Here is an 88,270-nt window from a genome sequence, read left to right on the forward strand (position 1 = left end):
TGGTGAAGGTGCCGCCCGGCTCGCCGTTCGGGAGCCCCGAGGCGACGCGCTCCTTGACGAGGGTCCACTCGTCGGCAGGACCGGAGGTGCCGGGCAGTGCTCCGCTCACCGTGGCGAGCAGGTCGGTGCTCTTCTCCTCGCGGAGGGTCATCGACGCCTCGTCCTTGGTGAAGCGGTAGTAGGTGTCGCCGTCCTTCGCGATCGTCGAGTCGATGGTGCCGCGGCCGGTGCCGCGCTTGACGTCGATCCACGGCTTCGCCTCCGAGAAGGTGACGAAGTCGTCGGTCGTCGCGTACATCATCCGGTTGTAGGTGACCGCGGTGCGGTCGGCCGCGTTCGTGGTCGGGTACAGGTTCGAGGCCCAGAACACCACGTAGGTGTCGAGCTCGTCGTCCCAGTAGGCCTCGGGCGCCCAGGTGTTGCCGGCGAAGTCGGTCGAGACCTTCACGTGACGCTGCGCCGACCAGTTCACGAGGTCGGTCGACTCCCAGACCTCGATGTACGTCGAGCCCGACTTCTGGGCCGTGTCGAAGCCGCCGGCGAGGCCGTCGATCTTCAGGTCGGTCGCGAGCATGAAGAACGTGTCGCCCTCGTGCGAGCGGATGATGAACGGATCGCGCAGACCCTGCGTGCCCTGGGTCGACGTGAAGACCGGCTGTCCGCCGTTGAGGGTGTTCCAGTCGAGAGCGTCGTCGCCCTTCGAGGCGGCGAGGCTGACGCGCTCGGCGCCCGCACCCTCGCCCGTGAAGAACGCCCACACGTAGGCCTCGGTGTCGTCGGTCCCGGTCGGGAGCGGCTGGAGGCGCAGCGTGAAGTCGCGGGTCCTCGTGACCGCGCCGCTGGTGGCGGTCGCGCGGACGACGACCTCGGTCGCCGCGGCACCCGCCTGGGGGCGCTCGACCACGAGGGTGCGGCTGTCGGCCGTGCTGCCGTCGCGGACGGTCGCGCCGCTCGGGCTCACCACGCTCCACTCGATGCTCGATCCGAGCGCACCCCGAGCGGGGACGGAGACGTTCGTGCGGACGTCGGCGGCCTGCGCGATCTCGATGGCGTCGAGGTCGCGCTGGGCCTTGTCGGCGTCGGCGACGTCGGCGGTCACCGTCACCGGGTAGTCGACGGAGCGGGTGTCGGTGCCCGAGGTGTACGTCGCGGTGAGGGTGACGGAGGCGTCGGGGGAGCCGGCGGCGGGGCGGGTGACCGTCGCGGTCGCTCCGTTCACCGCGATCGCCGGGCTGCTCGATCGCCAGGTGATGGCGACCCCGGAGGAGCTCGTGGGCAGCGCGAAGTCGGCCGTCGCCTCCGTGGGGATCGTGACCGACGAGACCGCACGGTCGAGGGCTTGGGAGGAGTAGAGGGCCTTCACGGCGTCACCGCTGAGGGCGCTGCCGTAGACCGCGAAGTCGTCCATGTCACCGCTCCAGCCTGCATCGTTGTAGGTGGAGCGGGCGATGTAGCCGACCAGCGTCGAGCCGAACGACGCGACATCGCGCGCGATCGCGTTCTGGGCGATGCGAGTGCCGTTGACGTAGACCGAGAGGGTCCCGGTGGTGCCGTCGATGACGGTCGTGTAGAGCGAGAGGCCCGAGGGGGTGCGCGCGCCGGTGGTGGCGGCGTTCGTCGCTCCCGGCCCGACCTCGGTGGTCCAGGGGGCGCCCGCGTTGACCGAGTTGGTGACGACGGACTTCACGTAGCCCGACGGATTGCTCGGGTTGAGCAGCCAGTAGCCGGAGGAGTTCAAGGCACCGGAGGCGACGGGGGCTCCCACGAAGGCGGCGGCGACGTTGCCGGTGGAGCGGTTGGCCGTCCAGGTCGAGAACGTGAGGTCCTTCCTGCCGACCAGGCCGGCGGTGGGGATCTCGAGGTAGGGGGCGGCCGACGCGGATCCGCCGGGCAGGCTGATCGCGCCGTCGCGGAACGTGGCGCCCGTGCGACGCAGCGTCGCGTCGTAGCCGTTGCCGCTCGTGTCCGAGATCGTCGTGCCCGACGGCGCCGTGTCGAACGTGTAGTGCAGGAGCGGCTGCTCCGTCGCCCCGAAGGCGGAGCTGGGAACCGTGGCGCCGAGCAGCGCCGTGGCAGCGACGGTGGCGACCGCCAGAGCGGTCCTCACCACCGATCGTGATCGTGTCATCAAGAACGTCCTCGTGGTCGTTGCGGCGGTGACGCAGGACCCGGCGGACGTCGGATCCGTGCGTCATCGCACGGAATGTGAACGTGAACATCGTAGGAGATCCGGGGCGGGGATGACCAGTACCGGGGGTGGCGGGGACGGGACCCCGGGGCGACCCCACATCCCGACACGCCACTCTGGAGGGATGAGCACGCACCGCACCGCCTCCCCGATCCCCGACAGCCTCGACCGGGTCCGCGTCCGAGGCGCCAGGGAGAACAACCTCCAGGAGGTCGACGTCGACATCCCCCGCGACGCCCTGGTCGCCTTCACCGGCGTGTCCGGATCCGGGAAGAGCTCCCTCGCGTTCGGCACGCTCTACGCCGAGGCCCAGCGCCGCTACTTCGAGTCGGTCGCGCCGTACGCTCGGCGGCTCATCGACCAGGTCGGCGTCCCCGACGTCGACTCGATCGAGGGGCTGCCTCCCGCGGTCGCGCTCCCGCAGCGGCGCTCCGGAGGCTCGGCGAGGTCGACGGTGGGCAGTGCGACGACCCTCTCGAGCGTGGTGCGCATGGTCTTCTCGCGGGTCGGCACCTACCCGGAGGGAGCCCCCCTGCTCCTCGCCGAGGACTTCTCTGCCAACACCGTCCAGGGAGCGTGCCCCACCTGCCACGGCATCGGGCGCGTGTACGACGTCCCCGAGGAGCTGATGGTCCCGGACGACTCCCTCTCGATCCGCGACGGCGCGCTCGCCGCCTGGCCGACCGCCTGGCACGGCAAGCAGCTCCGCGACAGCCTCATCTCGCTCGGCTACGACATCGACGTGCCCTGGCGGACCCTGCCCGAGGACGAGCGCGAGTGGATCCTGCACACGCAGGAGTCGCCCCAGGTGCCCGTCTGGACCGACCGGTCGCCGGCCGAGGTGCGCGAGGCCGTCGCCTCCGGAGCCGAGCCGAGGTACATGAGCACGTTCCTCGGAGTGGAGCGCTACGTGCTCGACACGTTCGCCGGCTCGAAGAGCGCCCGGATGCGCGAGCGCGCGTCGTCCTTCCTGGTGAGCGTCGCGTGCGGGACCTGTCACGGCAAGCGCCTGAAGCCCGAGGCGCTGGCCGTCACCTTCGAGGGCCGGGACATCACCGAGCTCTCCGCCCTGCCGCTGGAGGATCTCGCGGCCGTCATGAAGCGGGTGCTCGAGCCCGGCTGGATGCCGGCCGACGGCGCACCGCAGACCCGGCTGGCCGCGCAGCGCCTCGTCGAGGACCTGGTCGGGCGGCTGTCGCCGATCATCGACCTGGGCCTCGGCTACCTCTCCCTCGACCGGTCGACGCCGACCCTCTCCTCGGGCGAGTTGCAGCGGATGCGCCTCGCGACCCAGGTGCTCTCGCGGCTGTTCGGCGTCGTGTTCGTCCTCGACGAGCCGTCGACGGGTCTGCACCCCGCCGACACGGAGGCGCTCCTCGGCATCCTCCGGACGCTGCGGACGACGGGCAACACGGTCTTCTTCGTCGAGCACGCCCTCGACGTGATCCGCGAGGCCGACTGGATCGTCGACATCGGGCCGGGTGCCGGGTCGGGCGGCGGCACGGTCGTCTACTCCGGAGGTCTCGACGGCATCCGGAGCGCGCGCGACTCCGTCACGCGCCGCTACCTCTTCCCCGAGGGCGACCCCGCGCCCCTGCGCGCGCGTCGCGACTCCGAGCTGCGGATCGAGCTCGCCGGAGTCACGCGCAACAACCTCCGCGACCTCGCGGTCTCGTTCCCGGTCGGTGCGCTGACGGCCGTCACCGGCGTCTCGGGATCGGGCAAGTCGACCCTCGTGAACCAGGCGCTCCCCGAGCTGCTGGCGGCGTCACTCCGCAGCGCAGTCTCGGAGGACACCGCGACCGAGGACGGGCGAGCGGGCGAGGACCCGCTGCTCGATTCGGCACCGACCGTCACGGCGGGCCGCGCGTCGGGTCCCGCCGACCGCCTCCGCCGGGTCGTCCAGGTCAGCCAGACGCCCATCGGCCGGACGTCGCGCTCGAACGTGGCCACCTACACCGGCCTGTTCGACCGTGTGCGGGCGCTGTTCGCCGCGACTCCGGAGGCGAAGCGCCGCCGCTACAGCGCCAGCAGGTTCTCGTTCAATCTGCCGAGCGGCCGCTGCCCGGTCTGCAAGGGCGAGGGGTCGATCGAGGTGGAGCTGCTGTTCCTGCCCACCGTCGAGGCGCCCTGCGCGACCTGCGGGGGGACGCGCTACAACCCCGAGACGCTCGAGGTGACGTTGAACGGGCAGTCGATCGCCGACGTCCTGGCCCTCAGCGTGACGGCGGCCCGTGAGGTCTTCGCCGGCGAGCCGGAGGTCGCCCGGCACCTCGATGCGCTGCTCGACGTCGGCCTCGGCTACGTGTCGCTCGGCCAGCCGGCCACGGAGCTGTCCGGCGGCGAGGCGCAGCGGGTGAAGCTCGCCTCCGAGCTGCGTCGCGCCCAGCGCGGTGACACCCTCTACCTGCTCGACGAGCCGACATCGGGACTGCACCCCGCCGATGCCGATCGCCTCCTCGAGCACCTGCAGCACCTCGTCGACGCGGGCAACACGGTGATCATCGTCGAGCACGACATGCGCGTCGTCGCCGACGCCGACTGGGTCATCGACCTGGGGCCGGGCGCGGGCCAGGCGGGAGGCGCGGTCGTCGCGACGGGCACGCCGGAGCAGGTCGCGCAGGCCGACGGGAGCCGCACCGCTCCCTACCTCCTGTCGGCGCTCGAGCGGAGAGGCGCTCCCGGGCCGCGGGCCTGAGCGGACTCCGCGGAGGCCCTCAGTCCGAGCCGACGGTCAGCGTCCATCCACCCCGGATGTTGCCGCCGAAGGCGTACAGCTCCAGAACCGGCGTCCCGTTCTCGTTGGTGCAGGCGGCATCGCCGACGACGACCTGGCAGACGCTGCCGTTGTCGTAGTCCGACAGGGAGAAGTTCACGATCCGCCACCGGGCCACGACCGCACCGCCCGCCTCCTCCGGCTCGGAGGAGGTGATGGTCCACGACGCGAGCGCCCGCCGACCCGAGTCGCAGTACCGGCCGTCGAGGATCTGGTCGTAGCGGATGTCGGTGTAGTACCCGCCGAAGAAGGGCTCGAACGGGACGGCTTCGGAGTCGGTGCCCGGGTCGACCAGGTTCACGCACCGGTCGATGCCCGGATCGGCCTGGATCTCCACCTGACGGCCGTCGTCACTGCCGGCCGGCAGGGTGACCGGGACGGTGTACTCCCGCGGCTCCGGGGGCCGCGTGTCGGTCCAGCGGTAGCCCAGCTGTCCGTCGCTCTTCAGCGTGGCGGCATCGGTGGCCTCGATCGGGGAGTACTTGTCCTCCACCTCCGGGCTCGTCGCGCGCAGGTCGTTCCCGATGATGGCGCTGCCGATCTCGGAGATCAACGAGGCGATGATCCCGACCGGCGAGAGAGCCAGGGCCGCGAGGATCGCGGTGCCGCCGCTGCCGAGCGACGTCGTGGCGGAGTTGCCGTCGATCGCGTAGATGCGCCAGGTGTCGACGAGGTCGAGGTTGTCGTAGAACTCGATGTCCCAGCTGATGGTGGACGCCTGGAAGAAGCACGAGCCGTCCGAGATCGGCTGCCACTCGACCGTTCCCTGGAACGTCGTCGCGCCGGCGGGGCGGCCGAACCCGAAGATCTGCTCGTCCTCGAAGGGGGCCGAGCCCCGCTCGAAGACGCAGTTGTTGACGTCGCGCGGGCCTCCCCAGACGCGGCGGACGACGACGTAGCCGGTCTCGGGCGCGTCGCGGACGGTGAAGGTGAGTCGCTGGACGGAGCTGCCGACCGCGGGAGTGCTGGGCTCGACGGTGGGCGTGATCGTGGGCGTCGGCTCGATCGTGGGCGTGGGCTCGATCGTCGGCGTGGGCTCGATCGTGGCTGTGGGGGCAGCGGAACTCACCGGCTCGACCGACGGAGTCGCGGAGGCGGTCGGGCTCGGGTCGCTCGTGACGGCGACGGCCGGCATCCGGTCGGCGCTCGCGCACACGTCTCGCGGAGAGGCGTGCGCGGGTGCACTGACCGAGCCCGAGATCGCCAGGGCGGCGACGACGGCGAGCGCGGTGAACACGCCCAGCCGCGTGCGCCTGGTCCTCCGCCGCAGCGCGACGACGAGGACCCCCGCCAGGACGATCCCGACAGCCGCCAGCATCGTGAGGGTGGGGTCGACGCCCGTGGCGGCGAGACAGGAGGTCATCGGAGTCCTTCGATCGGAGCCGCGCTCGGTCACTGCCGACCCGCTTCATCGCGAGCGGCCGGAGCGCCTGCCACGGCTGAACGTAACGGACCGTGTGACTCCCGCATCACCCCCCGAAAAGACGAGGTCGCCACGCAGAGTCCGCCGCAGATCGGGGAAGGAGGCGTTACCGATTCGTTATGAGAAATCGGCACCGTCGACCAAACCAGCACCACACTGCGAACGAGCAGGTCAAGGGCGAAAACTGACTCCCATGAAACAGACAGCAGGGCCGGCGCGCGCCCCTCAGTGGCGGTTCACCGCGCTCGCCGCGGTCGCCGGGATCGTCACCGCCGGAGTCCTGCTGGCGGTCGCCGAGCTCGTCGCCCTCCTCATCGCCCCGACGGCCAGCCCCGTCCTGGCACTCGGCTCGTTCGTGGTCGACATCGTCCCGCGGCCCGTCAAGGAGTTCGCGATCACGACGTTCGGCGAGAACGACAAGGTCTTCCTGCTCGCAGGCATCGGCGTCGCCGTGTTCGTCGCGGCAGCCCTCGCCGGCGTGCTGCAGCTCGTACGTCCGCCCCTCGGTCAGGCGCTGCTCGTGCTCGCGGGAGTCCTCTCGATCGCCGCGATCGTCACCCGCTCCGGAGCGACACCGCTCTCGGCGGTGCCCACGCTGGTCGGCCTGCTGGTCGCCCTCGTCGTGATGCACATGACGATCTCGCGGCTGCGCCGATGGCGCAACGCACGGGCCTCGGAGGCGAGGGGAACAGGCCCCGAGGCCCGTCCGTCCGGCATCGAGCGCCGCGGCTTCCTCCGCGTCACCCTGATCGCAGCCGTGGGCGCGGTCGTCGTCGGCGCGGGAGCCCGGATCGTCAACGCAGCGACGTCCTCCGTGGCGAGCGTGCGTGAGGCGCTGCGCCTCCCGAGCCCCCGCACCACGGTGACGGTGCCGGCCGGAGCCGAGCTCGACATCGACGGCCTCACGCCGCTCTACACGCCCAACGCCGACTTCTACCGCGTCGACACCGCGCTGACGGTCCCCTCCGTCGACCCGTCGACCTGGCAGCTGACGATCACCGGCATGGTCGATGAGGAGGTGACGCTCACGTTCCAGCAGCTGCTCGACCTGGGCGTCGACGAGTACGGCGTGACCCTGACCTGCGTGTCGAACGAGGTCGGCGGCGGTCTCGTGGGCAACGCGAAGTGGCTCGGAGTCCCGATCCGCGACGTGCTCGCCATGGCGGGCGTGCAGAGCGGTGCCGACATGGTCCTCTCGCGCAGCGTCGACGGCTACACCGCGAGCACCCCGCTCAGCGCGCTGACCGACGACGGGCTCGACGCGATCCTCGCGGTCGGGATGAACGGCGAGGCGCTGCCCCTCGAGCACGGCTTCCCGGTGCGGATGGTCGTTCCCGGCCTCTACGGCTACGTGTCGGCCACCAAGTGGCTGACCGAGCTGAAGGTGACCACCTTCGCGGCCGACGAGGCCTACTGGACCCCGCGCGGCTACTCCGCCGAGGCCCCGATCAAGATGTCGTCGCGGATCGACACCCCGCGCATCGACGCCGCCATCCCCGCCGGCCCGACGAAGATCGCGGGCATGGCGTGGGCGCAGTCGATCGGCATCGCGAAGGTCGAGGTCAGCATCGACGACGCCGACTGGCAGGAGGCGACGCTGTCCACCGCCGTCAACGAGGACACCTGGGTGCAGTGGTTCGTCGACTGGCAGGCCGAGAGCGGCTCGCACTACGTCGCCGTGCGGGCGACCGACGCGAACGGCCTCCTCCAGATCGAGGACCGCGCCCCGATCGCGCCGAACGGCTCGAGCGGCTGGCAGCGCACCCTCGTCCGCGTCGACTGACGCCTCGCGCCGCAGCGCCTCCCACCGAGGGAACCCGTTCTCGCCGAGACACCGCCCCCTGCGCGGTGTCTCGCGCAGAACGGGTTCCCTCGGTGGGGGAGGCTACGGAGGGGGCGGTCAGTCGGCGCGCGCGGGGCGGAAGGACGCGGCGTGGTGCTCGGGCGCGAGATGCGCGTCGCCGCCGAGCATGCGCTCGCGGAAGGTGTCGCCGACGGGAGCCGGGTCGAGGCGGCCCCGGCGACGCAGCTCCGGCTGGACCAGCGTGATGAAGTCCTCGAGCGACGCGATGCCGAACACCGCCTCGAGCATGATGCCGTCGAGGTCGGTCTCCTCCAGCATCCGCTCGAGCTCGTCCGCGACCTCGATCGGGTCGCCCGTGACCGCGAAGCCGCGGGTGCCCTTGCCCTTGAGCTCGTCGAGGATCTCGCGCACCGTCGGCGCCGTGCCGTCGGGGCGCTTCAGGAACCGCTCGATGTTGCTGGTCCCCATCTGCCCCGCCTGGTCGTCGAGCACGAGCTGCTCGGCGAGTGTTCGGTCTGAGTCGTACTCGAGCAGGTCCACGCCGGTGTTGCCGGCGTAGTAGTGCGCGGCCAGCTCGTCGCTCTGCAGGGCGTCGAACTCGGCGCGGAGGCGCGTCGCCTCCTCCGACGTCTCGCCCACGACCACCGTCACGCCCACCATCACCTTGACTGACGCGGGATCGCGCCCGTTCTCGGCGGCTCGCCGGCGGATGTCGGCGATGTCGGAGGCGACCTTCGCGTACGTCGACCCCTGCACGAAGACGCACTCGGCGTTCTTCGCGGCGAACGCCCGCCCGACCGGCGACGTGCCGGCCTGGAACAGCAGGGGCGAGCGCTGCGGCGACGGCGGCAGCGTGTGGTAGCCGTGGGAGCGGTAGAACTCGCCCTCGTAGGCGACCGGGTGGATCTTCGACGGGTCGGCGAAGACGTTCGCCTCGTGGTCGAGCACGATCACGTCGTCGTCGTTGCCGCCCTCCCAGAACGAGAAGGCCACATCGACGTACTCCTGCGCCGCCCGGTAGCGCTCGTCGTGCGGAACCATCGCCTGCTGCCCGAGCATCGCGGCCATGGTGTTCTGCGAGGCGCCGGTGACGATGTTCCAGCCGATCCGGCCGTTCGTGACGTGGTCGAGCGTCGAGAACTTGCGGACCGCGTGCAGCGGGTGATCGGCTCCGGTCGTCGAGGTGACCACGAAGTTGAGGCGCTCGGTGCCGACGGCGAGCGCGGGGATCAGGTACGCGCCGTCGAGCGCGAAGGTCATGCCGGCCTTCACCAGCACGTCCGAGAGCTCGCCGCGGCGCGAGGAGTAGCCGAAGGATCCGCCCGCGAAGAAGAGGAAGTCGAAGCCGGCGTCGTCGAGCAGCGTCGCCATCCGCATCCAGTAGCGGATGTCGCGGAAGTCGCCGTCGCGGCTGCGCGGATGGGACCAGCTGATGGTGCCCCCGACGTGCGGTGTCCCCGCCTCGAACACCCCGAGGACCATCCGCTTCTTCATCGTCTCGGGCACATCGTTCTCCGGCATTCCGTTCCTCTGCTTCATCGGCGGCTGGCGTCGTTCCGTCCCTTGACACGGTTGAACCGTCTGGTTCACGATAGCGGAGAAAAGGGCGCACCTCTTCCCGTGGGACGCATTCCCACGCCTCCCCTCACAGGAACGGCACTCTCATGACAGCCCTCGCCCTCACCCGCCTCGAGGACGCCCTCGCCCACGTCCCCTCCGCCGTCGCCGCCGTCGCCGCGATGGTCGACGGCGCTCCCGAGGGGCTCGTCGCCACCTCTCTGAGCGTCGGCGCCTCGTTCGACCCGCCGCTCGTGATGTTCGCGGTCAGGGAGGCGTCGACCACCTGGCCGCTGCTGCGCACGTCGCCGCGCATCGGCGTCTCGATGCTCTCGGAGGCGCAGGGCGAGGCGACCCGCCGCCTCGCCTCCCGCACGCGGCACCGCCGGTTCGAGGGCCTCTCTCGCGAGGAGCGGTCCGGAGGCGCGGTGCTCGTCGGCGGCTCGTCGCTCCGCTTCGAGTGCTCGGTGCACGCCGAGACGCCCGCGGGCGATCACCGCGTCGTCCTCCTCCGCGTGCACTCGCTCGAGCTCGACCCCGGTGTGGAGCCGCTGGTCTACCACCGCTCGGGCTTCCGCGCGCTGCGGGACGCGAGCTGAGCGCTACGCTGACCGGCGACCGCGACGGAGAGGCCGCCACCATGATCACGACGCCGACGAGGCGCACGCAGCTGCTCGAGCGGATCGTCGACCACATCCTCGAGAACGGGGTCGCGACCGTCACCCTGCGAAGCCTCGCCAGGGCCGCCGACTCCAACAACCGGATGCTGCTCTACTACTTCGGCTCGCGCGCCGCGCTGCTGTCGGAGGCGATGGTCGTCGCCTCCCAGCGCTTCCCCGACATGCAGCGCGCCGCCGACGAGCTGCGGGTGCCCGGGCGGTCGCTGGGGGAGCGGCTCGACCGCTCCTGGGAGGCGCTCGCCTCGGCCGCGAACCGTCCCTACCTCCGCCTGTTCTTCCAGGTCTTCGGGCTCGCCGCGTTCGAGCAGGCCGAGGAGTGGCGCGCGATGCGGGCGAGCTTCGACGAGTTCCTGCAGCCCGAGCTGCGGCGGGCGCTCGCAGAGTCGGGTGTGCCCGACGACGAGGTGCCGGTCGCGGCGCGCGAGATCGTCGCGCTCTGGCGCGGCCTCGAGATCCTGCTGATCTCGATCGAGGACGATGCCGGTGTCGACGTGGTCCGACGGCGCGGGCACGCCGACCTGCTGGCCCGCCTCGAGAGCTGACCCCCGCGCGGACCTGGAGACGCTCGAGTCGCGACTGTCTGCGGCGGAGCAGCCGCACAAGTAAGGCTGAATGCTCCGAGAAGCCGGAATTCCCGGGCTCCGGCTCGGTGAGCCTTACTCGTGCGGCCCGCTCGCCTCCGACCGCAGCTCCGCGATCGCTGCCGTGAACTCGGCGCGGAGCCGCGCCTTCTGCTCCGGCGGGCAGAACGCCGCCTCCACCCCGTTCAGCGCGATCGTGCACGCGTCGTCGACGCTCAGGCCGAGCGCGGGAAGCGCCTCTCGGTACTCGCGCCCGATGTCGGTGCCGAAGAAGACGGCGTCGTCGGTCGACACCGTCACCCGCAGGCCCGCCCGCACCATCGCCGCGATGCGGTGGGCGGGGTCGAGGGTCCAGCCCGAGCAGATCGTGGTCGAGATCGGGGTGGTGGTGAAGCCGATGCCGGAGTCGCGGGCGCGCGCGACGAGGTCGGGGTCGTCGAGGATCCGGTAGCCGTGGTCGATGCGGTCGACCCGGAGCTCGTCGAGGGCGATGCGCACCGCGTCCGGCTCGGAGCGGTCGGTCTCGCCGACGTGCGCGGTGAGCGAGAGGCCTGAGCGGCGGGCGAGCGCGAACGCCTCCGCGAACCGCGCCGGATCCTCCGCGCCCTCGGGAGTGAGGTCGTCCATCCCGAGCGCGACGACCTCGTCCCGCGGGTTCTCGCGCATCAGCTCGACGAGCTCGACCGCGCTCGCGGCCGATTCGCGCCGGTTGACCGCGACGACGAGGCCGAAACCGACGCCGAGGTCGGCCTCGGCGGCCCGCAGTCCGTCGATGACGGGGTCGATCAGCTCCGCATAGCCGAGCCCGCCCCAGCCGAGACTGCTCTGTCCGAGAAAGGCGCGATCGGCGAAGTACTGCGGATTGATCGCGTACTCGCGGTAGCGCAGCCCCTGCGCCGCCGCCGCGCGGACGCCGTCGTAGGCGACCGTCGCCAGGTCGGCGGGCGTCCGCAGCACGCGGTGGGCGGCGCGGAAGGCGACCAGGAACTCCTTCAGATCGGCGAAGTCGAAGAGCGATGCGGGGTCGTCGGAGGCGAGGGTCACGCCGTAGCGGTCGGCCGCGGCGACGAGGTGGGCGGCCGACATGGTCGACGCGAAGTGGCAGTGCAGCTCGGTCTTGGGCAGCAGCCGGAGGAGGTCGTCGTCGGTCATCCTCGGCCCCGCTCGTGCGCGAGGACCGCCATCAGCACCTCGTCGTGGAACGCTCCGGCGTGGAAGACGGCGTCGCGGCGTCGCCCCTCCTCGGTGAAGCCCGCGCGGCGGTAGGCGGCCTGCGCGCGCGTGTTGAACGCCGCCGTCCGCAGCTCGATACGGTGCAGCCCCAGCTCGTCGAAGCCGTAGTCGACGAGGGCGCCGACGGCGTCGGGCCCGAGCCCGCGTCCGACGGCGTGCGGCCCGAGGATGATCGCGAGGGTCGCGCAGCGGTGAGGGAGCGCGCCTCCGAACAGCGTCGCGTGGCCGGCGAGCATGCCGTCGGCGAGCTCGACGACCGCGAAGCCGACGGCGCCGGGGGAGGCGTTCGTGCTCCACTCGCGGAGAGCCTCCGCCGCGCGGCCGACCGGACGCGGCAGCACGGTGCTCTGCTGCAGCACGGCCTGCTCCGGGTCGTTCCACCACGTCTCGACAGCCGCGAGGTCGTGCTCGGTCGCGGGGCGGAGGAGCGTCCGCTCCCCGCGCAGCAGGCGGCTCCCGTAGGCGGTCGCCGCGTCCTGGTCGGGGAGAGCAGTCATGCCGACCAGCCTGCCAGGCTCCCGAGGTCGAGGTGGTGGCGGACGGCGGTGAGCAGGCGGGCGGAGTCGACGCCCGCGAGGCCCGGCCGGCGCCGGCCGCGGACGCGCGCGTCGACGAAGACGCCCGAGTCCTCGCGCCACGGCAGGATCCGCACCCGCACGGGCGAGGAGGCGAGCGCCTCGCGCCACGGCGCCAGGTCGATCTCCCAGCTCCTCCCCGACCAGAACTGGTCGGCGACGAGCACGCCGCCGATCTCGAGCCGGGCGACGTCGCCGCTCCACTCCAGGACGAGGACGGTCGCGGCGTCGGGATCCAGCTCGGCGATCCGGATCTCGACGACGGCCGCGTCGTCGAAGTCGCCGTCCTCGGGCGCCGACAGCCGGTCCATCGAGCCGCCGCGGCGCACGGGTGCTGCGGAGGAGTCGGCCCGGACGACCGCCACGGGCAGCTCGCGGATCGGCTCGTGCTCGGCGAGCCGGAGGTGCTCGAAGAGGTCGTCGGAGTCGCTGCCGAGTGCCGAGGAGCGGAGGACCGCGACCTCGGAGGCGCCCGTCCAGCGCTCGAGGACGATCCCCTCCCCGTCGACCACGACACCCCCGTCGACGAGCAGGGCGACCGACTCTCCGCCGACGTCCACCCGCCAGAGGAGGGAGGCCGTCGCGTCGTCGAGGATCACCAGCCGGGTGTCGCCGACCGTCACGACGCAGTCCCGGCCGGGGGCGCGATCGGGCAGCCAGCGCGGTCCCGCCGGTGTGTCGACGAGCGTGGCACCGCGGACCGTCTCGGTCGTCTCGAACTCGAGCTCGACGGGGATGCCAGGGGAGCTGGCGAGGAAGACGACGGTGGCGGTGCCGTCCGAGAGCTCGGTGATCGGCTGCGCGGTCGCCGAGACCGCCTCGATCGACCCGAAGCGCTGACGCACGGGCCAGACGAAGAAGGCGCCGGACGGGACGCTGACCGGCTCGGAGGGGAGCGTCGTGACCGTGTCGCCGGTCGCGACCGAGAAGCGGACGCCGTCGACCCGCGGGAGCGGCTGCGCCGCCGGCTGGCGGTTGGTCACGAAGACGTAGCCGCGCCGCTCGTCGGCCCGCAGCGCCCAGCGCACCCCGGAGCCGGCGTCCGGCAGCGTCACGGGCAGGGCGGTGAGGGCGCCGCCCCAGCGCTCGAGGAAGAGGTGCTGACGGCGCAGGAGGTGGTAGTGCGGCCGGAGGGTGCCCGCGGCCCCGATCGGTGCGAAGAAGTCGTAGTCCTTACGCGGCATGTCGTTGGGGTAGCCGCTGTCGTGCGACTCCTGCAGGCCGCCGCCGTCGGCCCCGGTGACCTGGGTGGTGCCGTGGTACAGGTAGAAGCCCTGCCAGGCGGAGCCGCTGCCGATCTTGGTGAGGCCGAGTGCGGCGATGTCCTCGCCGTCGACCAGCGGCCGGCGGTGGTAGGCGGTGGTCATCCCGCCGCCCAGCTCGCAGGTCAGGAACGGGTACCGGTGATCCTCCGCGACGGGCTCGACCGCCGACGTCGCTCCCCGCACGTCGGCGCCCACGGAGAGGTCGTCGCGAACGGTCGAGTACTCGAAGTGCATCCTCGCGAAGGGCGGCCACTCGATGTCCGCCTCCTCCCAGAAGGCGTCGGAGTAGCCGGCGTAGACCGGGGCGAGGCGGTCGAGGGGGACCTGCGCGCCTCCCCAGCCCGTGGCCACCCAGAGGGGAGCGCTCATGCCGACCTGCTCGGCCAGCTCGCGCAGGCGGGCGAGGTGCTCCGGCTGGTCGTACAGCTCGTTGTCGACCTGGATGCCCACGATCGGCGCCTCCGGATGCTCGGCGTCGCGGAAGAGCCCGCTCAGCTGCGTCGCGATGTCGCGGTACCAGCCCTCGACGACCTCGAGGTAGGCGGGGTCGTTCGTGCGGTGACGCACGGGCAGCTCCTGGAGCCAGTCCGGGAACCCGCCGTTGCGCGCCTCGCCGTGCGCCCACGGCCCGATGCGGAGCATGACGGAGAGGCCGGCCCGGTGCGCCTCCTCGACGAAGCGGCGCAGATCGAGGTGCCCGTCGAAGCGGCGCTCGCCGCGAGCCTCCTCGTGCAGGATCCAGATGACGTAGGTGGCGACCACGTCGATCCCGCCGGCGCGGATCTTCTGCAGCTCGTGCTGCCAGCGCTCGGGGCGGTCGCGGCTGAAGTGGTACTCGCCCATGACCGGGAACCACGGCTCGCCGCCGCGCCTGACCGAGGTCGAGTCGATGGAGATGGTCCCGGCGCGCTGATCGTCTCTGAACACTCCTCGACCGTAGGGCCTCGACGCCCACCGCCTCCAGCGGGCGACGACGCTCCACCTGGACGATCCTCTGGTCGCGTCAGCGCAGCGGCGCGGTCGAGCTCCGCACCACCAGTCGCGCCGAGACCGCCGTGCGCTCCTGGTGCTCGCCGGTGCGGATCCGCGCCGCGAGCATCTGCAGCGCCTTCTCGCCGAGCAGCTGGTGGTCGAGGTGCATCGTGGTCAGCGGCGGCGAGTAGAACTCGGAGTCGGGCATGTCGTCGACGCCGACGATCGAGTAGTCGTCGGGCGCGCCGAACCCGCGCTCGGCCATCGCCCGGAGGAACCCGAGCGCGATCTGGTCGTTGGCGGCCGAGACCGCGGTGAACGACTCCGGATCGACGGCGCGTCCCTGCGCGGCGCCCGACTCCGCATCCCACTCCCGGCACCGCAGCACGTCGAGCGGCGCGACTCCCGCCTCGGCCAGCGCCGCCCGGTAGCCCCGCTCGCGGTCGACAGCCTCGTTGCGATCGCCGGGACCGGCGAGGTGCAGGATGCGCCGGTGGCCGAGCTCGAGCAGGTGCCGGGTGCCCAGGTAGCCGGCGCCGTAGGAGTCGGCGTAGGTCGAGTCCTCGGAGTGAGCGGCCCGCTCGGACCGCGTCACGACCGGGACCGAGGCGGCGATGTAGTCGGTGAGCTCGTCGAGCCCCTCGTAGGGCGTGCCGACGATGATGCCGTCGACCTGGAACGACAGCAGCTTGTCGACCGCGTTGAGCATCTCGAGCCGGGCGCTCGGCTCGTGCGGATCGACCTCGAGCAGCGCCGTGATCAGCGAGAGCCCCTCGGCGCGGGCGGCGCGGCTCACTCCGGTCAGCAGCTCGGAGTGGCCGTAGTTCAGCGGGCCCATCGCCAGGAAGCCGATCGTGTCGGTGCGCTGCACGCGCAGGTTGCGGGCGACGCGGTTGTGGCGGTAGCCGAGCTCGGCGATGGCCGCCTCGATCCGTGCGCGGGTGGCGGGAGCGACGTAGCCGCCGGTGAAGAAGCGCGAGACGGTCTGCGCCGACACCTCGGCCCGGCGGCCCACATCGGCCATGCTCGGCCGCGCTCGGGGAGCCGGGACGCTCGACATCGACGCTCCTTCCTCCTCGGTGGGGGCCACTCTACTGAGGCCCACGCCGTTATCTGATCGTGACCTATCAACCGGTTGGACGCATTGCCGCCCGAATGTGTTATCGATAACGTATTGCTCACTCCCCGCCCGTCGCTACGACTCCGATCGGGTGGATCCGACGTCGACGTCGCGCTGATGCGGTGTCGCGCAGCGAAAGGACGCGAAGATGCGTGCACTGCCCCGATCCGTCGCATTCGTGACGGGCGCCCTCCTCCTCGCAGGCCTGGCCGGCTGCTCCGCCGGCGGCGGCGACACCGGCGGGACGACCGAGATCACCTGGTTCAAGCTGACCGAGTCGGCCGAGTCCGCGAACGACACCATCAATGGCATCGTCGAGGACTTCGAGGCCGCCAACCCCGACATCACCGTGAAGATCGAGGAGCGCTCGACCGACGCCCACAAGGACGCCCTGCGCACCACGCTCGGCACGAGCGGGTCGCCCGACGTCTTCTTCTCGTGGGCCGGCCCCGGCCTCGGCGGCGAGTTCATCGACGCCGGCGCGAGCCTCGACCTCGAGAAGTACTACGACGAGTACGGCTGGGCCGACCGCTTCTCCGAGACGGCGCTCTCGACCGTCACCCAGTACGGCGGCTACGACGGCGTGCCCTACACGCAGCGCACCGAAGCGGTCTTCTACAACAAGGACCTCTTCGAGCAGGCGGGCATCGACGCGGCACCCACGACCTACGACGAGCTCGTCGAGGACGCGGGGAAGCTCAAGGACGCGGGGATCACTCCGTTCGAGTTCGGCGGCACCGTCAACTGGCACGTGATGCGCCTGCTCGACAGCCTCCTCGAGACCGAGTGCGGCGCCGACGGCTACCAGGCCCTCGTCACCGGAGAAGCGAGCTGGGCGGACGAGTCCTGCGTCACCGACACCTTCACCGAGTTCGCGACCTGGACGAAGGACTACGTCAACGACGGCTTCATCTCGATCAACAACGACGAGTCGAGCTCGCTGTTCTTCGCAGGCAAGGCCGCCATGGCGATCGAGGGCGACTGGTTCAACCAGCAGGTCCGCGACGCCGGCATGAGCGAGGACTCGGTGGGCATCTTCGCCTTCCCCACCGGCACCGACCGCATCTACGGCTTCAACGAGAACAACTACATCTCGTCGAACTCCGAGCACCCCGACGAGGCCGCGAAGTTCCTCGACTACCTCACCTCGGCCGAGGCGCAGCAGACCTTCATCGCGACCTTCGGCAGCCGCTCGGTGAACGTCGACGTGCAGCCGGAGGGGCAGAGCGAGTTCGACGCGCTCTGGGGCCCGATCACCGAGGCCGCGACCGGCGTCTACATGAACAACGACCAGAACCTGTCGCAGTCGCAGACCACCGAGTACTGGCGCATCCAGAACCTCGTGGCGACGGGTGAGCTCGACCCGGCCGACGCGGGGTCCGAGTTCCAGAAGTTCCTCGACCAGCAGTAGCGAGAGGGCGGCGGAGGGGTCGACACGCCCCCTCCGCCGCCGTCTGCCCCGAGACGTCCGAATCGCCGAGAGGTCCGACATGACGACATCCACCCCCGCGCCAAGGCGCGTCCAGCGCCGCCGCGCGCTCGCCCGCTTCGGCGGCACCGGCTTCCTCGCCGCGCTCCCGTTCCTCGCCCCGGCGCTCGCCGCCTACCTCGTGTTCGTCGTCGGCCCGTCGCTCGAGTCGGTGCGGCTGAGCTTCTTCGAGTGGACCGGCTTCCAGGGCGCTCCGCAGGTCTTCGTCGGCCTGCAGAACTACGTCCGCATCTTCACTCAGGACCCGGTCTTCTGGACGGCGTTCTCGAACACCCTCATCTGGGTGCTGCTCTCGCTGGTCATCCCCGTCGGCCTCGGCCTGGTGATGGCGCTGGCGCTCAACCGGCCGCTCTTCGGTCGGAACGCGTTCCGCTCCCTCTTCTACATCCCCGGGGTGCTCGCTCCGATCGCCATCGCGAACATGTGGCGGTGGATGTACAACCCGAACTACGGCGTCGGGGTGAACCTCGCGCAGCTGTTCAATCTGCCGTGGCTCGCCGAGGTGCAGTGGCTGGGCGACAAGAACCTCGCGCTCTACTCGATCTTCGCCGCGTTCGTCTGGCAGATCGCGGGCACGAACATGGTGCTCTTCCTCGCCGGGCTCCAGAGCGTCTCGCCCGACCACGTCGAGGCGGCCAAGCTCGACGGCGCCAACTCGTGGCAGGTGTTCCGCAACGTCACCCTGCCGGCGCTGCGCCCCACGACCGTCGTCGTGGTGGTCCTCACGATCATCAACTCGATCAAGGTCTTCGACCTGATCGTCGGCATGACCGGAGGCGGCCCCGCGCAGCAGACGCAGGTGCTCGCGCTGTGGTCGTTCCAGCAGTCCTTCAACAACCACGAGTACGGGCAGGGCAACGCGATCGCCACGGTCCTCCTCGTGATCACCCTCGTCATCGTCGTCCCCTACATGGTGTGGACAGCGCGTCAGGAGAAGAACGCATGACCGTCACGAGCATCCCGACGAGCGCGCCGGGTCTGATCGAGCCGCGCAAGCGCGAGCGGCGCCCCGTCGGCGGGCGCGACTTCGTCCGCATCGGCCTCTGGATCGCGCTGGTCTTCGCCGTGCTGATCTGGGCGGTGCCGCTGATCTTCATGGTCTTCACCTCGCTCAAGAGCGAGGCGGACATCTTCAGCACCCCCGCCTTCGTGCCGCCGTGGTCGCCCGACTTCGGCAACTACGTCGAGGCGCTCGACCGCGGCAACCTGCTGACGGCCGGCGGCAACAGCCTGATCATCGCGGTGATCAAGGTGCCGGTCGGCCTCTTCATCTCGGCCGCCGCGGCGTTCGCGCTCTCGCGGATGCGGTTCAAGCGCCAGCGCCTGCTGATGGGCGTCATCGCGCTCGGAGCGATGGTGCCGATCCAGGTCGCGATCGCGCCGCTGTTCCAGGTGATCAACGGGCTCGGGCTGCTGAGCAGCAACGTCGGCATCGTCCTGCCCTACATCGCCTTCGGCCTGCCCTACCAGACCTTCATCCTCTACGGCTTCTTCCGGCAGATCCCGGAGGAGATCGACGAGAGCGCGCGGATCGACGGCGCCGGCAACTGGCGGCTGTTCCTGACGATCATCCTGCCGCTGGCGAGGCCGGCGCTGGCCGCGCTGTTCATCCTCGACTTCGTCGCGACGTGGAACGAGTACTCGATCGCGCTGGCGCTGCTGCAGAGCCAGGACTCGTGGACGATCCCGCTCGCCCTGCAGGGCTTCCAGTCGCAGTTCACCAGCTCCTACGGGCCGCTGAACGCCTTCACCATCATGTCCGTGTTCCCGGTGCTGATCGTCTACCTGATGTTCCAGCGCTACTTCGTCGAGGGCGCCTTCGCCGGCGCCGTGAAGGGTTGACCGTGTCGCACGCCACCGACCTCACCGAGCGCTTCTCGCGCGCCACCCGCCTGATGGAGGTCCTGCGGGATCCGCGCGGGCACGCGATCGTCGAGCGGCACCTCCCCGGGCTGGTGCGCTCGTCGATCCTGCACACCCTGCACAGCTACCCGGTCGGCCTCGTCGTCGACACCGAGGAGTCGCTGGACGCGGCGGGCCGCGAGGCTCTGCTCGACGAGATCGCGGCGATCCCGACGGAGGAGGCCGCCCCGGTGCGCGAGCAGGAGCGGTACGTCGCTCCCTCCGCGTCGTACGAGTCGCCCGAGGTGGAGCTCGGCTCCGCAGCGGTCGTCGCCCCCTCGACGGTGCCCGTCTACGAGCGGTTCGAGCTCGAGCTGCACGGCCCCTCCCACGGCAACCCGTTCGTCGACGTCGCTCTCTCGGCGGTCGTCGACGGGCCTACCGGCGCCGTGCGCGTGCCGGGCTTCTACGACGGCGACGGGGTGTTCCGCCTCCGTCTGATGCCCGAGGCGCCGGGGGAGTACGCGTGGACGACGTCGAGCAGCGCCCGCTCGCTCGACGGGATCACCGGGGCGTTCACGGTCACGCCTCCCCGCGACGGCAGGCACGGGCCGGTGCGCGTCGCCCACACGTTCCACTTCGCGCACGCCGACGGGACCAGGCACCGGCCGCTCGGGACCACCTCCTACGCCTGGACGCACCAGGGCGACGCGCTCGAGGAGCGCACCCTCGCCACCCTGGCCGAGGCGCCCTTCACGAAGATCCGCATGTGCGTGTTCCCCAAGTCGTACCTCTTCAACGAGAACGAGCCCGTGCTCTACCCGTTCGAGGGCTCTCCCGAGGAGGGGTTCGACTGGCAGCGGCCGAGCCCTGCGTTCTGGGCGCACCTCGAGCAGCGGATCGACCAGCTCGCCGACCTCGGGATCGAGGCCGACCTGATCCTGTTCCACGCCTACGACCGCTGGGGCTTCTCGAGGATGGACGCGGTCGCCGACGACCGCTACGTGCGCTACGCGGTGGCGCGCCTCGCCTCCTTCGCGAACATCTGGTGGTCGCTCGCCAACGAGTACGACCTCCTCTTCGAGAAGACGGAGGACGACTGGGAGCGGTTCGCCGCGATCGTCGTCGAGGACGACCCGAGCCGCCATCTGCTCTCGATCCACAACTGCCGCGACTTCTACGACTACTCCCGCCCCTGGATCACCCACGCGAGCATCCAGCGGCAGGACGTCTACAAGACGGCCGAGATGACGACGGAGTGGCGCCGCTGGGGCAAGCCGGTCGTCATCGACGAGTGCGCCTACGAGGGCGACATCGACCAGGGCTGGGGCAACATCACCGGCGAGGAGCTGCTGCGGCGGTTCTGGGAGGGCGCGCTGCGCGGCGGCTACGTCGGGCACGGCGAGACCTACGTGCACCCGGAGGACGTGCTCTGGTGGGCGAAGGGCGGGGAGCTGCGGGGGACGAGTCCGGCGCGGATCGCGTTCCTCGACCGGATCCTCGCGGAGGGTCCGTCGCGGGGGCTCGAGCCGATCCCGCTGGACTGGGACGTGCCGCGAGCGGGTGTGGAGGGCGAGTACTACCTCTACTACTTCGGCTTCGACCGGCCGACCTACCGCCGCTTCCTCCTCGAGCCCGACGTGTCGTACACGGTCGACGTGATCGACACCTGGGGCATGACGGTCGAGCGGCTGCCCGGCACCTACTCCGGCCGGTTCCGGATCGAGCTGCCGGGGCGCGAGTACATCGCGGTGCGGCTGCTGCGCGTCGACTGAGGGCGAGCTCCGGCCTCGTCCTCATCTGCGTCCTCCTCGCGGCGGGCCTCCAGCAGGCGGAAGAGTGCATTCGCGACACCTGAGCGCCCGTGTTCCGGTGTGTCCGGAGCGCACCGAGGGTCAGGGCTGAGTGATGACGACCTTGCCGCTGCCGCTCTCGGCGAGGGTGTGCGCCTGGACGACCTCGGCCAGCGGGAGCTCGTGCTCGACGCGGGGCGTGTAGAGCCCGCGCCGCCCGAGCGCGGCTGCGGACCGCAGGAGCGCCGAGTCGTTGCGGGCGTCGACCTTCTTCAGGCCGAGCCGTGCGGCTCCCTCTCCGTCGATGACGGTGACGACGCGGGAGGTGTCGCCGACGATCGCCAGCAGATCCGCCAGGGAGTCGGACGGCGCGCTGTGCAGGGCGGCGTCCACGCCGCCGGGCGCGAGGGCGGCGACGCGCTCGGCCAGCCCCGGGCCGTACGTCGTGGGGCGCACGCCGAGCGTCTCCAGGGCCGTGTGGCTGCTCGCGCGACCCGTGCCGATGACGGTGGCGCCGGCGGCGAGGGCGAAGGCCGCAGCGGCGCTGCCGACCGCACCGGAGGCGCCCTCGATGAGGAGCGTCGTGCCGCTCAGGTCGCCCAGGGCGTCGATCGCCGCCGCGGCGGTGGCCGATGCGAGCCCCGCTGCCGCGGCCTGCGCCGTCGACCAGCCCTCGGGGACCGCGCTCCACGCGGTCAGGACGGCGAACTCGGCCGTCGTGTCGCTGACTCCGCCCAGACCGAACACGACGTCGCCAATCTCCGCGTCCGTCACTCCTGCCCCGACCTCGTCGACGACGCCGACGGCGTCCCGCCCGGGGATGGCGGGCAGATCCAGGGGCAGGTACGGCTCGAGGCGGCCGGCGCGCAGGAACACGTCGATCGGGTTCACGCTCGTGGCCTGCACCGCGATCCGGACCGAGCCCTCGCCGGCGTGGGGCTCCGGTGCGTCCTCGACGACGAGGACGTCGGGGGCTCCGTAGTGGTGGAAACGGACAGCGCGCATGCGGGTTCTGCTCTCTGACGGTGACGCGGCAAGTACTTGCTGCGGAAAGGAACGCTAGCGCGGATCCCTTTCCGCGGCAAGCAACGGTACGATGGAGGTGTGCCAGCAGCAGATCGCCTCTCGCCGCAGCAGGACCGGACCTGGTCGTTGCTGGTCGGCGTCATGATGTGGCTGCCGGCCGAGCTGGACGCCCACCTCGAGCAGGTCGCGGAGCTCAGCCACGCCGAGTTCGGGGTTCTGCGCTGCCTGTCGATCGGCGAGGACCGCGAGATCCACATGAGCCGTCTGGCCGCGACCGCCAGCGTGACGCCGTCGCACCTGTCGCGGATCGTCGGCCGGTTGGAGAAGCGCGACCTGCTCGCACGCAGTACCGACCCGGCCGACGCCCGGAGGACGCTCGCGAGGCTGACGCCGTCCGGCGCCCGCCTCCTGGACGAGGTGGAGCCCGGCTACGTCGCGGAGGTCCGGGCGCGGGTGTTCGAGCTCCTCGGGGAGCAGCAGCTGGATCAACTGGAGGACATCGCCGAGGCGGTGCTCACCCCGCTGCGGAGCGACTGCGTCGACCTCCTCCCGCCCCGCTCGCCTCGCTGAGCCGGTTTATCGAGGACTCGAATCAATTCCACTAGGCTCGACGCATGACTGAGAACACACCCGAGCTCCGGGTCGGCGTCGTCGGCCTCGGCTTCGCCGGCACCACCCACCTCGACGCCTTCCAGGCCCTCCCCGGCGCGCGCGTCGTCGCGCTCGCCGGCCAGGAGGAGCCCCGACTCCGCGAACTCGGCGAGACGCGCGGCGTCCCCGACCTCTACGCCGACTGGGAGGACCTCGTCGCCCGCGACGACCTCGACGTGGTCTCGATCGGCGTGCCCAACCACCTCCACCACCCGATCGCCGTGGCAGCGCTGGCGAGCGGCAAGCACGTCTTCTGCGAGAAGCCGCTCGCCACGACCGCCGAGCTGGCGGCCGAGATGGTGGAGGCGGCGCGCGCCAACGACCGCGTCCTCGAGATCGCCTACAACCACCGCCGCCGCGCCGACGTCGCCTTCCTCCGCGACTACCTCGACGACGCCCCGCTCGGCGACATCTACCACGCCCGCGCCAGCTGGCAGCGGCGCACCGGCATCCCCGGCATCGGCTCGTGGTTCACCAGCAAGGAGCTCGCCGGCGGCGGACCGCTCATCGACCTCGGCTCGCACGTGCTCGACATCGCGCTGCACCTGCTCGACGAGCCGCGCGTGACGAGCGTGTCGGCCGTCGCCTACGGCGAGGTCGGCCGCTCCGGTCGCGGTGGGCGCCCGCACGGAGTCGCTGCCACCGGCACGCACGCGTTCGAGGTCGAGGACTTCTCGAGCGCGCTGCTGCGCCTCGACACCGGCCGCAGCCTCCAGCTCGACGCCTCCTGGGCGAGCTACTCGAAGGTCTACGAGGACATCGAGGTCGAGCTGCTCGGCTCTGTCGGCGGTGCGCGCCTGCACGTCGCCGACTACGCGACGGAGGGGACCCTCACGCTCTACTCGGAGGTCGCGGGCGCGCCCACCGTCTCCCGCCCCGACGTCAAGGTGCCCGCCGGGCACCACCGCTCGGTGATCGCCGAGTTCCTCGCCGCGATCGCCTCCGGAGCCGACGCACCCGCGGGCGGGCCCCGCTACTCCGGCCACTACGGCGAGTACGCGCTGCACCGCAGCCGGGTGGTCGACGCCATCTACCGCTCCGCCGCCGAGAAGAAGGAGGTGGAGGTCGCATGAGCGAGCCCCTCGAGGTCCTGGTCTGGAACGAGTTCCGCCACGAGACGCGCGGCGACGAGACCGTCATGCGGCACTATCCGGAGGGGATCCACCGCGTGATCGCCGACGGTCTCGTCGAGTCGCTGGGCGACGAGGTCGTGGCGCGCACCGCGACCCTGCCCGAGCCCGAGCACGGACTCACCGAGGAGGCGCTCGCGCGCACCGACGTGCTGCTGTGGTGGGGGCACATCGCCCACGGCGAGGTGTCGGACGAGGTCGTGCAGCGCGTGCTGCGGCACGTGCAGGAGGGGATGGGGATCCTGATCCTGCACTCCGGCCACTACTCCAAGATCTTCCAGGCGCTGATGGGCACGACGTGCTCGCTGAAGTGGCGCAACGACCACGACCGCGAGCTGGTGTGGACGATCGCGCCGACGCATCCGATCGCCGAGGGGGTGCCGAGCCCGATCGTGATCCCCGAGCAGGAGATGTACGGCGAGTACTTCGACATCCCGGTCCCGGAGGAGACGGTGTTCCTCTCGACGTTCACCGGCGGCGAGGTGTTCCGCTCGGGAGTCACCTACACGCGCGGTCTCGGGAAGGTCTTCTACTTCTCGCCCGGCGATCAGGACTACCCGGTGTACCACCACCCCGACATCAAGCGCGTCCTGGCGAACGCGGTCCGCTGGGCCCGCCCGAAGCACCGGCGCACCCCGCTGACGGCCGACCACCACCCCCGCGGCTGGTTCGAGTCGTGAGCGCCCCGCCCTACGAACGCAGCGGACGGTCGCGCCGGCGGCGCACCGCCGAGAGCACGATGAAGCCGACCGCTCCCACGACGAGCGCCGTCAGGGCGGTGCGCAGCGACACGGCGGGGATCATCAGCGCCGTCGTGAACACCTGGCTGCCGTAGTCGAGCATCTCGAGCGGGTACGGCGCGAGCACCCGCGACCCCGCCGCCGACGACACCGCCGTCACCAGCGTCGGTCCGACCCACAGCAGCACGAGGCTCACCGCCCACGCGAGCGCCCGCACCACCGAGGTGAGCCCGCACCAGGCGAGACCGAGCCCCGCGAGGATCCCGGGAAGCCACTGCACCGCGTTCAGCACACCGAGGCCGGCGGCGGAGTCGGTGGTGAGCGGCGCGACGAGCGTGGTCAGCCAGCTCCCCGCTGCGATCGCGGCGATGGAGACGCCGATCGCCGCTCCCGGCTCCGCAGCCCGGGCGATCAGCAGCAGCACGACCGCCCCGACGACGATCGATCCGACGGCGCCGGCGACGAGCGCGGCGAGGTAGAGGTCGGAGGCGGTCCCCTCCGACAGCCCGCCCGCCACGGTCACCGCCGACTGCACGAGCGCGATGACCTGCACGCCGATCGCGCCGATCGCCGCCCCGAGAGTCCTCGGCCCGCGCCCGGCCCGCACCGCCGGGCCGACCCGCACCGCCAGCCCGGCCAGGGCCGACCCGACCAGGATCACCGCCGCGATCAGCACGATCGAGTACTGGCTGAACGGCAGCAGCGCGAGCGGCATCGCCTCCGGAGCGACCTCGACCGCCCACAGGTTCTGCACCGGCAGCCGCAGCCCGGTGAGCAGCCACGGCAGCAGCCCCACCACAGCGGCCGCGGCCCCGGTCGCGATGCTCGGCAGGAGTCGACGGTCGCTTCGAGGGGTCATCCGCCCATCCTCCCCGACGGCCCCGGGTCTCTCACGAACGGCGGCGGACCTCGCGCGCGGAGTCGGCGGTCGGCAGCCCGGCGGAGGCGAGCAGCGCGAACTTGTCGGCGTCGCTCGATCCCGCGTCCGGGTGGTAGACGACGAGCATCAGACCGTCGGTGCCCGCGATCTCGAGCCGTTCCCGGTTGAACAGCATCTCGCCGACCTGCGGGTGGTCGACGAGGATCGGGGTCCCCCGAGGGCTGCGCACCTCGTGCCGTGCCCAGAGCTGCCCGAAGCGCGGACTCGCGAGGCAGAGCTCACCGGTCAGCTCGATGAAGCGCGGATCGTCGATGTCGCCTCCGACGGCCTGGCGGAGGTTGGCGACGAAGCACTCGGTGACCCTCTCCCACTCCGGATGCAGCGCCTGCTCGGCCGGGTCGAGGAACATCGCGCGCAGCTGGTTGCCGCCGACGACGAGGCCGGGGGAGAGCGCTCGCGCGAGGGCGTTCGAAGCGAGGATGTCGAAGTACCGGTCCTCGATGAACGCCGGCTGCACGAGCGAGTCGAGCAGCTTGAGTGCGCCGGCCGGCGGCGTCTGGGGGCGCGGCCGGGCGCGGCGTCGGCGGGGAGTGTCGGCCACCAGCGTCAGGAGGTGGGCGAAGTGGTCGTCGTCGAGCTGCAGCACGCGGGCGATCGCTTCGAGCACCTGCACCGAGGGCCTGTGGTCGCGCCCGCGCTCGAGGCGCAGGTAGTAGTCGGCGCTGATGCCGGCGAGCATCGCGACCTCCTCCCGCCGCAGACCGGGAACGCGCCGGACGCCGCTGTCCGGCAGGCCCGCCATCTGCGGCGTGACCAGCTCGCGCCGCGCGCGCAGGAAGGCACCGAGGGTGTTCGTCGACTCGCTCACCCGGCAACCCTAGATCGGGAGCCTCTCTGCTGAGGGGGCCCTGCCTCACCCCCCTCTCGTCAGGGCACTGGGTGCCGGCCGCGGCCGCGGCTAGCGTCCACCGTGGCCCATCGGGACCACCCATTCGAGAGGACAGACATGACCGTCACGCTGATCACCGGAGCGAACAAGGGAATCGGTTTCGAGACCGCGAGGCAGCTCGCCGAGCGCGGGCACGACCTGTGGATCGGCGCTCGGGATCGAGAGCGGGGGGAGCGGGCCGCGGCCGAGCTCGGTGTCCGCTCCGTGCAGCTCGACGTGACCGACGACGACTCGGTGGCGGCCGCACTGGCGGTGATCGACGAGGCGTCGGGGCGGCTCGACCTCCTCGTCCACAACGCCGGGATCCTCGAGACCGGCCTCGACGGTCCGACGGCGGTGCGGATGTTCGACACCAACGCCGTGGGGATGGTGCGGGTCACGGAGGCGGCGCTGCCGCTGCTCCGCCGGTCGTCGAGCGCCCACGTCGTCACCGTGTCGAGCAGCATGGGCTCGTTCTGGGCGGTGAACAATCCGGCTCGAGCGGAGTCGCAGCTGCCGCTCGCGCTCTACGCGGCGTCGAAGGCAGCGGCCACGATGCTCTCGGTGCAGTACGCGAAGGTGCACCCGGGAATCACGTTCACCGCTCTCGAGCCGGGGACGACCGCGACCGACATGACCGCCGGGTTCGGCATCGGCCGACCGGTCGCCGAGACGGCCGGCGTCGTCGTGCGTCTGGCGCTGGAGGGCGTGGGCGGCCCGTCGGGCACGCTCCGGGACGAGAACGGGGAGCTGCCCTGGTGACCACGGCGACCACTCCCACCGGCTCCACTCCCACCGGCCCGATCGAGGCGCGCACGCCGACCTCGTGGGCGGGCGTCGCCGCGCTCGGCCTGGGCATCTTCGCCATCGTGATGTCGGAGTTCCTCCCCGCGAGCCTCCTTCCCCGCATCGCGGGCGACCTCGGGGCGACCGACGGCCAGGCGGGCCAGGCCGTGAGCGTCACCGCGTTCGCCGCCGCCGCCTCCGCACTGCTCCTCTCGGTCGTGCTGCCCCGGGCCGACCGTCGCCGCGTGATGCTCGGGTTGACGCTGCTCGCAGTCGTCTCGAACCTGATCGTCGCCGTCGCGCCGAACCTCGTCGTGCTCCTGGCCGCGCGGATCCTCCTCGGGGTCGCCCTCGGCGGCTTCTGGGCGATGGCCACGGCGATGGCGTCGCGCCTCGTCCACGCCGACCACGTCGGTCGGGCGCTGACGGTGGTCAACTCCGGAGTCTCGGTGGCGACCGTCGCGGCCGTGCCGCTGGGCGCGTGGCTGGGCGAGGTCTGGGGGTGGCGCGGGGTGTTCGTCCTGGGCGCTGGAGTCGCGGTCGTCGCGGTGATCGTGCAGGCTGCCACCCTCCCGCACCTCGCTCCGGGCGCCTCGAGCGGGATCCGGGCGCTCGGGGCGGTCCTCCGCTCGGGAGTCGTCCTGGTCGGGCTGCTCGCCGTCCTCCTGATCTTCGGCGGGCACTTCAGCGGCTTCACCTACATCCGGCCGGCCGTGCAGGATCTGTCGAGCCTCGACCCGGGCGGCTTCGCCCTGCTGCTGCTCGTCTTCGGTGCCGCGAACTTCGCCGGGACGGCGGTCAGCGGTCTGCTCGCCGACCGGGCGCCGCGGGTGGGCGCGATCCTGTTCCCGGCCGTGCTGGGAGCCGGGATGCTCGTCATGGTCGCGGGAGGCTCCTCCGTGGTCGGGCTGTTCGCGGCGGCGGTGCTCTGGGGGCTCGGCTTCGGTGGAGTGCCGACCACGGTCCTCAGCTGGGGCGCGCGGGCGGAGCCGGCGCGGCTCGAGCAGGTCGGCGGGCTGATCGTGACGGTCTGCAACATCGGCATCGCGGCGGGAGCGATCGTCGGCGGGCTCCTCGTCGACGGCGTCTCGCCCCGCACGCCGCTCCTGGTCGGCGGAGTCGCCGCGCTGGTCGGAGCCGTCGCGCTCGTCTCGGCGCGCCGTCGGCCCTGACCCTGCCGCGTCCCGGTCGCACGTGCGAACGTGGAGGGAGCCCTCCTCCGGGCGCACCGAGATCGGACGACGATGACCACCACCCTGACCACGGCCGCCGAGCTCGACCGGCTCGACCCGCTCGCCTCCTACCGGGCGCGCTTCCTCGGCGCCGACGACCCGGCGCTGCCCGCCTACGTCGACGGCAACTCCCTGGGCCGGCCCGTGGCCGATCTGCCGGAGCGCTATGCGGAGTTCGTGCGCGGCAGCTGGGGCGGGCGCCTGATCAGGGGGTGGGACGACAGCTGGTTCGAGCTTCCGCTGGCCCTCGGCGACCGCCTCGGCCGGGCGGTGCTCGGCGCGGGCCGGGGCCAGACCGTCGTCGGCGACTCGACCACGGTGTCGCTCTACAAGCTGATCCGGACGGCGCTGCACGCGCGTCCGGGCCGCTCCGAGATCGTCATCGACCGCGGCAACTTCCCGACCGACCGCTACGTCATCGAGGGCATCGCGGCCGAGACCGGTGCGCGCATCCGCTGGATCGAGACCGAGCTCGGCGGCGGGGTCACGCCCGAGGACGTGCGCGCGGTCGTCGGCGCCGGCACGGCGGTCGTCGTTCTGAGCCAGGTCGCCTACCGCTCGGGCTTCGCGGCCGACGTGCCGGCGATCACCGGGATCGTGCACGAGGCCGGCGCGCTGGTGCTGTGGGACGTCTGCCACTCCGTGGGCGTCCTGCCGATCGAGCTCGACGCGTGGGGCGTCGACCTCGCGACGGGCTGCACCTACAAGTACCTCAACGGCGGACCTGGCGCCCCCGCGTTCCTCTACGTGCGGCGCGAGCTGATCGCCGACGCCGTCCAGCCGATCTGGGGCTGGATGGGGGTCAAGGACTCGTTCCGGATGGGGGAGGCGTACGACCCCGCCGACAGCATCCGCCGGTTCGTCAGCGGCACCCCGCCGATCGTGGGGATGATCGCGATGCAGGCCATGCTCGATCTGATCGAGGAGGCGGGACTGCTCGCGATCCACGAGAAGTCGCGCGCGCTCACCGCCTTCGCCGTCGACCTGTTCGACGAGCACCTCGCACCGCTCGGCGTCGTGCTGTCGACCACCCGCGACGCCGAGCGCCGCGGCGGCCACATCACGGTCGACCACCCGGACTTCGCCGCGATGGTGCCCGTGCTCTGGGAGCGCGGCGTCATCCCCGACTTCCGCACCCCGAGCGGCATCCGCCTCGGACTCTCCCCGCTCTCGACGTCGTTCGCGGAGGTCGAGGTCGTCGTGCTCGCGATCCGCGAGCTGCTCAGGACTCCGTGACGGGCATCCTCGACCTCCCCGCCCGCGAGCCCGACGCCGTGCTGCGGTACGGCGCGGCACCGCAGCACCTGGTCGACGTCTACCGGGCGGCCGCCGCCGACTCCCTCGTCGTGCTCGTGCACGGCGGCTTCTGGCGCGCCCGCTACGACCGGATGCACGCCCGCCCGCTCGCGGCGGCGCTCGCCGACCGCGGGTTCGACGTGCTCCTCCCCGAGTACCGCCGCATCGGCGACCCCGGAGGCGGGTGGCCGGGCACCGCCGACGACATCCGCTCGCTGGTCGCGGCGATCCCCGCGCTCGTGCCCGCGCCCGTCGGGCGGGTGACCCTCGTCGGCCACTCCGCGGGCGGGCACCTGGCGGTGTGGTCGCAGGCGGTCGACCCCTCGCCGCACGTGTCGGCGGTCGTCGCGCTCGCCGGAGTCGTCGACCTGGCCGCCGCGGCCGACGCCCGCCTCAGCGACGACGCGGTGGCCGAGCTGCTCGGCCCCTCCGGACCGGTCGCCGTCGCCGACCCCTCTCAGCTCCCCTCGCCGCCGATGCCGGTTGCGCTCGTGCACGGCGACCGCGACGCGGTGGTGCCGGTCGCGTACAGCCGGCGCTACGCCTCCGAGCACCCCGGCGTCGAGCTGCACGAGCTCGCCGGCGTCGGACACTTCGAGCTGATCGACCCGCGCGCGCCGGCGTTCGAGACCCTGCTTCACGTGCTCCGCCGCTGACCCGCCTCGGTCCGGCCTCGATCCGTCACGGAAGGCGAGAGGTCAGCCCTCGACCAGGGGATCGCAGTCGCCCGTGCCGAAGAGGTCGGCCGGGTCGTCGCAGGCGTAGCCGGACCAGCCCGCACCGGGGCTCGTCGGGTCCTCGATCCTGCTGTGCCGGTCGAACGCGTCCGTCGTGTAGACCTGGATCCCCCGTCCGAGGCCGACAGTGGCGAAGGAGACGATCGGATCGCCCTCGCTCGTCGGCGTGCTCCAGGCCAGCTCGGCGGGCTCGCCGGCGACGGACGCTGCGACGAGGCAGTCCCGGGCCTCCTCGGGGACGTCCTCTCCCTGCTCGAGGACGAACTCCCCGCAGGACCGGGCCCCGTCCTTGATCACGCCGCCCGCGTTCGGGAGCGCGCGCGCCGCGGCGATCGGATCCCCCTCCGGCGCCCGCGACGAGGGGCCCGGGACGCACCCGCTCAGCGCGGAGGCCGCCACCAGCACCGCCGAGGCCGACACCGCGAGACGCCAGCGCGGGAGCGACGGGCCCGAGTCAGGCATCCCGGCCACGCTCCGTGCCTTCTGTGCCGTCGGCGTGCCCCGTCCACTCGGCCGTGAGCGTGATGGTGTGCGTCGTGCCCGCCGGCTCGAAGTCGCCGGCCAGGCGCACGAGGGTGCGGTGGGCGGTCCAGCCGGAGGCACGCGTCTCGGCGTGGCCGACGGTCTCGACGAACAGCTCGAACCTCCGCTCGCCCTTCACGCTGTGCAGCCACTCGAGGACCTCCTCGACCGAGCCCGCCCCCTCGATGCGCTGCGGGTCGTGCTGCGCGGCCTGCTCGATGTCGTCGCCGGTCCAGAAGCAGACCCAGTAGACCGACGGGTCCTCCCGCTGCGCGTCGAAGAACGACTCGTCCCAGTCCGCTCGCATGTCGACCTCCATCGCCGGTCCGAGGCTACCGTCGAGGCTACCGAGGGCCGTTCTCGGTCTCGGCGAGGTACGCCCCGGGGGTGGTGCCCGTGACGGCGTGGAACTCGTTCGTCAGGTGGGCCTGATCGGTGTATCCGAGGTCGGTGGCGATGGCGGCGATGCTCGAGTGCCCGGAGGAGAGCCGGCGGACCACCTCCTGCAGACGGACTCGGCGCGCGACCTCCGCCGGTCCGCGGCCGAGGGTCAGGGCCAGCGCGCGCTGCAGGGAGCGGGGGCTCGTCCGCAGCGCCCTCGCCACCTCCGACACGGGCCGCACGTGCGGCTGGGCGGTGAGCAGGTCGAGGGCCGCGTTGGCGAGCCGGCCCTGCTCGGTGAGGGGCCTCTCGCGCAGGCTCGCGCGGATCAGGTCGTCGGCCCGCCGAGCCCGGCCGTCGGCGTCGCTCGACTCGGCGATCTCTTCGAGGAGCCGATGTGCGCGGTGGTCCACCGCCGTGATCACGCGCTCTCCGGTCAGCGTGGAGGGGTCGAGGTCGGTCAGGACGGCCAGGCCGGCGGGGCGGAGCCGGAGGGCGAAGACATCTCCGGCGCCGCTGATGGTGCGCTGCCAGGCCCTCGTCCTGACGGCGGACACCACGAACGGCGCGACGACGCGGCCCCGCTCGACACTCAGCGTGACCGAGGGATGGTCGATGATCCGCTGATCGATCGTCTCGTCCTCCGCGAGCCGCCACTCGACGCTCCAGTAGGTGTCGACGACCTCGCGGACATCGGCGGCAGGAGTGATCCAGCGCGCGGCGAAGCGCTCGACGTTCGAGGGGTGCAGCACGCCCGACCGCTCGGCCGGCTCCACCTTCTGCCCGCGTTCCGTGACCATTGGCGCAATTCTCCAAGACCGGCCGTCGATCCGCCCGCAGGCTGAGCCTGTGACGACCGATTACCGAACCACCTTCATCACCATCGCTCCCGACTCGCCGGTCACCAGCGGGGTGGTCCCGCCGACGACCGCGACGCCGACGGTCGCGTCGCTGCAGTACGCGCTCGTGAGTGCGCGGCCGTACGAGTTGACCTCGGACGATGTGCTGTTCGAGGTCCACGCTCTCCGGGCGGGGATCCCCGACGAGGATCGAGACGCCGAGCGCGAGCGCTTCTTCGCGAAGGATCAGGCGTGCCTCCGGGCCTCGCCGCTCGCGAAGCGGTACGGGTGGGGCATCCATCATGACGAGAACGGGCGGATCGCGCTGGTCGCCGCCGGCACTGCTCTCTACGACGATCTCGCCGAGCGCTCGGATCTCACTCAGAAGCCGGCGATGCGCTCGGCCCGCAAGCGCTGAGCACCCCGCCTCACCGGACTGCGGACGAACCGATCCGTGCCGCCTACTGCGACAGCTCCCGGTCGAGCCGGTCGAGGAGCGCCTCGAGGGAGATCTCGAACTCCTCGTCGCTGCGGTCCTCGCTCAGCAGGGCGCGGAGGCGCCTGACCTCGGGCGCACGGTCGAGCGTCATGCGGCCGTCTCCCTGCGGGATGGCGGCATCCCCTTCGTCGAGGGGTTCCTCGGCCGGACCGGTCTCGGCTCCGTGGACCGCGGACTGCAGGAGGAGCTGACCGAGCAGGAAGCTGCTGAACGCCCGGTAGGCGCCGACCGCTCGCTCGTCGGAGAAGCCGTGCTCGGTGAGCGCGCTGAGGAACGTGTTGACGACCTCGACGCTGCGCAGCGGCGGACGCAGCCACGGCGCGGCGGGATGCCGGGTCGCGACGAGCGGGAACGCCTTGGGGTGGTCGGTCGCGATCCGTCGGACCTCGTGGGCGACCGTCTGCAGGAAGCCCTGCCAGTGCTGCGCCTCCGACTCGTCGAGACGCTCGTTGAGGTCGTGCATCAGCAGGGCGATGACGCCCTCGAGCAGATCCTCCTTGCCGTGCACGTAGCGGTAGAGCGACATGGCCTCGACACCCAGCTCCTGCGCGAGGGATCTCATCGAGAGGCTCTGGCTCCCTGAGCGGTCGATCTGCGCCAGGGCGGTCTCGACGATCAGGTCGCGACTGAGCCGGGGCGTGTGCGACGCGCTCCTGGTCGTCTTCGGACGTTCTCCCATGGATGACGCTCCCGTCGGGATCCTCGTGCTCGATTACCAGCGCGGCGCCGGGAATGCAACCGCCCTCCGGCCCCTCCACCGTAACCCCGCTTACACCGTAAGCTGCACTGTCGGCTTACACCGTAAGCAAGCCCTCGCTCCGCTCCACCATCCACCTTCGAGTTCCGGACGATCCTCCGGGAGAGACGAGAGAGCACCATGATCGACAGCAGCACCATCAACGACCTCATCGGCGCCGATGTCCACGGCAGTGACGACGCCAAGATCGGCACCGTCGGCCAGGTCTACGTCGACGACGCCACCCAGACGCCCACCTGGGTCACCATCCGCACCGGTCTGTTCGGCTCCTCCGAGTCGTTCGCACCGCTGACCGACGCGAGCTTCGAGGGCGGCGTCGTGCGCGTCGCCTACGAGAAGTCGTTCGTCAAGGACGCCCCCCGCATCGCCGACGACGGCGACCTCAACGCCGACGAGGAGCAGTCGCTCTACTCCTACTACGGCACCGGCACCGCGTCCGCCACGACAGAGGCTCCCCTCGTCGACCGAGACGCCGACCGCACCACCGGTACCGAGGGCTACGACACGTCCGGCCCGACGACGGACGACGCGATGACCCGCTCCGAGGAGCGCCTGCGCGTCGGCACCGAGCGCGTCGAGGCGGGCCGTGCTCGCCTGCGCAAGCACATCGTCACCGAGCAGGTCACCCGGACCGTCCCGGTCAGCCACGAGGAGGTCACCCTCACCCGCGAGCCGATCACCGACGCGAACGCCGCCGACGCCCTCTCGGGCCCCGACCTCAGCGAGGAGGAGCACGAGGTCGTCCTCACCGCCGAGCGCGTGGTCACGGCGAAGGAGACCGTCCCCGTCGAGCGCGTGAGCCTCGGCACCGAGACGGTCACCGAGCAGCAGAGCGTCAGCGAGGACGTCTCCCACGAGGAGATCGAGCTCGTCGATCCCGACACGACCCGCACCACCTCGACCGACGAGTCCGTCGTCGACCGCGACCGCCGCTCCTAGGCACCACCGGCGACGGCCGCCCGACACCCGTCGGAGCGGCCGCCGCCCCCCCCCCCCCCTCCGTCCCCCCGCCCCGAAAGGCTCACCCCATGGACTTCCCCGCCGCTCTGCAGAACGGACTGGCCGCCGTCATCGCGTTCGTCCCGCTCGCGCTGCTGTTCCTGCTCATCCTCGTCGTCGGCCTCATCGTCGCGAAGCTCATCGAGAAGGGCCTCTCGAGGCTCCTGACCAAGGTCGGCTTCGACCGTGCCGTCGAGCGCGGCGGCATCAAGAAGGCGCTCGCGAACTCGAAGCTCGACGCCTCCGACATCGTGTCGAAGATCATCTACTACACGCTGGTGCTGTTCGTGCTGCAGTTCGCCTTCGGTGTCTTCGGGCAGAACCCGGTCAGCGATCTGCTCCAGGGCATCATCGGATTCCTGCCGAAGATCATCGTCGCGATCATCATCATCGTGATCGCCGCCGTGATCGCCGCCGGGGCCAAGGGCCTGATCCAGAACACCCTGGGCGGGCTCTCCTACGGCAAGGTCCTCGGGAACATCGTCGCCGTCTTCATCCTGTTCCTCGGCGCGACCGCCGCGCTGAACCAGATCGAGGTCGCCACGACCGTCACCACCCCGATCCTCATCGCGGTCCTCGCCATCATCGCCGGAGTGATCATCGTCGGCGCCGGCGGCGGTCTCATCAAGCCGATGCAGCAGCGCTGGGAGGCGATCCTCACGAAGGCCGAGGACGAGGCTCCCAAGATCCAGCAGCACGCTCAGAACGCCCCGAGCGTGAAGGAGCAGGCCGAGCAGGCCGCCGACAAGGCCCGCCAGGCGGCCCCGTCGACGACCGCGCGCCGCTCGCACTGACGTCTCGCCTCCACCCGGCCGGCCCCGCTCGTCTCGAGCGGGGCCGGCCGTCGTCGTGCCGGCGGTCAGCCGAGGTGCGTCAGGGCCGTCCTCAGGCGGTCGAGCGCCGACCTCGTCATCGGAGCGAGCTCGCCGCCCTCGCCGGCCGACCACGCCGCGAACGCCTCCTTGAAGGCGAGCACCCCGAGCTCGGCGGCGGCGGCGGCCACGGAGTCGTCGACCCCGCGGTCGCGGAGGGCGTCGGCCATCGCCGCAGCCATGCCGACCTTCTTCAGCAGGGCGCGCTCCTGCAGCTCCGCGCTCGTCGCGATGACCGCGTCGAGTCGCTGTCCGAGCTCGCGGTTGAACGGGGTCATGGCCGCCGAGGCGTTGGCGAGGCCGGCCTCGACCGCTTCGAGAGGGGTCGCGGTCGGCGGCGCGGCGGCGATGCCCTCGGCGAGGAGCGCCGACAGGGTCTCCTGGCCCGCGGCGAGCACGTCCCGCTTGTCGGGGAAGTGCCGGAAGAACGTGCTCTTCGTCAGCCCGGCGCGGTCCGCGATCTGGGCCACCGTGGTCTCGTCGTAGCCCTGCTCCGAGAACAGGTGCAGGGCGGCGGAGACGAACCGCTCGCGGGCGTCGGGTTCCCAGCGTGGCATGAGGACGATGATACGCGATGCGACTTTTGTCCCATCGCGGTGCTACGGTGATGGGACATTGATCGCATCACCGGAGTCGGCTCTCGCGGGTCACCGGTCCGTCACGAGGAGTCCCCCATGCGCGTTCTCATCACTGGAGCATCAGGCGCGATCGGCCGCGCCGTCACCGAGGAGCTCGTCTCGCACGGGCACGAGGTGCTCGGCCTGGCCAGATCCGAGGTCGCCGCTCAGGCGGTCACGACGGCGGGCGGGTCGCCCGTCCGAGGCGGGCTCGGCGACCTCGACGTCCTGGCCGCAGCCGCCCGCGAGGCCGACGGCGCGATCCACCTCGCCTTCAGCAACGACTTCTCCGACCTCGATCGCAGCATCGCCGAGGAGGGCGCGGCCATGGACGCCGTCGCCGAGGCCCTCGTGGGCACGGGCAAGCCGTTCTCGATCGTGTCGGGGACCACCTTCTCCGAGGGCCGCGTGGCGACCGAGCACGACCCGCTGTCGACGACGGGCCCGGTGGGCGGCAGGGGAGTCAACGCCGCACGGATCCTCGGTCTCGCGTCGCAGGGGATCCGCACGACGGCGGTCCGGCTCCCGCGCTCGGTGCACGAGCGCGCCGTGGCCTACGGCTTCGCCGGCCTGCTGATCCAGGCGGCGCAGCGCTCAGGAGTCTCGGCGTACGTCGGCGACGGCAGCCAGCGCTGGCCGGCGGTGCACCGCCGCGACGCCGCGTCGCTGTTCCGCCTGATGATCGAGCGCGGTGAGGCGGGCACGGCGGTCAACGCCGTCGCCGACGAGGGCGACACGATGCTCGACATCGCGACCGTGATCGGCGGGCAGCTCGGGGTGCCGGTGCGGCAGGTGCCGACGGAGTCGTTCGGCCCCCTCGGGCAGATCTTCGCGATGGACCAGCCCGCCTCCAGCGCCTGGACGCGCGAGACCTACGGCTGGCGGCCGACCCACCCGAGCCTCCTCTCGGATCTCGAGGCGGGCGACTACCCGAGCGTGTGATCGGCCGCCCCTGCCGCCGGCGCGTCGGCGGAGCTAGCATCCGAGGGCGGGCGCCGACCGCCGACGCCGTCGGAGGAGGAGAGCACCATGTCGATCGTCGTGACCGTTCCCGAACACGAGGCGACGGGGGCGCTGGCAGGGCTCTACGCCGACGATCTCGGCGATCAGGGCTCCGTCGCCGCCCACACGAAGGTGCTGGGCCTCAATCCGGGCGCCCTCGTCGCGTGGAACGGCCTGAGCAGGGCCATCACCGCCCAGATGGACCGACGCCGCTACGAGCTCGTGACCCTCGCGGCCGCCCGCGGGGCGAGGTCCGAGCACTGCCTCCTCGCCCACGGCCGGGTCGCCTCGCGCTACATCGAGGAGGAGCAGCTCACCCGGATCGCGCGCGACTACCGCGACGCCGACCTCACTCCGGCCGAGGTCGCCATGATGGAGTTCGCCGAGCGGGTGAGCCGTGACGCGGCCGACATGACGGAGGCGGACAGCCTCCGGCTGCGCGAGGCCGGCTTCAGCGATCGCGAGATCGTCGACATCGCGCTCGCCGCGGCGGCGCGCAACTTCTACAGCCGCGCCGTCCAGGCGCTCGCCGTCGAGGTCGAGCCGCCCGCCGACCTGAGCGCCGAGCTCCGGGCGGCCCTCGTGGAGAGGCTGTGACCGCCCGCCTCCGCTCGGGGTGACGGCCGAGACCCCCTCTCGGGTGCGAGAAGCGATCACGGGAGTGCGGCAGACTCGTCGCTGCTTCCCGCCCTGCTCCATCGACCTCGAGGACCCCGATGGACGGCGACAGCGCCTCCCGAGCATCGCCCGCTCTCCGCCCGCCCGCCGATGCGCCCACCGCGCGCGGCCGGCCCTCGGTCGGCTCGTGGGCACGCGCCCGGTTCTCGAGCCTCGGCGCGCCGCCGACCGGGCGCCGAGTGCCGGGCAGCGTGACCGTCTTCGTCCTCGTCCTCGTCATCGGAGCCGCCGCCTCCGTCGTCTCGGTCTCGTCGGGGGCGGGCATCACCTACCGCGACGAGCAGCTGCACCTGACCATCGCCCGGAGGCTCGTCGACAGCACGTCGCCCGGATTCCAGCAGCTCGGCACCGTGTGGCTCCCCGTGCCGCACCTGATCCTCGCTCCGTTCGTGATCGACTTCGGCTGGTGGGTCAGCGGAGCCGGCGCCGCGGCCGTCGGGACGCTCTGCCTCGCGCTCTCCGCCTCCGCCCTCTACCGGATCAGCGCACGGATGCGCTTCGGCCGCACCGCGCGCCTCGCGACGGTCGCGGGCTTCGTCAGCAGTCCCGCCGTGCTCTACGTCTTCACGACCCCGCTCACCGAGCCGGTGCTCATCGCCGGTCTGCTCGGATGCGTCGCGGGCCTCGCCCGGTGGGCCACCGACCGCCGCCCGCACTCGATCGGGGAGACGGCGGTCTTCTGCGGGGTGCCGCTGGCGATCGCGGTGATGTCGCGCTACGAGGGGTGGGCGCTGCTCCTGGGCGGCACGGCGTTCGTCCTCGTCGTCTCGTTCCGGCGCGACCGCCGGATCGCCCGTGCGGTGGCCTCGGCGATGGGCCTGGCGCTGCCCTCCCTGGTCGCGATCGCGTGGTGGCTGGCCTACAACACGGCGATCTACGGCAATCCGCTCGAGTTCGCGAACGGCCCGTTCTCGGCCGCCGAGCTCCAGCGCGGCATCACGGAGGCGGGGCTCGTCACCACCGCCGGCAACCCCGGGATGGCGGTCTACGTCTACGTCTGGAGCGTCGTCGAGGCGTTCGGCCCGGTGACGGTGGCGCTGACCCTCGCCGGCGCGGCGGTGCTCGCCGTGCGCGACGGGCTCTCCGACCGCGCCCTCCTGCTCGGGCTCACCGCGGTGCCGGCACTCTTCTCCCTGGTCAGCCTCGCCGCCGGGCAGTCGGTGATGTACAGCGACCACACCCTGCCGACGGGCTGGTGGAACACCCGCTACGCCCTGGTCGCCGGGCTCGTCGCGGCCGTGATGATCGGGTTCCTCGTGCAGACGGTCGTCGAGCTGCACGGCCGCGGAGGAGGGTGGCTCGCCGGGCGGACCTTCCGGCCCGCGCTCGGCGCCGTGGTGCTCCTCGCCCTCGGCGGCCAGTCGCTGTGGATGCTGGAGGAGCCCGGTCGCGTCGCGGTGCTCGCCGAGGCAGCCGACCAGCGCGTCGCCTTCGCCGACCTCCGCCGCTCCTTCACCTGGCTGGGCGGCGAGTACGACGGCGGCGGGATACTCGTCGACGAGAGCCAGAACCCCTTCGTCCTCGACCTCGGACTGCCCCTGGTCGAGCTCGTCGACTACGCGGCGGGCGAGGCGTTCGTCCGTGCGCAGGAGGATCCGAAGGGCGCCGTCGAGTGGATCCTCCTCAACGAGAGCAACGACTCCGACACGATCACGAAGCTCCTCGCGGCGCACCCCGAGCGGCTCGACCGCTTCACCCTCGTCCACTCCGACGGGCCGTACCGCATCTACCGGAGGTGGTGAGCGGGGTCCGCCCGGCACCCTCGCCCTGTCCTGCGCCGCGGGAGCCCGATCTGAGTAGGCTCCGCCTCATGGACTCCCTCCGATCCGCCGTCGACCGCGCCCTCTGGGGAACTCTCGCCGGGGCGGCCCCGTCCGAGGCGCCCGTCGAGGAGACTCCGAGAGGAGCGTGGAACTCCGTCGACAGAGTCGACGCGGTCCGGAGCGCACTGGGAGATCTCGGTGCGGGAGTCCGAGGCGACATGGCCCTCTACGCGCTTCTCATCGGCGGGCGACTGGACGACATCCACGAGTCGGTCTCATCGCTCGCGCTGACGGCGGAGGCCATCGCGAGCATCGTGGCGAATCCGCTCTCGACTGCGGCCTCCGAGCTGTTCCGGCGAGGGACCCGTGCCGCGTCGCGGGGCTGGACCAGTGATGCGATCGAGGAGTTCGAGGCGGCCATCGCGAAGGACAAGTACTTCGCACCGGCGCACCTCCATCTCGCCCTCGCTCATCTGTCCGCCGGTGATCCGGACTCCGCGGTCCGCTTCCTCTCGAGTGCGGCGAAGTACGGTGCAGTCGACTTCCCCGCCGAAGCCGTCGGGAGTGCTCTGCTCGCAGCACGCATCCTGATCGACCGAGGCGATCCGGAGGGAGCGCGGTCCGCTCTGTCGATCGTCGCCCGTCTCGAGCCGGAGGTTCCGGAACTGTCCCTCGCGCGGGTGCAGGCCGGGGCGGACGCACCGCATCTCGTGACCGCGCTGACCCTTGCTCCGGAGCTGGTCGCGCTCGTTCCCGATGCCGACTCGCGGTACGCCGATGCTGTCGCAGTCGTGGCGTCGACGGCCGGGGGCCCCGTGGAGCGGGCCTCGGAGATCGTCGGACTCTGCCGGACCGTCGATGACGTCGCACGACGACTGAACGTCCGGATTCCGGGATCGACGCTTGCGGCGATCGAGGAGATCGGGCCCGGACTCGGATCCGGGAGTCCGTCGTTCCGCCTGCTGAGCGCCGGTGCGATCCTCGCGATCTGGTCGTCCGACCAGCGGAAGCTCGCGTGGTCGATCGGCGGTCTCGTGGTTCAGCACGAGACTCGAGCCAAGCGGATCATGAGCAGCCTGCAACCCATTCCGAACGGTGGGTCGCCCGAGATGATCAGGGTGCGGAAGGAGCAGCAGGAGCTTCGCGAGGAGTGGGCGAGAGTGCTGCGGCCGAGCGAGCGCCAGGAGCTCGCCGACCTCGTACCGGAGCTGCAGGCCGTCGTCGCGCCGCCCACGTCGAGGATCGTCCCGTGGCGTCACGACGGTGATCCCTCGTCGTCGCGGCCTGTCCCGTCCGCCGACGGCCGGGACGACCGCGGCTGGTGACGTCCGGACCCCCCCGGGCTTCTACTGTCCTTCCCCGGTGGGCCGCTGACGTTCGCCTTCGTCTTCGCCACCCGCGACGGCCCCGTCACGGAGCTGACCATCGAGCCGGCCTGACGAGGACCGTGCGGACGGCGGAGGAGCGGATCCGGCGACTCGATTCGAGTACGGGGGAATTTCCGAGCCGCCTCTCGCCTTCTTCTTCCTGTGTGCAATATATTGCATGCAATACGCTGAAGCTGACCCAAGGAGAGACCATGTCCGCCACCGCCTTCGCCCCCGAGAACCACGCGCCGACCGTCGTGCTCGTCCACGGCGCCTTCGCCGAGTCCGCGAGCTGGAACGGAGTCGTCAGCCGACTCCGCGCCGAGGGGCTGCCCGTCCTCGCCGTCGCGAACCCCCTCCGCGGCCTCGCTCCCGACGCCGAGTACCTCCGCAGCGTTCTCGACGGCATCGACGGCCCGGTCGTCGTCGCCGGTCACTCCTACGGCGGCTCCGTCGCGAGCGAGGCGACCGAGGGTGCGGCGAACGTTCGTGCTCTCGTCTTCGTCGCGAGCTTCCTCCTCGAGCCGGGCGAGAGCACCGGTGAGCTCGCGGGACGGTTCCCGGGCGGTGAGCTCGGCCCGGCCCTGACGCCCGTCCCCTACTCGGCCGGCTCCTTCTCGGGAGACGACCTCTACATCCAGCAGGACCGGTTCCGCGAGGTCTTCGCCGCCGACGTCGACGAGGCGACGACGGCCGTGATGGCCGCGACCCAGCGCCCCATCGCCGGCGCAGCCCTCGAGGACGCGGCCACCCGCGCCGGTTGGCGGAGCATTCCCTCCTGGACGCTCGTGACCCGCCAGGACCTCGCGGTCCCGGCCGAGTCGCAGCGCTTCATGGCCGAGCGCGCGAACTCGCACGCGGTCGAGATCGACGCCTCGCACGCCGTCACGGTGTCGGAGCCGGACGCGGTCGCGGACCTCATCCTCGACGCGGTCCGCGCGACCCGCTGATGACCGCCGGGAGGCCGGCTCGCTCCTCGGAGTCGAGCCGGCCGCCCCGATCGGGGGAGCGAGGCCGATGACCGTCGAGGTGTTCGGGATCCCGCTGTGGGCGGAGCTCGCTGCCGCCGGCCTCGGTGGTCTGCAGGGGGCCCTTTTCGCGGCCGCCTCGCGGGATCGTCGCATCGACGTCCTCGGCGTGATGATCCTCGGCATCGCGGTGGCGCTCGGCGGGAGCGTGCTGCGCGACGTCGTCCTCGACCAGCCCCCGGTCGTCGTCTGGAGCGGCGGCCATCTCGTGGTGGCGTCGTTCGCCGCCCTGGTCGGAATGGCCGTGGAGCCGTTCCTCCGGCACGTGGATCGCGTGATCCTCGTGCTGGATGCGGTGGTCATCGGCACCTTCGGTGCCATCGGGACCACCAAGGCTCTCGCACTGGGCGTGGGTGAGGTGGGCGCGCTCCTCGTGGGAGTCGTCGCTGCGGTCGGCGGGTCGATCCTCCGGGATCTGCTGCTCGGCCGGCCGGTCGAGCTCCTGCAGGTGGGGTCGCTGTTCGCGGCCGCGGCCGGCGCCGGCGCGGCGACCTCCTCGCCCTGGTCGCTCTCGGCGTCCCCGTCGTGATCGCTGGCCTCGTCTGCATCGTGGTCACCGCGGTGCTGCGACTGGGCTCCGTGCGCTTCGGCTGGACGTTCCCGGAGCAGCGCTCGCTGCTGCGGTCGCGGGTCTGAGCCGCGCTCGCACCACCCGCCTCGGACACCGGTCCGGGGCCATCACCACTGCTCCGAAGGAGGAGGAATGACCGATCGACACCGCATCGCGACGGTCCCGCCGTCCGCTCCGCACCGCGCGGAACGGTCCGCCGAGGGCATCGTCCGCGACGCGACAGCCATCGTCCGACCACGACCTCAACGACGTATCCAATATATTGCCCAGTGCTATCGTCGCCCCATGCCCATTCCGACGACAGCCGCTGTCTCACCCCGGTCGCTGCTGCGCGACGACGTCTACCGCGCTCTCCGAGACGCGATCGTCGACGGGACCTTCGAGCCGGGGGAGCGGCTGCGCGATCAGGAGCTCGAGGCGTGGCTCGGGGTGAGCCGGACGCCGATCCGCGAGGCGCTGCTCCGTCTCGCCCGCGTCGGACTCGTGACGGCGAAGCCGGGCAGGGCGACGATCGTGACCCCCTCCACCACCAAGAGCGTCAGCGACGCGCAGCAGATCGCCGCCTCGATGCACGAGCTCGCGACGCGCTTGGCCGGGCCGTCGGTGACTCCGGAGTCGCTCGACGCCATGGAGGCGGCGAACGCCGCCTTCGCGCGGGCGCTCGAGCGCACCGACGTCGAGCGGGCGCTGGAGGCCGACGACGCGTTCCACGCGGTGCTGACGCGTCTCAGCGGCAACGGGATGATCGACGACGTGCTCGAGCAGGCGACTCCGCTCATCCGCCGAGCGGAGCGCCAGCGCTTCGGGTCGCTGGCCGGCCGCGAGTCGGTCGAGCAGCACCGGGCGATCGTCGAGCGCCTGCGGGAGCGCGACGTCGAGGGTGCGGCCGCCCTCAGCCGTGAGAACTGGATGACCCTCGACCGCCATCTGCACGAGGAGGAGGAGGGATGACGGGCGCGCCTTCGATCACCGAGACCCTCGCCGAGCTGCGGACGAGCGCGCTGGTCACCGCGGCCCTCGCCTCGGCGCTCGGAGACGAGCGTGCGTCCACTCCCGCCGAGGCGCTCTCCGTCGATCCGGCCCGCGCGGCCGTCCTCGGCGCGCTGCCCGATGCGGAGTCGATGCTGAGCGCCCTCTGGGAGGGTCGCCGATCGCGGAGCAGCAACCTGGTGAGCGGACTGAGCCAGGCGGCGGCGGCCGCCGGTGGGACGATGCGGGCCTGGTCCGACCTCGGTGACGACGTCATGATCGCCCAGGGCCGCTCGTCCGCGCTGATGGCCCGCGTCCTGCTGTCGGCGGTGGCCCCGGCCTACGGGCTCATCGGCGCCGTCGCGCCGTCGCGGGTGCTGGATGTGGGCACCGGCATCGGAGCGATCGCGACGGCCCTCGCCGAGGGGCTGCCCGACGCCCGGGTCGTCGGCATCGACATCGCGGAGCGGCCGCTCGAGATCGCCCGCGACCTCCTGCGCGACGCGGATCCGCGGGTCGCCCAGCGGATCCGCCTCCGTCGCGAGGACGTGACCGAGCTCGCCGACGAGGAGCGCTACGACGTGGTCTGGATGCCCCTCCCCTTCCTGCCCGATGCGATCGTCGATCGAGCGCTCGACCGCGCGATCGGAGCTCTGCACCCGGGTGGCCTGCTGGTCCTGGGAACCGGCGCCCCGATCGCCGATGAGCGGCTGAGGGCGGCGGAGGCGTGGCTCGCCTCCTTCACCGGGGGAGGGACGCTGACCACCGACGAGGTGGTGGGCCGGCTCACGCGGCGGGGTCTGCAGCGGGTCCAGCGGTTCGACACCGTGCCCGGCGGCCCCGTGCTGGTCGGAGCCGTCAGGCCGCGCTAGGGTCCGACCCGGCTTCCTGCTCCGGCGGGAGGAGCCCGCGCTCGCGCATCCGACCGGCCGACTCGATCGCGTCGGCGACGAACCGCCAGGTCGCGCGGTGCGGGTCAGAGGTGGCGGATCCCGTGCGAGAGGGTTCGGGCCCACGGTGAGCCGATGTCGAACAGGTCGGCCTGGACGATGAGGTGGCACAGCTGCCCGTAGGCCATGAAGCGCTGGACGTCGTCGATGCCCGCGGACGAGGCGGTGGCGACCGCCTCCGTCGTCTTGGCCAGGCCACGCCGAACGGCGTCGCGGATCTCGGGGACGTCGCAGGCGCTCGTCGCGTGGACCTGGAGCGCGATGAGATCGCGGTCCGTGATCAGCTCGACGTAGGCGTCCCTCATGGCGTCGAGCTTGGCCTCCGGTTTCGTGGACGACGACCTCGCGGCGCCGGCGGTCATGGCCGCTGCGACCTGGTCGTAGCAGCTGTCCACCGCGTCGACGAAGAGGCCGAGCTTGCCGTCGAACAGGCGGAAGACGTAGGCGGGGGACACCTCCGCCGCGGCGGCGATGTCGGCGACCGGAGTCGCGCGGTAACCGCCGCGAGCGAACACCCGCACCGCATGGCCCAGGATGCGGCGCCGCTGCTGCTCCGCAGTCGACCTCGTGCCGGGTTCGTTCGTGGTGGTGCGCATCTGAGTGAGTGAACAGTGACAACAGCCTCCTGTCAACGCCACGTCGCCGGCTTCCCGGCATCGCCGACCGACTCGACGCTCCGCCGGTGGAGATCGTCGAGGACCGCTTCGGCTACGAGGCTGACTGATCGAGAACGCCCCTCGTGTCGGTTCCGTCGAGGATCTCGCTCCGGATCCGGGCGGCGACGGCATCGCGGAGGGGCCGCACGTTCTCGGCACTCCAGTCGGTCGGGTCGGGGAACGACCACTCGAGGAACCGGCCGGCCGGAGTCGCGGGGAGTGCGAGTCCGGGCTTCATGGCGACGACGATGTCCGCGTTCTCGAGGTCCTCGACGGTGACCGCGCGGGGCGTGCGATCGCCGATGTCGAGCCCGAGTTCGGCGACGGTCGCCGCGATCGCGGGGTTGACGGCGTCGGCCGGGGAGAGGCCTGCGGAGGTGGCGGTGCAGCGGTCTCCGGCGAGGACTTCGAGCAGGCCTGCGCCGAGCTGGGAACGGCCGGCGTTGTGCTGGCAGAGGAAGAGGACGGTGGGCTTCTGGGTCATGCGGGGATGCTGCTTCCGGTCGTGGTGCGGGTCCAGGTCTGGGTGGCGATCTGCACGGCGTCCCACGGGGAGCCGAGCGGTGGCGTGTAGGAGAGATCGAGGTCGCTGATCTGCTCGACCGTGAGGCCGGCGAACAGGGCCGTCGCATACGTGTCGACCCGCTTGGCGGTCTCGGTGCCGAGGCGGCCGACGAGCTGCGCGCCGAGAAGGCGTCCGTCGCGGGTGTCGCCGGTGATGCGGATCGTGATCGGCTGCGCACCCGGGTAGTAGCGCTTGTGATCGTCCGCGACCGCGGTCGTCGTCGCGGGTGCGAAGCCGGCAGCGACGGCCTCGTGGTCGCGGAGGCCCGTGCGGGCGGCCACGAGGTCGAAGACCTTGACGACCTGGGTGCCGACGGATCCGGCGAAGCGGGCGTCGCCTCCGATCGCGTTCTCGCCGGCCACGCGGCCCTGCTTGTGCGCGGTGGTGCCGAGCGGCAGGTAGGTGCTGCCGAGGAGGCGGTGGTGGGTGGTGACTCCGTCGCCCGCCGCGAAGACGTGCGGAAGGCCGGTCCGCATGGCCTCGTCGACGGCGATGGCGCGGCCGGCGCCGAGGGACGCTCCGGCGCGGGCGAGGAGGTCGGTGTTGGGCGTCACGCCGACGACGAGGAGGACGACGTCGGCGGTGTGCACGAGGGGAGTGCCGGAGTGGGAGGCGTGCACGGCGAGTCCCGTCGCGGTCTTCTCGATCGTGGCGACGGTGGTGCCGGTGCGGACGTCGACGCCGTGCTCGGTGAGCTCGGTGCGCACGAGCACGGAGAGCTCCGGGTCGAGGGTGGAGAGCACTTCCTGGCCCCGCTGCAACTGAGTGACGCGGAGGCCTCGGACGGTCAGCGCTTCCGCCATCTCCAGGCCCACGTAGCCGGCGCCGACGATGATGGCGGTCTGCGGATCGTGCTCGTCGAGGTAGCGCTCGAGCGCGAAGGTGTCGCCCATCGAGTGCAGCACGTGGACGCCGTCGTCGGGCCCGAGCGCGCCGAGGCCCGCGATGCCGGCGTGTGAGGCGAGTGCGCCCGTGCCGACGATGAGCTCGTCGTAGCTGACGCGATCGAAGGACCCGTCCTGGGCGCGGACGGTGAGCTGCTGCCCGGCGACGTCGATGTCGGTGGCGACGGTGTTCAGCCGAAGCCTCATGCCCGTGGCTTCGAGGTCGGCGTGGGTGCGGTGTGCGAGCGACTGCCACGGCTGCACCTCGCGCGAGAAGTAGTACGGGATCCCGCAGATCGAGAAGTTCGGGTCCGCGTCGGCGACGACCACGGTCACGTCGACGGACGGGTCGAGCTCGCGGGCGCGCAGCGCGGCGGAGATCCCCGCGTCGCTGCCTCCGATGGCGACGAGATGCATGCTGTCCTCCGTCCGCGCCCGGGGGCACCGTATTGATGGCGGTCTATGTATCGGCGAGTCTGCTGAGTGCAGGTGAACGCGGGATGAACCGGACGGGGTCGATCCGCGCCGCGTCAGGGGGCGGTGGTGTGCCCGGGCGTGAGGGCGCGCACGGCGACGGAGGCGAGGAGCGCGCCGAGCAGTTGCGCGCCGACGAAGAGCGGCGCCGAGCCGGGGGCGATGCCGGCGAAGGTGTCGCTGAACATCCGGCCGAGGGTGATCGCGGGGTTCGCGAAGCTGGTGGAGCTGGTGAAGAAGTAGGCGGCGCCGATGTACGCCGCGACCGCGCCTGCCGCGGAGACCGACCGGCCGGTCCTGGCGAGGAGGAAGATCACCATCACGAGTCCCGCGGTCGCGACGACCTCCGCGACCAGGTGCCCCGGAGTGATCCGGTCGGTACCGCTGAGCGTGACCGGCGGGAGGTCGAACATGACGTTCGCCACGATGGCGCCCGTGATGCAGCCGAGGATCTGCGCCCCGATGTACGGCGCGATGTCTCGGGTGCTTCGGTAGCCGAGGGCGAGGTCGACGGCCGAGACGACCGGGTTGAAGTGCGCGCCGCTGATCGGCCCGAGGACCGTGATCAGCACGAACAGGCCGAACGCGGTCGCGATCGCGTTGACGAGCAGCTGCACGCCGACGTCCTCGGAGAGGCTCGTCGCAGCGATGCCGGAGCCCACGACGATCGCGGTCAGGGCGGCGGAGCCTCCGAACTCGACGGCGACACGGCGGGGGAGGGCGGCGGGAGGCGTGGTCACGCGCCTACTATCGCATAGACTTTGATCTATGGATGCCGGTACCTCGACCAGTGCGCTGCGGCTGCTCGCCGACCCGACCCGGGCGCGGATCGCGTCGATGATCCTCGGCAGCGCGGACGGTCGGCAGCTCGTCGGGAAGATGGCCGCCGCCCTCGAGCTGCGCCAGCCCACTGTCAGTCATCACGTCCGCGTGCTCGTGGCGGAGGGGCTCCTCGCGCGTGAGCCGCAGGGTCGGAACGTCTGGTACTCGATCGTGCCCGAGCAGCTGGACCGCGTGTCCGAGTACCTCCGCGACTCCCCGGTGCCGACTCGCGTCGGGGGCGACGTCCTCGAGCGGATCATCGCCGACCTGGCCATCCGCTTCGCCGGCACCTTCTCACGCGAGACCATCGAGCGGTACGTCCGCGAGAGCCATGAGCTGCTCGTCGATCGCGGACACGTGACCCGGCACCTCACCTCGCTGACCTCCCGGTTCGCGACCGACCGCCTCACCGCCCTCGACACGTCCGCCGCGGGACGTTCAGGCGTCCCGGAGGTGCTCTTCGTCTGCGTGCAGAACGCCGGGCGATCTCAGCTCGCCGCGGCGATCCTCCGCCACCTCGCCGGCGACCGGGTGCGGGTGCGCACCGCCGGTTCGAAGCCCGCCGACGCGGTCCGGTCGGTGATCGTGACGGCTCTCGACGAGATCGGCGTGCCGATCGGAGGCGAGTACCCCAAGCCGCTCACGGACGAGGTCGTCCGCGCGTCCGACGTCGTGATCACGATGGGGTGCGGGGATGCCTGCCCGATCTACCCCGGTCGCAGCTACCTCGACTGGGATCTCGAGGATCCCGTCGGGCTGCCGCTCGCGCAGGTGCGCGCGATCCGCGACGACATCGACGGCCGGGTCCGCGCGCTCCTCGCTTCTCTCGAGGCGAGTGCCGCCTGATTCGCGAGGACACCCCTGGCGCTATCAATAGATGTGCGTCTATGGTTTGAGTGTTCGAGGAAGGAACACTCATGACCGAGAAGCCCACCGTCCTGTTCGTCTGCATCCACAACGCGGGCCGCTCGCAGATGGCCGCCGGCTACCTGCGCGAGCTCTCCGGAGGCGCCGTCGAGGTGCTCTCCGGCGGTTCCGAGCCGGGCGACCAGATCAACCCGATGGCCGTCGCGGCGATGGCGGAGGAGGGCATCGACATCTCGCAGGCCGTCCCGACGCTGATGACGACCGAGCAGGTCCGCGAATCCGACGTGGTCATCACGATGGGCTGCGGCGACGTCTGCCCGATCTTCCCCGGCAAGCGCTACGAGGACTGGGAGCTCACCGACCCGAAGGGCAAGTCGCTGGACGAGGTCCGCCCGATCCGTGACGACATCAAGGCGCGCGTCGAGGCCCTGCTCGCCGAGCTGCTGCCTGCGAAGGTCTGACGACCGTGTCCGATCTCAGCACCCGCCGCGCTCTGCCCGGCCTCGTCTATCCGGAGGCGTACCTCCTGCGTCTCGCCGACGATCTCAGCGAGAAGTTCCACGGGATCTTCGCGATCGAGACCGTCGAGCGGTACGTGCTCGAGTCGTACACCGGGCTTCTGCGCACCTCGAAGGTGAAGGCGCATCTCGCCAACCAGACCGTCCGCTTCGCGACCGACCGCCTCACCGCCCTCGCGCAGGCGAAGGGCGCCTACGCGCACGACGTGCCGGAGGTGCTGTTCATCTGCGAGCAGAACGCCGGCCGCTCGCAGATGGCCGCCGTCATCACCGCCTCCCTCGCCGGTGGCCGCGTGCATGTCCGCTCCGCAGGCTCCATGCCTGCCGCGGAGCTGAACCCGTCCGTGGTGGAGGCGATCACCGAGCTGGGTCTCGATGTCGCCGAGGCGTTCCCCAAGCCGCTCACCGACGACGTCGTGCAGGCCGCCGACATCGTCGTCACGATGGGCTGCGGCGACGCGTGCCCGATCTACCCTGGCAAGACGTACCAGGACTGGGAGCTCACCGACCCGGCGGGCCTTCCGCTCGAGGACGTCCGCGTCATCCGCGATCAGATCACCACCAAGGTCGAGGCGATGCTCACGACCCTCGGCGTGACCCCCACAGGAGTCCCTTCATGAGCAGCATCGAGAACGTCGTCGTCGTCGGATCCGGCCCCGCCGGCTACACCGCCGCCATCTACCTCGCCCGCGCGGGCCTGAACCCGATCGTGCTCACCAGCGCCGTCGAGGCCGGCGGCGCCCTGGTCAACACCACCGAGGTCGAGAACTTCCCCGGCTTTCCCACCGGGATCATGGGCCCGGACCTGATGGAGAACATGCGCGCCCAGGCCGAACGCTTCGGCGCCCGCATCATCTACGACGACGCGACCGCCCTCGAGCTCACCGGCCCCGTCAAGACGATCACCACCGGCTACGGCGACATCTACCAGGCGCACACCGTGGTCCTGGCGATGGGCTCCGCCTACCGCAAGCTCGGCATCCCGGGCGAGCAGCACCTCACCGGACACGGAGTGTCCTGGTGCGCGACCTGCGACGGTTTCTTCTTCAAGGGGCAGGACATCGCGGTCGTCGGCGGCGGTGACTCCGCCCTCGAGGAGGCGATGTTCCTCACCCGCTTCGCCGCCTCCGTCACCCTCATCCACCGCCGCGACTTCCTCCGCGCGTCCAAGATCATGCAGGACCGCGCCCTGGCCGACCCGAAGATCCGCGTGCTCTGGAACACCGAAGTCACCGAAGCGCTCGGCGACGAGAAGCTCACCGGCCTGCGGCTGCGCGACACGGTCACCGGTGCGGAGTCGGAGCTGGCAGCCACGGGACTGTTCATCGCGATCGGCTACGACCCCCGCTCCGAGCTGGTCCTCGGGCAGGTCGACGTCGACGCCGACGACTACGTCCTCGTCGACTCACCCACCACCGCGACGAACCTCCCCGGAGTGTTCGCCGCCGGAGACCTCGTCGATCACCGCTACCGCCAGGCCATCACCGCGGCCGGCACCGGCTGCGCCGCCGCCGCGGACGCCGAGCACTACCTCGCCGCGCAGGGCTCCGCCATTTACGCGCAGCAGGAGACTGCCGAACTCGACGACGCCCTCACCGTCTGACCCACGCTCTTCCGCTCGCCACCCCGGCGGGCGGAGAAGAGGTCAGAGGTCTGCGAGCAGTCCCGCGAGGGCTCCCAGGGCGCCGGGAACGAGCGAGAAGTACGCCCACGGCCCGCGCTTCTCGCGCTGGAGGATCCCCGCGTCGACCAGCACCTTCAGGTGATGGGACACGGTCGGCTGGCTCAGCCCGACCGGCTCGGTGAAGTCGCACACGCACACCTCGCCGCTCGCGCTGGCCGCGACGATCGACACCAGTCGCAGTCGAGCGGGATCCGCCACCGCCTTCAAGGACCGCGCGAGAGCATGCGCGCTCTCGGCGCTCAGCGGCTCCCGTGCCGAGGGCGCACCCACGGAGGGGGCCGGCAGTTCGACGACGGGCATGTCGACAGCCTGCCATACCCATTGACAACCGTCGATGTCCTCCCGCAGACTCACGGCATCGACGTCGGTCGATATCGGAAGGAGTGCACGCCATGACTCTGACGCTCTCCGTCCCGCCCCGCGCGGATGCACCCCGCCTCGCCGGGCTGCCCGTCGCCGTCATCGGCGCCGGACCCGTCGGCCTGGCCGCCGCCGCACAGCTGCTCGAGCGCGGGCTCGACGTCATCGTCTACGAGGCGGGCGAGAGCGCCGGAGCCGCGGTGCAGCAGTGGGGCCACACCCGCCTCTTCTCCCCGTGGGAGTACCTCGTCGACGCCGCTGCCGCGCGCCTGCTCGACCGGGCCGGCTGGGAGGCGCCCGCGGCCGAGGAGCTGCCGACCGGGAACGAGCTCGTAAGCGACTACCTGGCACCTCTCGCGACGACGCCGGTGCTCGCACCGCTCATCCGCTACGGCTCGCGTGTCCTCGCCGTCACCCGCGAGGGCATGGACCGCACCCGCTCCGCCGGCCGCGCCTCCACTCCCTTCCTCCTGCGCGTCCAGACCTCCGACGGTGTCACCGACGTCACCGCCCGCGCGGTCGTCGACACGTCCGGCACCTACTCGAGCCCGAACTCCCTCGCCTCCAGCGGCCTCGATCCGATCGGCGCAGCCGACGTCGCCGAGCACATCAGTCACGCCCTCCCCGACGTCCTCGGCACGGACCGCGACCGCTTCGTCGGGAAGCGGGTTCTCGTCGTCGGCGCTGGTCACTCCGCGGCGAACACGCTCATCAAGCTCGCCCGCCTCGCCCGCGAAGAGCCCGGCACGAGCGTCACCTGGGCGATCCGCGGCACCAGCCCGCTGCGGGTCTACGGGTCCGGCGACGACGAGCTCGAAGAGCGCGGCAAGCTCGGGGGCGTCGTCCACGACCTCGTCCGCGAGGGCGCGATCACTCTTGTCGACCGCTTCGAGATCGATCACCTCGAGCCCGCGGGCGACGGCGTCCTCGTCACCGGCCGCCGCCGGAAGGAGCGCGCCTCGATCGACGCCGACGTCGTGGTGAACGCGACCGGCTTCCGGCCCGACCTCGACATGCTGCGCGAGATCCGGCTCTCCCTCGACGAGATCGTCGAGGCGCCCCGCGCGCTCGCGACGCTGATCGACCCGAACCTGCACTCCTGCGGCACCGTCGAACCGCACGGCGTCGCCGAGCTGGCGCACCCCGAGCCGGACTTCTTCATCGCCGGCATGAAGTCCTACGGCCGCGCCCCCACCTTCCTCCTGGTCACCGGCTACGAGCAGGTCCGCTCCATCGCCGACGAACTCGCCGGCAACCACGCGGCCGCGCGTCTCGTGCAGCTCGTCCTCCCCGAGACCGGCGTCTGCTCCACAGGCACCGGCACGGCAGGAGGCAGCTGCTGCGCATGACCGGGGAGTCGTCGAGCACTCGCTCTGCCGCGGGCCTGTGGACGATCCAGTCGAGCGTCTTCCCCGAGAACACCGCCAGTCTCGCCCTCCACGACCGCGCCGGGTTCCGCCGCGTCGGCACTCGCGAGCGCATCGCCCTGATGACCTACGGACCTCGGGAAGGCACCTGGCGCGACACGGTCCTCCTCGAGCGCCGCCGACCCTGATCCTCCCGTCGCCTCCTTCGAGACGCGGCGCTCGGAGGAGGCCGCTCAGACCGTGGTGCGCTCGGTCTCGGACGGCGTGGGCTCCTCGGTGGCGCGGGAGTCGGTGAGGGACAGCGAGCCGACCGTCGCGATCACGCCGACGAGGACGGCGACGGCCAGGTAGACGACCCGCTCGCCCGCGAAGAAGGAGTGGACGAGGTCGGAGCTCCACGCGCCGGTCGGAAGGCTCTTCGTGACCAGGGCGGCGATGAGGGTGCCGACGACGGCCGTGCCGAGGCTGGTGCCGAGCTCCTGGGAGGTGTCGTTGAGGGCGGCGCCGATCGAGGTCCGGTTCTCGTCCATCGCCTCGACGAGAGCGACCGCGCAGATGGTCATGATCGTCCGCAGACCGATCGTGAGCAGCACCATCATGGCGGCGATCGCGAGGTAGCCCTGATCCACCGCCCAGGCCATGCCGAGCAGTGCGCCCACCAGCAGCGCGGTGCCGACGAGGCAGGCCAGGCGGTGGCCGAGGCGGGCGGCGAGCTGCTCGGCGATCGGGGTCGCGGCGATCATCGTGACGATGACGGGCAGGTTCGCGAGGCCGGCCTGCATCGGGCTCCAGCCGTAGGCGTACTGGAAGTGCAGGATCAGACCGAACAGGACGCTGGCGAAGGCGACCGAGGCCGCGAGCTGCGTGAGCGCCGCGCCTCGCACGGGTCCGGTGCGGAAGATCGCGAGGTCGATCATGGGCGAGGCTGCGCGACGCTCCCGGAGGATGAACCCGACGACCGCGGCGACGGTGCCGGCAGCGCAGGCGAGCGTGACGAGCGAGAGCCAGCCGTCCTGCACGCCGCTGGTGAGGGTGTAGCAGCCGAGCCCGATCGCGGCGACGGTGAGGGCGGCGCCGGGCAGGTCGAGCCGCTCGGAGGTCAGGTCGGCGCGCCGGTCGGCCTGCACGCCGACCCGGACGCCGATCCAGGCGATCAGGGCGATGGGGGCGTTGGCGAGCAGGAGCCACTGCCAGCTGAACTGGCTGAGGACGCTCCCGCCCAGGATCGGACCGAGGACGAACCCGGACATGCCGACGATCATCACGATCGTGATCGAGCGCATCCGGAGCTTCTCGTCGTCGAAGAGGCGGAAGATCAGCGACATCGTGACGGGGGCCATGGCCGCCGCGGCGAATCCGAGCGCTGCGCGCAGGGCGATGAGCTGGCCGATGTCGGTGACGAGGACGACGGCGAGGCTGATCAGACCGAACGCCGCGAGGCCGGTGAGCAGGACGCGGCGTCGGCCGAACCGGTCGGCGGCCGACCCGGCGGTGAGCAGCAGTCCGCCGAAGGTGAGGGAGTAGGCGCCCGTCACCCACTGCAGTCCCGCCGTCCCGCTGTCGAGCGAGCGGCCGATCGTCGGCAGGGCGATCGAGAGCAGCGTGTTGTCGACCATCTCGACGAAGAAGGCCAGGCAGAGGGCGGCCAGCGGGAGCGCTGCGGCGCGTAGCGAGGTGTAGGCCGGGGGCTTGGTGGAGCTGATCGTGAGTGCGCTCATCGCGGACCTCCTATCGAACGCCGTACGACTATCGGACGACGTTCGATAACATAGAACCACGTTCGATAACATGCAAGACATGGCTGCAGATCGATCGAAGGAGACCGGGCGCGCCGGTGCACCGCCCGCTCGCGCCCGGGGCCGTCAGCGGGCGTCGCACTCGCTCGACACGGTGCTGGGGGAGGCCATCGCGATCCTCGACGAGTCCGGGGAGCCGGCGCTGACCTTCCGGGCGCTGGCTGCACGCCTCGGCGGCGGCGTCGCGAGCATCTACTGGTACGTCGGGAGCCGCGACGAGCTGCTCGACCGGGCGACCGAGGAGGTGATGGGCCGGGTCCTGGAGGAGAGCGAACCGCTCACTCACGGGCCCGACCCGATGGCCAACCTGCGTGCGCTCGCCCTCGCGCTGTTCGACGAGTTCGTCCGCCGGCCGTGGTTCGGCCAGTTCATGCTCCGCAACAACGGGCTGCAGCCCAACTCGATGGCGATGTACGAGCGGATCGGCCAGCAGCTCATGAGGCTGGATCTGACGCCGCGGCAGCGCTTCCACGCGGCGTCGTCGATCGTGAGCTACGTCGTCGGCGTCGCCATCGACCTGGCCCAGCCGCCGCCGCCCGAGTTCCTCGAGAGCGGGCTGGACAGGCTGGAGTTCCTGGCCGTGTTCGCCGACCGCTGGCGCGACCTCGACCCCGAGGCGTTCCCCTTCGCGCACCAGGTCGCCGACGAGATGGCCGTGCACGACGACCTCGACGTGTTCCGCTCCGGACTCGATCTGCTGCTGGACGGGCTGCGGCTGCAGGCCGGGCTCTGGCCCGCCTCGCGGCCGCCCGGCTAGTCGTCCGTCGGACGCCGCCGCTGCCGCTTGGTCGCCGAGCGCTGCTGCTTGGCTGCGAGATGCCGTCGTGCGGAGCCGCGCGTGGGCCGGGTGACGCGACGGGGCGCGGCGGGAGGGGCCAGTGCATCGCGCACCAGGTCGCCGAGCACCGCGAGGGCGATCTCACGATTGCGCAGCTGAGACCGCTGCTCCGACACCGTCACGGTGATCGTGCCCGACACCAGTCGCTGGGCGAGCCGCTCGAGGACGCGGGTGCGCTGCTCGTCGCTGAGCGTCGGCGACTCCGCGGCGTTCCAGGACAGCTGCACGCGGCTGTCGGAGGTGTTGACGTGCTGCCCGCCGGGACCGGAGGACCTCGAGAACTTCCACTGCAGCTCGGAGGCCGGAACGACCAGCCCCGAACCCACCTCGAGATCCACGCGACTAGAGTCGCACGCTCCACCCGGCGGAGGGTGTCAGTTGTACTTGATCCCGCAGACCGGGCACTTCCGGTAGCTCGCGGGGGTCATGATCTCGGTGCCGCACCCGCGGCAGATGTAGGGCTCACGGGATCGGAAGGTGGACGGGACGGCGGCCATGAGGGTCCTTTCAACGGTGGAGTCGACCCCGGGACAGGGTGCCTCAAAGTACCGGCCGATAACGGCGCGGAACAAGGGGCACAGAGCGGAATCACCTGGTCGTCGGATGGATCGACGTCACCCGCGGCAGCTGCAGCTCCTCCGCGATGCGGCTGAAGGCCGCGAGGGCCTGCTCGTTGGTGATGCGGCCGGTGTCGACGCCGTCGGCGATCCGGAGCACGTCGAGCTTCCGCGTCGCGCGCGCCGAGGTGGCCAGATCCGCGGCACCGATCGCGGCCGACGCGCGGACCCGCGCGACGATCGTCCCTACCTGCCACCGTCTGCTGGTGAACGCCATGCACTCTCCTCGTGTCCGCTGCCGGTCCTATCGGCTACCGGATGCTTCGGAGCGACGGCGGGGACTCGATTGGACGCTCGCGCCGTCTCCCAGCATCGCGAGCTGCCGGTCGAGGTGCGGGCCGTAGCCCTCGAGGCGCTCGGCGATGTCCGCGGCGCGGAAGATGTCGTGGATCCCGTAGCTCTCGAGGACGGTGAAGCCGACGAACCGGTAGGCGGCGGTGATCCCGAGCAGCAGGTCGTCGACTCCCTTGCCGGCGAAGAGCACGCTGTCGGGGTTGCCGAAGGACTCCGAGGGAGCGTTCCAGGTCGCGGCGACGAGGAACCCCCTGCCGTGCAGGTGGCCGCCGGTGCCGTACTGGCGGCTGGGGTCGGCGCGGGTGCGTCCGTCGTTGTCGAGGAACTCGGTGCTGTGGAGTCCGGCGTTGAAGACGGCGTCGATGTAGCGCTTGTGGATCCAGGGGGCGCCGAACCAGTTGATCGGGGTCTGCAGGATCACCAGGTCGGCCTCGAGGTGCCGCTGCACCTCCGCCTCCGGGTCGTAGCCGTCCTCGACCCTGGTCTCGGTGACGTCGTGGCCGCCGGCTCGGAGGTGCTTCGTCGCCCTGTCGGCCATCGCGCGGTTGAGAGCGCCCTCCGTCCAGCCCGGGTAGGTCAGGTGCGCGCTGATGATGTGGATTCTCACGGGTCTCGGTCCTTCTGCGGCACACCGTGTGCCGACGACTCCCGTGTCTAGTCGCCCGGGGCCGGGCGCTTCAACGAGACCAGGTGTCGGCGAGGACACCTTCTGGTCGTTTGACTTGGTCAACTGACCTGATACGGTGGACCCACGCCAGGAGTCCCCTGACGTGTCGATCGAGAGGACCACCGTGCTCAGACGACTGGGAGCGATCATCGGGATCGCGGGCATCGCCCTCGGTCTGGCCGGCGTTCTGTGGGACACGCTCCTCCCGACTCCCGACGCGAACATCGGCGCCGGGCTCCTCCTGCTGATCGGGCTCCCGCTGACGATCATCGGGGTGGTCCTGCTCGTGCTCGCCGCGGTGATCGACCTGCGGTCGGGAGGTCAGAGGCGCAGGTAGGAGGCACCGTTGGCGTCGAGGACGGCCCCGGACGACCAGGCGGCCTCGGGGGAGGCGAGCCAGAACGCCGCGGCGGCGACGTCCTCGGGAGGGCCGACGCGGTCGAACGGACTCTGAGCGCGGAGAGCATCGCCCTCCGGGCCGTCGAGCTTGGCGAGCTGCCGAGGCGTCGCCACGAAGCCGGGCGCCACCGAGGTGACCGAGATGCCGTGCGGCGCGAGAGCGACGGCGAGGGACTGCCCGAGGGCGTGCAGTCCCGCCTTGCTCGCCGCGTAGGCGGGGTACTCCGGCTCACCGCGGAACGCTCCGCGGGATCCGATGGCGACGATCGATCCCGCTGCTCCTCGGCCGATGAGGTGGTGGGCGACGGCCCACGCGAGGTTCGCCGCGCCGAGCAGGTTGACGTCGATCATCTGCCGGAAGGCCGCGCCCCACTCCTCGTAGGACGTCTCGCTGATCGCGTGCCGGTTGGCGGCCGATGGTGCGACCGCGGCGTTGGCGATCAGGACGTCGATCGATCCGAGCGCCTCGACCGCCGACGTCACGAGCGCGGTCACTCCGGCCGGGTCGCCGATGTCACCGGAGACGAGCGCATGCCCGTCTCCCTCGAGGGAGGCGAGGGTCCGCTCGGCGCCGAGCCGGTTGCCGGCGTAGTGGACGGCCACCCGGTCGCCCGCCTCCGCGAACCGTCTCGCGACAGCGGCGCCGATCCCTCCAGAGGCACCGGTCACCAGGACGGTCCTCGTGGTCGTCGTCATGTGTCTCCCTCACGGATCGGGCGTGGAGCGGTGTCGTCGCCGCGTCGGGGAACGCCGACCCTCTCGCGGTCATTCTCCTCCGAGTCCCCCTACTGGTCATATGAACTGGTCAGATGACCTGATATGTTGGAGACCTCGAGATGAAGGAGGATCGCGGTGTTCGTGATCACCCCGGCCTCTGCGGCCGATGTCCCCGCGGCGGCCGCCGTCCTCGCCTCCGCGTTCTCCGACGATCCCGTCATGGGCGCGTTCGTCTCCGGGCGGGATGCACACCGCCGGTTGGAGACGGTCTTCCGCGTCCTCCTCCGGTCCGGAGCCCTGCGGGACGGCCGCGTCGACCTGGCGCCTCGCGAGCCCGGGGGAGAGATCCTCGGCGCGACGATCTGGGAGCGGCCCGGGCAGAGCCCCTCGCTCCTCCTCCTGGCGCGGAGCATGCCGGCCCTGGTGGGAGTGCTCGGCGTCCGGGGACTCGTCGCGGGTGTTCGCCTCGGGAGCACCCTGGCCCGATTCCGCCCGGCCGAGCCGCACTGGCACCTGACCCACATCGGCGTCGGGCCGGGCGGTCGCGGCCGGGGGGTGGGGTCGGCGCTCCTGTCGTCGCGACTCGCACGGATCGACGACGAGAACGCGGCGGCCTACCTGGAGTCGTCGAACGAGCGCAACCGCGCGCTGTACCGGCGGCACGGCTTCGCCACGATCGCACTGATCACCGGCGTGAGCGGAGCCGCACCCGCGGCCATGTGGCGGAGCCCGTCGTCCGTCCGCGAGCCCCGTCAGGACGGCGCGCTGTCTACTCCTCCGAGCTCTTAGGCGATCCGGGAGTGCCGGCGAGAGCGTTCTCGAGCAGGTGCGACAGCAGGGGGATCGCTGCCGCGCGATCGGGATCGCCGGGGTCGGCCAGCTCGGCGAGGGTCAACCCGTCGAACACGGCGAGGACGAGCGCCGTGAGTGCTCGGGAGCCCCCCGGCAGCTGGGCGTCGGCCGCCTCGTTCCAGGGGCGGAGCGCCGCGGAGGACGCTTCGGAGTAGGCGGCGTACTGCTCCCGCGCGAGGTGCTGCAGCCCCTCCGTGCGGAGGGAGTGGGTGGTGACCTCGACGAGCGCGATCTGGCGGGCCGTCGAGACCGCCGTGACCCGCTCCCAGATGCCGGCCAGCCGCGCGGTCAGGGTGTCGTCGGCGTCGCCCTCCGCGATGCCCGCGCGGACGTCGGCGATGAGCACCTCGATGACCCCTGCCAGCAGATCCGCCTTGTCGGTGAACCAGTAGTGCACGGTGCCCAGCGGGAGCCCCGCCTCGCTCGCCACGCGCCGCGTGGTGACGGCCGCGATCCCCTCCCGCTCGACGACCGCTGCCGCCGCCCGCAGCAGCGCGTCTCTCGTCTCGGAACCGCGCTGTCGTCCTGTTCGCTCTGCCATGCCTCCATCATGGCAGAGAACTGGACAGTTGACTTGGTCGTATGACCAGATAGAGTGAGCAGCGCGCCGGAAGGTGCGCCCACCCCCCTCCCGCACCGAGATCTCTGGAGATGCACATGTCGCTGATCGCTACGGCCCCCCTCGCTGGACGGATCGCTCTCGTGACGGGAGCCGGACGCCCGAGGGGGATCGGACGGAGCATCGCTCTGGCCCTGGCGGACGCCGGCGCCGACGTCGTCGTGACGGATGTGGGCAGGGCCCGCGCGGATCTGGAGGTGGGCGGCGCCGGCCTGGGTGACGACCCCGCCGACCTGGAGGAGTCCGCGGCTCTGGTCCGCCGGCGCGGCCGGCGGTCGCTGGCGGTGGGCCTCGACGTGACCGACGAGGAGGCGGTCTCCGCAGCGATCGACAGGGTCCGCAGCGAGTGGGGCGTCGTCGATGTGCTGGTGAACAACGCGGGGACCGGGGTGGGCACAGGGCCCTTCCTCGACGTCACCGATGCGCAGCTCGGCGTCTCGTGGCAGGTCAACGTCCTCGGGCAGGTCCACCTCGCCCGGGCCGTGCTCCCCGGGATGATCGACGCGGGCCGCGGATCCATCGTCAACATCGCCTCGACGATGGGCCTCGCCGCTGCCGGCGGCTACGGCGGCTACGTGCTGGCCAAGCACGCCATCGTGGGCCTGACCCGGCTGCTCGCGCACGAGTTCGGAGGCCGGGGGATCCGGACGAACGCGGTCGCGCCGGGCTACATCTTCACCGACCTCGGCGAGGCCGAGCTGCGTCTGACGGCCACCCGGCTCGGGATCGATGAGGGCACGGCACTGGAGGCGATGCTCTCCGAGATCCCCCTCGGTCGCGCGGGCACTCCGGAGGACATCGGCGCCGCCGTCGCGTGGCTCGCCGGTGACGGTGCCGGATTCGTGAACGGCGCCGTGCTGCCGGTCACCGGCGGGCAGCCCGCCGGGCTCAACTGAGGGGCCTGGGGGCCCTGATCGAACTCCGACCGACCTGACCACGAAGGAGCGATCGCCATGACCGTCCACACCGCCACCACCTTCGAGGTGCGCCTCGACGATCCGCTCGGGAGTTCGCGCCTGCTCACCGAGACGCTGCGCGAGCCGGAGCCGGGAGAGATCGTGCTCGAGGTCGAGAGGTTCGGGCTCACGTCGAACAACCTCACCTACGCGCTCCTCGGCAACGAGACGCCGACGCGCTACTGGGACGCCTTCCCCGCCGCGGACGGCTGGGGGAGGGTTCCCGCCTGGGGCTCTGCGCGGGTGATCGACGGCGACGAGTCCGTCGCACGCCCTGGCGAGCGGTTCGTCGGGCTGCTGCCCATGGCCGACCGCTTCGTCTTCGCCGGCCGGCGTGCCGAGGACGGCGTGCTCGTCGGCTCGGCCACCGGGCGGAACGCGATGCCGTCGATGTACCGGGACCTGCACCGGGTCGAGGACGAGGATGCGGCGCAGGGATCGGCGGCCGAGGTCCTCCTCCGCCCGTTCTTCACGTTCGCGGCCCTGCTCGCGCGCGAGGTGAGCGACGGCGGTGCCGAGACGGCGGTCGTGACGAGCGCCTCGAGCAAGGCGGGCCTGCTGCTCGGCCGGCTCCTCCAGCAGGGCGGCGTGCGAACGGTCGGCCTGACGGCGGCGCCCCGGGTCGCGGCGACGGAGTCGACCGGCGCGTTCACCGAGGTGAGGTCGTACTCCGACGTGTCCGGCCTGACGGCGGAGGGCCGGACCGTCCTCCTCGACATCGCCGGGAACGCGGAGGTGTCGTCGGCGGTCGCTCGGCAGCTGTCGGACGACCTCGCTCGCATCATCGTCGTCGGGGCGACGCACCACGACGCGGCCGCGGGTGCGGCCGAGCCCGACGACTCCCCCTCGCCCGAGGTCGACCTGTTCGACACCGCCGAGCACGAGGCGGGATACAGCGAGGAGCACGGAGCCGCGGCTCTCCGCGCCCTCGAGGACGACGCCCGCGAGGCGCTCCTCCCCTGGGCCTCGCGCTGGATCCAGCTGGACGAGGTCGAGGGCGTCGGCAGCCTCGAGGAGGCGTGGAGGACGGTGCAGGAGCCGCCGGCGTCCCCCCTCCGCGGCATCGTCGTCACCGCCTCGCCGCGCCGGGGGGATCCGCGATGACCGCCGCACCCTCGCCGTCCGCGCGGGCGTGCTCCTCGGGCTCGCGGGAATGGCGGTCGCGTTCTTCATGACCGCGGGGCCCACTCCGTCGCAGGCCGCCGACTTCGAGGGCATCATGGGTGCGCATGCGGTCGGCGTGGAGGACGGAGGGCCCGGAGTGCCGTTCTTCGGGTGGAGCACCGAGGCCGGTGATCTGCGCGCACCCCACTTCGTCGGGATGCACGCCCTGCAGGCGATCCCGCTCGGGCTGCTCGCCCTCGAGCTGCTGAGCGGTCGCGTCGCCGTGCTGCGCTCGGTGCGAGTGCGGTTCCGGCTCGTCCTGGTGGGCTCGTCGGCCTTCGCGGCGCTGCTCGGGATCCTGACCTGGCAGGCTCTCGCGGGCGAGTCGGTGATCGCCCCGAGCGGGCCGATCCTCCTCGCGGCTGCCGTCGCTGTCGTCGCGGCCGCCGGCGCTGCGGCCGCCGTTCTCGTCGCAGCGCACCGGAGGACGGCGCACGAGGTCGGATCGGCCGGGGGCGTGCGACGGTGACGTCCACCGAGCCGGAGCCGCGCCCCGCGGGGCGACTCGACGAGCTGGCCGGCATCGCCCTGTCCACGACCGTCTCCCTGCTGGCGGTGATCTACATCGTCGTGCCGTTCATCCCGGTCCTGATCGCGTGGCAGGTCGTCGCGGTGACGCACCTCGTCCTCCTCTTCACGACGTTCAGCAACCGGACCACCCGGTCGGTCCCCGAGAGCGCCAGGCCGCTGCCGCGCAGGATGCTCGAGTCGCTCTCGTGGGTGCTGCCGATCGTCGCGAGCGGCACCGGCGTCGCATCGGGAGTGAGCCTGCTCACCACCGAGGGGACCACCGGGACCGGCGACTCCGACGACCTGCTCGTCGGACTACTCGGCTCGACCAGCGTCATCGTGGCCTGGCTGCTGCTGCAGACCGGCTTCGCCGAGATCTACGAGAGCGTCTACGAGCGCCTCCCCGACCCCTCGATGATCAGCTTCCCGGGCGTCGAGAGGGACCCGTCCCGCAGGGATCCGACACCGGCCGATCCGACACCGGCCGATCCGACACTGAGCGACTTCCTCTACATGGCCTTCACCGTCGGCACCTCGTTCGCGGTCGCCGGAGCCACCATCGCGTCGAGGAAGGTGCGGCGGGTGGTCATGATCCAGAGCGTGACGAGCTTCTTCTACAACGCGTTCCTCATCGCCGTGGCGATCCAGGTCATCCAGGGCATCATCGCGAACAGCTGACCGGGGTCGGACGACGAGAGCGTGGGCTCCGGCAGACGAACACCATGCCGGGAATATCTCGATTCAAGCTTTGTTTACTGTAGTGACTACAGAAAAGAGAGTGGCATGGAGGAAGAGTTCGTCGTGGAGCGCACACTGCACCACGAAGAAGCAGAGGACGGCGCGTGCCCCTCGTTCATCGCGGCGATGGACGTCGTGGGCCGGCGCTGGAGCGGCCTGATCATCGAGGCCATCGGCCGGGGCAACTCGGGCTTCGCCGACATCGGGCGCTTCGTCGCCCACATCGGCGACACGATGCTCGCCAAGCGCCTCCGCGAGCTCGAGACCGACGGCCTGATCGAGCGGGAGGTCGTCGACGGGCGGCCCATCAGGGTCCGCTACTCGCTCACTCCCGCGGGTCGCGCGCTGCAGGTGATCCTGCAGGACCTGACCGCGTGGGGACACGCCTACGCCCTGATCGAGAACGCGCCCCCGGCATCACCCCAGGACGTCTCACCACAGCACACAGAGCAGACGAGGAACTGACCATGCCGTTCGAACTCGGAATCCTCACCTTCGGTGAGCTCACCACTGATCTGTCGACCGGGACGATGCCGTCACCGGTCGAGCGGATGGAGCAGACGCTGGAGCAGGCGCGCCTCGCCGACGAGGTCGGGCTCGACGTCTTCGGCGTCGGCGAGCACCACCGCTCCGACTTCATCGCGTCCGCGCCCCACATGGTCCTGGCCGCCGCGGCGGCGCAGACCGAGCGGATCAGACTCACCAGCGGAGTCACCGTGCTCAGCTCGGAGGATCCGGTGCGGGTGTTCCAGCACTTCGCGACCCTCGACCTGATCTCGCACGGTCGCGCCGAGATGATCGCCGGCCGCGGCTCCTACACGGAGTCGTTCCCGCTCTTCGGCTACTCGCTGGACGACTACGCCGCTCTCTTCCGCGAGAAGCTCGACCTCCTCCTCGCGATCCGCGCCGAGAACCCCGTCACCTGGAGCGGCTCGCTGCGGCCGCCGCTCCGGGGGGCCGACATCGCGCCGCGCCCGATCGGCGAGCTGCCGATCTGGGTGGGAGTCGGCGGCACGCCCGCCTCGGCGATCCGCACCGGTCAGCTCGGCCTCCCGATGGCGCTGGCGCTCCTGCTCGGACCGATCACCCAGTTCACCCGCCCCGTCGACCTCTACCGCCGGGCCGCCTCGGAGGCCGGGCACGACCCCGCCGCGCTGAGGGTGAGCATCAACGCCCACGGCCTGGTCGGGAGGACGAGCCAGAGCGCGCGGGACGACTTCTTCCCCTACTTCCGTCGCGGCCTGCGCGAGAACAACCATCAGCGCGGAGCAGGGTTCGACATCCCGCGCACGGCTTTCGACGCCCAGGCGACTCCCGGCGGCGGCCTCCTGGTCGGCAGCCCGCAGGAGGTCATCGACAAGCTGCTCACCTACCACGAGCTCTACGGAGTCACCCGGGCGGTCTTCCAGATGGGCTTCGGCGGCCTGCCCCAGAGGGAGCACCTCGAGGCGATCGAGCGCCTCGGCACCGAGGTAGCGCCCGTCGTGCGGCGCGAGCTCCGCTCCGAGCAGGACGCGGCGTGACCTCGCCGCTGCGCGTCGTCGTCGTGAACGGCAGCCCGACCGCCCGCTCCAAGACGATGGGCCTCGTCGGCCTGGTCACCGCCTCCCTCGGCGCGAAGGTGCCGATCGAGCTGCATCGGATCGATGTCTACGGGCTCGGGCCGGGCTTCACCGGTGCGATCACCCGGGACGACGTCCCCGCCGAGGTCGAGGCCGAGATCGCGGCGGCCGAGAGCGCCGACGTCCTGATCGCCGCTACTCCGGTGTACCGCGCGTCGTCTCCCGGCATCTTCAAGCACTTCTTCGACCTCGTCGGCCAGTACGCCCTCGCGAACAAGCCCGTCGTCCTGGTGGCGACGGGCGGGAGCGATCGCCACGCGCTGGTGATCGAGCACGAGCTGCGCCCGTTGTTCGGCTTCTTCCAGGCCGCGACGATCCCGATCGGCTTCTACGCGAACTCGGGCGACTTCGACGGCGAGCTCGTGCTCGACAGCGAGGTCTACAGCCGCATCGAGGTGGGTCTCTCGGACGTCATCGACCAGTTCCGCCGGCTGCGGGCGTAGCGTCGTCGGCGCGGTGCCGCTCCTGGGCCTCGATCGGCACCGTGCCCGCCACGACGACATCGCCGGTGTGAGCCGTCGTGACGGTCTCGATCAGCACGATCTCGACCTCCTCCTCGGCGACGGGGTTGTGCCGCACTCCGCGGGGGACGACGTAGAACTCTCCGGGCTCGAGACGGACGTCCGGGCGATCCTCGAACTGCAGGAGGAGCGAGCCCGAGACGACGAGGAACATCTCGTCCTCGGCGTCGTGCGCGTGCCACACCAGCTCGCCGAGCAGCTTGGCGACCTTCACGTACTGGTCGTTGACCCGGCCGATCACGCGCGGGGTCCAGTGCTCGGTCACGTGCGCGAGCTCGGCGGCGACGCTGGTGCTGTTCTCATCCATGCGTCCACTCTCGCGCCCGCGCCCGGCCGGGAGCATCTCCTGCCGGCCACCGAGAAGGCGGGCGAGCTTTGTCGCGGCCCGCAACGACGGCCGCGCCCAGGTCACGCGTCCTCGACCGCGACCTCCCGGTCGTAGTGGGCGCGAGCCTCCTGCACGGCGGGCAGGTTGCTGCTCGTCCACGAGAGCAGCGCGTCGATGAGCTCGTTCAGCGTGTTGCCGACCGGAGCGATCCGGTACTCGACAGCGACGGGGCGCGTGGCCAGGACGACGCGCGAGATCATGCCGTTGCGCTCGAGTCGGCGCAGCGTCGCCGTGAGCGACTTCTGGCCGATCGCGGGCACCGCGCGGCGCAGTTCGTTGAACCGCAGCGGCCCCTCGCAGAGCTGATCGAGGACCTGGAGGGACCACTTGTCGAGGAGCTCGTCGAGGAGCTCTCGGTGGGGAGCATCGACGAGGAGGAGGTCGCGGGACGCGCCGGAGGTGTCGCTCATGGAACCTAGTCTCGTTGAAGTTCCCTGAGAACACCAGGTAGAACAGGGGAACCACCTACCCGAACGGAGTCGCCATGACCGTCAGCACCCTGTCCCCCGAGGGCATGTTCCAGCCCGTCCCCTACGACCACGTCTCGATCGCGACGGGATCGCGGCACGTGCACGTCGCCGGCCAGATCTCGCGCGACGGCGAGGGCAACAGGCTCGCCCCCGACGACCTCGTGGGCCAGATCGTGCAGGTGTTCCGCAACACCGCGCGCGGTCTCGCCGCCGCGGGGGCCACGTTCGACGACGTCGTCCGGCTGCGCTTCTTCCTCACCCGCTCGACCCCCGGGATGTTCGACGACTTCACGGCCGGCATCGAGCTCGCCGCGAAGGAGGTGGGCCTGCCGACCCCGCTGCCCCCGCTGTCGGCGATCGGGGTCGACTTCCTCTTCGAGCCCGACGTGCTCGTCGAGCTCGAGGCCTACGCCGTCCTCGACTGAGGCGACGGGCGGCTGAGGCGACGGGCTCAGGCGAGCCCGCCGTTGACGAAGACGACCTGGCCGTTCACCCAGCGGGCGGGCCCGGCGAGGAAGGCGACGGTCTCGGCGATGTCCTCCGGCCGGCCGAGGCGCTCGAGGGGCACCGCTCCGGCGAGCCGGTCGATCTCCTCCTGGGTCTTGCCGTCGAGGAACAGCGGAGTCGCCGTCGGGCCGGGCGCGACGGCGTTGACCGTGATGTCCTTCCCGCGCAGCTCCCGGGCGAGCACGAGGGTCAGCGCCTCGACCGCGGCCTTCGACGCCGCGTAGGGCGCGTAGGTGGGGAACGAGGTGCGGGTGACGCTCGTCGAGAAGTTGATCAGCGCGCCTCCGGGCCGCAGGTGCCTCGCCGCGAGCTGCGCGACGACGAAGGCGCCGCGGATGTTGGTCCGGTGCAGGCGGTCGAGGTCGGCGAGGTCGAACGTGGCGACGGGTCCGAGGATCATGACGCCCGCGGTGTTCACGACGACGTCGACACCCCCGAGCGCGCGCTCGACCTCGGCGAACGCCGCGGCCATCTCGGTCTCGTCGGCCACGTCGCCTCCGACGACGACGGCATCGACTCCGGCCGCCCGCGCCGCCTCGGCCACCGACTCCGCCCGGTCGCGGTTTCCGGAGTAGTGGACGGCGACCGCGACGCCGTCGCGGGCGAGGCGCTCGACGACGGCACGGCCGATGCCGCCCGATCCTCCGGTGACGAGTGCGGTGCGGGTGGCGGTGCTCTGGGTCATCGTGAGGCTCCCTGGGTCGAGGTGTCGGTGGGGGTGAGCAGATCCTGCATGCCGATGCGCTCGTAGAACTCGCGCCGGACGGCGTCTCCGAGCTCGTACACGCGGGCGGCGCCGTCGTCGGCCGGGTCGATGACCACGCGGAACGGCCGCTCCCCGCGGGGGAGGTCGACGACGCGGGCGATCTCGACGGCGATCTCGCCGGGGTCGGCGTCGCTCGGGGAGAGCTCGGCGAGCCGGGCCGAGACGTCCTCCATCAGACCGGGGTAGCGGTCGTCGTAGGCGGAGGCGACGGCGGTCCGCTCGGCGTGGCCGGCGTGCGCGAAGTGGTTGGTGCCCGTGGTGTACGACCCGGGCACGATGATGACGGTGTCCACTCCGAAGCGCGCCACCTCGACCGCATAGCCGACCGCGAGGGAGTCCTCGGCCGCCTTGGCGGCGAAGTAGGGCGCGAGGTAGGGGGGAGTGCCGCCCCGGGCGCTGGAGGAGCCGACCCAGACGAGCAGGCCCTCCTCCTGCGCGCGGAAGATCGGGAGCACCGCGTGGTTGAGCCGCTGCGTCGAGAGCACGTTGACGTCGTAGACCTCGGCCAGCTGCTCGACGGTGAAGGCCTCGGCCGGTCCGAGGACCATGTGCCCGGCGTTGTGCACGACGACGTCGATCCCGTCGCTCTCGCCGGCGACCAGCGCGACGGCGGCGTCGACCGACGCCTGGTCCGAGACGTCGAGCTCGAGCGGTCGCAGGTCCACTCCGTGCTGCTCGGCGAATCCGCGGGCCTCGTCGGCGGCGGGAGCGTTGCGCTGGGCCGAGGCGCGCATACCGGCGTAGACGCGGTGGCCCGCCAGCGCCAGCCGGCGAGCCGTCATCGCACCGAAACCGCTCGATGCACCTGACACGATCACGATCTTCGACATGGGGACTCCTCTCGTGGGGTTCTTCCACTGTGGGGTCCCGTCCCGCAGCACGGTGTCGCGTGGTTGCGGAGGACGCGCGCGATCCTGCGCACCCCGGAGGATCAGGAGGCGAACGGCGCGTAGAGCTCCTCGGGCGTCCGGTCGAGCATCGCCTTGACGGCCGCGCTGTCGGCGTCGAGCGCCTCCGAGCGACCGGCGGCGAGAGCGTCGAGTGCGAGCCGGACGGCGGCCCGCGGGTCGTTCTTGGGGATGTTCCAGCCGGCCATCATGTCGGTGTCGGTCGAGGAGAGATGCACTCCGACGACCTGCGTTCCCTGGGCGGCGAGCTCGAGCCGCGTGCTGTTCGTCAGCTGCCACTCGGCCGCCTTGGCCGCGGCGTACGCGCCGTTGCCCGGGTAGGTGCGGAACGAGAGCAGCGACATGACGTTCACGATCGCGCCTCCGCCGTTGCGGGCGAGGACGGGGGCGAACGCGCGGGTCATCCCGAGCGCCCCGAAGAAGTGCGTGTCCATCTCGGCCCTGATGAGGTCGAGATCGCCGGTCACGAGGTTCTGCTGGGTCGCGATCCCCGCGTTGTTGACGAGGAGGTCGACGTCGGCCGCCCGTGCCGCGGTCTCGCGGATCCGGACGGGGTCGGTGACGTCGAGCTCGAGCGGTTCGAGGCCGGGGCGCCCCCTGGTCCAGTCGAGGGTGGAGAGGCGGCGCGCGGTGACGTAGACGCGCTCCGCTCCCCGGTCGATCAGCTCGTCGACGAAGTGCCGACCGAGCCCCCTGTTGGCGCCGGTGACGAGTGCTGTTGCTCCTGTGATGTCCATGCCGTCACCGTAGGATGTGACACCGGTGTCAGGTTCAAGGGGTCGGAGGAGATCGCATGAAGATCGGTGAGCTCGCGGAGCGGACGGGAGTGAGCGTCCGCTCGCTGCGGTACTACGAGACCCGGCAGCTGATCACCTCCGACCGCACGTCCGGCGGTCAGCGCGTCTACCGGGCCGACGCGATCGAGCGCGTGCTCCTGGTGCAGCAGCTGTTCCGGGCGGGGCTGGGGAGCGCCGATGTCGTGAAGCTCCTGCCGTGCATCTACTCCGGCACCACGACGGTCGAGATGGTCCTCCTCATCGAGCGCGAGCACGCGCGGCTCGACGCGCAGATCCGCGATCTGATCGAGACGCGGGATCGCCTGGAGGAGGTCCGCATCGCGGCTGCCGAGCGCCTGGCCGCCTGAGCGCCGCGCTCAGTCGCGCTGGGAGCGGTGCTCGCGCGGACTGACGCCGTGGTGCCGGCGGTACGCGGCGGCGAAGGCGGCGGGCGTGCCGTACCCGCAGGCGGCGGCGACGACCCCGATCGGGGCGTCGCCCCGGCGCAGCAGGTCGCGACCGTGTTCCATCCGGAGCGCGGTCAGGTGCCTCATCGGCGAGGTGCCGGTCGCCGCAGAGAAGAGCCGCAGGAAGTGGTACGAGCTCAGGTGCACGAGCTCGGCGAGCTCGGCGAGGGTCACCGTCTCGGCGAGGTGGGCCGCGAGGTGATCGGTGACCAGGGCGAGCTGGGCTCGCGACAGGCCGGTCTCGGCCCGGCTGACCGCCGGCGCGGGGAGCGAGAGCAGATGGGACACGAGCGAGACGCTCACCGTGTCGGCGAGCAGGGCCGGAGCCCCCGCGCGCGCGGCACGGGCGATCTCGAGCATCCCCGAGCGGACGAAGCCGTCACTGAGGGCGAGGAAGTCGAGCTGACCGGCGGAGGCGCCGGGGAAGGCGTCGAAGACCCCGGCGAGGAGCGGTGCGTCCACGGCGACGTGCAGCGAGGTGAACGTCTCGGTGCTCCTGCTGCTCCAGGAGGCGCGGATCTCGCGCCCGGGCGGCGTCGCCGCAGACCTCCCCGGCGCGGCCTGCCCCTTCTGCCAGCGGCCGTGCGGTCGAGCGCTCTCGATCACGTACGACCCCGAGGTGACCAGGATCAGCTGCAGCGCATCGAGGGGAGGCGACGACACCTCGCGCTCGTGCGGATCGACGACCTCCCGCACGTGCACGTTCTGCCAGCCGGGAGGCGAGCCGGTCAGAGGGGCCGTCACCGGATCCGCTCCTGCTCGGTCCCGAAGGCGCGCACCGCGACATCGTCCCACTCGCGCCAGGTCCGCAGGCGCTCCTCGTAGAGGGCCTCGATCGCCGGGAGCACGGTTCCGAGGATGAGGCGGGCGGGCGGAGCGTCCGAGTCGACGAGTGCCAGGACCGCTCCGACGGTCGCCCGCGGGTCGCCGATCGAGAACTCGGGGCCGCCGTCGGCCCGGAGCGAGGCGTACTCGGGCAGCTCGGCGCTCCGCCGCGAGCCCCGCGACAGCCAGTCCGTGGCGTAGGGGCCGGGCTCGACGCACGTGACGTGGATGCCGAACGCCGCGACCTCCTGGCGCAGCGACTCCGACAGCCCCTCGAGCGCCCACTTGGACGCGTGGTACGCGCCGATCCCCGGGAACGCGCGCACGCCTCCCTCGCTGGTGACCTGCAGGAGGCGTCCGTCTCCTGATCGGCGGAGCGCGGGGAGCACGGCCTGGGTCACCCAGAGCGCGCCGAAGAAGTTGGTCTCCATCTGCTCCCGGATCTCGCGCTCCGTCAGCTCCTCGACCATCCCGAAGTGCCCGTAGCCCGCGTTGTTGACGACGATGTCGAGGCCGCCGAAGTGCTCGACGGCTCGGTCGACCGCCTCGTCCACGCCCTCTCTGTCGGTCACGTCGAGAGTGAGCGGGAGGAGGGTGTCGGGGTAGCGGTCGACGAGGTCGGCGAGGGAGTCGGTGCTGCGGGCGGTGGCTGCGACGCGGTCGCCGCGCTCGAGCGCGGCCTCCGTCCACAGGCGGCCGAAGCCGCTGGATGTTCCGGTGACGAACCAGGTTCTGCTCATGACGAGAGTCTCCGCCGCGAATGAGCATGCCACCAGCGAATGATCGGCAACCCGGGTAGTCCGCCGCGGAATGCCTCCCCCCGGCATACTGAGCCGATGACGCTCGACGTGCACCCCCAGCTCCTGCGCGCCCTGGTCGCGGTGCTCCGCACCGGCTCCTTCACCGCCGCGTCGGAGGAGACCGGATTCACGCAGTCGGCACTGTCGAAGCAGATCGGCGCGCTCGAGGCGGCCGTCGGGCTCCCGCTCTTCGATCGCGGCCCGCGGGGCGTGGTGGCGACTCCGGCCGCACTGCGCCTGGCGAGGCACGCCACCGTCGTCCTCGACCACCTCGACGCGGCCGCTCGCGAGGTCGCCGCCCTCGACGGCCCACTTCTGGGCCGTGTCGTCCTCGGCGGGTTCGCGACGACGGCGATGCGGCTCGTCCCGGAGGCGATCGCGCTCGTCCGCCGCGAGCACGCCTCGGTCGACGTGACGTTCCTCGAGTCCTCGACCCCCGTGCAGATCCGCAGGCTCAGGGCCGGCCGCCTCGACCTCGCGATCCTGGCCGTCGGCACGAGTCCCGACGAGTACGACCTGACGGGCCTCGAGACGGAGGTGCTCCCGGCCGGACCGCTGCACGTCGCGGTCGGTCGACGACACCGCCTGGCGCACGTGCAGCGGCTCACCGTCGACGATCTCGCGGACGAGGACTGGGTGGTCGGCCGCGGCGCCCGAGGGGATCCGCAGTTCGGGGCGTGGCCGACGCTCCCGCAGCCGCGCGTCGTCGCCGAGATCGGCGAGTGGAGCAGTCGGCTCGGGTTCGTCGCAGCGGGCCTGGGCATCACCACTGTGCCGAGCCTCGCCCTCGCGGCTCTGCCGGCGGGAGTGGTGGCCGTGCCGGTCGACGGGACGCCGTGGACGCGGCGCTCGCTCCGGCTCGCCTCCGTCGGCGGGCTCGACGAGGCGGCACGGGCCGTGCGCTCGGCGCTGCGCACGGTGGCGCTCGAGATCGCGGGTGGGGCGGCCGGCTGACGCCGCCGCGGGGCCGTCACTGCTGCAGGCCCCGCAGGACGATCTCGGCGGTCCGCGCGACGAGGGAGTCGTCGTACTCGCGCTCGGGGTCGTTCCGGCTCGTGAAGACCGTGACGACGATCGGCGCGCGCCCCGGGGGAGTGACGACCGCGAGGTCGTTGCGGGTGCCGCCGGCGCCGCCCGACTTGTCGGCGACGACCCAGCCCGAGGGGGTCCCGGCGCGGATCAGAGCGTCGCCCGTCGCGTTGCCGCTCATCCAGTCGAGGAGCGTCGCGCGGTCCTCCTCCGTCAGGCGGTCGCCCTCGAGGATCCGGGCGAGGTCGGCGGTGAAGGCGGCCGGAGTGCTGGTGTCGTCGGTGCTGCCGGCCTCGATGACGTTCAGCGCGGGTTCGTCGTCGACGACCTCGGTGGTGTCGTCGCCCAGCTCGGTGAGGCCCTCGTCGAGGGCGGTCGGCCCGCCGATGCGGTCGAGCACGAGGTTGAGTGCCGTGTTGTCGCTCGTGCGCACGGCCGCCTCGGCCAGCTCCGAGAGGGGCAGGCCGCCGTCGACGTGCTGGCTCGTGACCGGCGAGTAGCCGGCGGCCTCGACGTCGTCGGCCGACCAGGTGACGATCTCGTCGCGCTGGTCGACGGGGACGTCGTGCAGGAACTCGGCGGCGGCCAGGGCCTTGATGGTCGACGCGTAGCCGAAGCGCTCGTCGGCCCGGTGGGTGATCGCGGCGCCCGAGCCGGTGTCGACGGCGCTGACGCCCACTCGGGCGTCGAACTCGGCCTCGAGCGCCCGCAGGTCGGCCGAGACATCGACGGGAGTCGCCGAGGGAGCGGGCGAGGCGGTCGCCGTCGCGGAGTCGTCGCGCGTCGAACCGGTGCTGCACGCGGTGGTCCCGACGGCGACGAGCGCCATCGCGAGGGCGACCGCGAAGCTCCTGATCGTCATGGCGTGCAGAGGTCGGTCGGCGTCAGCCGGCGCCGACCTGCAGCCGGCTCATCAGGGCGAAGGTGTCGGCGTTGAGCCAGTACTCGACGACCTGTCCGTCGGCGAGCCGCAGGATGTCGGTGCCGTGGAAGGTCACCTCCGTGCCCACCGGCGCCGCCGCGCCGGGGACGCCTCCGCCGTAATGCCCGGTCGCCACCCAGCGGACCACGACGTGGTCGCCGTCGACGAGGGGCCCGACGTCGATCGAGAAGACGAGGTCGGGCAGCAGCGATCTCATCTCCGTGACGAGGCTCGTCATCCCGGAGACGCCGCCGAGCGCGCTGCCGTCGCCGCCGTCGAACAGGGCGGCGTGGACGCGGTTGCCGCTCGAGATGATCGCCTCGGCGAGCGCCGTGTCGCCGTTCCACATCGCGACCCACTGATCGACGATCTCGGTCGCTCGGTCACGGTCTGCGGCAGTGCTGCCGGTGCTCGTCATGGTGCTCTCCCTGAGAGGTGCTGGTCGGTTCGGTGCTCTAGCGGGACGGCGTGGATCCGACGGTCTCGGCCCAGTGCTCGAGGGCGACGATGAAGCCGTTCACGAGCCGGTCGAAGCTGCGGTCGACGTCGGCGCTCCAGCGGAACGCGCCGGCCGTCTCGTAGGACACGAACCCGTGCAGAGTCGAGCGGAAGGCGCGGATCGCGTCGACCGAGTCCTCGCCCTCGAGGCGGTAGGCGGTCAGCACGTCGGCGATCACCTGGATCGCCGCGACCGAGACGGCCTCGTCGTCGACGTCGCCCGGGGCCGGCATCAGATTCGCCGCCTCGTACCGGGCGGGGTGCTTCCGCGCCCAGTCGCGGTATGCGTGCGACATCGCCGAGATCGCGTCCGCCCCCGATCGGCCCACGGAGGCCCGGGCGAGGACCTCGCCCAGATCGCGCTTGGCGTGCACGGCGATGTCGCGGTGGAGGCCGGCCATCGAGTCGATGTGCTTGTAGAGCGAGGGCTGCCGGACGCCGAGTCGCTGCGCGAGCGCCGAGAGGGTCAGCGTCGCGAGACCGACCTCGTCGGCCATCGAGGCCGCCTCCTCGGCCACTCGGTCGCGGGTGAGGCCCGCCCTAGGCATGGAGGTGGTGGTTCAGGGGGTGCATGCCCTCAGCCTGACCCCACGCCCGGCTAGCGTCAATAGCCGCCGAGCGATTGGCTATTGACACTAGCCGAAAAGCAATGCAAGCTAGCCACATCACCCACCGCACCACTCCTCACCGCAGAACGGAAGACATCATGAGCATCGTCCTCGCCACCACGATCGACATCGCCGCCGCCCCCGAAGAGGTCTGGGAGGTCCTCACCGACTTCTCCGCCTACGGCGAGTGGAGCAACTTCTCGCGGATCGACGGAGCCGCCGAGCTCGGCAGCACCCTGAAGATGCGGATGCCCGGGTTCTGGTTCTCGTCGAAGGTCACCGCCGTCGACGAGAACCGCGAGCTGCAGTGGTCGGCGACGATCCTGACGGCCGGCCTGTTCCTCGGCGCTCACCGCTTCACCCTCGTCGCCACCGACGTCGGCACCCGGCTCCACAACACCGAGACGTTCTCGGGCGTGCTCACCAAGCCCTTCGAGGGCCTGTTCGCGAAGAGCCACAACGAGGGCGGCTACGCCGCGTTCAACGCCGCGCTGAAGAGCCGTGTCGAGGCACGCGCGGCGCACCGTTCCGTGCAGCCGGTCGCGTGACCCCCGCCTCCGCCGGTCAGTACACGAACCAGCGGAGCCACTCGCGGTTGTGGGCGTGCACCAGCGCGAGGAACACGACGAGATCGAACAGCAGGTGCACGCAGATCACGTAGGTGAGCGACTTCGTCCTCGAGAAGATCCAGCCCTGCAGCAGCGCGAAGGGGATCGTGAACGCCGGTGCCCACTCGCGGTAGCCGAGCTCCCAGAGGAACGACACGAAGACGACGGCCTGCAGGACGTTCGCCTGCCACATCGGCAGATGCCGGCGCAGCACGGCGAACACGACGCAGATGAAGAACAGCTCGTCCCAGATCCCGACGAACCCGACTCCGACGAACAGGCGGGCGATCTCGTCGGGCGCCGAGATCGCCGGCCAGTTGAGGTAGGCCCCCGAGCGGATGAAGTAGAACGGCAGCAGGATCCAGCCGAGCACGACCACCGCGGGCAGGTAGGACTTCTCGAGGGTCGTCCAGCGCTGACCGGTGCGCAGCGGGAACCGGATGATGCGCCGCTTCGTCCCGTAGTGATCGATCGCCCAGGGCACGGCGACGGCCGCCGAGAGCACGACTCCCATCAGCGCCATGTTGGGGTAGTCGAGGTTCGCCTCGACCGAGATCGAGCTCACGATCACGAGCCCCGCGCCGATCAGCGAGAGATCGACGGCGAGCGTGCGGTCGATGGCGACGGCCAGCAGGAGGCTCGCCGCGAGCACGAGGTAGCCCGCGAGCGGCAGGCGCAGTCCGAAGAGCAGCAGCGCCGAGATCGAGACCCCGGTGGCCGGTGCGAGCGCGGGTTTCACAGCTCCAGGGTAGGCGTGCCGTCACGCCCTCTCGACCGGCAGCCAGAGCTCGCAGGTCGCCGTGCTGAAGTCGGCCGCCCGGTCGAGGACGGCCACGATCGAGGGTCCGGGTCGCAGCCGCCACGGGTTGGAGGGGAACCAGTCGGTCGCCGTCGCCGCCCACATCGACTGCAGCGCCGCCGGGTGCGGTCCCTCCGAGCGGAACACCGCCCAGGTGCCCGCCGGCACCTCGAGGGCGTCGAGTCCCTCGGGCACGGGCGTCGCCTCGGTGACGGCGACCCCGTGCAGGTAGGTCAGCTCGCTGCCCTCGCGGTAGTCGGGGTCCACGTCGGCGCTGACCTGCAGCAGCCCCGCCGGCTCCGTGTCGCTCAGCTCCTTGAGACGGAGCTGCTCCGCCGCGGGCAGGGAGGCGATGTGCTCCTGGATGCGCGGGTTGACGCCCTCGTGGATCAGCGGGACGCGGGCCGCGTGGCCGATGAGCCGGAAGGCGGGGTGGTCGGTGAGTCGGGTGTCCATGGTCGTGTTCCCTTCGACGGTCAGGCGGAATCGGAGTCGCGGTTGCGTGCGGAGGGGGCCGCCGTTCCGGCGGACGTCGGCGGGTCCGACTCCGTGCACCGAGCGGAACGCGCGGCCGAACGCCTCGGTGGAGCCGTAGCCGTAGCGCACCGCGATCGTGAGCAGCTCGCCGTCGCCCAGGACCTCGGCCGCGGCGACCGACATGCGGCGCCGTCGGACGTACTCCGACAGCGGCATCCCGGCGAGCGACGAGAACAGGCGGCGCAGGTGGTACTCGGTCGTGCCGAGCCGGCTCGCCAGAGCGCCGATGTCGAGCTCCTCGGTGAGGCGCTCCTCGATCTCCGAGACGAGCCCGTTCAGTGCCTCCATCACGTCAGTGCCTCCATCACGTCGACCCCCTCATGCATCGAGGATGACGGAGGTCCCGGCCTCGCACCCGATGATCGCGGTCCGATGCGATCGGGAGCGGCTCACACCACGATCGCCAGCCGCTGGGTCGCCCGCGTCATCGCGACGTAGCGGTCCACCGCACCCTCGATCCCGTCGCCCAGCGCGTCGGGATCGACCAGCACGACCAGGTCGAACTCCAGCCCCTTCGCCGCCGCGGGGGTGATGCTCCGGAGGCGCGCGTCTCCGGGGACGAGCGGCGCCCACGCCTCCGGGTCGGCGCTGAGCACGGAGGCGGTGCCGTCGGCCCGCGAGGCCAGCCACTCCTCGAGCAGGCGCGCGAGGTCTGCGGCGGGACGGTGCTCGACGGGGATCCCGCTCGAGCGGATCGATGTCGGCACGTTCGCGTCGGGGACGGCCGCGCGGATCCCCGGCTCGGCGAAGGCCATGATCTCGGCGGGCGTGCGGTAGTTGATCCGCAGGGGAGCGACCTGCACGCGGCGGATCCCGACGCGCGAGAGCCGCTCGATCCACGACTCCCGGAAGCCGTGTCGTGCCTGGGTGCGGTCGCCGACGACGGTGACGCTGCGCGACGGGACGCGCCGCAGGAGCATCGCCCACTCGGCGTCGGTGAGCTCCTGTGCCTCGTCCACGACGACGTGGGCGAAGGGGCCCTGCAGGGGGTCTTCGGGCTCGTCGGGGAGCGCGGTCGTGTCGACGAGCGCGTTCCTCACGTCCTGCCCGCGCAGCATCGTCATCAGCATGAGCTCGTCCGCCTCCTGACCGGCGACGAGCTCGTCGACGACGCTGTCCATCCGCGACCGCTCCCGCGCCTCGGCCAGCTCGCGCTCGCGTCGTCGGCGGCCGGCACCAGGGTCGCCCACCCGGGATCGGGCGGCGTCGAGGAGCGGCAGATCCGAGAGCGTCCAGGCGCGCGGATCGTCCCGCGCCAGCAGGGCGGCCTCGTCGGCGTCGAGCCAGGGCGCGCAGGAGCGGAGGTGCTCGGGCGAGGACCAGAGATCCGCGACGACCCCCTCCGGGTCGAGCAGCGGCCAGGCGCGGTCGACCGCCGCGCGGAGGGCGTCGTCGCCCTCGAGCTGCGCCCGGAACTCCGCGCGCTCGGCCCGCGCACCGGCCCGCTGGGTGAGGATCGCGACGATCTCCTCCCAGACCGCGTCGCGGGCGTCGTCGTGCGGGGTGCCGGGCTCGGGGGCGTCGAAGGCGTCGGACCAGTCCTGGGGAGTCAGGACGACGTCCGCCCAGTCGGTCTCGACGATCAGCTCGCGCTGCGGGGGCTGCTCGTAGAGGTCGACCGCCCGGTCGACGGCCCTCAGGAGGCGGCCGTCGCCCTTGAGGGTGGCCACGCGATCGTGGCGCTCGGGCTCGGCGTCGAGACCCGCCGGGTCCAGGTCGCGCAGCGTCGCCATCCGCACGCCGTCCTCGCCGAGGTTCGGGAGCACATCGGCGACGAAGTCGAGGTAGGCGGCGTTCGGGCCGAGGACCAGGACGCCTCCGCGGTGCCGGCTCACCCGGGCGTCCGAGAAGAGGAGGTAGGCGGCGCGGTGCAGCGCGACGACCGTCTTGCCCGTGCCCGGGCCGCCGTCGACCACGAGGGCGCCGCTCGCACCGGCGCGGACGATCGCGTCCTGGTCGGCCTGCAGGGTGCCGAGCACGTCGCGCATCCGCGGGGAACGGCTGCCGGAGAGGCTCGCGACGAACGCCGACCGGTCGTCGAGCGCGACGTCTCCCTCGCGACCCTCGTCCGTGAACGCCTCGTCCCAGTAGTCGGTCACGTGCCGGTCGGCCCACCGGTACCGCCGGCGGCTCGCGATCCCCATCGGATCGGCGTCGGTCGCCCCGAAGAACGGCGCGGCGAGCCCCGAGCGCCAGTCGGCGAGGAGGCGCTCGCCGTGGGAGTCGGTCAGCCCCAGGCGGCCGATGTACACCGGATCCGAGCCGTCGGCCGGGACCATCCTGCCGAGGCAGAGGTCGACGCCGAAGCGCTCGACGGTGCGAAGCCGGGCGCTCAGGCGGCGGATCTCCTGGTCGCGGTCGAGGGCGTGCTGACCGGAGCCGCCGGCCGAGCGACGGGCCGCGGCGAGCCGCGAGAGCAGATCGGCGGTCTCTGCGTCGAGGGCGGCGGCGACGGCGGCGAACTGCCGATCGTCGCGGGCGATCAGACGATCGGAGCGCTTGTCGGACGCTCGAGCGGGGAGGGCGAAGAAGCTGCGGGAGTCGGGCATGACGCGAGATTCTCCGGCAGGGAGGGCATCTTGCGGCAAGTCCCCCCTGCTGTCATAGTTTTGACGTGAGGGGGGCTCATGCCTCGGCGCGGCGTTCGACGCCCCCGGTGAGCACCCCTGAGGGCCCGAGCTAGAGGGCGGGCGGGTAGAGGAACAGCGGCACCTGCGCGGTCGGGAAGGTCCGGGTGACGTAGCTGTGCTTGCCGCCGTAGTTGTACTCCTCGAGGAGCACGGTGCCGTCGTCGTTCACCTTCTGCACGTACGAGACGTGGTTGTACGTCCACCAGGCGACGCAGCCGACGATGGGCGTGCTGCTGGTGGCCCAGCCCTTCGCGGCCCAGTTGTCGGGCCACTCCCAGGCGCTGCCGCCCAGCGGGGTGATGGTCCCCCAGGTGTACGTCCACGGGGCCGAGGTGGAGCCGGCGTCGCGGTTCAGCCGCCAGGCGACGAAGTCGACGCACTCCCGGTAGTAGTAGCCGAGGGGCGAGAGTCCGCCGCCGTCGTCGTCGATCGTCTCGTACGGCCACGGGTAGTCGTCGCCGACCGCGCGGGTCTGCACGGTCGAGAAGTCCCCGCCGTCGGAGCTCGAGAGCACGGCCGCCTGGCGGCTGGCCTCGTCGAGCTGCGCCTGGGTGGGCGCGGCGAACGCGTCGCGGACCGCGGTCTGGCCCGCCGCCTCCGACGAGACGGTGAGGTTCTGCAGACCGGCGCGGTCCGCCGCGGTACCGCCGGCGGCGTCCGTGGTGCTGCGCGCACCGTAGGCGGGGATCGCCGCGGTGGCGAAGAGGCCGCCGACGACCGAGAAGGTGGCGAAGCCGAGGGTGCGACGGCTGAGGGTGCTGCGCACGGCGCGGGGGGTCGTGGCGGCGGCTTCGGCCGCGCGCGCCTCCCGGCGGGTGCGGTGCACGGGGGTGGTCGAGGTGTCGGCAGACTCCGGGGGGACGGGGATGCCAGGGCTCGACACGCGTGCGTTCTCCTCGGGTGGGGGATGCGGGGGGCCGGTCGGGGGTCCGGCGACGAGCGAGTCTAGCTCGGGCACCGAAGATCACGAAACGATCACGGAGGAACTCGTCACCGTCCTCCGTGCCCGCGCCGAGGACCGGTGGGAGGATGAACGCATCCGGGAAGGAGACTCCCATGACCGATCCCATCCCCTCCGGACCTGTGCTCGTCGGCGTCGTCGACGGCCAGCGTCCCGAGGTCGTCCGCACCGCCGCGCGCTTCGCCTCCGGGCTGGGTGCCCCGCTGCTGCTGCTCACCGTCGTGCCCGATCCCTACCTCGTGGGTGACTACATCGATCCGGTGACGGGAGGCATCCCGATCGGGCTGGTCCAGCGCGGGGGCGGCGCCGAGGGGCCGGCGGTGCCGCCGAGTCTGCGGCAGGCGATGGAGGAGGCGCTCGCCGACTCCGACGTGCAGTGGACCCTGCGCGCCGCCGAGGGCGAGCCGGCCCTGGCCCTGACCGACGTGGCCGAGAAGAGCGACGCGCGGATGATCGTCGTCGGCACCCGCGACTCCGGAGTGCTCGCGAGCATCGCGGAGTTCTTGAGCGGCAGCGTCGCCGTGCATCTCGCGCACCGGCAGCGGCGCCCGGTCATGGTCGTCCCGCTGCGCGACACCTCGCGGCGAGCGCCGTGGGATCTGGCGGAGTGACGCCGCTGCACCTGCGCCCGCGCGCGATGCTCGTCGTCGCGGCCGGGGGAGCGGTGGGGACGTCCGGACGCTACGCGACCGCTCTGCTGCTCCCTCCTCTCGGTGTGCTGCCCTCCGCGACGATCGCCGTCAACCTCGTCGGCGCGTTCCTGCTCGGTCTGCTGCTCGAGTCGCTCGCGCGCCGGGGGCCCGATGTCGGCGGGCGGCGGACGCTCCGCCTCCTGCTCGGCACCGGGGTGCTCGGCGGGTTCACGACCTACAGCACCTTCTCGCTCGACTCGCTCGCGCTGCTCGAGGCGGGCCGCTACGCCGAGTCGGCGCTGTACGCGGCGATCACCCTCGTGCTCGGCACCGCGGCGGCGGCGCTCGGCGTCGTCATCGCGGGTCGCCGGAGGGCCGCTCGATGAGCGGGTTCGCGCTGTTCGTCGCCGTCGCGGTCGCCGGGGGAGTCGGTGCCGCGGCTCGACTCGTCGTCGACGGAGTGGCGCGGTCGCTCGTCCCGGTGCGCTGGCCGGTGGGGACGGCGTTCATCAACGTCGCCGGGTCGCTGCTGCTCGGAGTGGTCACAGGCCTCGCTCTCCCGGGCGCCGTCGACGCTCCGTGGCACGCGGTGCTGGGCACCGGGGTCCTCGGCGGGTTCACCACGTTCAGCACCGCGAGCGTGGAGGCGGCGCGCATGCTGCTGGAGCGGCGGTGGGCCGCCGGGCTCTTCTACGGCCTCGGGATGTGGGTCGCCGCACTCGCGGCAGCCCTTCTCGGACTCGTCCTGACGGGCGCGCTCGCCGAGTTATGAACTCAATGTCTCTAATTCGCCTCCGTAAGCCCGTCCATGCACGAGGATGTGCTTGTGACATCCATGGGGGGCGTGAAAGACCTGAGGCTGGCCGTCGTCGACGACCAACCTCTCTACCGCCAGATGCTGACCTCGCTGCTGCGATCGGTGCCGGGGGTGCGCAGCGTGGTCGAGGCCTCCTCCCTCGCCGAGGCCCGGCTGAAGCTGCGCCCCGAGGAGCTCGACGTCGCGATCATCGACATCGAGCTCGGTGACGGCGACGGGATCGAGCTCGGGCGCGAGCTGCGCGCGAGGGCACCGGAGCTCGCGATCGTGCTGCTCTCGGCGGTCGACGCCATGCACCGGTTCCTCCGCCTCGACCGCTCGGAGGCGCGCGGGTGGAGCTACCTCTCGAAGACGTCCTCGCTGTCGGCGGCGGCGCTGCTCACCGCGATCCGCGCGACCGCCGATGGTCGCACCGTCCTCGATCCCGCGCTCGTCGCCGCCCGGACGGCGCGCAGGAACTCGCCCGTCGCGACGCTCAGCCGCCGGCAGTACGAGGTGCTCACGGGCCTCGCGTCCGGGCTGACCAATGCGGCGATCGCCGAGCGGCTCGGCATCGCCGTCCGCTCGGTGGACAACCACGTGAACGCCCTCTACGCATCCCTCGGGGTCCGCTCCGACGGCTCCCGCAACCCGCGCGTCGAGGCGACGCTGCAGTTCCTCCAGCACACGGCATGACGCTCGACGGAGCGGAGCCGACGCGCACGGACGCCGACGCCGACAACCGCATCGTGTGGGGCGTCGTCGCCGTGCTCGGCGGGGTGCTCTCGGTGCTCGCCGCGCTCCAGGCCGTCTTCGCCCTCGGGATGCTGTCGCAGACGGTGCGCGGAGTCGAGGCCGGCCCCGTGGAGGACGTCGTCGTGCGCGTGGTCGTCAACGTCTCGGCCATCGCGCTGGCTGTCGCGCTGATCGCCGTCCTGCACCCCGAGCGCCACGGCGGTCGCCGTCGCTTCGGCGTGACGGCCCTGATCGCGGCGACGGTCGCTCTGGCGCGCTGCGGCCTCCAGATCCTGACGGGCGTCTACCCCCCGACCGCGCTCGACGCGATCGTGGTCGAGCTGCTCGTGGGCGGAGTGGTCGTCGCGTTGACCACCGCGTTCGGCTTCCTCCTCGTCCGGTCCGCGCGCCGCGTCCGCGAGCAGGAGCGCGAGCGCGCCCGGATGCTGCTCCAGGCGGTCGAGGCCGTGCAGGCGCTCCAGCAGGAGGAGCTGCGCGTGCGCCGCGAGGTGGCGCAGCGGCTGCACGGCCGCCTCCAGAACTCGCTCGTGGTCCTCGTCGCCGAGCTGCGGGCGGCGACGCGCGCGGGCGACCCGGCGCGACTCGACGAGATCGCGACGCGGCTCGACGACCTCCGCGAGCACGAGGTCCGCGCGGCCGGCCACGCGCTCTACCCCGTCGACATCGAGCACGGGCTCGTCCCCGCCGTGCGCGATCTGTTCGCGCGGCTCCCGCTCGAGATCGCCGTCGACCTCGACGTCGACGAGCGCTATCCCGACCTGGAGGCGCGCAGCGTCCCCGTCGACCAGCGGGTGCTGCTGGTGCGCCTGATCGAGGAGGCGCTCACGAACGCGCTGAAGCACGGCGACGCCCGGGCGGTGCGGCTGCGGCTCGCGGTGGAGGACTCGGCCGTCGTCCTGGGCCTCGACGACGACGGCCGCGGCGTCGCCGCCGACCCGTCGTGGTCGGGCCTCGACCGGCTGTCGCGCCAGTTCGCGGCCTACGGAGGCTCGCTCGAGCTGCTCCCGTCGGTGGACCTGGGCGGCGCGCGTCTCGCGGCCCGGCTGCCGCTGCGCACCTGACGCTCCGGCCCGCGCCCGCGCTGTGCCGCGGATCTGCCAGAGTAGGCGCGAGTCCCCCGAGTGCGGGGGCGACGGGGGGCCGTGTGAGCGACGAGGCGACGAGCGCGATCGGAGTCGCTCCTGCGCTCCCCGAGCGGCTCGCCTCGGCGGGCCCCGTCCGGGCGCTCCGCCTCGGAGTCGGCTCCGCCGGCCTCCTCCTCGCGCTGGTCCTCCTCGTGCCGAACGCATCGGCTCTGCCCGGTCGCTGGCTCCCGTTCCTCGTGCTGCTCGCGGCGATGTGGATCACCGCGTCGTTCCGCCTCGAGCTCGCCTCCGGGATCGGCACTGTCACCTTCGGAGTCGGCGTCGCGGTCCTCGCGTTCCTCGCGCAGGACGTCCCGGCGACCGAGGCGCTGCTGCTGTGGCTGATCGCGATCGCGGTCTTCCAGGTGCTCGGGCGGCGGCCGTGGCTGGTGACGGTGTACTGGACCGGGTTGGCGTCGCTCTCGGGCGCGGCGTTCCTCCTGGTGCTCTCGCTGTTCCCCGAGACCGGCTGGTGGCCGGTCGTCGCCGCAGTGCCCGCGGTGCTCGCCTACGGTGCGCTCTCGATCGGGTTCGAGTACCTCCAGGCCTGGCTCTCGCTCGCCGAGGTGCCCGACGTGCCCCGGCCGGCGCTCCGGATCGATCGGGTGCTGATCGCCCTCGGGCTGAACACGGCGCTCGTCGCCCTCGCCTACGGCGCCCACCTCTCCTCGGGCATCCAGCGCATCGAGGTCGGCGACGGCCTCGACATCCGGTCGGCGAACACGCTCGGACTGGTCGCGCTCGTCGTCGCCGTCGTGAGCCAGCACCTGCGGCGCACCCGCATCGAGCGCAAGCTCAACGGCCTGATCGAGGCCTCGCTCGCGCTGCCGTGGGGCGATCAGGCGGCGATCTTCGACACCCTCGAGAAGTCGGCGCGCACCGCGATCCCGTCGGCCAGCACCCGCATCTCGGAGGAGCCGGGCCGGCCGTTCGAGCTCTCGGCGCCGGTGACCGCGCCCGGGACGGGCATCCGCCACCTCGTGCTCACGCGCCGGCCCGACTCCGACGGCTTCACCGCGCTCGAGCACCGCACTCTGCTCGCCCTCACCCACATCGCGACGCAGGCCCTCCACGACCGCCGCACCACGCGCACCCTGCGCGACCAGGCGACGACCGACACGCTCACCGGGCTCACGAATCTGCGCGGACTCTACGAGGAGTTCGGCGCGATCGCCGACCCGGGGCTGCGCGCGATGCTGTTCATGGACCTCGACGACTTCAAGGCCGTCAACGACACGCACGGCCACTCGGTGGGCAACCTCGTCCTCGAGGAGGTCGGGCGCCGGATCCGCGAGAGCGTGCGCAGCGACGACGTCGTCGCCCGCATCGGCGGCGACGAGTTCGCCGTCCTGCTCGACTCGGTCACCGCCGGAGCCGTCGCGCTGCGGATCGCCCGCGCGGTCGAGCGGCCCGTCCTGGTCGGCGGCGCGACCCTCCATCCCCGCATCAGCATCGGCGCCCCGGTCGCTGTCGACGGCGGCAGCTTCGACCGGGTGATGCAGGAGGCCGACGAGCGGATGTACGAGTCGAAGAAGGAGCGCAAGACCACGGCGGCCGACGGGGGAGACCTCCTCGCCGAGGTCCACGCCGCGGTTCTGGAGGGAACCGTCCGGGTCGCCTTCCAGCCGGTGATCGACGTCGCCGAGCGGCGAATCATCGGCTTCGAGGCGCTCGCCCGCTACACCCGCCCCGACGGGACGGCGCTCAGCCCGCTGACGCTCGTCGACATCGCCCGCTCGCTGGGCCTCCTCGACCGGCTGACGCTGCAGATCGTCGACCAGGCGGTGGCCTGCATGATCGAGTTCCGCGCGATCGACCGCGGAGTGTCGTTCCTCAGCATCAACATCGAGGCGGAGCAGCTGATGCACGACGAGGTCGTCGACGTCATCTGCGCGCACCGCACGGCCGAGCAGGGGATCCAGCTCTGCCTCGAGCTCACGGAGGGGTCGATCGGCGACGTCGACGAGGCCGTGATCGAGCGGGTGCGCACGCTGACGGCCGACGGGATCGCCATCGCGCTCGACGACTACGGCCAGGAGCACGCGGCGGCGGCGGCGCTGCTCACCGTGCCCCTGAGCATCGTGAAGATCGACCGCGTCTTCCTCGCCGACGAGGAGAACCCCCGGCACGCGACGATCCTGCGCTCGATCATCAACCTCGTCGCCGATCTCGACATGCACACGATCGTCGAGGGCGTCGAGACCCAGCAGGCGCACGCGCTGCTGACGAGCCTGCACGCCGAGCGGGCCCAGGGCTACTTCTACGGCCGCCCGCTGTTCCCCGAGCTTGTCAAGGACCGGCTCCGGGCGACGGGCACCGCGGCGATCCCGGACCAGAAGAAGGGCTGAGAGCGTCAGGCGCGATAGAGCCGCACCGCCTCGGGAGCGATCCCGAAGCGGACCTCCCGGCCCGGTGCGAGATCCAGGCGAGCCGCCTCCGCCGGCGTGACATCGGCCGAGAGCACCGCGCTGCGCACCCGCACGGCGTCTCCGCGGGGCTCCAGATCAGTGATCGGCGCCAGCAGCCCCGGCAGCCCCGGCGGGAGCACCGACACCTCCGCGGGCCGCACCGCCGCCGCGACCGCCGACCCCACAGGCAGGTCGTCGGAGGCGGTGCCCGCGATCTCGCGGCCGTCCGCTAGTCGCAGTCCCGCGGCCGTGCGGACGCCCGAGAGGAGCGTCGCCCCGGTGAGCTCGGCGGTGAACGCGGTCCGCGGCTGCTCGAGCACCTGCGCCGTCGGACCCTGCTCGACGACGCGGCCGCCGTGCAGGACGACCACGCGGTCGGCGAGCGTCCACGCGTCGAGGACGTCGTGGGTCACCACGATCGTGGTCCGCTCGGCGAGGACGGTGCGCAGCATCCGCCGCAGCATCGGCGCGACCCGGACGTCGAGCGCGGCCATCGGCTCGTCGAGCAGCAGCAGGCGCGGTTCGGTCGCGAGGGCCCGGGCGACGGCGACCCGCTGCGCCTGACCGCCCGACAGCCGCTCGGGGCGGCGGTCGGCGAGGTCGAGCGCGTCGACGGCCTCGAGCTCTCGATCGGCCCTGGCGCGCGACGGGCCTCGGCCCAGGCCCGAGCTGCGCGGCCCGAAGGCCACGTTCTCGCGCACGGTGAGGTGGGGGAAGAGCAGTGGATCCTGAGCGAGCAGGGCCACCGAGCGGCGGTGCGGAGGCGTCCAGGTCGCGTCGTCGAAGAGCACCGCGCCGCCGAGCCGCGCGCTGCCGGCGTCGGCGCGCACGAGACCGGCGAGCAGCTCGACGAGGGTCGACTTGCCGGCGCCGTTGGGCCCGAGCACGGCGACGGTCTCGCCCTCGGCGACGTCGAGTGCCACGTCGAAGCCGCGGGCGGCGAGCCGGGCCCCGAAGCGGAGGCTCACAGCGGCACCGCGCGCGCCTCGCGCCGGCCCGAGGCTACGCCGATGACCAGCACCGCGACGACCACGAGGAGCAGGGCGAGCGCGACCGCCGCCTCCGGATCGCTCTCGCGCTGCAGGTAGATCTCGAGCGGGAGGGTGCGGGTGACGCCCTCGAGACTCCCCGCGAAGGTCAGCGTCGCGCCGAACTCGCCGAGCGCGCGGGCGAACGAGAGGATCGCGCCCGAGGCGAGCCCCGGCAGGATCAGCGGCAGCGTGATGCGGCGCAGAACGGTGCCGGGCGACGCACCGAGGGTCGCGGCGACCGCCTCGTAGCGGGCACCGGCGCTGCGCAGCGAGCCCTCGAGGCTCAGCACCAGGAACGGCAGGGCGACGAAGGTCTGCGCGATCACCACGGCCGTCGTCGAGAACGCGACGCGCAGACCGGCCACCTCGAGAGCCCCGCCGAGCAGGCCCGAGCGTCCGAAGGTGTACAGCAGGGCGAGTCCGCCGACGACCGGCGGCAGCACGAGGGGCAGCAGCACCAGCGAGCGGAGGAGGCGCTGACCCGGGAACGAGGTCCGCGCCAGCACCAGCGCCATCGGCGTGCCGAGCACGACGCACAGCACCGTCGCGGCGACCGAGGTGCGCAGGCTCAGCAGCAGTGCGGCGACCGACGACTCGGAGGTGATCAGCGGGACGAACCGCGTCCAGTCGACCCGGAGGAGGATCGCCGCGAGCGGCAGCAGGACGAGAAGCGCCCCGACCGCGGCGACCGCGACGACCCAGCGCGGGAGGGCGGAGGCGGTCCGCATCAGGCGCGCGGCAGCGGGGTCTCGACGATCACGGTCGTGGCCTTGACCACGGCGACCGCGGGCGAGCCCGGCTCGAGCCCGAGCTCGCGGACGGCCTCGCTGCTCATCAGCGACACGACGCGGTTGGGCCCGCACTGCAGCTCCACCTGCGCCATCACCGTGTCCATCACGATCTCGGTCACGATGCCGACGAAGCGGTTGCGCGCCGAGCGGGCGACCGGCGACGGGTCGTCGGGCAGCACGGCGTTCGCGCGGGCGAGGCGGGCGACGGCGAGTCCGTCGACGACGCCGCGGCCGGAGGCGTCCTTCGCGCTCTCGAGGACGCCGTTGTCGATCCAGCGCCGGATGGTGTCGTCGCTCACGCCGAGGTAGGCGGCGGCGTCCTTGATCCGGATCTGCGGCATGGGAGGCAGTCTACGTCCGCTTCTGCGGAGCCCGACTGCGGCAGGCGGTGCGGGCGGGCCCTCTGCGTCGGGCGGCTACTCGACCAGCGGGCAGGCGGGCGGAGCGCTCCTCAGACGTTCGCGGACCGCTCCCTTCCGGGTCGAGTCGGCGCACGGCGGCATGTCGAGACCCACGTCGCGGGCGGCGAATCAGAAGGGTGGTGGGTCGTCGAAGCGTGGTCGTGGGGGTGGTCCGGGTGGTCGGCCGGGGAGTGCGGGTGGTCGGGTGGTGACGCGGCGTCCGGTGGGGGTGGTCCATTCGGCGGTTCCGTCGGGGTGGAGGGTGTAGGTCCAGCGGTCGCCGTGGCGGACGTGGTGGTGGGCGACGCACAGCGAGGCGAGGTTGTGCAGCGCGGTGTCGCCGCCGTTGCGCCACTCGATCGTGTGGTCGGCCTCGGCGCGGGACGCGGAGCGGGTGCAGCCGGGGAAGCGGCAGGTCTGATCGCGCAGCTGCAGGTGCAGGCGCATCTGTGGCGGAGGGACGCGGTGGGTGCGTCCAACCGAGACGACCCTGCCGGAAACCGGGTCAGTCAGAACCTGGGTGAACGACGATCCGGTGGCGGCGAGGTCGCGGGCGAGGTCGGCGGGGATGGTTCCGTAGCCGTCGAGGTCGGCGGGCGCGTCGTCGAGTCCCGCCGCGGTGGTCGCAGGGAGGGTGAGCCGGATCTCAGCGCGCACTCCGGGCACGACGGCGGGCGCCGGGCGGTCGGCGTCGCGGTCGACGGGGGTGGTGCCGGTGATGTCGCCGTCGCAGAGCAGGTCGGTCAGCGCGTCGGCGCGCAGCTGCGCGAGCGTGCGTTGATCCCCGTCGACGAGTCCGTCACCGTC

Annotated in this window: 96 protein-coding genes and 1 pseudogene (1 of these 97 running past the window's edge); 52 read left to right on the plus strand and 45 right to left on the minus strand. The window is 71.9% G+C overall.

Annotated elements, in window-relative coordinates; genetic code table 11:
- A protein-coding gene (locus B9Y99_RS19395) for an immunoglobulin-like domain-containing protein (protein ID WP_085478005.1) crosses the window boundary here: on the minus strand, positions 1-2,128 show its 5' portion. The gene continues 797 nt to the left of window position 1, outside the view; only the first 2,128 of its 2,925 coding nucleotides appear in the window; the start codon lies at positions 2,126-2,128; its stop codon lies beyond the left edge, outside the window.
- Positions 2,129-2,312: 184 nt separating this feature from the next.
- Here B9Y99_RS19395 and B9Y99_RS17905 point away from each other — a divergent pair, with 184 nt between their 5' ends.
- Positions 2,313-4,886 (plus strand): excinuclease ABC subunit UvrA, encoded by a 2,574-nt coding sequence (locus tag B9Y99_RS17905; protein WP_085478006.1) that lies wholly within the window; start codon positions 2,313-2,315, stop codon positions 4,884-4,886.
- A 19-nt stretch (positions 4,887-4,905) separates the two neighbouring features.
- On the opposite strand, the gene B9Y99_RS17910 is transcribed toward B9Y99_RS17905, so the two are convergent.
- Positions 4,906-6,327: a hypothetical protein gene (locus tag B9Y99_RS17910; protein WP_085478007.1), complete on the minus strand. Its 1,422-nt coding sequence runs from the start codon at positions 6,325-6,327 to the stop codon at positions 4,906-4,908.
- Positions 6,328-6,580: 253 nt separating this feature from the next.
- Between B9Y99_RS17910 and B9Y99_RS17915 the strand changes: the two genes are divergently transcribed.
- Positions 6,581-8,170 (plus strand): molybdopterin-dependent oxidoreductase, encoded by a 1,590-nt coding sequence (locus B9Y99_RS17915; RefSeq protein WP_085478008.1) that lies wholly within the window; start codon positions 6,581-6,583, stop codon positions 8,168-8,170.
- A 117-nt stretch (positions 8,171-8,287) separates the two neighbouring features.
- On the opposite strand, the gene B9Y99_RS17920 is transcribed toward B9Y99_RS17915, so the two are convergent.
- The gene (locus B9Y99_RS17920) at positions 8,288-9,712 is read right to left on the minus strand and encodes an NtaA/DmoA family FMN-dependent monooxygenase (RefSeq protein WP_165759683.1); all 1,425 of its coding nucleotides are present in this window, start codon (positions 9,710-9,712) and stop codon (positions 8,288-8,290) included.
- Between the two features lie 143 nt (positions 9,713-9,855).
- Here B9Y99_RS17920 and B9Y99_RS17925 point away from each other — a divergent pair, with 143 nt between their 5' ends.
- Together B9Y99_RS17925 and B9Y99_RS17930 are read left to right on the plus strand one after the other, a co-directional pair.
- Positions 9,856-10,347, plus strand: a complete 492-nt coding sequence (locus B9Y99_RS17925; RefSeq protein WP_085478010.1) for a flavin reductase family protein — start codon at positions 9,856-9,858, stop codon at positions 10,345-10,347.
- A gap of 41 nt (positions 10,348-10,388) precedes the next feature.
- Positions 10,389-10,970 carry a TetR/AcrR family transcriptional regulator gene (locus B9Y99_RS17930; RefSeq protein WP_085478011.1) on the plus strand — a complete coding sequence of 194 codons (582 nt, stop codon included), beginning with the start codon at positions 10,389-10,391 and terminating at the stop codon, positions 10,968-10,970.
- 114 nt (positions 10,971-11,084) lie between these two features.
- Here B9Y99_RS17930 and add read toward each other — a convergent pair whose 3' ends face one another.
- The 4 genes from add to B9Y99_RS17950 all read right to left on the minus strand — a co-directional run bounded on the left by add (position 11,085) and on the right by B9Y99_RS17950 (position 16,114).
- Positions 11,085-12,161 (minus strand): adenosine deaminase, encoded by a 1,077-nt coding sequence (gene add, locus B9Y99_RS17935; protein ID WP_085478012.1) that lies wholly within the window; start codon positions 12,159-12,161, stop codon positions 11,085-11,087.
- Positions 12,158-12,739, minus strand: a complete 582-nt coding sequence (locus B9Y99_RS17940) for a GNAT family N-acetyltransferase (protein WP_085478013.1) — start codon at positions 12,737-12,739, stop codon at positions 12,158-12,160. Before B9Y99_RS17940 ends, add begins: the two co-directional genes overlap by 4 nt.
- Positions 12,736-15,009, minus strand: a complete 2,274-nt coding sequence (locus B9Y99_RS18960) for a beta-galactosidase (protein WP_085478014.1) — start codon at positions 15,007-15,009, stop codon at positions 12,736-12,738. Before B9Y99_RS18960 ends, B9Y99_RS17940 begins: the two co-directional genes overlap by 4 nt.
- A gap of 76 nt (positions 15,010-15,085) precedes the next feature.
- The gene (locus tag B9Y99_RS17950) at positions 15,086-16,114 is read right to left on the minus strand and encodes a LacI family DNA-binding transcriptional regulator (RefSeq protein WP_085478015.1); all 1,029 of its coding nucleotides are present in this window, start codon (positions 16,112-16,114) and stop codon (positions 15,086-15,088) included.
- 208 nt (positions 16,115-16,322) lie between these two features.
- Between B9Y99_RS17950 and B9Y99_RS17955 the strand changes: the two genes are divergently transcribed.
- The 4 genes from B9Y99_RS17955 to B9Y99_RS17970 all read left to right on the plus strand — a co-directional run bounded on the left by B9Y99_RS17955 (position 16,323) and on the right by B9Y99_RS17970 (position 21,280).
- Positions 16,323-17,585, plus strand: a complete 1,263-nt coding sequence (locus B9Y99_RS17955; protein WP_085478016.1) for an ABC transporter substrate-binding protein — start codon at positions 16,323-16,325, stop codon at positions 17,583-17,585.
- Between the two features lie 79 nt (positions 17,586-17,664).
- Positions 17,665-18,609 carry a carbohydrate ABC transporter permease gene (locus B9Y99_RS17960; protein WP_085478017.1) on the plus strand — a complete coding sequence of 315 codons (945 nt, stop codon included), beginning with the start codon at positions 17,665-17,667 and terminating at the stop codon, positions 18,607-18,609.
- A complete protein-coding gene (locus B9Y99_RS17965) occupies positions 18,606-19,505 on the plus strand; it encodes a carbohydrate ABC transporter permease (protein WP_085478018.1) in 900 nt (299 codons plus the stop codon). The genes B9Y99_RS17960 and B9Y99_RS17965 overlap by 4 nt, the downstream gene beginning before the upstream one ends.
- A gap of 2 nt (positions 19,506-19,507) precedes the next feature.
- Entirely contained in the window at positions 19,508-21,280 is a 1,773-nt protein-coding gene (locus B9Y99_RS17970) for a DUF5605 domain-containing protein (protein WP_244275048.1), read from the plus strand.
- Positions 21,281-21,400: 120 nt separating this feature from the next.
- On the opposite strand, the gene B9Y99_RS17975 is transcribed toward B9Y99_RS17970, so the two are convergent.
- Positions 21,401-22,303 carry an alcohol dehydrogenase catalytic domain-containing protein gene (locus B9Y99_RS17975; RefSeq protein WP_085478019.1) on the minus strand — a complete coding sequence of 301 codons (903 nt, stop codon included), beginning with the start codon at positions 22,301-22,303 and terminating at the stop codon, positions 21,401-21,403.
- Positions 22,304-22,402: 99 nt separating this feature from the next.
- Here B9Y99_RS17975 and B9Y99_RS17980 point away from each other — a divergent pair, with 99 nt between their 5' ends.
- The 3 genes from B9Y99_RS17980 to B9Y99_RS17990 are packed head-to-tail and all read left to right on the plus strand — an operon-like array spanning position 22,403 to position 24,785.
- Complete coding sequence (locus B9Y99_RS17980) at positions 22,403-22,894, plus strand: MarR family winged helix-turn-helix transcriptional regulator (RefSeq protein ID WP_244275049.1); 492 nt, start codon at positions 22,403-22,405, stop codon at positions 22,892-22,894.
- Between the two features lie 44 nt (positions 22,895-22,938).
- Positions 22,939-24,048, plus strand: a complete 1,110-nt coding sequence (locus B9Y99_RS17985; RefSeq protein ID WP_085478020.1) for a Gfo/Idh/MocA family protein — start codon at positions 22,939-22,941, stop codon at positions 24,046-24,048.
- Positions 24,045-24,785 carry a ThuA domain-containing protein gene (locus tag B9Y99_RS17990; RefSeq protein WP_085478021.1) on the plus strand — a complete coding sequence of 247 codons (741 nt, stop codon included), beginning with the start codon at positions 24,045-24,047 and terminating at the stop codon, positions 24,783-24,785. The genes B9Y99_RS17985 and B9Y99_RS17990 overlap by 4 nt, the downstream gene beginning before the upstream one ends.
- Positions 24,786-24,795: 10 nt before the next feature.
- On the opposite strand, the gene B9Y99_RS17995 is transcribed toward B9Y99_RS17990, so the two are convergent.
- On the minus strand, positions 24,796-25,704 hold the full coding sequence (locus B9Y99_RS17995) for a hypothetical protein (protein ID WP_085478022.1): 909 nt from the start codon (positions 25,702-25,704) through the stop codon (positions 24,796-24,798).
- A 31-nt stretch (positions 25,705-25,735) separates the two neighbouring features.
- Complete coding sequence (locus B9Y99_RS18000; RefSeq protein WP_085478023.1) at positions 25,736-26,593, minus strand: helix-turn-helix transcriptional regulator; 858 nt, start codon at positions 26,591-26,593, stop codon at positions 25,736-25,738.
- Positions 26,594-26,731: 138 nt separating this feature from the next.
- On the opposite strand from B9Y99_RS18000, the gene B9Y99_RS18005 reads away from it, so the two are divergent.
- The 4 genes from B9Y99_RS18005 to B9Y99_RS18020 all read left to right on the plus strand — a co-directional run bounded on the left by B9Y99_RS18005 (position 26,732) and on the right by B9Y99_RS18020 (position 30,623).
- Positions 26,732-27,415, plus strand: coding sequence for an SDR family NAD(P)-dependent oxidoreductase (locus tag B9Y99_RS18005; protein WP_085478024.1), 684 nt, complete (start codon positions 26,732-26,734; stop codon positions 27,413-27,415).
- Positions 27,412-28,611: an MFS transporter gene (locus B9Y99_RS18010; protein WP_208857011.1), complete on the plus strand. Its 1,200-nt coding sequence runs from the start codon at positions 27,412-27,414 to the stop codon at positions 28,609-28,611. The genes B9Y99_RS18005 and B9Y99_RS18010 overlap by 4 nt, the downstream gene beginning before the upstream one ends.
- A 72-nt stretch (positions 28,612-28,683) precedes the next feature.
- Positions 28,684-29,907 carry a kynureninase gene (locus tag B9Y99_RS18015; protein ID WP_085478025.1) on the plus strand — a complete coding sequence of 408 codons (1,224 nt, stop codon included), beginning with the start codon at positions 28,684-28,686 and terminating at the stop codon, positions 29,905-29,907.
- Positions 29,904-30,623 carry an alpha/beta hydrolase family protein gene (locus tag B9Y99_RS18020; RefSeq protein WP_085478026.1) on the plus strand — a complete coding sequence of 240 codons (720 nt, stop codon included), beginning with the start codon at positions 29,904-29,906 and terminating at the stop codon, positions 30,621-30,623. The genes B9Y99_RS18015 and B9Y99_RS18020 overlap by 4 nt, the downstream gene beginning before the upstream one ends.
- 42 nt (positions 30,624-30,665) lie before the next feature.
- Here B9Y99_RS18020 and B9Y99_RS18025 read toward each other — a convergent pair whose 3' ends face one another.
- The 3 genes from B9Y99_RS18025 to B9Y99_RS18035 are packed head-to-tail and all read right to left on the minus strand — an operon-like array spanning position 30,666 to position 32,407.
- Positions 30,666-31,166 (minus strand): hypothetical protein, encoded by a 501-nt coding sequence (locus B9Y99_RS18025; RefSeq protein ID WP_085478027.1) that lies wholly within the window; start codon positions 31,164-31,166, stop codon positions 30,666-30,668.
- Complete coding sequence (locus B9Y99_RS18030) at positions 31,159-31,533, minus strand: hypothetical protein (RefSeq protein ID WP_208857012.1); 375 nt, start codon at positions 31,531-31,533, stop codon at positions 31,159-31,161. The genes B9Y99_RS18025 and B9Y99_RS18030 overlap by 8 nt, the downstream gene beginning before the upstream one ends.
- Before the next feature lie 37 nt (positions 31,534-31,570).
- Positions 31,571-32,407, minus strand: coding sequence for a helix-turn-helix domain-containing protein (locus B9Y99_RS18035; RefSeq protein ID WP_085478029.1), 837 nt, complete (start codon positions 32,405-32,407; stop codon positions 31,571-31,573).
- A gap of 49 nt (positions 32,408-32,456) precedes the next feature.
- Between B9Y99_RS18035 and B9Y99_RS18040 the strand changes: the two genes are divergently transcribed.
- Positions 32,457-32,864 (plus strand): DUF6157 family protein, encoded by a 408-nt coding sequence (locus B9Y99_RS18040; RefSeq protein WP_208857013.1) that lies wholly within the window; start codon positions 32,457-32,459, stop codon positions 32,862-32,864.
- Positions 32,865-32,907: 43 nt separating this feature from the next.
- Here B9Y99_RS18040 and B9Y99_RS18045 read toward each other — a convergent pair whose 3' ends face one another.
- Positions 32,908-33,624 (minus strand): TetR/AcrR family transcriptional regulator C-terminal domain-containing protein, encoded by a 717-nt coding sequence (locus B9Y99_RS18045; protein WP_085478030.1) that lies wholly within the window; start codon positions 33,622-33,624, stop codon positions 32,908-32,910.
- A 198-nt stretch (positions 33,625-33,822) separates the two neighbouring features.
- Here B9Y99_RS18045 and B9Y99_RS18050 point away from each other — a divergent pair, with 198 nt between their 5' ends.
- Together B9Y99_RS18050 and B9Y99_RS18055 are read left to right on the plus strand one after the other, a co-directional pair.
- A complete protein-coding gene (locus B9Y99_RS18050; RefSeq protein ID WP_085478031.1) occupies positions 33,823-34,641 on the plus strand; it encodes a DUF2382 domain-containing protein in 819 nt (272 codons plus the stop codon).
- A gap of 89 nt (positions 34,642-34,730) precedes the next feature.
- Positions 34,731-35,495, plus strand: a complete 765-nt coding sequence (locus B9Y99_RS18055) for a mechanosensitive ion channel family protein (protein ID WP_085478032.1) — start codon at positions 34,731-34,733, stop codon at positions 35,493-35,495.
- A 65-nt stretch (positions 35,496-35,560) separates the two neighbouring features.
- Here the strand turns inward: B9Y99_RS18055 and B9Y99_RS18060 are convergent, their stop codons facing one another.
- The gene (locus B9Y99_RS18060; RefSeq protein WP_085478033.1) at positions 35,561-36,130 is read right to left on the minus strand and encodes a TetR/AcrR family transcriptional regulator; all 570 of its coding nucleotides are present in this window, start codon (positions 36,128-36,130) and stop codon (positions 35,561-35,563) included.
- 117 nt (positions 36,131-36,247) lie between these two features.
- Here B9Y99_RS18060 and B9Y99_RS18065 point away from each other — a divergent pair, with 117 nt between their 5' ends.
- From B9Y99_RS18065 to B9Y99_RS18100, 8 genes are all read left to right on the plus strand, one after another.
- The gene (locus B9Y99_RS18065; RefSeq protein ID WP_085478034.1) at positions 36,248-37,132 is read left to right on the plus strand and encodes an SDR family oxidoreductase; all 885 of its coding nucleotides are present in this window, start codon (positions 36,248-36,250) and stop codon (positions 37,130-37,132) included.
- 87 nt (positions 37,133-37,219) lie between these two features.
- Positions 37,220-37,789 (plus strand): carboxymuconolactone decarboxylase family protein, encoded by a 570-nt coding sequence (locus B9Y99_RS18070; protein ID WP_085478035.1) that lies wholly within the window; start codon positions 37,220-37,222, stop codon positions 37,787-37,789.
- A 119-nt stretch (positions 37,790-37,908) separates the two neighbouring features.
- Positions 37,909-39,612 (plus strand): ArnT family glycosyltransferase, encoded by a 1,704-nt coding sequence (locus B9Y99_RS18075; protein WP_085478036.1) that lies wholly within the window; start codon positions 37,909-37,911, stop codon positions 39,610-39,612.
- A 68-nt stretch (positions 39,613-39,680) separates the two neighbouring features.
- Entirely contained in the window at positions 39,681-40,958 is a 1,278-nt protein-coding gene (locus tag B9Y99_RS18080; RefSeq protein WP_085478037.1) for a tetratricopeptide repeat protein, read from the plus strand.
- Between the two features lie 254 nt (positions 40,959-41,212).
- Entirely contained in the window at positions 41,213-41,950 is a 738-nt protein-coding gene (locus B9Y99_RS18085; protein ID WP_085478038.1) for an alpha/beta fold hydrolase, read from the plus strand.
- 67 nt (positions 41,951-42,017) lie between these two features.
- Entirely contained in the window at positions 42,018-42,557 is a 540-nt protein-coding gene (locus B9Y99_RS18090; protein WP_342097158.1) for a trimeric intracellular cation channel family protein, read from the plus strand.
- Between the two features lie 327 nt (positions 42,558-42,884).
- A complete protein-coding gene (locus B9Y99_RS18095) occupies positions 42,885-43,550 on the plus strand; it encodes a GntR family transcriptional regulator (protein ID WP_085478039.1) in 666 nt (221 codons plus the stop codon).
- On the plus strand, positions 43,547-44,440 hold the full coding sequence (locus tag B9Y99_RS18100; RefSeq protein ID WP_085478040.1) for a class I SAM-dependent methyltransferase: 894 nt from the start codon (positions 43,547-43,549) through the stop codon (positions 44,438-44,440). Before B9Y99_RS18095 ends, B9Y99_RS18100 begins: the two co-directional genes overlap by 4 nt.
- A gap of 104 nt (positions 44,441-44,544) precedes the next feature.
- Here the strand turns inward: B9Y99_RS18100 and B9Y99_RS18105 are convergent, their stop codons facing one another.
- The 4 genes from B9Y99_RS18105 to B9Y99_RS18120 all read right to left on the minus strand — a co-directional run bounded on the left by B9Y99_RS18105 (position 44,545) and on the right by B9Y99_RS18120 (position 47,837).
- Positions 44,545-45,114 (minus strand): TetR/AcrR family transcriptional regulator, encoded by a 570-nt coding sequence (locus tag B9Y99_RS18105; RefSeq protein WP_085478041.1) that lies wholly within the window; start codon positions 45,112-45,114, stop codon positions 44,545-44,547.
- 112 nt (positions 45,115-45,226) lie between these two features.
- Complete coding sequence (locus B9Y99_RS18110; protein WP_085478042.1) at positions 45,227-45,658, minus strand: arsenate-mycothiol transferase ArsC; 432 nt, start codon at positions 45,656-45,658, stop codon at positions 45,227-45,229.
- The gene (locus tag B9Y99_RS18115; RefSeq protein ID WP_085478043.1) at positions 45,655-47,040 is read right to left on the minus strand and encodes an FAD-dependent oxidoreductase; all 1,386 of its coding nucleotides are present in this window, start codon (positions 47,038-47,040) and stop codon (positions 45,655-45,657) included. Before B9Y99_RS18115 ends, B9Y99_RS18110 begins: the two co-directional genes overlap by 4 nt.
- Before the next feature lie 113 nt (positions 47,041-47,153).
- Positions 47,154-47,837, minus strand: a complete 684-nt coding sequence (locus tag B9Y99_RS18120) for an aquaporin (protein ID WP_085478044.1) — start codon at positions 47,835-47,837, stop codon at positions 47,154-47,156.
- A 28-nt stretch (positions 47,838-47,865) separates the two neighbouring features.
- Here B9Y99_RS18120 and B9Y99_RS18125 point away from each other — a divergent pair, with 28 nt between their 5' ends.
- The 4 genes from B9Y99_RS18125 to trxB all read left to right on the plus strand — a co-directional run bounded on the left by B9Y99_RS18125 (position 47,866) and on the right by trxB (position 50,907).
- Positions 47,866-48,765: a metalloregulator ArsR/SmtB family transcription factor gene (locus tag B9Y99_RS18125; protein ID WP_085478045.1), complete on the plus strand. Its 900-nt coding sequence runs from the start codon at positions 47,866-47,868 to the stop codon at positions 48,763-48,765.
- A 71-nt stretch (positions 48,766-48,836) separates the two neighbouring features.
- Positions 48,837-49,247 (plus strand): arsenate reductase ArsC, encoded by a 411-nt coding sequence (locus B9Y99_RS18130; protein WP_085478046.1) that lies wholly within the window; start codon positions 48,837-48,839, stop codon positions 49,245-49,247.
- A 5-nt stretch (positions 49,248-49,252) separates the two neighbouring features.
- On the plus strand, positions 49,253-49,924 hold the full coding sequence (locus tag B9Y99_RS18135) for an arsenate reductase ArsC (protein WP_085478047.1): 672 nt from the start codon (positions 49,253-49,255) through the stop codon (positions 49,922-49,924).
- Positions 49,921-50,907 (plus strand): thioredoxin-disulfide reductase, encoded by a 987-nt coding sequence (gene trxB, locus B9Y99_RS18140; protein ID WP_085478048.1) that lies wholly within the window; start codon positions 49,921-49,923, stop codon positions 50,905-50,907. The genes B9Y99_RS18135 and trxB overlap by 4 nt, the downstream gene beginning before the upstream one ends.
- Positions 50,908-50,949: 42 nt before the next feature.
- Here the strand turns inward: trxB and B9Y99_RS18145 are convergent, their stop codons facing one another.
- Positions 50,950-51,288, minus strand: coding sequence for an ArsR/SmtB family transcription factor (locus B9Y99_RS18145; protein ID WP_085478049.1), 339 nt, complete (start codon positions 51,286-51,288; stop codon positions 50,950-50,952).
- Between the two features lie 92 nt (positions 51,289-51,380).
- Here B9Y99_RS18145 and B9Y99_RS18150 point away from each other — a divergent pair, with 92 nt between their 5' ends.
- Together B9Y99_RS18150 and B9Y99_RS18155 are read left to right on the plus strand one after the other, a co-directional pair.
- Positions 51,381-52,697 (plus strand): FAD-dependent oxidoreductase, encoded by a 1,317-nt coding sequence (locus tag B9Y99_RS18150; RefSeq protein WP_085478050.1) that lies wholly within the window; start codon positions 51,381-51,383, stop codon positions 52,695-52,697.
- A 26-nt stretch (positions 52,698-52,723) separates the two neighbouring features.
- Positions 52,724-52,903 (plus strand): annotated as a pseudogene (locus B9Y99_RS18155) (GNAT family N-acetyltransferase); the annotation flags it as partial.
- 45 nt (positions 52,904-52,948) lie between these two features.
- Here the strand turns inward: B9Y99_RS18155 and B9Y99_RS18160 are convergent.
- Positions 52,949-54,433 carry an MFS transporter gene (locus tag B9Y99_RS18160; protein WP_085478051.1) on the minus strand — a complete coding sequence of 495 codons (1,485 nt, stop codon included), beginning with the start codon at positions 54,431-54,433 and terminating at the stop codon, positions 52,949-52,951.
- A 79-nt stretch (positions 54,434-54,512) separates the two neighbouring features.
- On the opposite strand from B9Y99_RS18160, the gene B9Y99_RS18165 reads away from it, so the two are divergent.
- Positions 54,513-55,268 (plus strand): TetR/AcrR family transcriptional regulator, encoded by a 756-nt coding sequence (locus tag B9Y99_RS18165; protein ID WP_085478052.1) that lies wholly within the window; start codon positions 54,513-54,515, stop codon positions 55,266-55,268.
- On the opposite strand, the gene arfB is transcribed toward B9Y99_RS18165, so the two are convergent.
- The 4 genes from arfB to B9Y99_RS18180 all read right to left on the minus strand — a co-directional run bounded on the left by arfB (position 55,265) and on the right by B9Y99_RS18180 (position 56,867).
- Positions 55,265-55,687, minus strand: a complete 423-nt coding sequence (gene arfB, locus B9Y99_RS18170; RefSeq protein ID WP_085478053.1) for an alternative ribosome rescue aminoacyl-tRNA hydrolase ArfB — start codon at positions 55,685-55,687, stop codon at positions 55,265-55,267. The genes B9Y99_RS18165 and arfB overlap by 4 nt on opposite strands.
- Positions 55,688-55,723: 36 nt before the next feature.
- Positions 55,724-55,846 carry a hypothetical protein gene (locus tag B9Y99_RS19400; RefSeq protein ID WP_280158831.1) on the minus strand — a complete coding sequence of 41 codons (123 nt, stop codon included), beginning with the start codon at positions 55,844-55,846 and terminating at the stop codon, positions 55,724-55,726.
- A gap of 91 nt (positions 55,847-55,937) precedes the next feature.
- Positions 55,938-56,183 (minus strand): hypothetical protein, encoded by a 246-nt coding sequence (locus tag B9Y99_RS18175; RefSeq protein ID WP_085478054.1) that lies wholly within the window; start codon positions 56,181-56,183, stop codon positions 55,938-55,940.
- Positions 56,184-56,210: 27 nt separating this feature from the next.
- Positions 56,211-56,867, minus strand: a complete 657-nt coding sequence (locus B9Y99_RS18180; RefSeq protein ID WP_208857014.1) for an NAD(P)H-dependent oxidoreductase — start codon at positions 56,865-56,867, stop codon at positions 56,211-56,213.
- Positions 56,868-57,030: 163 nt separating this feature from the next.
- Between B9Y99_RS18180 and B9Y99_RS18665 the strand changes: the two genes are divergently transcribed.
- Positions 57,031-57,264, plus strand: a complete 234-nt coding sequence (locus tag B9Y99_RS18665) for a hypothetical protein (protein ID WP_165759667.1) — start codon at positions 57,031-57,033, stop codon at positions 57,262-57,264.
- On the opposite strand, the gene B9Y99_RS18185 is transcribed toward B9Y99_RS18665, so the two are convergent.
- Positions 57,249-58,022 (minus strand): SDR family NAD(P)-dependent oxidoreductase, encoded by a 774-nt coding sequence (locus B9Y99_RS18185; RefSeq protein WP_085478055.1) that lies wholly within the window; start codon positions 58,020-58,022, stop codon positions 57,249-57,251. The genes B9Y99_RS18665 and B9Y99_RS18185 overlap by 16 nt on opposite strands.
- Positions 58,023-58,178: 156 nt before the next feature.
- On the opposite strand from B9Y99_RS18185, the gene B9Y99_RS18190 reads away from it, so the two are divergent.
- Positions 58,179-58,832, plus strand: a complete 654-nt coding sequence (locus B9Y99_RS18190) for a GNAT family N-acetyltransferase (RefSeq protein ID WP_085478056.1) — start codon at positions 58,179-58,181, stop codon at positions 58,830-58,832.
- On the opposite strand, the gene B9Y99_RS18195 is transcribed toward B9Y99_RS18190, so the two are convergent.
- Positions 58,813-59,436, minus strand: coding sequence for a TetR/AcrR family transcriptional regulator (locus tag B9Y99_RS18195; RefSeq protein WP_085478057.1), 624 nt, complete (start codon positions 59,434-59,436; stop codon positions 58,813-58,815). The two genes, B9Y99_RS18190 and B9Y99_RS18195, sit on opposite strands and share 20 nt — an antisense overlap.
- Positions 59,437-59,552: 116 nt before the next feature.
- On the opposite strand from B9Y99_RS18195, the gene B9Y99_RS18200 reads away from it, so the two are divergent.
- The 7 genes from B9Y99_RS18200 to B9Y99_RS18225 all read left to right on the plus strand — a co-directional run bounded on the left by B9Y99_RS18200 (position 59,553) and on the right by B9Y99_RS18225 (position 64,947).
- Positions 59,553-60,410, plus strand: coding sequence for an SDR family NAD(P)-dependent oxidoreductase (locus B9Y99_RS18200; RefSeq protein ID WP_165759684.1), 858 nt, complete (start codon positions 59,553-59,555; stop codon positions 60,408-60,410).
- Between the two features lie 57 nt (positions 60,411-60,467).
- Positions 60,468-61,574, plus strand: coding sequence for a DUF2855 family protein (locus B9Y99_RS18205; RefSeq protein ID WP_085478059.1), 1,107 nt, complete (start codon positions 60,468-60,470; stop codon positions 61,572-61,574).
- 49 nt (positions 61,575-61,623) lie between these two features.
- Complete coding sequence (locus B9Y99_RS18965; protein WP_165759685.1) at positions 61,624-62,103, plus strand: hypothetical protein; 480 nt, start codon at positions 61,624-61,626, stop codon at positions 62,101-62,103.
- Positions 62,100-62,822: a DUF1345 domain-containing protein gene (locus B9Y99_RS18210; protein ID WP_165759686.1), complete on the plus strand. Its 723-nt coding sequence runs from the start codon at positions 62,100-62,102 to the stop codon at positions 62,820-62,822. The genes B9Y99_RS18965 and B9Y99_RS18210 overlap by 4 nt, the downstream gene beginning before the upstream one ends.
- A gap of 105 nt (positions 62,823-62,927) precedes the next feature.
- Positions 62,928-63,347, plus strand: coding sequence for a winged helix-turn-helix transcriptional regulator (locus B9Y99_RS18215; protein WP_085478061.1), 420 nt, complete (start codon positions 62,928-62,930; stop codon positions 63,345-63,347).
- 2 nt (positions 63,348-63,349) lie between these two features.
- Positions 63,350-64,405 carry an LLM class flavin-dependent oxidoreductase gene (locus B9Y99_RS18220; RefSeq protein ID WP_085478062.1) on the plus strand — a complete coding sequence of 352 codons (1,056 nt, stop codon included), beginning with the start codon at positions 63,350-63,352 and terminating at the stop codon, positions 64,403-64,405.
- Positions 64,402-64,947 (plus strand): NAD(P)H-dependent oxidoreductase, encoded by a 546-nt coding sequence (locus tag B9Y99_RS18225; protein ID WP_085478063.1) that lies wholly within the window; start codon positions 64,402-64,404, stop codon positions 64,945-64,947. Before B9Y99_RS18220 ends, B9Y99_RS18225 begins: the two co-directional genes overlap by 4 nt.
- On the opposite strand, the gene B9Y99_RS18230 is transcribed toward B9Y99_RS18225, so the two are convergent.
- Both B9Y99_RS18230 and B9Y99_RS18235 read right to left on the minus strand, forming a co-directional pair.
- Positions 64,916-65,332 (minus strand): cupin domain-containing protein, encoded by a 417-nt coding sequence (locus B9Y99_RS18230; protein ID WP_085478064.1) that lies wholly within the window; start codon positions 65,330-65,332, stop codon positions 64,916-64,918. The genes B9Y99_RS18225 and B9Y99_RS18230 overlap by 32 nt on opposite strands.
- 101 nt (positions 65,333-65,433) lie before the next feature.
- Positions 65,434-65,823 carry a winged helix-turn-helix transcriptional regulator gene (locus B9Y99_RS18235; protein WP_085478065.1) on the minus strand — a complete coding sequence of 130 codons (390 nt, stop codon included), beginning with the start codon at positions 65,821-65,823 and terminating at the stop codon, positions 65,434-65,436.
- Between the two features lie 74 nt (positions 65,824-65,897).
- Between B9Y99_RS18235 and B9Y99_RS18240 the strand changes: the two genes are divergently transcribed.
- On the plus strand, positions 65,898-66,308 hold the full coding sequence (locus B9Y99_RS18240; protein WP_085478066.1) for a RidA family protein: 411 nt from the start codon (positions 65,898-65,900) through the stop codon (positions 66,306-66,308).
- Between the two features lie 26 nt (positions 66,309-66,334).
- On the opposite strand, the gene B9Y99_RS18245 is transcribed toward B9Y99_RS18240, so the two are convergent.
- The 3 genes from B9Y99_RS18245 to B9Y99_RS18255 all read right to left on the minus strand — a co-directional run bounded on the left by B9Y99_RS18245 (position 66,335) and on the right by B9Y99_RS18255 (position 68,801).
- Complete coding sequence (locus B9Y99_RS18245; RefSeq protein ID WP_085478067.1) at positions 66,335-67,075, minus strand: SDR family oxidoreductase; 741 nt, start codon at positions 67,073-67,075, stop codon at positions 66,335-66,337.
- Positions 67,072-67,986: an SDR family oxidoreductase gene (locus B9Y99_RS18250; protein ID WP_085478068.1), complete on the minus strand. Its 915-nt coding sequence runs from the start codon at positions 67,984-67,986 to the stop codon at positions 67,072-67,074. The genes B9Y99_RS18245 and B9Y99_RS18250 overlap by 4 nt, the downstream gene beginning before the upstream one ends.
- Positions 67,987-68,087: 101 nt before the next feature.
- The gene (locus B9Y99_RS18255; RefSeq protein WP_085478069.1) at positions 68,088-68,801 is read right to left on the minus strand and encodes an SDR family oxidoreductase; all 714 of its coding nucleotides are present in this window, start codon (positions 68,799-68,801) and stop codon (positions 68,088-68,090) included.
- A gap of 56 nt (positions 68,802-68,857) precedes the next feature.
- Here B9Y99_RS18255 and B9Y99_RS18260 point away from each other — a divergent pair, with 56 nt between their 5' ends.
- Positions 68,858-69,208, plus strand: a complete 351-nt coding sequence (locus B9Y99_RS18260; RefSeq protein WP_085478070.1) for a MerR family transcriptional regulator — start codon at positions 68,858-68,860, stop codon at positions 69,206-69,208.
- A 9-nt stretch (positions 69,209-69,217) separates the two neighbouring features.
- Here B9Y99_RS18260 and B9Y99_RS18265 read toward each other — a convergent pair whose 3' ends face one another.
- The gene (locus tag B9Y99_RS18265) at positions 69,218-70,051 is read right to left on the minus strand and encodes a helix-turn-helix domain-containing protein (RefSeq protein ID WP_085478071.1); all 834 of its coding nucleotides are present in this window, start codon (positions 70,049-70,051) and stop codon (positions 69,218-69,220) included.
- Positions 70,048-70,872, minus strand: a complete 825-nt coding sequence (locus tag B9Y99_RS18270) for an SDR family NAD(P)-dependent oxidoreductase (RefSeq protein WP_085478072.1) — start codon at positions 70,870-70,872, stop codon at positions 70,048-70,050. The genes B9Y99_RS18265 and B9Y99_RS18270 overlap by 4 nt, the downstream gene beginning before the upstream one ends.
- A 96-nt stretch (positions 70,873-70,968) precedes the next feature.
- On the opposite strand from B9Y99_RS18270, the gene B9Y99_RS18275 reads away from it, so the two are divergent.
- Positions 70,969-71,886 (plus strand): LysR family transcriptional regulator, encoded by a 918-nt coding sequence (locus B9Y99_RS18275; protein WP_085478073.1) that lies wholly within the window; start codon positions 70,969-70,971, stop codon positions 71,884-71,886.
- Between the two features lie 16 nt (positions 71,887-71,902).
- On the opposite strand, the gene bla is transcribed toward B9Y99_RS18275, so the two are convergent.
- Genes bla through B9Y99_RS18290 form a run of 3 tightly spaced genes read right to left on the minus strand, consistent with a single transcriptional unit; the run spans position 71,903 to position 73,929 of the window.
- On the minus strand, positions 71,903-72,823 hold the full coding sequence (gene bla / locus B9Y99_RS18280; protein WP_085478074.1) for a class A beta-lactamase: 921 nt from the start codon (positions 72,821-72,823) through the stop codon (positions 71,903-71,905).
- 22 nt (positions 72,824-72,845) lie between these two features.
- The gene (locus B9Y99_RS18285; protein ID WP_085478075.1) at positions 72,846-73,301 is read right to left on the minus strand and encodes an ester cyclase; all 456 of its coding nucleotides are present in this window, start codon (positions 73,299-73,301) and stop codon (positions 72,846-72,848) included.
- Positions 73,302-73,338: 37 nt separating this feature from the next.
- Entirely contained in the window at positions 73,339-73,929 is a 591-nt protein-coding gene (locus tag B9Y99_RS18290) for a TetR/AcrR family transcriptional regulator (protein WP_085478076.1), read from the minus strand.
- Positions 73,930-74,087: 158 nt separating this feature from the next.
- Between B9Y99_RS18290 and B9Y99_RS18295 the strand changes: the two genes are divergently transcribed.
- Positions 74,088-74,537, plus strand: coding sequence for an SRPBCC domain-containing protein (locus B9Y99_RS18295; RefSeq protein WP_165759687.1), 450 nt, complete (start codon positions 74,088-74,090; stop codon positions 74,535-74,537).
- Between the two features lie 16 nt (positions 74,538-74,553).
- On the opposite strand, the gene B9Y99_RS18300 is transcribed toward B9Y99_RS18295, so the two are convergent.
- The 4 genes from B9Y99_RS18300 to B9Y99_RS18315 form a co-directional block, all read right to left on the minus strand.
- Positions 74,554-75,336: a CPBP family intramembrane glutamic endopeptidase gene (locus B9Y99_RS18300; RefSeq protein ID WP_085478078.1), complete on the minus strand. Its 783-nt coding sequence runs from the start codon at positions 75,334-75,336 to the stop codon at positions 74,554-74,556.
- Between the two features lie 21 nt (positions 75,337-75,357).
- Positions 75,358-76,221, minus strand: coding sequence for an AraC family transcriptional regulator (locus tag B9Y99_RS18305; RefSeq protein ID WP_425298496.1), 864 nt, complete (start codon positions 76,219-76,221; stop codon positions 75,358-75,360).
- 101 nt (positions 76,222-76,322) lie between these two features.
- On the minus strand, positions 76,323-78,482 hold the full coding sequence (helR, locus tag B9Y99_RS18310; RefSeq protein WP_085478080.1) for an RNA polymerase recycling motor ATPase HelR: 2,160 nt from the start codon (positions 78,480-78,482) through the stop codon (positions 76,323-76,325).
- A 130-nt stretch (positions 78,483-78,612) separates the two neighbouring features.
- Positions 78,613-79,446 carry a CHAP domain-containing protein gene (locus B9Y99_RS18315; protein WP_129588127.1) on the minus strand — a complete coding sequence of 278 codons (834 nt, stop codon included), beginning with the start codon at positions 79,444-79,446 and terminating at the stop codon, positions 78,613-78,615.
- A 173-nt stretch (positions 79,447-79,619) separates the two neighbouring features.
- On the opposite strand from B9Y99_RS18315, the gene B9Y99_RS18320 reads away from it, so the two are divergent.
- The 6 genes from B9Y99_RS18320 (at position 79,620) to B9Y99_RS18345 (ending at position 85,180) form a co-directional block, all read left to right on the plus strand.
- Positions 79,620-80,135, plus strand: a complete 516-nt coding sequence (locus tag B9Y99_RS18320; RefSeq protein WP_165759688.1) for a universal stress protein — start codon at positions 79,620-79,622, stop codon at positions 80,133-80,135.
- A complete protein-coding gene (crcB, locus tag B9Y99_RS18325) occupies positions 80,132-80,542 on the plus strand; it encodes a fluoride efflux transporter CrcB (RefSeq protein ID WP_244275050.1) in 411 nt (136 codons plus the stop codon). Before B9Y99_RS18320 ends, crcB begins: the two co-directional genes overlap by 4 nt.
- Complete coding sequence (locus B9Y99_RS18330; protein WP_085478083.1) at positions 80,539-80,928, plus strand: fluoride efflux transporter FluC; 390 nt, start codon at positions 80,539-80,541, stop codon at positions 80,926-80,928. The genes crcB and B9Y99_RS18330 overlap by 4 nt, the downstream gene beginning before the upstream one ends.
- 63 nt (positions 80,929-80,991) lie before the next feature.
- Complete coding sequence (locus B9Y99_RS18335; protein ID WP_244275054.1) at positions 80,992-81,648, plus strand: response regulator; 657 nt, start codon at positions 80,992-80,994, stop codon at positions 81,646-81,648.
- Positions 81,645-82,769: a sensor histidine kinase gene (locus B9Y99_RS18340; protein WP_085478085.1), complete on the plus strand. Its 1,125-nt coding sequence runs from the start codon at positions 81,645-81,647 to the stop codon at positions 82,767-82,769. Before B9Y99_RS18335 ends, B9Y99_RS18340 begins: the two co-directional genes overlap by 4 nt.
- An 83-nt stretch (positions 82,770-82,852) precedes the next feature.
- Positions 82,853-85,180, plus strand: coding sequence for a putative bifunctional diguanylate cyclase/phosphodiesterase (locus B9Y99_RS18345; protein WP_085478086.1), 2,328 nt, complete (start codon positions 82,853-82,855; stop codon positions 85,178-85,180).
- A 5-nt stretch (positions 85,181-85,185) separates the two neighbouring features.
- Here B9Y99_RS18345 and B9Y99_RS18350 read toward each other — a convergent pair whose 3' ends face one another.
- The 4 genes from B9Y99_RS18350 to B9Y99_RS18365 form a co-directional block, all read right to left on the minus strand.
- Positions 85,186-86,208, minus strand: coding sequence for a sulfate/molybdate ABC transporter ATP-binding protein (locus tag B9Y99_RS18350; RefSeq protein WP_085478087.1), 1,023 nt, complete (start codon positions 86,206-86,208; stop codon positions 85,186-85,188).
- Positions 86,205-86,999 (minus strand): ABC transporter permease, encoded by a 795-nt coding sequence (locus B9Y99_RS18355; RefSeq protein ID WP_085478088.1) that lies wholly within the window; start codon positions 86,997-86,999, stop codon positions 86,205-86,207. The genes B9Y99_RS18350 and B9Y99_RS18355 overlap by 4 nt, the downstream gene beginning before the upstream one ends.
- The gene (locus B9Y99_RS18360; RefSeq protein WP_085478089.1) at positions 86,999-87,403 is read right to left on the minus strand and encodes a TOBE domain-containing protein; all 405 of its coding nucleotides are present in this window, start codon (positions 87,401-87,403) and stop codon (positions 86,999-87,001) included. The genes B9Y99_RS18355 and B9Y99_RS18360 overlap by 1 nt, the downstream gene beginning before the upstream one ends.
- 189 nt (positions 87,404-87,592) lie before the next feature.
- Positions 87,593-88,270 (minus strand): HNH endonuclease signature motif containing protein (locus B9Y99_RS18365; protein ID WP_085478090.1); only part of this gene is annotated, 678 nt, incomplete at its 5' end.

Source organism: Rathayibacter oskolensis, from assembly GCF_900177245.1.
Lineage (GTDB): Bacteria > Actinomycetota > Actinomycetes > Actinomycetales > Microbacteriaceae > Rathayibacter > Rathayibacter oskolensis.

Bases quoted from the DNA above. Each gene is read 5' to 3' on its own strand.
- B9Y99_RS17905 (WP_085478006.1), top strand. From the start codon at position 2,313: ATGAGCACGCACCGCACCGCCTCCCCGATCCCCGACAGCCTCGACCGG.
- B9Y99_RS17910 (WP_085478007.1), bottom strand. From the start codon at position 6,327: ATGACCTCCTGTCTCGCCGCCACGGGCGTCGACCCCACCCTCACGATG.
- B9Y99_RS17915 (WP_085478008.1), top strand. From the start codon at position 6,581: ATGAAACAGACAGCAGGGCCGGCGCGCGCCCCTCAGTGGCGGTTCACC.
- B9Y99_RS17920 (WP_165759683.1), bottom strand. From the start codon at position 9,712: ATGCCGGAGAACGATGTGCCCGAGACGATGAAGAAGCGGATGGTCCTC.
- B9Y99_RS17925 (WP_085478010.1), top strand. From the start codon at position 9,856: ATGACAGCCCTCGCCCTCACCCGCCTCGAGGACGCCCTCGCCCACGTC.
- B9Y99_RS17930 (WP_085478011.1), top strand. From the start codon at position 10,389: ATGATCACGACGCCGACGAGGCGCACGCAGCTGCTCGAGCGGATCGTC.
- add (WP_085478012.1), bottom strand. From the start codon at position 12,161: ATGACCGACGACGACCTCCTCCGGCTGCTGCCCAAGACCGAGCTGCAC.
- B9Y99_RS17940 (WP_085478013.1), bottom strand. From the start codon at position 12,739: ATGACTGCTCTCCCCGACCAGGACGCGGCGACCGCCTACGGGAGCCGC.
- B9Y99_RS17950 (WP_085478015.1), bottom strand. From the start codon at position 16,114: ATGTCGAGCGTCCCGGCTCCCCGAGCGCGGCCGAGCATGGCCGATGTG.
- B9Y99_RS17955 (WP_085478016.1), top strand. From the start codon at position 16,323: ATGCGTGCACTGCCCCGATCCGTCGCATTCGTGACGGGCGCCCTCCTC.
- B9Y99_RS17960 (WP_085478017.1), top strand. From the start codon at position 17,665: ATGACGACATCCACCCCCGCGCCAAGGCGCGTCCAGCGCCGCCGCGCG.
- B9Y99_RS17965 (WP_085478018.1), top strand. From the start codon at position 18,606: ATGACCGTCACGAGCATCCCGACGAGCGCGCCGGGTCTGATCGAGCCG.
- B9Y99_RS17975 (WP_085478019.1), bottom strand. From the start codon at position 22,303: ATGCGCGCTGTCCGTTTCCACCACTACGGAGCCCCCGACGTCCTCGTC.
- B9Y99_RS17985 (WP_085478020.1), top strand. From the start codon at position 22,939: ATGACTGAGAACACACCCGAGCTCCGGGTCGGCGTCGTCGGCCTCGGC.
- B9Y99_RS17990 (WP_085478021.1), top strand. From the start codon at position 24,045: ATGAGCGAGCCCCTCGAGGTCCTGGTCTGGAACGAGTTCCGCCACGAG.
- B9Y99_RS17995 (WP_085478022.1), bottom strand. From the start codon at position 25,704: ATGACCCCTCGAAGCGACCGTCGACTCCTGCCGAGCATCGCGACCGGG.
- B9Y99_RS18005 (WP_085478024.1), top strand. From the start codon at position 26,732: ATGACCGTCACGCTGATCACCGGAGCGAACAAGGGAATCGGTTTCGAG.
- B9Y99_RS18015 (WP_085478025.1), top strand. From the start codon at position 28,684: ATGACCACCACCCTGACCACGGCCGCCGAGCTCGACCGGCTCGACCCG.
- B9Y99_RS18025 (WP_085478027.1), bottom strand. From the start codon at position 31,166: ATGCCTGACTCGGGCCCGTCGCTCCCGCGCTGGCGTCTCGCGGTGTCG.
- B9Y99_RS18030 (WP_208857012.1), bottom strand. From the start codon at position 31,533: ATGCGAGCGGACTGGGACGAGTCGTTCTTCGACGCGCAGCGGGAGGAC.
- B9Y99_RS18035 (WP_085478029.1), bottom strand. From the start codon at position 32,407: ATGGTCACGGAACGCGGGCAGAAGGTGGAGCCGGCCGAGCGGTCGGGC.
- B9Y99_RS18045 (WP_085478030.1), bottom strand. From the start codon at position 33,624: ATGGGAGAACGTCCGAAGACGACCAGGAGCGCGTCGCACACGCCCCGG.
- B9Y99_RS18050 (WP_085478031.1), top strand. From the start codon at position 33,823: ATGATCGACAGCAGCACCATCAACGACCTCATCGGCGCCGATGTCCAC.
- B9Y99_RS18055 (WP_085478032.1), top strand. From the start codon at position 34,731: ATGGACTTCCCCGCCGCTCTGCAGAACGGACTGGCCGCCGTCATCGCG.
- B9Y99_RS18060 (WP_085478033.1), bottom strand. From the start codon at position 36,130: ATGCCACGCTGGGAACCCGACGCCCGCGAGCGGTTCGTCTCCGCCGCC.
- B9Y99_RS18065 (WP_085478034.1), top strand. From the start codon at position 36,248: ATGCGCGTTCTCATCACTGGAGCATCAGGCGCGATCGGCCGCGCCGTC.
- B9Y99_RS18070 (WP_085478035.1), top strand. From the start codon at position 37,220: ATGTCGATCGTCGTGACCGTTCCCGAACACGAGGCGACGGGGGCGCTG.
- B9Y99_RS18075 (WP_085478036.1), top strand. From the start codon at position 37,909: ATGGACGGCGACAGCGCCTCCCGAGCATCGCCCGCTCTCCGCCCGCCC.
- B9Y99_RS18080 (WP_085478037.1), top strand. From the start codon at position 39,681: ATGGACTCCCTCCGATCCGCCGTCGACCGCGCCCTCTGGGGAACTCTC.
- B9Y99_RS18085 (WP_085478038.1), top strand. From the start codon at position 41,213: ATGTCCGCCACCGCCTTCGCCCCCGAGAACCACGCGCCGACCGTCGTG.
- B9Y99_RS18090 (WP_342097158.1), top strand. From the start codon at position 42,018: ATGACCGTCGAGGTGTTCGGGATCCCGCTGTGGGCGGAGCTCGCTGCC.
- B9Y99_RS18095 (WP_085478039.1), top strand. From the start codon at position 42,885: ATGCCCATTCCGACGACAGCCGCTGTCTCACCCCGGTCGCTGCTGCGC.
- B9Y99_RS18100 (WP_085478040.1), top strand. From the start codon at position 43,547: ATGACGGGCGCGCCTTCGATCACCGAGACCCTCGCCGAGCTGCGGACG.
- B9Y99_RS18105 (WP_085478041.1), bottom strand. From the start codon at position 45,114: ATGCGCACCACCACGAACGAACCCGGCACGAGGTCGACTGCGGAGCAG.
- B9Y99_RS18110 (WP_085478042.1), bottom strand. From the start codon at position 45,658: ATGACCCAGAAGCCCACCGTCCTCTTCCTCTGCCAGCACAACGCCGGC.
- B9Y99_RS18115 (WP_085478043.1), bottom strand. From the start codon at position 47,040: ATGCATCTCGTCGCCATCGGAGGCAGCGACGCGGGGATCTCCGCCGCG.
- B9Y99_RS18125 (WP_085478045.1), top strand. From the start codon at position 47,866: ATGGATGCCGGTACCTCGACCAGTGCGCTGCGGCTGCTCGCCGACCCG.
- B9Y99_RS18130 (WP_085478046.1), top strand. From the start codon at position 48,837: ATGACCGAGAAGCCCACCGTCCTGTTCGTCTGCATCCACAACGCGGGC.
- trxB (WP_085478048.1), top strand. From the start codon at position 49,921: ATGAGCAGCATCGAGAACGTCGTCGTCGTCGGATCCGGCCCCGCCGGC.
- B9Y99_RS18145 (WP_085478049.1), bottom strand. From the start codon at position 51,288: ATGCCCGTCGTCGAACTGCCGGCCCCCTCCGTGGGTGCGCCCTCGGCA.
- B9Y99_RS18150 (WP_085478050.1), top strand. From the start codon at position 51,381: ATGACTCTGACGCTCTCCGTCCCGCCCCGCGCGGATGCACCCCGCCTC.
- B9Y99_RS18160 (WP_085478051.1), bottom strand. From the start codon at position 54,433: ATGAGCGCACTCACGATCAGCTCCACCAAGCCCCCGGCCTACACCTCG.
- B9Y99_RS18165 (WP_085478052.1), top strand. From the start codon at position 54,513: ATGGCTGCAGATCGATCGAAGGAGACCGGGCGCGCCGGTGCACCGCCC.
- B9Y99_RS19400 (WP_280158831.1), bottom strand. From the start codon at position 55,846: ATGGCCGCCGTCCCGTCCACCTTCCGATCCCGTGAGCCCTACATCTGC.
- B9Y99_RS18175 (WP_085478054.1), bottom strand. From the start codon at position 56,183: ATGGCGTTCACCAGCAGACGGTGGCAGGTAGGGACGATCGTCGCGCGG.
- B9Y99_RS18185 (WP_085478055.1), bottom strand. From the start codon at position 58,022: ATGACGACGACCACGAGGACCGTCCTGGTGACCGGTGCCTCTGGAGGG.
- B9Y99_RS18195 (WP_085478057.1), bottom strand. From the start codon at position 59,436: ATGGCAGAGCGAACAGGACGACAGCGCGGTTCCGAGACGAGAGACGCG.
- B9Y99_RS18200 (WP_165759684.1), top strand. From the start codon at position 59,553: ATGTCGCTGATCGCTACGGCCCCCCTCGCTGGACGGATCGCTCTCGTG.
- B9Y99_RS18205 (WP_085478059.1), top strand. From the start codon at position 60,468: ATGACCGTCCACACCGCCACCACCTTCGAGGTGCGCCTCGACGATCCG.
- B9Y99_RS18965 (WP_165759685.1), top strand. From the start codon at position 61,624: ATGGCGGTCGCGTTCTTCATGACCGCGGGGCCCACTCCGTCGCAGGCC.
- B9Y99_RS18215 (WP_085478061.1), top strand. From the start codon at position 62,928: ATGGAGGAAGAGTTCGTCGTGGAGCGCACACTGCACCACGAAGAAGCA.
- B9Y99_RS18220 (WP_085478062.1), top strand. From the start codon at position 63,350: ATGCCGTTCGAACTCGGAATCCTCACCTTCGGTGAGCTCACCACTGAT.
- B9Y99_RS18230 (WP_085478064.1), bottom strand. From the start codon at position 65,332: ATGGATGAGAACAGCACCAGCGTCGCCGCCGAGCTCGCGCACGTGACC.
- B9Y99_RS18235 (WP_085478065.1), bottom strand. From the start codon at position 65,823: ATGAGCGACACCTCCGGCGCGTCCCGCGACCTCCTCCTCGTCGATGCT.
- B9Y99_RS18240 (WP_085478066.1), top strand. From the start codon at position 65,898: ATGACCGTCAGCACCCTGTCCCCCGAGGGCATGTTCCAGCCCGTCCCC.
- B9Y99_RS18245 (WP_085478067.1), bottom strand. From the start codon at position 67,075: ATGACCCAGAGCACCGCCACCCGCACCGCACTCGTCACCGGAGGATCG.
- B9Y99_RS18250 (WP_085478068.1), bottom strand. From the start codon at position 67,986: ATGTCGAAGATCGTGATCGTGTCAGGTGCATCGAGCGGTTTCGGTGCG.
- B9Y99_RS18255 (WP_085478069.1), bottom strand. From the start codon at position 68,801: ATGGACATCACAGGAGCAACAGCACTCGTCACCGGCGCCAACAGGGGG.
- B9Y99_RS18260 (WP_085478070.1), top strand. From the start codon at position 68,858: ATGAAGATCGGTGAGCTCGCGGAGCGGACGGGAGTGAGCGTCCGCTCG.
- B9Y99_RS18270 (WP_085478072.1), bottom strand. From the start codon at position 70,872: ATGAGCAGAACCTGGTTCGTCACCGGAACATCCAGCGGCTTCGGCCGC.
- B9Y99_RS18275 (WP_085478073.1), top strand. From the start codon at position 70,969: ATGACGCTCGACGTGCACCCCCAGCTCCTGCGCGCCCTGGTCGCGGTG.
- bla (WP_085478074.1), bottom strand. From the start codon at position 72,823: ATGACGATCAGGAGCTTCGCGGTCGCCCTCGCGATGGCGCTCGTCGCC.
- B9Y99_RS18285 (WP_085478075.1), bottom strand. From the start codon at position 73,301: ATGACGAGCACCGGCAGCACTGCCGCAGACCGTGACCGAGCGACCGAG.
- B9Y99_RS18290 (WP_085478076.1), bottom strand. From the start codon at position 73,929: ATGCCTAGGGCGGGCCTCACCCGCGACCGAGTGGCCGAGGAGGCGGCC.
- B9Y99_RS18295 (WP_165759687.1), top strand. From the start codon at position 74,088: ATGAGCATCGTCCTCGCCACCACGATCGACATCGCCGCCGCCCCCGAA.
- B9Y99_RS18305 (WP_425298496.1), bottom strand. From the start codon at position 76,221: ATGGAGGCACTGAACGGGCTCGTCTCGGAGATCGAGGAGCGCCTCACC.
- helR (WP_085478080.1), bottom strand. From the start codon at position 78,482: ATGCCCGACTCCCGCAGCTTCTTCGCCCTCCCCGCTCGAGCGTCCGAC.
- B9Y99_RS18320 (WP_165759688.1), top strand. From the start codon at position 79,620: ATGACCGATCCCATCCCCTCCGGACCTGTGCTCGTCGGCGTCGTCGAC.
- B9Y99_RS18330 (WP_085478083.1), top strand. From the start codon at position 80,539: ATGAGCGGGTTCGCGCTGTTCGTCGCCGTCGCGGTCGCCGGGGGAGTC.
- B9Y99_RS18335 (WP_244275054.1), top strand. From the start codon at position 80,992: ATGGGGGGCGTGAAAGACCTGAGGCTGGCCGTCGTCGACGACCAACCT.
- B9Y99_RS18340 (WP_085478085.1), top strand. From the start codon at position 81,645: ATGACGCTCGACGGAGCGGAGCCGACGCGCACGGACGCCGACGCCGAC.
- B9Y99_RS18355 (WP_085478088.1), bottom strand. From the start codon at position 86,999: ATGCGGACCGCCTCCGCCCTCCCGCGCTGGGTCGTCGCGGTCGCCGCG.
- B9Y99_RS18360 (WP_085478089.1), bottom strand. From the start codon at position 87,403: ATGCCGCAGATCCGGATCAAGGACGCCGCCGCCTACCTCGGCGTGAGC.